The 111,589-nt window shown below is 60.8% G+C and carries 104 protein-coding genes, 1 other RNA gene and 1 pseudogene (2 of these 106 running past the window's edge); 54 read left to right on the top strand and 52 right to left on the bottom strand.

The annotated features are described in order from the left end of the window. From MKS85_RS15335 to MKS85_RS15325, 3 genes are all read right to left on the bottom strand, one after another. Nucleotides 1-2,837, bottom strand: partial view of a class I adenylate cyclase gene (locus MKS85_RS15335; RefSeq protein WP_188251441.1) — the 5' portion only. The gene continues 4 nt to the left of window position 1, outside the view; only the first 2,837 of its 2,841 coding nucleotides appear in the window; the start codon lies at nt 2,835-2,837; its stop codon lies beyond the left edge, outside the window. A 179-nt stretch (nt 2,838-3,016) separates the two neighbouring features. Beyond that, entirely contained in the window at nt 3,017-3,265 is a 249-nt protein-coding gene (locus MKS85_RS15330) for a TIGR02647 family protein (protein ID WP_047226127.1), read from the bottom strand. Between the two features lie 357 nt (nt 3,266-3,622). Next, nucleotides 3,623-3,907, bottom strand: coding sequence for a hypothetical protein (locus MKS85_RS15325; RefSeq protein WP_139048892.1), 285 nt, complete (start codon nt 3,905-3,907; stop codon nt 3,623-3,625). A gap of 124 nt (nt 3,908-4,031) precedes the next feature. Here MKS85_RS15325 and MKS85_RS15320 point away from each other — a divergent pair, with 124 nt between their 5' ends. Continuing rightward, entirely contained in the window at nt 4,032-4,691 is a 660-nt protein-coding gene (locus MKS85_RS15320) for a glutathione S-transferase family protein (RefSeq protein WP_188251440.1), read from the top strand. Nucleotides 4,692-4,820: 129 nt separating this feature from the next. On the opposite strand, the gene argH is transcribed toward MKS85_RS15320, so the two are convergent. Then, nucleotides 4,821-6,215 carry an argininosuccinate lyase gene (gene argH, locus MKS85_RS15315; protein WP_188251439.1) on the bottom strand — a complete coding sequence of 465 codons (1,395 nt, stop codon included), beginning with the start codon at nt 6,213-6,215 and terminating at the stop codon, nt 4,821-4,823. A gap of 459 nt (nt 6,216-6,674) precedes the next feature. On the opposite strand from argH, the gene MKS85_RS15310 reads away from it, so the two are divergent. The 7 genes and pseudogenes from MKS85_RS15310 to MKS85_RS15280 all read left to right on the top strand — a co-directional run bounded on the left by MKS85_RS15310 (nt 6,675) and on the right by MKS85_RS15280 (nt 13,098). Further along, a complete protein-coding gene (locus MKS85_RS15310; protein ID WP_047226123.1) occupies nt 6,675-7,421 on the top strand; it encodes a LytTR family DNA-binding domain-containing protein in 747 nt (248 codons plus the stop codon). A gap of 147 nt (nt 7,422-7,568) precedes the next feature. Beyond that, a complete protein-coding gene (gene hemC, locus MKS85_RS15305) occupies nt 7,569-8,510 on the top strand; it encodes a hydroxymethylbilane synthase (RefSeq protein ID WP_047226122.1) in 942 nt (313 codons plus the stop codon). Further along, nucleotides 8,507-9,253, top strand: a pseudogene (locus MKS85_RS15300) (uroporphyrinogen-III synthase); the annotation flags it as partial. The gene hemC and the pseudogene MKS85_RS15300, both read left to right, overlap by 4 nt. Before the next feature lie 36 nt (nt 9,254-9,289). Next, nucleotides 9,290-10,420: a uroporphyrinogen-III C-methyltransferase gene (locus MKS85_RS15295; RefSeq protein ID WP_310663014.1), complete on the top strand. Its 1,131-nt coding sequence runs from the start codon at nt 9,290-9,292 to the stop codon at nt 10,418-10,420. After that, nucleotides 10,417-11,664, top strand: a complete 1,248-nt coding sequence (locus MKS85_RS15290; protein WP_188251437.1) for a heme biosynthesis protein HemY — start codon at nt 10,417-10,419, stop codon at nt 11,662-11,664. Before MKS85_RS15295 ends, MKS85_RS15290 begins: the two co-directional genes overlap by 4 nt. Before the next feature lie 255 nt (nt 11,665-11,919). After that, nucleotides 11,920-12,462, top strand: coding sequence for a disulfide bond formation protein B (locus MKS85_RS15285; RefSeq protein WP_188251436.1), 543 nt, complete (start codon nt 11,920-11,922; stop codon nt 12,460-12,462). A 177-nt stretch (nt 12,463-12,639) separates the two neighbouring features. Further along, entirely contained in the window at nt 12,640-13,098 is a 459-nt protein-coding gene (locus tag MKS85_RS15280) for an Rsd/AlgQ family anti-sigma factor (RefSeq protein ID WP_047226119.1), read from the top strand. A gap of 61 nt (nt 13,099-13,159) precedes the next feature. Here the strand turns inward: MKS85_RS15280 and MKS85_RS15275 are convergent, their stop codons facing one another. Beyond that, nucleotides 13,160-13,825 carry an FKBP-type peptidyl-prolyl cis-trans isomerase gene (locus tag MKS85_RS15275; protein WP_139048899.1) on the bottom strand — a complete coding sequence of 222 codons (666 nt, stop codon included), beginning with the start codon at nt 13,823-13,825 and terminating at the stop codon, nt 13,160-13,162. Between the two features lie 193 nt (nt 13,826-14,018). Between MKS85_RS15275 and MKS85_RS15270 the strand changes: the two genes are divergently transcribed. Beyond that, complete coding sequence (locus tag MKS85_RS15270) at nt 14,019-15,212, top strand: AlgP family protein (protein ID WP_310663012.1); 1,194 nt, start codon at nt 14,019-14,021, stop codon at nt 15,210-15,212. On the opposite strand, the gene MKS85_RS15265 is transcribed toward MKS85_RS15270, so the two are convergent. Next, on the bottom strand, nt 15,209-15,673 hold the full coding sequence (locus MKS85_RS15265) for a TIGR02444 family protein (protein WP_107321372.1): 465 nt from the start codon (nt 15,671-15,673) through the stop codon (nt 15,209-15,211). The two genes, MKS85_RS15270 and MKS85_RS15265, sit on opposite strands and share 4 nt — an antisense overlap. A gap of 50 nt (nt 15,674-15,723) precedes the next feature. Between MKS85_RS15265 and MKS85_RS15260 the strand changes: the two genes are divergently transcribed. From MKS85_RS15260 to rhtB, 3 genes are all read left to right on the top strand, one after another. Beyond that, nucleotides 15,724-17,634, top strand: coding sequence for an ATP-binding cassette domain-containing protein (locus tag MKS85_RS15260; protein WP_188251434.1), 1,911 nt, complete (start codon nt 15,724-15,726; stop codon nt 17,632-17,634). Continuing rightward, on the top strand, nt 17,634-18,215 hold the full coding sequence (locus tag MKS85_RS15255) for a mechanosensitive ion channel family protein (RefSeq protein ID WP_047226114.1): 582 nt from the start codon (nt 17,634-17,636) through the stop codon (nt 18,213-18,215). The genes MKS85_RS15260 and MKS85_RS15255 overlap by 1 nt, the downstream gene beginning before the upstream one ends. Nucleotides 18,216-18,302: 87 nt before the next feature. Next, nucleotides 18,303-18,935 (top strand): homoserine/homoserine lactone efflux protein, encoded by a 633-nt coding sequence (rhtB, locus tag MKS85_RS15250; protein ID WP_047226113.1) that lies wholly within the window; start codon nt 18,303-18,305, stop codon nt 18,933-18,935. Between the two features lie 60 nt (nt 18,936-18,995). Here rhtB and MKS85_RS15245 read toward each other — a convergent pair whose 3' ends face one another. The 4 genes from MKS85_RS15245 to MKS85_RS15230 form a co-directional block, all read right to left on the bottom strand. After that, nucleotides 18,996-19,739 carry a penicillin-binding protein activator LpoB gene (locus MKS85_RS15245; RefSeq protein ID WP_188251433.1) on the bottom strand — a complete coding sequence of 248 codons (744 nt, stop codon included), beginning with the start codon at nt 19,737-19,739 and terminating at the stop codon, nt 18,996-18,998. A gap of 3 nt (nt 19,740-19,742) precedes the next feature. Further along, the gene (gene lpoB, locus MKS85_RS15240; protein ID WP_047226111.1) at nt 19,743-20,330 is read right to left on the bottom strand and encodes a penicillin-binding protein activator LpoB; all 588 of its coding nucleotides are present in this window, start codon (nt 20,328-20,330) and stop codon (nt 19,743-19,745) included. A 162-nt stretch (nt 20,331-20,492) separates the two neighbouring features. Continuing rightward, nucleotides 20,493-20,864 (bottom strand): YcfL family protein, encoded by a 372-nt coding sequence (locus tag MKS85_RS15235; protein ID WP_047226110.1) that lies wholly within the window; start codon nt 20,862-20,864, stop codon nt 20,493-20,495. A gap of 18 nt (nt 20,865-20,882) precedes the next feature. Then, nucleotides 20,883-22,280, bottom strand: a complete 1,398-nt coding sequence (locus tag MKS85_RS15230; protein WP_188251432.1) for a COG3014 family protein — start codon at nt 22,278-22,280, stop codon at nt 20,883-20,885. Nucleotides 22,281-22,591: 311 nt separating this feature from the next. Between MKS85_RS15230 and MKS85_RS15225 the strand changes: the two genes are divergently transcribed. Together MKS85_RS15225 and MKS85_RS15220 are read left to right on the top strand one after the other, a co-directional pair. Then, on the top strand, nt 22,592-24,490 hold the full coding sequence (locus tag MKS85_RS15225) for an FTR1 family protein (RefSeq protein ID WP_139048902.1): 1,899 nt from the start codon (nt 22,592-22,594) through the stop codon (nt 24,488-24,490). Nucleotides 24,491-24,599: 109 nt separating this feature from the next. Then, complete coding sequence (locus tag MKS85_RS15220; protein ID WP_092395150.1) at nt 24,600-25,055, top strand: YaiI/YqxD family protein; 456 nt, start codon at nt 24,600-24,602, stop codon at nt 25,053-25,055. A gap of 120 nt (nt 25,056-25,175) precedes the next feature. Here MKS85_RS15220 and elbB read toward each other — a convergent pair whose 3' ends face one another. Then, a complete protein-coding gene (gene elbB / locus MKS85_RS15215) occupies nt 25,176-25,844 on the bottom strand; it encodes an isoprenoid biosynthesis glyoxalase ElbB (protein WP_047226106.1) in 669 nt (222 codons plus the stop codon). A 123-nt stretch (nt 25,845-25,967) separates the two neighbouring features. On the opposite strand from elbB, the gene MKS85_RS15210 reads away from it, so the two are divergent. After that, a complete protein-coding gene (locus MKS85_RS15210; protein WP_047226105.1) occupies nt 25,968-27,203 on the top strand; it encodes a sterol desaturase family protein in 1,236 nt (411 codons plus the stop codon). Here MKS85_RS15210 and MKS85_RS15205 read toward each other — a convergent pair. Then, entirely contained in the window at nt 27,184-27,807 is a 624-nt protein-coding gene (locus MKS85_RS15205) for a DedA family protein (protein WP_047226104.1), read from the bottom strand. The genes MKS85_RS15210 and MKS85_RS15205 overlap by 20 nt on opposite strands. 205 nt (nt 27,808-28,012) lie before the next feature. On the opposite strand from MKS85_RS15205, the gene hemB reads away from it, so the two are divergent. Together hemB and ppk1 are read left to right on the top strand one after the other, a co-directional pair. Continuing rightward, complete coding sequence (hemB, locus tag MKS85_RS15200; RefSeq protein WP_047226103.1) at nt 28,013-29,026, top strand: porphobilinogen synthase; 1,014 nt, start codon at nt 28,013-28,015, stop codon at nt 29,024-29,026. A 17-nt stretch (nt 29,027-29,043) separates the two neighbouring features. Then, nucleotides 29,044-31,266 carry a polyphosphate kinase 1 gene (gene ppk1 / locus MKS85_RS15195; RefSeq protein WP_076383067.1) on the top strand — a complete coding sequence of 741 codons (2,223 nt, stop codon included), beginning with the start codon at nt 29,044-29,046 and terminating at the stop codon, nt 31,264-31,266. Nucleotides 31,267-31,410: 144 nt separating this feature from the next. Here ppk1 and ppx read toward each other — a convergent pair whose 3' ends face one another. The 5 genes from ppx to MKS85_RS15170 form a co-directional block, all read right to left on the bottom strand. Then, nucleotides 31,411-32,913 (bottom strand): exopolyphosphatase, encoded by a 1,503-nt coding sequence (ppx, locus tag MKS85_RS15190; protein ID WP_139048905.1) that lies wholly within the window; start codon nt 32,911-32,913, stop codon nt 31,411-31,413. Nucleotides 32,914-33,090: 177 nt separating this feature from the next. Next, the gene (locus tag MKS85_RS15185; protein ID WP_188251431.1) at nt 33,091-33,828 is read right to left on the bottom strand and encodes an amino acid ABC transporter ATP-binding protein; all 738 of its coding nucleotides are present in this window, start codon (nt 33,826-33,828) and stop codon (nt 33,091-33,093) included. Continuing rightward, entirely contained in the window at nt 33,815-34,465 is a 651-nt protein-coding gene (locus MKS85_RS15180) for an amino acid ABC transporter permease (RefSeq protein WP_188251430.1), read from the bottom strand. The genes MKS85_RS15185 and MKS85_RS15180 overlap by 14 nt, the downstream gene beginning before the upstream one ends. Further along, nucleotides 34,462-35,130: an amino acid ABC transporter permease gene (locus tag MKS85_RS15175; RefSeq protein ID WP_047226098.1), complete on the bottom strand. Its 669-nt coding sequence runs from the start codon at nt 35,128-35,130 to the stop codon at nt 34,462-34,464. Before MKS85_RS15175 ends, MKS85_RS15180 begins: the two co-directional genes overlap by 4 nt. Before the next feature lie 21 nt (nt 35,131-35,151). Continuing rightward, the gene (locus MKS85_RS15170) at nt 35,152-35,937 is read right to left on the bottom strand and encodes a transporter substrate-binding domain-containing protein (RefSeq protein ID WP_139048906.1); all 786 of its coding nucleotides are present in this window, start codon (nt 35,935-35,937) and stop codon (nt 35,152-35,154) included. 253 nt (nt 35,938-36,190) lie between these two features. Here MKS85_RS15170 and MKS85_RS15165 point away from each other — a divergent pair, with 253 nt between their 5' ends. The 6 genes from MKS85_RS15165 to MKS85_RS15140 all read left to right on the top strand — a co-directional run bounded on the left by MKS85_RS15165 (nt 36,191) and on the right by MKS85_RS15140 (nt 42,408). Beyond that, nucleotides 36,191-36,898 (top strand): FadR/GntR family transcriptional regulator, encoded by a 708-nt coding sequence (locus MKS85_RS15165; RefSeq protein ID WP_047226096.1) that lies wholly within the window; start codon nt 36,191-36,193, stop codon nt 36,896-36,898. A gap of 120 nt (nt 36,899-37,018) precedes the next feature. Next, nucleotides 37,019-37,348 carry a thioredoxin TrxA gene (gene trxA, locus MKS85_RS15160; protein ID WP_047226095.1) on the top strand — a complete coding sequence of 110 codons (330 nt, stop codon included), beginning with the start codon at nt 37,019-37,021 and terminating at the stop codon, nt 37,346-37,348. Between the two features lie 242 nt (nt 37,349-37,590). After that, nucleotides 37,591-38,850: a transcription termination factor Rho gene (gene rho / locus MKS85_RS15155; RefSeq protein ID WP_025216061.1), complete on the top strand. Its 1,260-nt coding sequence runs from the start codon at nt 37,591-37,593 to the stop codon at nt 38,848-38,850. A 122-nt stretch (nt 38,851-38,972) separates the two neighbouring features. After that, nucleotides 38,973-40,439, top strand: a complete 1,467-nt coding sequence (gene ubiD / locus MKS85_RS15150) for a 4-hydroxy-3-polyprenylbenzoate decarboxylase (protein WP_039590257.1) — start codon at nt 38,973-38,975, stop codon at nt 40,437-40,439. Next, nucleotides 40,439-41,407, top strand: a complete 969-nt coding sequence (locus MKS85_RS15145) for a CDP-6-deoxy-delta-3,4-glucoseen reductase (protein ID WP_047226093.1) — start codon at nt 40,439-40,441, stop codon at nt 41,405-41,407. The genes ubiD and MKS85_RS15145 overlap by 1 nt, the downstream gene beginning before the upstream one ends. Before the next feature lie 332 nt (nt 41,408-41,739). Beyond that, entirely contained in the window at nt 41,740-42,408 is a 669-nt protein-coding gene (locus MKS85_RS15140) for a gamma-glutamylcyclotransferase (RefSeq protein WP_047226092.1), read from the top strand. Here the strand turns inward: MKS85_RS15140 and glpT are convergent. Both glpT and MKS85_RS15130 read right to left on the bottom strand, forming a co-directional pair. After that, a complete protein-coding gene (gene glpT / locus MKS85_RS15135) occupies nt 42,384-43,733 on the bottom strand; it encodes a glycerol-3-phosphate transporter (protein ID WP_139048909.1) in 1,350 nt (449 codons plus the stop codon). The genes MKS85_RS15140 and glpT overlap by 25 nt on opposite strands. Nucleotides 43,734-44,428: 695 nt before the next feature. Further along, nucleotides 44,429-45,406: an NADPH:quinone oxidoreductase family protein gene (locus MKS85_RS15130; protein WP_076383061.1), complete on the bottom strand. Its 978-nt coding sequence runs from the start codon at nt 45,404-45,406 to the stop codon at nt 44,429-44,431. Nucleotides 45,407-45,556: 150 nt separating this feature from the next. On the opposite strand from MKS85_RS15130, the gene MKS85_RS15125 reads away from it, so the two are divergent. Next, nucleotides 45,557-45,964: a flagellar basal body-associated protein FliL gene (locus tag MKS85_RS15125; RefSeq protein WP_076386501.1), complete on the top strand. Its 408-nt coding sequence runs from the start codon at nt 45,557-45,559 to the stop codon at nt 45,962-45,964. 67 nt (nt 45,965-46,031) lie between these two features. Here the strand turns inward: MKS85_RS15125 and MKS85_RS15120 are convergent, their stop codons facing one another. The 4 genes from MKS85_RS15120 to MKS85_RS15105 form a co-directional block, all read right to left on the bottom strand. Continuing rightward, nucleotides 46,032-47,150 (bottom strand): ABC transporter permease, encoded by a 1,119-nt coding sequence (locus tag MKS85_RS15120; RefSeq protein ID WP_188251429.1) that lies wholly within the window; start codon nt 47,148-47,150, stop codon nt 46,032-46,034. After that, nucleotides 47,150-49,873 (bottom strand): ribosome-associated ATPase/putative transporter RbbA, encoded by a 2,724-nt coding sequence (gene rbbA / locus MKS85_RS15115; protein ID WP_310663011.1) that lies wholly within the window; start codon nt 49,871-49,873, stop codon nt 47,150-47,152. The genes MKS85_RS15120 and rbbA overlap by 1 nt, the downstream gene beginning before the upstream one ends. Beyond that, on the bottom strand, nt 49,870-50,835 hold the full coding sequence (locus MKS85_RS15110) for an HlyD family secretion protein (protein WP_047226087.1): 966 nt from the start codon (nt 50,833-50,835) through the stop codon (nt 49,870-49,872). The genes rbbA and MKS85_RS15110 overlap by 4 nt, the downstream gene beginning before the upstream one ends. Nucleotides 50,836-50,916: 81 nt before the next feature. Then, the gene (locus MKS85_RS15105; protein WP_047226086.1) at nt 50,917-51,366 is read right to left on the bottom strand and encodes an EVE domain-containing protein; all 450 of its coding nucleotides are present in this window, start codon (nt 51,364-51,366) and stop codon (nt 50,917-50,919) included. A gap of 195 nt (nt 51,367-51,561) precedes the next feature. Here MKS85_RS15105 and MKS85_RS15100 point away from each other — a divergent pair, with 195 nt between their 5' ends. Then, nucleotides 51,562-51,708, top strand: coding sequence for a hypothetical protein (locus MKS85_RS15100; protein ID WP_092395219.1), 147 nt, complete (start codon nt 51,562-51,564; stop codon nt 51,706-51,708). A gap of 36 nt (nt 51,709-51,744) precedes the next feature. Here MKS85_RS15100 and MKS85_RS15095 read toward each other — a convergent pair whose 3' ends face one another. From MKS85_RS15095 to MKS85_RS15080, 4 genes are all read right to left on the bottom strand, one after another. Then, the gene (locus tag MKS85_RS15095; RefSeq protein ID WP_047226085.1) at nt 51,745-52,350 is read right to left on the bottom strand and encodes a 5-formyltetrahydrofolate cyclo-ligase; all 606 of its coding nucleotides are present in this window, start codon (nt 52,348-52,350) and stop codon (nt 51,745-51,747) included. A 116-nt stretch (nt 52,351-52,466) separates the two neighbouring features. After that, nucleotides 52,467-52,646: non-coding RNA, 6S RNA (ssrS, locus tag MKS85_RS15090), on the bottom strand. A 30-nt stretch (nt 52,647-52,676) separates the two neighbouring features. Next, entirely contained in the window at nt 52,677-52,994 is a 318-nt protein-coding gene (locus tag MKS85_RS15085) for a cell division protein ZapA (RefSeq protein ID WP_047226084.1), read from the bottom strand. Next, nucleotides 52,991-53,200 carry a TIGR02449 family protein gene (locus tag MKS85_RS15080; protein WP_030138125.1) on the bottom strand — a complete coding sequence of 70 codons (210 nt, stop codon included), beginning with the start codon at nt 53,198-53,200 and terminating at the stop codon, nt 52,991-52,993. Before MKS85_RS15080 ends, MKS85_RS15085 begins: the two co-directional genes overlap by 4 nt. Before the next feature lie 127 nt (nt 53,201-53,327). On the opposite strand from MKS85_RS15080, the gene MKS85_RS15075 reads away from it, so the two are divergent. The 8 genes from MKS85_RS15075 to gcvH all read left to right on the top strand — a co-directional run bounded on the left by MKS85_RS15075 (nt 53,328) and on the right by gcvH (nt 62,374). After that, nucleotides 53,328-53,882, top strand: coding sequence for a YecA family protein (locus tag MKS85_RS15075; protein ID WP_047226083.1), 555 nt, complete (start codon nt 53,328-53,330; stop codon nt 53,880-53,882). Between the two features lie 27 nt (nt 53,883-53,909). Continuing rightward, complete coding sequence (pepP, locus tag MKS85_RS15070) at nt 53,910-55,244, top strand: Xaa-Pro aminopeptidase (protein WP_188251427.1); 1,335 nt, start codon at nt 53,910-53,912, stop codon at nt 55,242-55,244. After that, a complete protein-coding gene (ubiH, locus tag MKS85_RS15065; RefSeq protein ID WP_160893860.1) occupies nt 55,241-56,428 on the top strand; it encodes a 2-octaprenyl-6-methoxyphenyl hydroxylase in 1,188 nt (395 codons plus the stop codon). The genes pepP and ubiH overlap by 4 nt, the downstream gene beginning before the upstream one ends. Nucleotides 56,429-56,495: 67 nt before the next feature. Beyond that, nucleotides 56,496-57,713, top strand: a complete 1,218-nt coding sequence (locus tag MKS85_RS15060; RefSeq protein ID WP_188251480.1) for a 2-octaprenyl-3-methyl-6-methoxy-1,4-benzoquinol hydroxylase — start codon at nt 56,496-56,498, stop codon at nt 57,711-57,713. Nucleotides 57,714-57,955: 242 nt separating this feature from the next. After that, nucleotides 57,956-58,960, top strand: coding sequence for an extracellular solute-binding protein (locus tag MKS85_RS15055; protein ID WP_310663010.1), 1,005 nt, complete (start codon nt 57,956-57,958; stop codon nt 58,958-58,960). 129 nt (nt 58,961-59,089) lie between these two features. After that, the gene (locus MKS85_RS15050) at nt 59,090-60,706 is read left to right on the top strand and encodes an iron ABC transporter permease (RefSeq protein ID WP_139048912.1); all 1,617 of its coding nucleotides are present in this window, start codon (nt 59,090-59,092) and stop codon (nt 60,704-60,706) included. Nucleotides 60,707-60,856: 150 nt separating this feature from the next. Then, entirely contained in the window at nt 60,857-61,939 is a 1,083-nt protein-coding gene (gcvT, locus tag MKS85_RS15045; RefSeq protein ID WP_047226077.1) for a glycine cleavage system aminomethyltransferase GcvT, read from the top strand. A 51-nt stretch (nt 61,940-61,990) separates the two neighbouring features. Beyond that, nucleotides 61,991-62,374: a glycine cleavage system protein GcvH gene (gene gcvH, locus MKS85_RS15040; RefSeq protein WP_139048913.1), complete on the top strand. Its 384-nt coding sequence runs from the start codon at nt 61,991-61,993 to the stop codon at nt 62,372-62,374. A 176-nt stretch (nt 62,375-62,550) separates the two neighbouring features. Here the strand turns inward: gcvH and MKS85_RS15035 are convergent, their stop codons facing one another. From MKS85_RS15035 to MKS85_RS15015, 5 genes are all read right to left on the bottom strand, one after another. Then, a complete protein-coding gene (locus MKS85_RS15035; RefSeq protein WP_171061308.1) occupies nt 62,551-62,871 on the bottom strand; it encodes a DUF2388 domain-containing protein in 321 nt (106 codons plus the stop codon). Nucleotides 62,872-62,936: 65 nt separating this feature from the next. After that, complete coding sequence (locus tag MKS85_RS15030; RefSeq protein ID WP_310663009.1) at nt 62,937-63,386, bottom strand: NfeD family protein; 450 nt, start codon at nt 63,384-63,386, stop codon at nt 62,937-62,939. Nucleotides 63,387-63,395: 9 nt separating this feature from the next. Then, complete coding sequence (locus MKS85_RS15025) at nt 63,396-64,316, bottom strand: SPFH domain-containing protein (RefSeq protein ID WP_047226073.1); 921 nt, start codon at nt 64,314-64,316, stop codon at nt 63,396-63,398. Between the two features lie 174 nt (nt 64,317-64,490). Continuing rightward, nucleotides 64,491-66,275 (bottom strand): GspE/PulE family protein, encoded by a 1,785-nt coding sequence (locus MKS85_RS15020; protein ID WP_047226072.1) that lies wholly within the window; start codon nt 66,273-66,275, stop codon nt 64,491-64,493. 144 nt (nt 66,276-66,419) lie between these two features. Continuing rightward, nucleotides 66,420-66,752, bottom strand: a complete 333-nt coding sequence (locus tag MKS85_RS15015) for a hypothetical protein (protein WP_076383053.1) — start codon at nt 66,750-66,752, stop codon at nt 66,420-66,422. 125 nt (nt 66,753-66,877) lie between these two features. On the opposite strand from MKS85_RS15015, the gene MKS85_RS15010 reads away from it, so the two are divergent. Next, a complete protein-coding gene (locus tag MKS85_RS15010) occupies nt 66,878-67,348 on the top strand; it encodes an Lrp/AsnC family transcriptional regulator (RefSeq protein WP_047226070.1) in 471 nt (156 codons plus the stop codon). 112 nt (nt 67,349-67,460) lie between these two features. Here MKS85_RS15010 and MKS85_RS15005 read toward each other — a convergent pair whose 3' ends face one another. Beyond that, complete coding sequence (locus MKS85_RS15005) at nt 67,461-68,828, bottom strand: inorganic triphosphatase (protein WP_173407572.1); 1,368 nt, start codon at nt 68,826-68,828, stop codon at nt 67,461-67,463. Between the two features lie 205 nt (nt 68,829-69,033). Here MKS85_RS15005 and argE point away from each other — a divergent pair, with 205 nt between their 5' ends. The 3 genes from argE to MKS85_RS14990 all read left to right on the top strand — a co-directional run bounded on the left by argE (nt 69,034) and on the right by MKS85_RS14990 (nt 73,421). Then, complete coding sequence (gene argE, locus MKS85_RS15000) at nt 69,034-70,191, top strand: acetylornithine deacetylase (protein WP_047226068.1); 1,158 nt, start codon at nt 69,034-69,036, stop codon at nt 70,189-70,191. Between the two features lie 133 nt (nt 70,192-70,324). Continuing rightward, nucleotides 70,325-71,623 carry an amino-acid N-acetyltransferase gene (gene argA / locus MKS85_RS14995; RefSeq protein ID WP_047226067.1) on the top strand — a complete coding sequence of 433 codons (1,299 nt, stop codon included), beginning with the start codon at nt 70,325-70,327 and terminating at the stop codon, nt 71,621-71,623. Between the two features lie 487 nt (nt 71,624-72,110). Next, complete coding sequence (locus tag MKS85_RS14990) at nt 72,111-73,421, top strand: OprD family porin (protein WP_139048916.1); 1,311 nt, start codon at nt 72,111-72,113, stop codon at nt 73,419-73,421. A gap of 94 nt (nt 73,422-73,515) precedes the next feature. Here the strand turns inward: MKS85_RS14990 and hepT are convergent, their stop codons facing one another. Both hepT and mntA read right to left on the bottom strand, forming a co-directional pair. Next, entirely contained in the window at nt 73,516-73,944 is a 429-nt protein-coding gene (gene hepT / locus MKS85_RS14985; RefSeq protein ID WP_139048917.1) for a type VII toxin-antitoxin system HepT family RNase toxin, read from the bottom strand. Further along, nucleotides 73,934-74,329, bottom strand: a complete 396-nt coding sequence (gene mntA, locus MKS85_RS14980; protein ID WP_188251425.1) for a type VII toxin-antitoxin system MntA family adenylyltransferase antitoxin — start codon at nt 74,327-74,329, stop codon at nt 73,934-73,936. Before mntA ends, hepT begins: the two co-directional genes overlap by 11 nt. 334 nt (nt 74,330-74,663) lie before the next feature. On the opposite strand from mntA, the gene MKS85_RS14975 reads away from it, so the two are divergent. Then, on the top strand, nt 74,664-75,302 hold the full coding sequence (locus MKS85_RS14975) for a peroxiredoxin (RefSeq protein ID WP_188251424.1): 639 nt from the start codon (nt 74,664-74,666) through the stop codon (nt 75,300-75,302). Nucleotides 75,303-75,552: 250 nt separating this feature from the next. On the opposite strand, the gene MKS85_RS14970 is transcribed toward MKS85_RS14975, so the two are convergent. Further along, nucleotides 75,553-76,188 (bottom strand): TetR/AcrR family transcriptional regulator, encoded by a 636-nt coding sequence (locus tag MKS85_RS14970; RefSeq protein ID WP_139048920.1) that lies wholly within the window; start codon nt 76,186-76,188, stop codon nt 75,553-75,555. A gap of 238 nt (nt 76,189-76,426) precedes the next feature. Then, nucleotides 76,427-77,803 (bottom strand): glutamine synthetase family protein, encoded by a 1,377-nt coding sequence (locus MKS85_RS14965; RefSeq protein ID WP_047226058.1) that lies wholly within the window; start codon nt 77,801-77,803, stop codon nt 76,427-76,429. A gap of 278 nt (nt 77,804-78,081) precedes the next feature. On the opposite strand from MKS85_RS14965, the gene MKS85_RS14960 reads away from it, so the two are divergent. The 8 genes from MKS85_RS14960 (at nt 78,082) to MKS85_RS14925 (ending at nt 87,271) form a co-directional block, all read left to right on the top strand. Then, entirely contained in the window at nt 78,082-78,858 is a 777-nt protein-coding gene (locus MKS85_RS14960; protein ID WP_076383050.1) for a gamma-glutamyl-gamma-aminobutyrate hydrolase family protein, read from the top strand. Nucleotides 78,859-78,899: 41 nt separating this feature from the next. Then, nucleotides 78,900-80,258 carry a glutamine synthetase family protein gene (locus MKS85_RS14955; protein WP_047226056.1) on the top strand — a complete coding sequence of 453 codons (1,359 nt, stop codon included), beginning with the start codon at nt 78,900-78,902 and terminating at the stop codon, nt 80,256-80,258. Nucleotides 80,259-80,318: 60 nt separating this feature from the next. Further along, entirely contained in the window at nt 80,319-81,683 is a 1,365-nt protein-coding gene (locus MKS85_RS14950; RefSeq protein ID WP_188251423.1) for an aspartate aminotransferase family protein, read from the top strand. A 181-nt stretch (nt 81,684-81,864) separates the two neighbouring features. Then, on the top strand, nt 81,865-82,977 hold the full coding sequence (locus MKS85_RS14945; RefSeq protein WP_076386499.1) for a polyamine ABC transporter substrate-binding protein: 1,113 nt from the start codon (nt 81,865-81,867) through the stop codon (nt 82,975-82,977). Between the two features lie 214 nt (nt 82,978-83,191). Beyond that, on the top strand, nt 83,192-84,259 hold the full coding sequence (locus MKS85_RS14940; protein ID WP_139049040.1) for a polyamine ABC transporter substrate-binding protein: 1,068 nt from the start codon (nt 83,192-83,194) through the stop codon (nt 84,257-84,259). A gap of 71 nt (nt 84,260-84,330) precedes the next feature. Beyond that, on the top strand, nt 84,331-85,473 hold the full coding sequence (locus MKS85_RS14935; RefSeq protein WP_047226052.1) for an ABC transporter ATP-binding protein: 1,143 nt from the start codon (nt 84,331-84,333) through the stop codon (nt 85,471-85,473). Continuing rightward, complete coding sequence (locus MKS85_RS14930; RefSeq protein WP_047226051.1) at nt 85,470-86,390, top strand: ABC transporter permease subunit; 921 nt, start codon at nt 85,470-85,472, stop codon at nt 86,388-86,390. Before MKS85_RS14935 ends, MKS85_RS14930 begins: the two co-directional genes overlap by 4 nt. Beyond that, entirely contained in the window at nt 86,387-87,271 is an 885-nt protein-coding gene (locus tag MKS85_RS14925; protein ID WP_188251422.1) for an ABC transporter permease subunit, read from the top strand. The genes MKS85_RS14930 and MKS85_RS14925 overlap by 4 nt, the downstream gene beginning before the upstream one ends. 185 nt (nt 87,272-87,456) lie before the next feature. On the opposite strand, the gene MKS85_RS14920 is transcribed toward MKS85_RS14925, so the two are convergent. The 3 genes from MKS85_RS14920 to MKS85_RS14910 all read right to left on the bottom strand — a co-directional run bounded on the left by MKS85_RS14920 (nt 87,457) and on the right by MKS85_RS14910 (nt 91,008). After that, nucleotides 87,457-87,798, bottom strand: a complete 342-nt coding sequence (locus tag MKS85_RS14920) for a carboxymuconolactone decarboxylase family protein (protein ID WP_047226049.1) — start codon at nt 87,796-87,798, stop codon at nt 87,457-87,459. 104 nt (nt 87,799-87,902) lie between these two features. Beyond that, entirely contained in the window at nt 87,903-90,311 is a 2,409-nt protein-coding gene (locus MKS85_RS14915) for a penicillin acylase family protein (protein WP_188251421.1), read from the bottom strand. A gap of 109 nt (nt 90,312-90,420) precedes the next feature. After that, nucleotides 90,421-91,008, bottom strand: coding sequence for a DUF6436 domain-containing protein (locus tag MKS85_RS14910; protein ID WP_047226047.1), 588 nt, complete (start codon nt 91,006-91,008; stop codon nt 90,421-90,423). A 107-nt stretch (nt 91,009-91,115) separates the two neighbouring features. Between MKS85_RS14910 and MKS85_RS14905 the strand changes: the two genes are divergently transcribed. Next, on the top strand, nt 91,116-92,063 hold the full coding sequence (locus MKS85_RS14905; RefSeq protein ID WP_047226046.1) for an alpha/beta hydrolase: 948 nt from the start codon (nt 91,116-91,118) through the stop codon (nt 92,061-92,063). A 133-nt stretch (nt 92,064-92,196) separates the two neighbouring features. Here MKS85_RS14905 and MKS85_RS14900 read toward each other — a convergent pair whose 3' ends face one another. After that, entirely contained in the window at nt 92,197-92,940 is a 744-nt protein-coding gene (locus tag MKS85_RS14900; protein ID WP_188251420.1) for a DUF2059 domain-containing protein, read from the bottom strand. Between the two features lie 140 nt (nt 92,941-93,080). Between MKS85_RS14900 and MKS85_RS14895 the strand changes: the two genes are divergently transcribed. Beyond that, nucleotides 93,081-93,713 (top strand): 2OG-Fe(II) oxygenase, encoded by a 633-nt coding sequence (locus MKS85_RS14895; RefSeq protein ID WP_047226044.1) that lies wholly within the window; start codon nt 93,081-93,083, stop codon nt 93,711-93,713. Nucleotides 93,714-93,715: 2 nt separating this feature from the next. Further along, nucleotides 93,716-94,207, top strand: coding sequence for a DUF523 domain-containing protein (locus MKS85_RS14890; protein ID WP_188251419.1), 492 nt, complete (start codon nt 93,716-93,718; stop codon nt 94,205-94,207). A 73-nt stretch (nt 94,208-94,280) separates the two neighbouring features. Here MKS85_RS14890 and MKS85_RS14885 read toward each other — a convergent pair whose 3' ends face one another. Next, a complete protein-coding gene (locus tag MKS85_RS14885) occupies nt 94,281-95,654 on the bottom strand; it encodes a DUF3482 domain-containing protein (RefSeq protein WP_188251418.1) in 1,374 nt (457 codons plus the stop codon). Beyond that, on the bottom strand, nt 95,647-97,014 hold the full coding sequence (locus tag MKS85_RS14880; RefSeq protein ID WP_188251479.1) for a DUF2868 domain-containing protein: 1,368 nt from the start codon (nt 97,012-97,014) through the stop codon (nt 95,647-95,649). The genes MKS85_RS14885 and MKS85_RS14880 overlap by 8 nt, the downstream gene beginning before the upstream one ends. Before the next feature lie 75 nt (nt 97,015-97,089). Here MKS85_RS14880 and MKS85_RS14875 point away from each other — a divergent pair, with 75 nt between their 5' ends. After that, nucleotides 97,090-97,602 (top strand): dihydrofolate reductase, encoded by a 513-nt coding sequence (locus MKS85_RS14875; RefSeq protein ID WP_188251417.1) that lies wholly within the window; start codon nt 97,090-97,092, stop codon nt 97,600-97,602. Between the two features lie 15 nt (nt 97,603-97,617). On the opposite strand, the gene MKS85_RS14870 is transcribed toward MKS85_RS14875, so the two are convergent. Beyond that, a complete protein-coding gene (locus MKS85_RS14870; RefSeq protein ID WP_188251416.1) occupies nt 97,618-99,009 on the bottom strand; it encodes an L-cystine transporter in 1,392 nt (463 codons plus the stop codon). A 243-nt stretch (nt 99,010-99,252) separates the two neighbouring features. On the opposite strand from MKS85_RS14870, the gene MKS85_RS14865 reads away from it, so the two are divergent. Next, nucleotides 99,253-100,308 (top strand): haloacid dehalogenase-like hydrolase, encoded by a 1,056-nt coding sequence (locus tag MKS85_RS14865; RefSeq protein ID WP_160893842.1) that lies wholly within the window; start codon nt 99,253-99,255, stop codon nt 100,306-100,308. A 170-nt stretch (nt 100,309-100,478) separates the two neighbouring features. On the opposite strand, the gene ilvD is transcribed toward MKS85_RS14865, so the two are convergent. The 5 genes from ilvD to MKS85_RS14840 all read right to left on the bottom strand — a co-directional run bounded on the left by ilvD (nt 100,479) and on the right by MKS85_RS14840 (nt 107,417). Further along, complete coding sequence (ilvD, locus tag MKS85_RS14860) at nt 100,479-102,320, bottom strand: dihydroxy-acid dehydratase (protein ID WP_047226039.1); 1,842 nt, start codon at nt 102,318-102,320, stop codon at nt 100,479-100,481. Between the two features lie 267 nt (nt 102,321-102,587). Next, a complete protein-coding gene (locus MKS85_RS14855) occupies nt 102,588-103,790 on the bottom strand; it encodes an MFS transporter (RefSeq protein WP_139048930.1) in 1,203 nt (400 codons plus the stop codon). Further along, nucleotides 103,783-104,736 (bottom strand): diiron oxygenase, encoded by a 954-nt coding sequence (locus MKS85_RS14850; protein ID WP_188251415.1) that lies wholly within the window; start codon nt 104,734-104,736, stop codon nt 103,783-103,785. Before MKS85_RS14850 ends, MKS85_RS14855 begins: the two co-directional genes overlap by 8 nt. After that, nucleotides 104,733-105,815 (bottom strand): SagB family peptide dehydrogenase, encoded by a 1,083-nt coding sequence (locus MKS85_RS14845; RefSeq protein ID WP_188251414.1) that lies wholly within the window; start codon nt 105,813-105,815, stop codon nt 104,733-104,735. Before MKS85_RS14845 ends, MKS85_RS14850 begins: the two co-directional genes overlap by 4 nt. 405 nt (nt 105,816-106,220) lie before the next feature. Then, nucleotides 106,221-107,417: a class I SAM-dependent rRNA methyltransferase gene (locus MKS85_RS14840; protein ID WP_047226035.1), complete on the bottom strand. Its 1,197-nt coding sequence runs from the start codon at nt 107,415-107,417 to the stop codon at nt 106,221-106,223. Between the two features lie 199 nt (nt 107,418-107,616). Here MKS85_RS14840 and MKS85_RS14835 point away from each other — a divergent pair, with 199 nt between their 5' ends. The 3 genes from MKS85_RS14835 (at nt 107,617) to MKS85_RS14825 (ending at nt 109,670) form a co-directional block, all read left to right on the top strand. Next, complete coding sequence (locus MKS85_RS14835; RefSeq protein WP_171061309.1) at nt 107,617-108,432, top strand: HDOD domain-containing protein; 816 nt, start codon at nt 107,617-107,619, stop codon at nt 108,430-108,432. 45 nt (nt 108,433-108,477) lie between these two features. Then, nucleotides 108,478-109,290: a bifunctional DNA-formamidopyrimidine glycosylase/DNA-(apurinic or apyrimidinic site) lyase gene (mutM, locus tag MKS85_RS14830; RefSeq protein ID WP_047226033.1), complete on the top strand. Its 813-nt coding sequence runs from the start codon at nt 108,478-108,480 to the stop codon at nt 109,288-109,290. Nucleotides 109,291-109,352: 62 nt separating this feature from the next. Next, nucleotides 109,353-109,670 carry a hypothetical protein gene (locus MKS85_RS14825; RefSeq protein ID WP_047226032.1) on the top strand — a complete coding sequence of 106 codons (318 nt, stop codon included), beginning with the start codon at nt 109,353-109,355 and terminating at the stop codon, nt 109,668-109,670. A gap of 148 nt (nt 109,671-109,818) precedes the next feature. Here MKS85_RS14825 and MKS85_RS14820 read toward each other — a convergent pair whose 3' ends face one another. From MKS85_RS14820 to MKS85_RS14810, 3 genes are all read right to left on the bottom strand, one after another. Further along, nucleotides 109,819-110,070, bottom strand: coding sequence for a YfhL family 4Fe-4S dicluster ferredoxin (locus MKS85_RS14820; RefSeq protein ID WP_047226031.1), 252 nt, complete (start codon nt 110,068-110,070; stop codon nt 109,819-109,821). Nucleotides 110,071-110,206: 136 nt separating this feature from the next. Then, entirely contained in the window at nt 110,207-110,686 is a 480-nt protein-coding gene (coaD, locus tag MKS85_RS14815) for a pantetheine-phosphate adenylyltransferase (protein ID WP_007897855.1), read from the bottom strand. Between the two features lie 115 nt (nt 110,687-110,801). Further along, nucleotides 110,802-111,589, bottom strand: the final stretch of a protein-coding gene (locus MKS85_RS14810; protein ID WP_188251413.1) for a GMC family oxidoreductase. Its footprint extends 808 nt past the window's final position; 788 of the gene's 1,596 nt are visible here — the last part of the coding sequence; the start codon falls outside the window, past its right edge; it ends in the stop codon at nt 110,802-110,804.

The raw sequence follows: 111,589 nt of genomic DNA, 5'->3' as shown, positions 1-111,589 counted from the left end.
ACCAAGGCCAGCGCCTCGTTCAGGGCGCGTTCCAGGTCAGCCTTGTAGCGCAGGTACAAATTACTTGAGCAGGCCCCATCACCCACGAGACCCGAGAGGTCCAGGTCGGTGATGTAGCAGCGATAGCGTTCGGCCTCGCGGCGCTGTTCGACGATCTCCCTGGCGACCACGCGGAACAACTGGTCGCCATGTTCCAGCTCCGAAAACTCGCGCTGATCGCAATACAGGGTGACGTGCACCTGCCCATGAGTGGCTTTGCCGATGATTGCCTGCACGTCATAGAACGGCTTGTTCACTGGCGTTTGCGGCGCCTGCCGCGCCTCGATCCGCCGTGCCCGCCCGCTGCCCGAGGGCAGGAGCTGGTAGTACAGGGTTTCCAGGGGCAATGGCTGGGTGGCATCCATCGGCAGTAACGCGTCGCGGCGGTACAGCACCGATTGCAGGAAGCGCTGCAGCGGCAGCAGCAGGCTGTGGTCGTCGTGGTAAGGCAGGCGTTGCTGCCACAGGGCATTGAGCTCATCGAGCACGTACAGCTCAGCGTCGTCCTCGTTGACCCGGTAGAACACCTGAATGCACTCGGGCTGCCCCATGGGCAGGATCAGCGCCAGGTCATGGTCCTCCAGAGCCATCGGATCCAGATGCAGAGGGCTGTAGGCCGTCAGCTCGCCCAGGTAATCCATCAGCGCCGACAGGCTGCCCAGGGCCACGTGATTGACCTGGCCCGGCACCAGCTCCAATACGTGGTAGTGCTGCTGGACCTGGAGCAGATAGCGGTGGTTGAGCCTACTCAGCAGCAGGGTCTGGGCCGTTTCGATGACTTCCTCGACCCGGCGGGCAATGAACTGCGCGCGGTTGTGGCAGAAACAGCGTACCTGCAAACGCGGCTGGCGCTGAGTGACGGGCAGGTCATTGAGGTAATCGCGCAGGCAGTCGAGCAGGGCGTGCTCGCCGTCGAAGCGGTTGACCAGCACCTCGTTCCAACTGTTGAGCGTGACCTGATCCAGGGTCAGCACCAGGTTCTCCCGAACCCCGGCGTAGCTCAGGGAGTCCGTGCGCTCGGTGGTCATCAGGATATTGAGGTCGCGATGATGCTTGAGCGGATCGACGCCGACGTTAACCAGTATCAGCACTTCGCTGGGCACGCTGGCGCGCAACAGCTGTTCTTCATCTACCGTGCTCAGCGGCAGGGCGATGGACTGTTGCAGGCTGCCCAGCAGGTTGAACAGCTCAAACTCACTCAGGTCGCTGCTACCTGGGTGCAGCGCCAGGCGCGTACTGCTGTCGATCACACCGTTGCGATGGCACCAGGTCAGCAACTCCAGCAACTCGCGGCAGCGTTTGATCGGTGCGAAGTTTTCCCACTCCAGGGCGTTGAGGCTGCCGTTGTACAGGCCCCACTGGTTCTGCCCGGGTTCTTTCTTGTTCGGTGACTGCACCAGCGTCAGGGTGTCTTCGGCCAGGTCCGGGGCGATGCCGGGGTTGATGAACTCGACTTTGTCGGCCTTGCGTTCGAATGCTGCATACAACCGCCGGCCCAGGACGTTGAGGTCGCGCTTGTTGATCAGGCTGACGGTTTTTTCGGTGCGGGCGAACTGGGTCAGGAAGCGGTAGCTGTAGGTCAGTTCGTTGACCAGCGCCCGCCGTTCGTTGCTGACCTGACGCACTTTCCACTGGCTGCGGCTGTCCAGCAGCGCCAATTGCCGTGGGTCCCAGCCCCATTCCCGGGCCAGACGCTCAAGCAGAACCCGTTGCCAGCCAGTGCTGCGCCCCTGGCCGGTCAGCTTGCGATTGACCTTCAGGTAAAGCGCCCTGCGCACCAGCTCCAGGCGTTCGGATTCACCTCGGGCGTTGAGGTACTCCTCGATACGACGGTAAACCACCATGTAGGGATCCAGCTCTTCCAGGTCCAGGCGGTTGGCGAACACCGCCTGTTTGAAGCGCAGGCTCAGGCAGCGAACGTCCGGGTGTTCGCTGGCGTAGACTTCGATCAGCAGCAGCTTGAGCACTGATTTGTAGGGCGACTCGATGCCCTTGAACAATTGCCAGAGGCCGGCACCGATGAATTCTCCCGGCGGGATATAGGCCAGATGTCCCAGGTTGAGCGTTTCATCGGCGCGGATGAAGCGTTTGGAAATCAGCGTGTGGGTGTACTGCTCATAGTTTTCCTCTTCATACACCGGCACCAGCCACCAGATCGGCGTGCGTCCGGCCAGCCAGATCGCCGTGCGGTAGAACTCGTCCAGCAGCAGGTAATGCTGGGTTGTACCGCAATCGTCGGAACTGAGCTGAGTGTCCCGGTCGCCGCGGACAAAGCGCGCCGGGTCGATCAGGAAAAAATGCGCTTCAGCGCCCTGGGTCGCCGCCCAGGTTTCCAGCAGCAGACATTTTTTGCGCAGTTCGGCCAGTTCGTCCTCGCTCAGGTCCGGACCATGGCAGACCCACACATCCATGTCGCTTTGATCCGCTTGGGCGAGGGTGCCGAGGCTGCCCATCAGGAACAGACCCAGAATCGGTCGCGGTGGATTGCTGCCGTGGCGCGGCTTGTAGGAGAACGAGCGGGTCAGCCGCTGGGCTTCGGCGAGGACGCTGGCGTCGGGCTCATAGTTGGACAGCCCGGCAGGTGTGCTGCCTGAGACATAGCCGGGCAGGAGCGGGTGGTTGACGTGGAAAAACAACGGCAACAGCGTCAGCACGCTTTGCTGGCGGGTCGACAGCCCTTCCAGGGCGCGATCCATCCGCACGGTGTTGAGCTTGAGAAAACGTGCGCGCAACTGGCTCAGGACCTTGCGGTCGATTCCCTCGTCCAGATCGGGGCGTATTTCGTGATTGCGGGTCATGTCAGCTCAAACCGGCTCGCGGCGTCGAACGTGGGAGATCACAGGTGGTGGCAGTTTAGCGCCCGAACCCGGGATTTCTTAAGCTGAATGTATGTTTTTGACGTCAGAATTTTTACACAGTACGCCAGGGCGCCTGCGGAAACCTCGATGAAGGAGATTTCCGTGGGCGACAGGAGGAATCAGGCGGCTTCTTTTACGACGTTGAGAATGGTCAGCAGGCTTTGCACATGCTCGGCGGCATCCCGGCCCAGGCTGGTCAGGTAACCACCGTCGGACTGGGTTATCAGGTCTTTTTCGAACAGGCGTTTAGCGGCAGCGATGGCAGAGGGGGCAGCGGTCTGATGGATTTTCAGGCCTTCCTGGGAACTGTCCAGGTTGAAGAGTGCAAGGATTTCCAGTTCGGCAACCAGCTCAGGGGTAAGCGACATAAGGACTCCAGACTTTCTAGGAATTTGGTCGACAGCGTCACTAAAGTGAGCGCACTCGGCCGAGCTGTCCAGTGTCAGCGTCATGCTTTTTTTGTTTTGGGTGACCGCAGGCGTAATTCGTNGCGACATAAGGACTCCAGACTTTCTAGGAATTTGGTCGACAGCGTCACTAAAGTGAGCGCACTCGGCCGAGCTGTCCAGTGTCAGCGTCATGCTTTTTTTGTTTTGGGTGACCGCAGGCGTAATTCGTTGTGGCGAGGGAGCTTGCTCCCGCTGGAGCGCGAAGCGGTCCCAATAGCTTGATGGCTGCTGCGCAGCCGAGCGGGAGCAAGCTCCCTCGCCATAGTCGGTGAGACCTTATTTCTTTTCTGGCGGCAACTCGGGAAGAGCGCGCAACGCCGTTTCGTACCACTGGGTATCGAACGCACGGTCTTCTTCGAGGATCGCATCAATTTCCACTGCCAGCACATGGGCCATCAGGTTGAGAATTTCTTCGCGCTCGTAACCCACCAGGGTCAATTTATTGAAAACGGCCTTGGCCGCTGGCGGGTTGTCATCTTCGATCTGGTTTTCGATGGCCTGGATCAGCGTGTTCTCGACGAACTCTTCTTCGTCGTTGTCGATGTCGGTTGGCTCGCTCATGGCAGGCTCCTTGGAGAAAGGTCGCCAGTTTACCTGCATTCAGCGCAGTGATGCGCCTGGCAAGAAACGGCTCGGCGGTCTATAACGCAAGGCTGCCAACCCCGCACGGCCTGGAGGCTTTGTCATGCTCAAGCTTTATGGTTTTTCCGTCAGCAATTATTACAACATGGTCAAGCTGGCGTTGCTGGAGAAGGGTCTGCCCTTCGAAGAGGTGCCGTTCTACGGCGCTCAGACCCCCGATGTGCTGGCCATCAGTCCACGGGGCAAGGTGCCGGTGCTCAAGACCGAGCAAGGGTTTATCAACGAAACCAGCGTGATCCTCGAATACATCGAACAAACCCAGCCGGGCAAAGCCCTGTTGCCCAGCGACCCGTTCGAGCGTGCCCAGGTGCTGGCTTTGTGCAGGGAAATCGAGTTGTACATCGAGCTGCCGGGACGGGCTTGCTACGCCGAGGCGTTTTTCGGCATGTCGGTACCCGACGCCATCAAGGAAAAGACCAAGGCCGAATTGCTGCTGGGGTTCGCCTCGCTCGGCCGTCACGGCAAATTCTCGCCCTACGTGGCGGGTGACAGTCTGAGCCTGGCCGATCTGTATTTCCTCTACAGCGTATCGCTGGCGTGCCAGGTGGGCCGGAAAGTGTTCGATATCGACTTGCTGGCGGATATGCCGGCGGCCAAGGGGCTGATGGAGCGGCTGGAGCAGAACCCGAATGTGCAGCGGATTGCGGCCGACAGAGATGCGGCGATGCCGGGGTTTTTGGCGATGATCGCGGCCAAGAAGTGAATTTTTTGCTGTTCTGAAGGGCGCTATCGCGAGCAGGCTCGCTCCCACATTTGATCTCCCTGTGTTCACACATGTGCGTTCACTGAAGATCCACTGTGGGAGCGAGCCTGCTCGCGATGCTTTCGGCTTTTAACGGCTGGCGAGCATCGCCTGGCCGCGCACCACGGCAGCCTTCACCTGGGCAGGCGCTGTGCCGCCGATGTGGTCGCGGGCATTGACCGAACCTTCCAGAGTCAGCACGGCAAACACGTCCTGCTCGATCTGGTCACTGAACTGGCGCAGTTCGTCCAGGCTCATTTCTGCCAGGTCCTTGCCGTTGTCCACGCCGTACTTCACGGCATGGCCGACGATTTCGTGGCAGTCACGAAACGGCAGGCCACGGCGTACGAGGTAATCAGCGAGGTCGGTGGCGGTGGAGAAGCCGCGCAAGGCCGCTTCGCGCATCACTGCATGCTTGGGCTTGATCGCCGGGATCATGTCGGCAAAGGCCCGCAGCGAATCACGCAGGGTATCGACGGCATCGAACAGCGGTTCCTTGTCTTCCTGGTTGTCCTTGTTGTAGGCCAGCGGCTGGCCTTTCATCAGGGTTAGCAGGCCCATCAGCGCACCGAACACCCGACCACTCTTGCCGCGTACCAGCTCCGGCACGTCGGGGTTTTTCTTTTGCGGCATGATCGAACTGCCGGTGCAGAAGCGATCCGGCAGGTCAATGAACTGGAATTGCGCGCTGGTCCACAGCACCAGTTCTTCGGAGAAGCGCGACAGATGCATCATCGCAATGCTCGCGGCGGCGCAGAATTCGATGGCGAAATCGCGGTCCGAAACGTTATCCAGCGAGTTGCCGCCCACGGCGTCGAAACCCAGCAACTGTGCGGTGTATTCACGATCGATCGGGTACGTGGTGCCGGCCAGCGCGGCGCTGCCCAGGGGCATGCGGTTGGTGCGCTTGCGGCAGTCCACCAGGCGCTCGTAGTCGCGGCTGAGCATTTCGAACCAGGCCAGCATGTGATGCCCAAACGTTACAGGTTGAGCGGTTTGCAGGTGCGTGAAGCCCGGCATGATGCTCTCGGCCTCGCGCTCGGCCTGCTCCAGCAAGCCTTTTTGCAGACGGGTGATCTCGCCCAGGATCAGGTCAATCTCATCGCGCAACCACAGGCGAATGTCGGTGGCCACCTGGTCGTTTCGGCTGCGGCCGGTGTGCAGCTTCTTGCCGGTCACGCCGATGCGATCGGTCAGGCGCGCTTCGATGTTCATGTGCACGTCTTCGAGATCGACGCGCCAGTCGAACTGGCCGGCCTCGATTTCAGCCTGGATGGTTTTCAGGCCATCGATGATGCTGTCGCGCTCGGCATCGGTCAGTACGCCGACCTTGGCCAGCATGGTGGCGTGGGCGATCGAGCCCATGATGTCGTGGCGATACAGGCGCTGGTCGAAGTTGACGGAGGCGGTGAAGCGGGCGACGAAGGCGTCGACGGGTTCACTGAAGCGGCCGCCCCAGGACTGATTGGTCTTGTCAGTGCTCATGAATTCGCTCGTGATCGGCTGTGGAAAAAGTAGCGGTTAAAGGCTGCGGCGGATGATAGCAGGGTTGCCGGGACTGGCGCTGGCACTGGTCGGCAGGTTTTTTGCGCACAACCCGAGCATTTAATGGGTTTTTTGCACAACGATATTTTTCGATTGAGCAATATCGGCGCGGCAACCGTCTACAGTGGACTGTAGGACTTTTACTTTTTCATCCACGGAGCATTGGACGAATAGAAGAGGGGGGCTCGTATTGGTCAGATGGAGTGTTAACAATTCCTACGACGGCGCCGTGCGACAACAGGCCTCAAGCATCGATTGGCAGGCGCGGGTAAAGATAGGTAACCGCCTCGCGGCACTTTTTGGCCCTCGAACGAGTCTTAGCGTGGATCGCGGTGACGGATGTCACTTCCCCTGTCTACGCTATCCTTGTGCGAGACTCACGCAGGAATCCAGCGCAATATGAATGTCCTGATCGTTGATGACGAACCACTGGCCCGTGAGCGCCTGAGCCGAATGGTTGGCGAACTCGAGGGTTACAGTGTCCTGGAGCCGAGCGCCACCAATGGCGAAGAGGCGTTGGCCCTTATTGACAGCCACAAGCCGGATATCGTGCTGCTCGACATTCGCATGCCTGGCCTGGACGGTTTGCAGGTCGCGGCGAAGTTGTGCGAGCGTGAGTCACCGCCCGCGGTGGTGTTCTGCACCACTCGGGACGACTTCCCGCCGGAGGTGCTGCAGGCCGGCGCCGTGGGCTATCTGATCAAGCCGGTCACTGCCGAGGCGCTGGTCGAGGCCTTGCGCAAGGCCGAGCGGCCCAACCGCGTGCAACTGGCGGCGTTGACCCGTCCGGCCGCCGAAAGCGGCAGCGGCCCGCGCAGCCACATCAGTGCGCGCACTCGCAAAGGCATTGAACTGATCCCATTGAATCAGGTGGTCTACTTTATCGCCGACCATAAATACGTGACCTTGCGTCACGAGAGCGGCGAGGTGCTGCTGGACGAACCACTCAAGGCCCTTGAAGACGAGTTCGGTGAACGCTTCGTGCGCATCCACCGCAACGCCTTGGTGGCTCGCGAGCGTATTGAGCGTTTGCAGCGCACACCCCTTGGGCATTTCCAGCTGTTTCTCAAAGGCCTCAATGGCGACGCGCTGATTGTCAGCCGGCGGCACGTGGCCGGCGTGCGGAAGATGATGCAACAGCTTTAGCTTGAGGTTCCAAGGCGTCCAAGCCGTTTAGCGCGTTCCATTTCCAGGACATTGACGGCCAGGGAGGCCTTGGGGTCGTGATTCAAGTCAAAGCGAATTTGACTGAGCTGTTATTATCCGCCGTATCTTTTAAGTACGGATTGATCCATGTCCCCTCGCGAGATCCGCATCGCCACCCGTAAAAGTGCCTTGGCCCTCTGGCAGGCCGAATACGTCAAAGCCCGTTTGGAAGAGGCCCATCCCGGCCTGATCGTGACGCTGGTGCCCATGGTCAGTCGCGGCGACAAGCTGCTGGACTCGCCGCTGTCGAAAATCGGCGGCAAGGGCCTGTTCGTCAAGGAGCTGGAAACCGCGCTGCTGGACAACGAAGCCGATATCGCCGTGCACTCGATGAAAGATGTGCCCATGGACTTTCCGGAAGGCCTGGGCCTGTTTTGCATCTGCGAGCGAGAAGATCCACGCGATGCGTTCGTTTCCAACACGTTTGCAAGCCTCGACGCCCTGCCCGCCGGGAGTGTGGTCGGCACCTCCAGCCTGCGTCGCCAGGCGCAGTTGCTGACCCGCCGCCCAGACCTGCAAATCCGCTTTCTGCGGGGCAACGTCAATACCCGCCTGGCCAAACTCGATGCCGGTGAGTACGACGCAATTATCCTTGCCGCCGCCGGCCTGATCCGCCTCGGTTTTGAAGATCGCATCACGTCGGCCATCAGCGTCGATGACAGCCTGCCGGCCGGTGGGCAGGGGGCGGTGGGTATCGAATGTCGCAGCGCCGACAGCGAGATCCATGCCCTGTTGGCACCGCTGCATCACGACGACACCGCCACCCGGGTCTTCGCCGAGCGCGCCCTCAACAAACACCTCAATGGCGGTTGCCAGGTGCCGATCGCCTGTTACGCCGTACTCGAAGGCGAGCAGGTCTGGTTGCGCGGTCTGGTGGGTGATCCGAACGGTGGCCGACTGCTCAGTGCCGAGGCCCGTGCGCCGCGCCGCGATGCCGAAGCGCTGGGTGTCCGGGTAGCCGAAGACCTGCTCAGCCAGGGTGCCGACGACATTCTCAAGAAGGTCTACGGCGAGGCGGGCCACGCGTGACGGGCTGGCGGCTGCTGCTGACCCGGCCGGTCGACGAGTCGTCGGCCCTGGCGGCTGTCCTGGCCGAGGCCGGGATCTACAGCAGCAGCCTGCCGTTGCTGGATATCGAGCCGGTCCCCATGTCCGACGCCATGGGGGAGACTTTTCAACGGCTGGACCAGTACTGTGCCGTGATTGTGGTGAGCAAGCCCGCCGCACGTTTGTGTGTGGAGCTGCTGCGCCAATATTGGCCCCAGCCGCCAGACCAGCCATGGTTCAGCGTGGGGGCGGCGACCGGGCAGATCCTTATCGATGCCGGCCTCACTGTGTTTTATCCCGACCACGGCGATGACAGCGAAGCCTTGCTGGAGCATCTGGTGTTACGCCAGGCTATCACCCGACCCAATCCCAAGGTTTTGATTGTGCGTGGCGAGGGCGGGCGCGGCTTGCTGGCGGAGCGCTTGCGCGAGCAAGGTGCTAGTGTCGATTATCTGGAACTGTACCGGCGCAGCCTGCCGCATTACCGAGAAGGTGAGTTGGCGGCAAGGGTCAAAGCGGAACGCTTGAACGCGCTGGTGGTCAGCAGTGGGCAGAGCTTCGAGCATCTGCAGCGGTTGGCTGGCGATGAGTGGCCCGCGCTGGCGCGGTTACCGTTGTTCGTTCCAAGCCCAAGGGTTGCCGAGATGGCCCGTGCCGCCGGGGCCCTGACAGTTGTGGATTGCCGTGGCGCCAGTGCTGCGGCTTTGCTGGCGGCGTTACGGGATCAGTCCGTGCCGTTTTCTAATGCAAAGGATGGATACGTGAGCGAAACAGCCTTGCCAAAAGATCAAGACCAACCCGCGGTCGATACGCCGGTTGAAACCCCTGCTCCGAAGGCGCCGCGTCGCGGCAACGGGCTGGCCATTGTCGCGTTGTTGTTGGGAGCCGCCGGCGTGGCCGTTGGTGGTTGGGGCGTGTGGCAGGTGCGTCATCTGCAAGCCAATAACCAGCAGCAGGTCACTCAGGTTCAGGCGCTCAATGATCAGGCCCAGACCCTCAAGCTCAATGAGCAACGCCTGAGTGAGCGTCTGGCTCAATTGCCTGCGGCGCAAGAGCTGGAAGAGCGTCGGCGTCAGGTCGCCCAGTTGCAGGGTGATCAACAACGACTGAACCAGCGCCTGGAAACCGTGCTCGGTGCCAGCCGCAAGGACTGGCGCCTGGCCGAAGCCGAACATCTGCTGCGCCTGGCCAGTCTGCGTCTTTCCGCCCTGCAGGACATCAGCAGTGCCCAGGCGCTGGTCCAGGGTGCTGACGAAATTCTGCGCGAGCAAAATGACCCCGGCTCATTCGCCGCTCGCGAGCAACTGGCCAAGACCCTTGCTGCGTTGCGCAGTACCGAGCAGCCAGATCGTACCGGGCTGTTCTTGCAGTTGGGGGCCTTGCGTGACCAGGTCCTGCAACTCACGGAACTGGCCCCCGAATACAAGGATCGTGGTGAGTCGTTGCTGGGCTTGACCGCCGATGGCGATGGCGCCAGCCGCTGGGCGCAGTGGTGGGACCAGATATCGCGCTATATCCGTATCGATTTCAACGCGGATGAGAATGTCCGTCCGCTCTTGGCCGGGCAGAGTCTGGTGCAGGTGCGCCTGGCCTTGAGCCTGGCCCTGGAGCAGGCGCAATGGGCCGCTCTCAACGGCCAGGCCCCGGTGTACACCCAAGCGCTGGCTCAAGCGCGTGACGTGCTCAAGAACAACTTCAACCAGGACAACCCGCAAAGCAAAATCATGCTCGAGCGCGTGGTCGAGCTGGCCAGGCAGCCGGTGACGGTTGCGACCCCGGATCTGACAGGAACCCTGAGCAGCGTTCAGGCCTATCTGGAGCGCCGCAACCTGAACGCCGAAGAGTCGGTCAAGCCGCTGGCCAAACCTGATGAGCAGGAGGCCACGCCATGAAACGCCTCTACGTGATTATGTTCGTGGTCATCGCTGTCGCTGCCTTGCTGGGCGTGGCGATCGCCGAACATTCGGGTTACGTGCTGGTGGCATACAAGAACTTCCGATACGAGGCCGGCCTTTGGGTCACCCTGGCGCTGGTGGCGGTGCTCTGGCTGGTGTGGCGGGGCGCGAGCGCCTTGATCGGGCTGGTGACCACTTCCACTGGCGTGGTCAATCCATGGTCGCGACGTAACCGCAGCCGACGGGTGCAGGTGGCCATCGAGCACGGACAATTGGACCTGGCCGAAGGTCGCTGGGCCAGTGCCCAGCGCCACCTGCATCGCGCCGCTGAAGCCGAGCGCCAACCGTTGCTGTATTACCTTGGCGCCGCCCGTGCGGCCAATGAGCAAGGTCTTTACGAGCAGTGCGACAGCCTGTTGGAACGTGCCCTTGAACGTCAGCCCCAGGCTGAGCTGGCGATTGCCCTGACGCACGCACAATTGCAGATGGACCGCGGCGACACCGACGGTGCATTGAACACGCTGCAAGCCATGCACGATCGCCACCCACATAACGCCCAGACCTTGCGTCAGTTGCAACGTCTGCATCAGCAGCGCGGGGATTGGTCTGCGGTGGTCCGGTTGTTGCCGGAGCTGCGCAAGGACAAAGTCCTGCCGCCGGCTGAGCTGGCTGAACTGGAGCGTCGGGCCTGGGGCGAAAACCTCACCCTGGCGGCCCACCGTGACGAAGACGGCAGTGTCGGGTTGCAATCGCTTAACCGTGCCTGGCAACAACTGTCGTCCGCACAACGCCAGGAATCGGCGCTGGTGCTGGCCTATGCCGAGCAACTGCGGCAACTCGGGGCGCAGGCCGAGGCCGAAGAGGTGCTGCGGGCGGCACTCAAGCGTCACTATGACAGTCACCTGGCGCGCCTGTACGGGTTGGTCCGCGGCAATGATCCGGGCCGCCAACTGCAAGCGGCAGAAGGCTGGCTCAAGGACCACCCGAGCGACCCTGGCCTGCTGCTGACACTGGGCCGCCTGTGCCTGCAAAACAGTTTGTGGGGCAAGGCACGGGATTATCTGGAAAGCAGTTTGCGCCTGCAGCGCAATCCCGAGGCCTGCGCCGAACTGGCGCGACTGCTGGCGCAACTGGGGGATGCCGAGCGCAGCAACCAGCTCTTCCAGGAAGGCTTGGGGTTACTGGATGAGCGCTTGCTGGCCGCGCCACTGCCGGTCCCGGCTCAGGTTTTGGCCACTTGAGAGAGAGTGAGTCGTTCTTGAGGGTTGTATGAATCATTGTGGCGAGGGAGCAAGCTCCCTCGCCACGTGTTTATTGACGCCCCTAAAGGCGTTAGCAATGCCTTCGGTAAAGTCCTACAGCAAGCTGCGCTTAATCTTCTCTTGCTTGTCGGGAATTCCCTACACCCCTGGTGAAGTGTCTGCACGGCCCCGCCTTGAAAGGCCGGCGGCCTTTCCTCTACCGTAACAGCCTGTCTCTTCTGTTACGGAACTGCCATGTCTTTGGCTTGCTCACGCTTCTTGTTTTTCATGGCTTTCATCGCCGCCGCTCTGGTTTTTGGTATCGCCAGTTACCTTGAATATGCGGTAGGTCTGACGCCTTGCAGCCTGTGTGTTTTGCAACGGTTGTGCCTGATGCTGTTTTTGATGAACTGTCTCGCCGCATGCCTGCATGGTCCCGCTCAGAAGGGCAGTATCTTCTACGGGGCGATGGGACTGGTTTTCGCGTCGAGCGGGTTGACGCTGGCATGGCGTCAGGTTCTGGTGCAAGGCGACTCGCTGGAGCAGTTGCCCGATTGTATCGATCACCTCAAGGCAGTGAGTTCGTGGTGGGGCGCTGTACATCGTGTACTCGAGGGTGCGATCGACTGCGCGAGCATCACCTGGACCCTGTTCGATCTGAGTCTTCCCGAATGGAGCCTGTTGTTTTTTCTCGCCGTGTCTTTTGTGATGTCCTATCTGCTGCTGCGCCTTGTCTGGAACGCTCTGGTACGACCGCTCAGCGGCACAACGTCGCAACTGGTCCGGGTCATGGATTAAACACTTGTATGAACTTTATCTCCTGCGTACCTTGAAGCGGTTGTCGTGCGGGCATAATCTGGCCCGCACGTGTTATCGGATTTATGCCGCTCGATCATGTTGTGTCTGGCTTGTCCCTGATCATTTCAGGCGGTGCGCAGGCTGCGAGTGGCATGACTCACAAGGGAAGAAATCACCATGCTCGAAAGTTGTCAGAATGCTCAGGAACGCTGGGGTGGGGTGCATCTGCTGATCGACCGCTGGTTGCAGGAGCGTCACGAACTGGTTCGGGCCTATGATGCTCTCGGCGACAGGCCTGAAGCGCTGAGTGAAAGCCGCAAGCCGTTGCAGGAGTTCTGCGGTGTGCTGGTCGACTACGTGTCTGCCGGTCATTTCGAGATATACGAGCAACTGACGAGCGAGGCCAAGGCCTTCAACGACAAACGTGGCCTGGAGCTCGCCGAGCAAATCTACCCGCGTATCGACGTCATCACCGAGAAACTGCTGGCCTTCAATGACCTGTGTGATGAAGGCAAATGCGTAGCGGAAAAATTCAAGGAACTGGGTGGCTTGCTGCACGAGCGTTTCGAACTGGAAGACTGCCTGATCGAAGTGCTGCACAACTCCCACAAGGAAGAAGCGCCGGCCCAGGCTTGAGGATTTTTGCAGAGTCAAAAGAACGGTGCGCATTGCGCACCGTTTTTTTTTGGAGTCAGCTTCAGGTCGTCGCGCCCAGCAACTCGATTTCAAACACCAGCGGCGTGAACGGGGGGATGACATCCCCGGCTCCTTCGGCGCCGTAGGCCAGGGTGGAAGGAATTACCAGTCGCCATTTTGCGCCTACCGGCATTTGCGGCAATGCACTGCGCCAACCGTCAATCACGCTGTCGAGACTGAACCACTGCGCTTGTCCGTTGGAATCAAACACGGTGCCGTCTGGCAATCGACCGACATACAACACCTGGACCTTGCCGTGAGGGCCGGCCTTGGCGCCATTGCCGGGCTTGAGTTCGGTCAGCAGAATGCCATCTGCCAGTTGCTGAGCACCGGGCCGGGCTTTTTCCTCATCAAGAAATTTCTGCTCGGTTTTCAGTGCCGCTTCGATCTGCGGTGTCGCCGGTGACGACGTCAGCCGTGCCTGATGGTCGGCCAGTATCTGTTCGATGCGCTCATCCTTGAGGGCCAATGGTTTGCCCAGATAAGCCTGTTGCAGAGCCTCGACCAACGCCTGGATCTGCAGGTCGGGTACATCCTGGCGCAGACGTTCACCCAGGCTTGCCCCCAGGCTGTACGCCAGGTCATGAGCGTCGTTTGCGCTGGTTTTTTCTGCGGCCTGAGCCATGGAGCAAACCATGCAAAGGAATAAAAACAAGTGACGCGACATGTAGTGTTCTCCGGCCTCGAATGGAGGGGATTATGCCAGTGCCGATATCCGCAAAGGTGGTTTGCCCCGGCAGTGGGGTAGAAGATTTTTCGTCCCTTGCAACGCAACGTCTTGTGTACTGTCAACATGCCCTAGCGGCGGTTGCAGCAGAGGTCTAGTATGAGCCGCACTCACGTCAGTCAGGAGGTAAACCATGTCGGCCACCAAGAAGCCAGTAAACACTCCGTTGCACTTGCTCCAACAACTTTCGGGCAGTCTGCTCGAGCATCTGGAAAACGCCTGCTCCCAAGCCCTGGCTGATGCTGAAAAACTGCTCGCCAAACTGGAAAAACAACGCGGCAAAGCGCAGGAAAAACTGCACAAGTCGCGCACCAAACTGCAAGACGCGGCCACCGCCGGCAAGGCCAAGGCACAAGCCAAGGCCAAAGACGCTGTGAAAGAACTCGAAGATCTGCTCGATGCCTTGAAGGATCGTCAGTCCGAAACCCGCGCCTATATTCTGCAACTCAAGCGTGATGCCCAGGAAAGCCTGAAACTGGCCCAAGGCGTCGGTCGTGTGCAAGAAGCCGTGGGCAAGGCGCTGAGCCTTCGTGCTGCCAAGCCTGCCGCTGCCGCTGTATCGGCCAGAAAACCGGCCGCTAAACCTGTCGCGACAAAAACACCGACCAAGGTAGCTGCCAAACCGGCCGCAAAAGCGCCGGCCAAAGCAGCGAGCAAACCAGCCGCCAAACCGGCTGCGAAAAAACCGGTTGCTGCCAGCGCTGCAAAACCGGCTGCGAAAAAAACTGCAGTCAAAGCTGTAGCCAAGCCGGCGGCCAAAGTGGCTGCCAAGCCAGCCGCTAAACCGACCGCTAAAACAGCCGCCGCCAAACCCGCAGCGACAAAAACCGCCGCGGCTAAACCGGCTGCCAAGCCAGCTGCTACAAAAACGGCTGCTGCCAAGCCCGCCGCCAAACCTGCTGCCAAGCCAGCCGCTGCCAAAGCTCCCACCAAAGTTGCAGCTAAACCTGCTGCCAAGCCAGCCGCTGCCAAAGCTCCCGCCAAAGTTGCAGCTAAACCTGCTGCCAAGCCAGCCGCTGTCAAAGCGCCTGCCAAAGCTGCGGCTAAACCGGTTGCCAAACCGGCTGCTGCCAAACCTGCCGCCAAGCCTGCCGCCGCCAAACCTGTGGCCAAGCCCGCTGCGAAACCCGCCGTGAAAAAGCCTGCTGCCGCAAAACCTTCGACTGCTCCGGCGGCCAAGCCTGCGACATCGACATCGACATCGACATCGACATCGACTCCGGCGCCTGCAGCGACCCCTGCGCCAACCGCCAGCACTGCGACCCCGGCGCTGAACCCGAGCGCCGCCCCGGCGCCGAGCAGCAACACCCCAACCCGCGCTTCCTAAGTGCCGGACGCCGCGACGCGCAGCTGATGCAGCGCGTCGCGGTTCCCTTGGTCGGCGCCCGCCACGAGTCCTTGCAGCCATTGCGCTGAATCTTTGGGTTGTTCCCCAGGCCATTCCTTGGTCGCAGTCTCCAGTCGCTCCAGCAATCGTCGCTCGGCTTCCAGTTCCAGTCGCTTGACCTGCTCGCGCAGGCTATCGAGTGCCGTGTCTTGAAGGGCGCGGGCTTTCCATTGGCTACGGAGCGTGCGCAAGGGCTGAACGACGTCCGTGTCCCAAGGGCCGACCCATTGCTGAAGCTGTTGCAGTCTTTGTTCAGTGCAGGCTACCCCGCGCTGTTCCAGCCACAGCCCGCAAAGCAGCAGGCAGACATTGGCGCCGGCGCCCTGCAGCGCCAGGCAGGTTTGTTCCACACCAGGCTTGGCGTAGAGGTCGAGGGAAAAGCTCCATAGATCAGAGGACATCGTGCTACTCGCGCCAGTTGCGAGCGAAGCTGGTAGACTCCGCCGCCATTATGATTCGACTTCAGAACCTGACTTTACAGCGTGGCCCGCAACGTCTGCTAGAAGACGCCGAGCTGACCCTGCACGCCGGCCACAAAGCTGGCCTCATCGGTGCCAACGGCGCCGGCAAATCGAGCCTGTTCGCCTTGCTTCGAGGTGAACTGCACCCGGACTCGGGCGATTGCCTGCTGCCCGCCGATTGGCGTATCGCCCACATGCGCCAAGAGGTCGACACCCTTGAGCGCCTGGCGGTGGACTACGTGCTTGACGGCGACCTGCGCCTTCGTCAGGTCCAGCGCGACCTGGCGGCGGCCGAGGCGGCACACGATGGCGCCGCACAGGCCCGTCTGCACGCGGAGCTCGACAGCGCCGACGGCTACACCGCCGATGCCCGCGCACGCAAGCTGCTGGCAGGCCTTGGGTTTACCAATGAGCAGATGGACCGTCAGGTTGGGGATTTCTCCGGTGGCTGGCGGATGCGCTTGAACCTGGCCCAGGCCCTGATGTGCCCTTCGGACCTGCTGCTGCTCGATGAGCCCACCAACCACTTGGACCTCGACGCCATCATCTGGCTCGAAGACTGGCTCAAGAGCTATCCCGGCACATTGCTGCTGATTTCCCATGACCGCGATTTCCTCGACGCGGTGGTGGATCATGTCGCCCATGTCGACCAGCGCAAGCTCACCTTGTACCGTGGCGGCTACAGCGCATTCGAGCGGGCCCGTGCCGAACGCCTGGCCCAGCAACAGCAGGCCTACGAGAAGCAGCAGGCGCAGCGTGCGCACATGGAAAGCTACATCGCCCGGTTCAAGGCCCAGGCCACCAAGGCCCGTCAGGCCCAGAGCCGGATCAAGGCACTGGAGCGGATGGAAGAACTGTCCGCGGCCCACGTCGATTCACCGTTTGATTTTGTTTTCCGCGAATCGACCAAGATTTCCAGCCCGCTGATCGACCTGTCGGATGCGCGTCTGGGTTATGGCGACAAGACCGTGCTGGAGAAGGTCAAGCTGCAGCTGACCCCTGGTGCGCGGATCGGCCTGCTGGGCCCGAACGGTGCTGGTAAGTCGACCCTGATCAAGAATCTCTCCGGCGAGCTCGAGCCCCTGGCCGGGCGTCTGACCCGGGGCGAGAACACCGTGGTCGGTTACTTCGCCCAACATCAGCTCGATTCTCTCGACGCCAAGGCCAGCCCGCTGCTGCATTTGCAGCGTCTGGCACCGAACGAACGCGAGCAGACCCTGCGTGATTTCCTCGGTGGTTTCGACTTTCGTGGTGCGCGCATCGATGAGCCGGTACTGAATTTTTCCGGTGGTGAAAAGGCTCGCCTGGCGCTGGCATTGATCGCCTGGGGCCGGCCGAACCTGTTGCTGCTCGACGAACCGACCAACCACCTCGATCTGGAAATGCGCCTGGCCCTCACCATGGCCTTGCAGGAATTCAGCGGCGCGGTGCTGGTGGTGTCTCACGACCGGCATTTGCTCAAGAGCACCACGGATAATTTTTTCCTGGTGGCCGACGGCAAGGTCGAAGAGTTCGACGGTGATCTGGAAGACTATGCCCGTTGGCTGGTGGATTACCGTCAGCGCAACGCACCGGTCAGTACCACGCCGGTTAACCCGGACAAGACCGACAAGAAAGCCCAGCGCCAGGCCGCCGCCGCATTGCGTCAGCAGTTGGCGCCTCACAAGCGTGAGGCCGACAAGCTCGAAGTCGAACTGGGCAAGCTGCATGAAAAACTGCAAAAGATCGAAACCAGCCTCGGCGACAGCGGTCTCTACGAAGCGGCGCGCAAGGATGAGTTGCGCGATCTGCTGGCCGAACAGGCCAGTCTGAAGGTTCGGGAAGCGGAGCTTGAGGAGGCGTGGATGCAAGCCCTGGAACTGCTGGAAAACCTGCAAGCGGAGCTGGAGGCACTGTCCTGATGGAAGCCTTGGCTTTGCCGATACCCGTCATGTGGGTCGAGCCGATCTGGCTCGGTGTGCAAATACTGCTGATCCTGCTGGCCGGCTACATCGCACAGCGTTGCGTGGCGCGGGCCCTCACGGGCCTTGCCGAGCGCTACCCGTTACCGTCCCAGTTGGTGATCATCCTGCGGGGTGTGCTGCGCTGGCTGATCATGGGCAGCGCGGTGCTGGTGGTGCTTGAACGCCTGGGCGTCTCGGCCACGGTGCTGTGGACCGCGCTGTCGGGGTTCGTCGCGGTGGCGGCGGTGGCGTTCTTCGCCATCTGGAGCGTACTGTCCAATCTGTTGTGCGCCATTTTGATCTACACCGTCGGGCCGTTTCGTCTGGGCGATGTAGTTGAGCTGGTGGAGTCCACCGACAAGCCCGGCATCAAGGGGCGGGTGGTGGCCATCAACCTGCTTTACACCACCTTGATCGAACCCGAGGAACTCGGTACGGGCAGTTCCATGGTGCAAGTGCCCAACAGCCTGTTCTTCCAACGTTCAGTTCGACGCTGGCGCGGCAACGAGGCGTTTCCGGTCGGCGGGTTCGTCGAGTAAGCGGGTCTCGATTGTTAAATATCTGTGGTCAACCGTCCGGCGGCGCATTAGCTTAGTGGTTTCAACGAATCTGAGCCGAGGTGTGCAATGGTGCTGGAAACATGGCTGGCGTTTTTCGCCGCTTGCTGGGTGATCAGTCTTTCGCCGGGCGCCGGTGCCATCGCATCGATGTCCAGCGGTCTGCAATACGGTTTCTGGCGCGGCTACTGGAATGCCCTGGGCCTGCAATTGGGGCTGGCGTTGCAAATCGTGATTGTCGCCGCCGGTGTCGGCGCGGTCCTCACCGCATCGGCGACCGCGTTTTATGCGATCAAGTGGTTTGGTGTGGCCTATCTGGTTTATCTGGGCGTCAAGCAGTGGCGAGCCATCCCGGGCGATCTCAGTGATGACGCGGCCGTGCGGCCTATCGGCAAGCCTTTGGCGCTGGTGTTTCGCGGTTTTCTGGTCAACATCAGCAACCCCAAGGCATTGGTGTTCATGCTTGCGGTGTTGCCTCAATTCATCGACCCGCATGCCCCGCTGATCAAGCAATACCTGATCCTGGGTGTGACGATGGTTTGCGTCGACCTCATCGTCATGGCCGGGTACACCGGGCTGGCATCCAAAGTCCTGCGCCTGCTGCGCACTCCGAAACAGCAGCGTCGAATGAACCGCACCTTTGCCGGGCTGTTCATTGGTGCGGCGGGGTTGCTGGCGACAATTCGCAAAGCCTCGGTCTAACCCGCCGGTTGCAATGTGGCGGGGATAAATCTCCTCGCCACAAAATAATCGCTGAACCGCTTAGCGCAAAATGACCGGCGCAGTATCCCGTGGCAGGTTGTTGCGCGGCACAGGCTCGCCGGTCTGTTCGTAGTCAGGCCCACCAAGTTGTTCGCTCAGTTGCCGCGCTACGTCCTCACCCAGGGCCTTGGACACTTCGCGCACGACCCGCGGGCGGTTGAGGTTGATGCGTACGTCCCGGTGGTTCAGCAGCTTGGTGTCCTGGCCTTCACCCATGGCGGTGAAGGCCGAGGTGATTTCGTAGGTCTTGGTGTTGATCAGGCTGAAATCCGCCACCAGGGTCAAGGCGAGCACGGCCGAGTAGCTGTTGGTATTGGCCAGTTCATTGATGTCGCGGGTGAAGTCGATGTCCGATACGGTGCCGAACAGCACGTAATCGGCGCCCTTGAAGTGCCCAGCCTTGATTCGCTTGATCACGTCATAGACGTCGCCCGTGGACGAAGCGGTGTGGGGCGTGCCTTGCACGAGCTGGAACATCCCGCTGCGCAGGATTTCGCCCTTGATGTCGCCGGTGAACTTGCGCAGTTCGCCCTGCTCGATATAGCTGGTGGTGGCTTCCATCTCGTCGTAGCTCGACGAAGCGCTGGCGCTGTAAGGGTTCGCCTGGAAGTTGCTCTGGGCCGAAACGGTGTGGATGTATTCCTCCACCCGTTGCTGGTACGCCAGGTCCGTGACCGCGACTTTCGGGGCCGCCTGGGCGCCGAACGCGCAGGCCAGGGCCATGATGCCGATCCATGTGCGCATGGCTTAGCGCTCCGTGGTCTTGCGGATTTCTTTCTCGTCCATCCACTCGGCCAGACCGCTTTCGACGTCGATCAATTGCAGGCTGAATTTGTAGAAGACGTCCTTGTAGTCGCTGCTGCGCTTGACGATCGAGCTGATGGAGCCTTCGAGGCGGTATTTGGCCGCGATCATGTTGCCGGTCTTGGCCACGGTGCTTTTCTTGTACAGGCCGCTCTGGTTTTGCAGCTTGAGCTGGTCAACCTGGCTGTCCATGGCGTTGTTGTCGCTGGCGAAACGTGCCGCACCGGTCTTCATCAATTGGGTCTTGATGCTGGTGGTGATCTCGCGGGTGTCGATGTACTCGCTGGTCTTGTTCTTCACGTCATAGACCTGAACCACCGGGCGGCCCTGCAGAATGCCGGACTGGGCCAGGGAGCGGGTCATGGACTCGGCGATCATTTGCAGATCGGTGGAACCGAATTCGTTGGTCACGGTTTCCACGGCCTTGGTGTCGCCGTAGCTGATGTTCTTGCTGCCCAGGACCGGAGAGTTGTTGGCGCAGCCGCTGACCAGCAAGGCGGCCAGGGCGAGGGATGAAATGCGTACAAACATGGGAGTGCTCTCGAAAGCTGAAAAATGAGGGTTAACGCGTGGTGCCAGTCAGTAGAGCCTTTTGTGGGAGCGAGCCTGCTCGCGATAGCGGTCTGTCAGCCAAGCGCATTGCTGGTTGATGCATTGCTATCGCTAGCAAGCTCGCTCCCACAGGTGTGTGGCTCAAGGCGTATTGATTTCCAATCGGAAATCCACAGCCTTGGGGGTCGGTGCGATAGCCGGCAGGAAACTGGTTTGTTCGCCGTACAGCGTCAGGCTTTTCCAGGTTTCTTCCTCGGCAACCGGAAAGCCTTCCGGTCCCAACCAGGCAAAGCGGTAGTACATCGTCTTGTTGTTGAAGCTGGTGTTGCTCAACTGCACATTGACGGTCAGGTAGCCGTTTTCCCGGGCCACGCGCATGGCGCCGACCACGATGTTTTTCTGCTTGCCCATGGCCACGACTTTGCTGGCGGCGCTGCCCGGCTCCGGCGGCGCAGGGGTGGCGCAACCGGCCAGCAAGGCCAGGACACCGAGGGTGATCAGTTTTAAACGCATTTGAACAAGACTCCGTTCTTAAGGTTGCTTGATGCTGGCGACGGCGGTCGGGTTGGTGCTCGGGATCACCTGGGCGGCCAGGCCACCGGCGAAGACCTGATTGCCCACCGCCCGCAGGCTGATGACCTGGTAACGCTGATCGACGGTGACCTTGACCACCGAACCGCCCACCGCATTCGGCAAGGTGACCTGGTGTTCACCTTTTTTCAGGCGCAGACGCACCACTTGGGTGTAGTCCGGCAGGGTGCGCCAGGTCCGGGTGTCCGCGCCTTCCAGCACGGCCGAGGTCAGGCCCACCGCGAGGCCGGCCAGGGGATTGGTTTCGTTGATCTGTTTTTGCGCCACGCCACGGGTGATCGCGCGCACGGTTGTGCGCAGGATGATGCCGGGCATGTCGTCGCGCAGGGCGCGGCGGGACATTGCTGTGGTGCTGTTGAGCTGGGTCAGGTCCAGTTGACGACCGTCGACACCGATTTGAGTGAACGTGGCGGTGGAGGTGTCAGGCTTGATCAGGGGGAATGACAGTGGCGTGATCACCACATTGCCGCTGATGGGCAGGGGCAGGGGAATGCGGATCGAGTCCCGGGACGGCGCCAGGCCGCTCTGCACCACAATCAGGATGTCGCTTTCATCCTTCTTGCCAGCGGGCTTGTCGAGGTTGATCAATGCCTGCTCCAGCAACGGCGTATTCGGACGCAGTTCGGCGGCTTTGCGATAACCCGGAGCGGCCAGGTCTTTTTCGCCCAAGGCTTCATAGACGAACCCGGCCAGGTAATGGCTGAACGCACTCTGATAGCTGTTTTTCAGGCTGATCACTTCCGGCGCGTCGAGGCTGGCCACCGGGTAGCCCTGCAGGTCCTTGTACTCGGTCTTGACCCCTTGCTTCTCGGCGTCTTCCTCGCGCTTGAGGTATTCCTTGTCCCGCAGGTCGGCAATCACCGCTTCGCGCTCGTGGGTTTTCTTGATCTGCATCCGCGCGCCGTCGAAGTCGTTCACGGCCAGCTGGTTCAGGGCCATCTGCGTGGTCAGCATGACCTTTTCGTAGTCATAGCCTTCGTAGCGTCGAACTTTATCGTTGACCAGAAAGCTGCCGAACTGTGCCAGATATTTGCCTGTGTCGAGCTTGACTGCATCTTCCCACTGACCCACCTGCTGATCGGCGCTGGACCAGGCAGCCTGACTGCCGGGCAGGTCGCCCTTGGCGCGCAACAGTTCGCCTTTTTCGAAGAAATACAGCAGGTCTTTGTCTTGGCTGGTGTTGTTCTTCTCCAGCAGGGTCAACGCCGCGTCGACGTTGCCGGAAGCCAGTTGCTGATTGGTCTGGGCCAATTCGCTGTCGTAGTTGCGAAACGCAGAGCAGCCAGACAACAAGGTGATCGCGCCGAGGGCGATCGAAAGAGCGGCACGGGATGCCATGAATACTTCTTCCCTGAGGTATCAGCCGGGGGTGCGGGTCGGGCTGGGACGATCCACGGACGAGCGCCGGGCGCTGTCGGTTCCTCATAACCGGAGGAGCTTTTATGCCTTCGGACAATAAGAGGGCGGCGGGATTATAAACATGGCCGTTGGCTATGTAATGGCTTTTTAATCTCGTAATGCAGTTTTTGTGACATCACATCCAAGCGTGAAGATCCGATGAAATCTGCTTCAGAAACACATCAACCCTTGAGTCAAGGTCATTGGAAGTGAACAATGTGTTACTTCTTATTTCCATCTGAGAGTCATTCATGACTGCCCCGTACCGTTTTCTGGCCTGGCTAGCGCTGCCGTTGTTTGCGCTATGCAGCGCCAATCTATTGGCCGACACCCTGGAGGGCGCCCCCCAGGCGCTGCATTTACTGGATTACATCGGGGCGGATTATCCGGCGACGGTGCAGGCGGGCAAGGTTGTCGACGAGTCTGAATACCGCGAGCAACTGGAATTTACCCAGCGCCTGGAAGGGCTGATCGTTGCGCTGCCAGCCAAACCTGAAAAAGCAGAGCTGACACAAGGCGTCGGCGCCTTGCGCAGCGCCATCACCGCGCATCAGGACGGCGATGAGGTCGCCCGCCTGGCGCGGCAACTGGGGGCCAGACTGGCGGTGGCGTATGAGGTCAGTCAGGCGCCGGTGATCACCCCGGACCCGGCCCGCGGTGCGCCGCTGTATGCGCAAAATTGCTCGGTGTGCCACGGTGACAGCGGGGCGGGCGACGGTCCTGCCGGTGTCGGCCTGGAGCCTGCACCCGCCAACCTGCGCGATGGGGCGCGCCTGGATCATCTGAGTCTCTACGCGATCTACAACACGCTTGGCATGGGCGTCGAAGGCACTGACATGCCGGCCTTTGCCGATCAGCTCGACGACCGTCAGCGCTGGGACCTGGCGACGTACATCGCCAGCTTCAGCGCCGATCCGGCGGCCGCTAAAAGCGGACAGACCTTCAACCTCGCTGATCTGGCGCGCCAGACACCGGCCGAAATCCTCGCGGCGCAGGGCCCTGAAGCGGCAGCCACCTTTCGTGCCCAGCGTGCCCAGCCGCCACAAGTGCAGCGTGGCCCGGCGCAGTTGCTCGACTACACCGCCACCACCCTGGACAAGAGCATCGCGGCGTATCGCGCCGGTGATCACGACCAAGCCTATGACTTGTCGGTAGCGGCTTACCTGGAAGGTTTCGAGCTGGTGGAAAGTTCGCTGGATAACGTCGATGCCAATGTGCGCAAGGACACTGAAAAAGCGCTGATGGCCTACCGTCAGTCGTTGCAGGATGGCTTGTCGGTCGAGCAGGCCGAGCAGCGCCTGGACGCGGCCAAGGCCAAGCTGACGGAGTCGGCGGATCTGCTGGGTGGCGACGGTTTGAGCTGGTCGCTGAGTTACATCTCGGGCTTGCTGATTCTGCTTCGCGAAGGGCTGGAAGCGATTCTGGTGCTGGCGGCGATCCTGGCGTTCCTGCGCAATACCGGCCAACAGTCCGCGGTTCGCAGCGTCAACGTCGGTTGGGGGCTGGCGCTGCTGGCTGGTCTGGCGACCTGGGGGCTGGCCGCTTATGTGATTGACGTCAGCGGCGCCCAGCGCGAATTGCTCGAAGGCGCAACGGCCTTGTTTGCCAGTGTGATGGTGCTGTGGCTGGGTGTGTGGATGCACGACCGACGTCACGCGGCGGCCTGGCAGGATTACATCAAGAGCAGTCTGGTGGGCGGCGGCGGACGTTTCGGTTTTGCGATCCTGGCGTTTTTCTCGGTCTATCGCGAGCTGTTCGAAGTGATCCTGTTCTACGAAACCCTGTGGCTGCAAGCCGGTCCCGCCGGGCATGATGCCGTGTTGGCTGGCGGCGCCACGGCGCTGGTGCTGTTGGTGGGGTTGGCCTGGGTGATTCTGCGCGGCTCGGCGAAACTGCCGCTGGCGTTGTTTTTCAGCATCAATGCCGGATTGCTCTGCGCGCTGTCGGTGGTTTTCGCCGGTCATGGCGTGAAGGCGCTGCAGGAAGCCGGGATCTTTGGCACCCGTCCGGTGGCGTTCTTCGATTTCGACTGGCTGGGCATTCATGCCGATGCTTATTCCTTGGCCGCCCAAGTGGTGGCGATCGTGGCCATTGTGGTGTTGTACGGGCGCAGTAGGGTGGCGGAGAAGCGTAGGGTCCAGGTTTCCTGAACAGCATTCGCTGCGCTCATAATCGCGGGCAAGCCTTGCTCCCACAGTCAGTATTCGCCTGTGGGAGCAAGGCTTGCCCGCGATGCTTCTAATTAGAGGAAACCACTCAATGCGTGTATGGATCGACGCCGACGCTTGTCCCAAGGCCGCGAAGGAGCTGGTGGTCAAGTTCGCCTTGAAACGCCGCTTCGAAGTGGTGCTGGTGGCCGGCCAACCGCAGATCAAGCCGGCCCTGGCCTGCGTGAAGCTGATCGTGGTGCCCAGCGGGCCTGACGCGGCGGACGATTACCTGGTGGAGCATGCCGTACCGGGTGAGCTGGTGATCTGCAGCGACGTACCGTTGGCTGACCGGCTGGTGAAGAAGGGGGTTGCGGCACTGGATCCGCGGGGCAAGGAGTTCGATGCGCAGAACATGGGCGACCGGCTGGCGGTGCGCAATCTGTTCACCGACTTGCGTGAGCAGGGCCACGTGGGTGGCGGTCCGGCAGCGTACAGCGAGCGGGACAAGCAAGGGTTCGCCAATGCGCTGGATCGGATACTGACGCGCTTGGCCCGAACTTCCTGAGTCTTGCTCGGACCTCTTGTGGGAGCGAGCCTGCTCGCGATGACGGTGTGTCAGCAAACAGATACATCAACTGAACTGACGCCATCGCGAGCAGGCTCGCTCCCACATTGAAGGGTGGTGTTACTCGTCATTCTCGTGAGTCAACTCCAGCACCCGGTCCACCAGTTTATTGATCCCCGAAGCCGCTTCGCTGATGTTCTGCGCCAGCATGTAGGCCGGCGTGCTGACCAGCTTGCGCGCAGTATCTTCGACGATATCGGTGACAGCGCAGTCTTCGTGGATGCCGCCCATTTTGGTGACGGCGGCGGCAGTGTCGGTATCTGTGCCAATGGTACAGGTCACCCCCGGACCATAGATTTTTGCCGCCAGGGCCGGGGAAATGCAGATCAGCCCCACCGGTTTTCCGGCCTCGGCAAAGGCTTCGGTCAGCGCCAGAACCTCAGGCTGGACGGTGCAGCCCGCGCCTTCGACGGCAAAGTTGGAGAGGTTCTTCGCCGCGCCGAAACCGCCAGGCACGATCAGCGCGTCGAAGTCCTCGACGTTGGCTTCGCGCAAATCCTTTACATTGCCCCGAGCGATCCGGGCGGACTCCACCAGCACGTTGCGGCTCTCGGGCATCTGCTCGCCGGTCAGGTGATTGATGACCTGCAACTGCGCGATGTCGGGGGCGAAACACTGCACCTGTGCGCCGCGCTGGTCGAGGCGCAGCAAGGTGATCACGCTTTCTTGGATCTCTGCACCGTCATACACGCCACAGCCGGAAAGGATCACTGCAACTTTTTTGCTCATGGGCTTTTCTCCAGATTCATGGCGTTAAATGTCCACTAATTTGTCACTCGTTGCCATAGGGTTATCGAGCAGCTACACCTAATCTGCCGACTATCTCCCTGCTTTGTCTGCTCGGGTTGCGTCATGAATTTCATTCTGTATGCCGTGCCGTTTTTCTTTGTGCTGATTGCCGTCGAGTTGCTGGCCGACCGCTGGCGGGGTGTGAGCCATTACCGCGTGGCAGACGCCATCAACAGCCTGAGCACCGGCGTGCTCTCCACCACGACCGGTTTGCTGACCAAGGGCGTGGGGTTGGTGACCTACGCGTTTGCCTTGGAACACCTGGCCGTTATCCACTTGTCTGCCGACCAGGCCTGGGTCTGGGTATTGGCCTTCGTGTTCTACGACTTCTGTTATTACTGGCTGCACCGCATGGGCCATGAGCGCAACATCCTCTGGGCGGCCCATTCGGTCCATCATCAGAGCGAGGACTACAACCTCTCCACGGCGTTGCGCCAGACCAGCACCGGGTTTGTGTTGAGCTGGATTTTCTACCTGCCGCTGGCGGTGGCCGGCGTGCCGCTGGTGGTGTTCGTCAGCGTGGCGGCGTTGAATCTGCTGTATCAGTTCTGGGTCCACACCCAACACATCCCCAAGCTCGGCTGGCTGGAGTGGTGTTTCGTTACGCCGTCCAATCATCGCGCCCACCATGCACAGAACCCTCTTTACATGGATCGCAATTACGGCGGGGTGTTCATTATTTGGGACCGTCTGTTTCGCACCTTTCAGGAAGAAGACGCTAACGAACCGGTGATTTTTGGCGTGACCACGCCGCTGGCGAGCTGGAATCCGTTGTGGGCCAACCTGCAGTTCTATGCGCAATTGTGGGCGGATGCGCGACGGGCAGAGCGCTGGCGAGACAAACTGCGGATCTGGTTTATGCCCACCGGTTGGCGTCCGGCGGATGTGGCGGCGCGGTACCCGCTGAACAAGCCGGACCTGAGTCAGTTCCGCAAATTCGAGGTGCCGCTGGACGGCCGCCAGCAGTGGTACGTGGCGTTGCAGTTCTGTACCTACATTGCGCTGGGCAGTTACTTGATGAACCTGGAGAACAGCCTGTCGGTTGCTGCCCTGGTGTTGGGTTGGGGCACGGTGGCGCTGGGTTTGTTTGTGTTGGGCGTGGCCCTGGAGAATCGCCCGTGGGCCCTGAGGCTGGAGCTGTTGCGGCTGGTCCTGAATTTACCACTGGTGTGGCTGGCGCCGCTGGTGGGGTTGTGGCCGGCCAGCCCCGTGGCCTGGGTTGGGTTGCTCAGCTACAGCCTGCTCAGTGGCATCGGGCTGTATTGCTGTCGCAGCCGGGTCACTCGGCTGGCGTCGTAGGCTCGTGGGTCCTGGCTTGCTCCAGCCGTTCGGCTTCGAGGACTTTCCTGGCCAGCCGTGCATTCTTGATACGTCGACGCAGCCACAGGCACAGCCCCAGCACCAGCAGGGCACCGAGTACCCACAACTCATATTTCTTGATGCTACCCAGCATGCCTTCGAGCACCGCGCCGAAGTGGTACGCGGCGGCGGCCAGGGCAGTGGCCCAGATCGCCGCGCCGATACCGTTGAGCAACAGATAGCGGCCCGGCGGATAGCCCGACAGCCCGATGGCCACCGGCATGACTGTGCGCAAGCCGTAGACGAAGCGAAAACTCAGGACCCAGATGTCTGGATGCCGGCGAATGTGCTCCAGCGCCCGATCGCCCATCAACTGCCAGCGAGGTTTTCGCGCCAGTAGCCTGCGGCCGTGCTTGCGCCCCATGAAGTACCACAACTGATCGCCCGCGTAGCTGCCGCAGAACGCCACCACCACCACCAGATTGATGTCCATGTAGCCACGGAACGCCAGGAAGCCTGCGAGCACGAGGATGGTTTCGCCTTCGAAGAACGTGCCGATAAACAAGGCCAGGTAGCCGAAGTCATGGAGAAATTGCTGGAGCATTGTCTGGGTGCTGGCGAAATGAACGCGCAGCCTAACCCTTCGGACACATTCAGGAAAGTATCGAGATGTGTCTCGACGTGAACATTTCCTGCAACGACAATGACTGCGACGACGGGACGCAGGTGCACATATCTGTCATCTGTTCGTCATAATGGCCGTCTATAACTGTCACGCTCGCCCGTCAGCGCGGGCTCAGGAGTCTGCCGTGAGCTTTACCCCCGCCAATCGTCTGTTCCCCGCTACCCGTCTGCGTCGCAATCGCCGTGATGAGTTCTCTCGTCGGCTGGTGCGTGAAAACGTGCTGACCACCGATGACCTGATCCTGCCGGTGTTCGTGCTGGACGGTGAGAACCGTCGCGAGGCCGTGGCATCGATGCCCGGGGTAGAGCGCCTGACCATCGACCTGTTGCTTGAAGAAGCTGCCAAGTGGGTCGAGCTGGGTATTCCGGCGCTGGCGCTGTTCCCGGTCACGCCTGCCGGGCTCAAGTCCCTGGACGCCGCCGAAGCCTGGAACCCCGATGGCATCGCCCAGCGCGCGACTCGGGCCCTGCGTGCCCGTTTCCCGGAACTGGGCGTGATCACCGACGTGGCGCTGGACCCGTTCACCACGCATGGGCAGGACGGCATTCTCGATGAAGAAGGCTATGTGCAGAATGACATTACCGTCGATGCACTGGTCAGGCAGGCGTTGTCTCACGCCGAGGCCGGTGCCCAGGTGGTGGCGCCGTCGGACATGATGGACGGTCGCATCCAGGCGATCCGTGAGGCGCTTGAAGTGGCCGGACATGTCAATGTGCGGATCATGGCCTACTCGGCCAAGTACGCCAGCGCCTATTACGGCCCGTTCCGTGATGCGGTCGGCTCGGCGCTGAATCTGGGCAAGGCCAACAAGGCCTCTTATCAGATGGACCCGGCCAACAGCGAGGAAGCCTTGCACGAAGTGGCGGCGGACTTGTCAGAAGGGGCTGATATGGTCATGGTCAAGCCGGGCATGCCTTACCTCGACATTCTTTGCCGGGTCAAAGACGAATTCAAAGTACCGACCTTTGTCTATCAGGTCAGCGGCGAGTACGCCATGCACATGGCGGCAATCCAGAACGGCTGGTTGGGCGAAGGAGTGATCCTTGAGTCCTTGACCGCTTTCAAACGTGCAGGAGCTGATGGCATCCTGACTTACTTTGCTGTGCGCGCCGCCCAATTGTTACGAGAGCAGAAATAGCCTCCCAGGAACTTGTGATGAATACCGAAGGACTCTCTGAAGTTGCCGTAAAAGACGCTCAGCCCGTGGTCGAGCAGGTCGCCGAAACACCGCCGGAGCATGAGGCCGTGCCTACGCCGCCGGTGGTGCCCGAGGCCCCCGTGGCCCCTGCGATTGTCATTCCCAACCTGGATGACAGCAGCCTGTACATCCATCGCGAGCTGTCGCAACTGCAGTTCAACATCCGCGTGCTGGAGCAGGCGCTGGACGAGTCCTACCCGCTGCTGGAACGGCTCAAGTTCCTGCTGATCTTTTCCAGCAACCTGGACGAGTTCTTCGAGATTCGCGTCGCCGGCCTGAAAAAGCAGATCACCTTCGCCCGTGAACAGGCCGGTGCCGACGGCCTGCAGCCGCACCAGGCTCTGGCCCGCATCAGCGAGCTGGTCCACGGCCACGTTGACCGCCAGTACGCGATTCTCAATGACATTCTGTTGCCCGAACTGGAAAAGCATCAGGTTCGCTTCATTCGTCGGCGCAACTGGAACACCAAGCTCAAGACTTGGGTGCGCCGCTATTTCCGCGACGAGATCGCCCCGATCATCACCCCGATCGGCCTCGACCCGACGCACCCGTTCCCGCTGCTGGTCAACAAGAGCCTGAACTTCATTGTCGAGCTTGAAGGCATCGACGCCTTCGGTCGCGATTCCGGCCTGGCGATCATCCCCGCGCCACGCTTGTTGCCGCGCATCATCCGCGTGCCGGAAGACGTCGGCGGGCCCGGTGACAATTATGTGTTCCTGTCGTCGATGATCCACGCTCACGCCGACGACCTGTTCCAGGGCATGAAGGTGAAGGGTTGCTACCAGTTCCGCCTGACCCGTAACGCCGACCTGTCGGTAGACACCGAAGACGTCGAAGACCTGGCCCGCGCCCTGCGCGGCGAGCTGTTCTCGCGCCGCTACGGTGATGCGGTGCGCCTGGAAGTGGCCGACACTTGCCCCAAACACCTGTCCGACTACCTGCTCAAGCAGTTCAACCTGCATGAGACCGAGCTGTATCAGGTCAACGGTCCGGTCAACCTGACCCGACTGTTCAGCATCACCGGTCTGGACAGCCATCCGGAACTGCAATATTTGCCGTTCACGCCGCAGATCCCGAAGTTGCTGCAAAACAGCGAAAACATTTTCAGCGTGATCAGCAAGCAGGACATTCTGCTGCTGCACCCGTTCGAGTCGTTCACGCCCGTGGTCGACCTGCTGCGCCAGGCGGCCAAGGATCCCCACGTATTGGCGGTGCGCCAGACCCTGTATCGCAGCGGCGCCAACTCGGAAATCGTCGACGCCTTGGTGGACGCGGCGCGTAACGGCAAAGAGGTCACGGCAGTGATCGAATTGCGGGCGCGCTTCGATGAAGAGTCCAACCTGCAACTGGCCAGTCGTCTGCAAGCGGCCGGTGCGGTGGTGATTTATGGTGTGGTCGGCTTCAAGACCCACGCCAAGATGATGCTGATCCTGCGGCGCGAGGCCGGCGAGATCGTGCGTTACGCCCACCTGGGCACCGGCAACTATCACGCCGCCAACGCCCGTCTGTACACCGACTACAGTCTGCTGACCTCCGACGATGCCTTGTGCGAAGACGTCGGCAAGCTGTTCAGTCAGTTGATCGGCATGGGCAAGACCCTGCGCATGAAAAAACTGCTGCACGCGCCGTTCACCTTGAAAAAGGGCATGCTCGACATGATTGCCCGGGAGACGCAGTTCGCCCTGGACGGCAAGCCGGCGCACATCATCGCCAAATTCAACTCGCTGACCGATCCGAAGATCATCCGCGCGTTGTACAAGGCCAGCCAGTCGGGCGTGCGCATCGACCTGGTGGTGCGCGGCATGTGCTGCCTGCGGCCGGGTATCCCGGGGGTTTCCCACAACATCCATGTACGCTCGATCATCGGCCGCTTCCTGGAACATACCCGGGTGTTCTACTTCCTCAACGGTGGGGAGGAGCAGATGTTCCTGTCCAGCGCCGACTGGATGGAGCGCAACCTCGACAAGCGCGTCGAGACCTGCTTCCCGGTGGAAGGCAAGAAGCTGATCCTGCGGGTCAAGAAGGAGCTGGAAAGCTACCTCACCGACAACACCCACAGCTGGAGCCTGCAATCGGACGGTCGCTATATCCGCAACACGCCGACCGGCAACCAGAATGCCCGCAGCGCCCAGGCGACATTGCTGGAGCGCTTGGGCAGCCCATTGCTGACGGTTCGTTAAGAGGTAGAGGCAGGCTTAGCTTTTGTGGCGAGGGAGCTTGCTCCCGCTGGGCTGCAAAGCGGCCCTGAATTCTTGGGAGGGCTTCGCCCTCCAGCGGGAGCAAGCTCCCTCGCCACAGGGATTGCAGCTCACTCCAGTGAGCAATCAGTGGATGTTCAGCACGATCCCGACTCGGGTAAGCCATTCAGCTTCCTGGGCGAAGTCGGCCTGGGTCAGTTGGTTCTCCTCCAGCCAGCCCTCGGGAAACAGCACATCCAGTTGAGCTCCGTCGGCGCGCAGGACCACCTGAGGCATCTGCTGGGTACCGCGGATGTGGTGGAACAGGATCGCAAAGCGCAGCAGCACGCACAGACGAATCAGTTTGATGCCGTCATTGCCGAACTCGGCGAATTTATCCCTGGGAATATTGCGCCGGTGGCCACGTACCAATAGCGCGAGCATCTGCTGGTCTTCGCGGGAGAAGCCTGCCAGGTCCGAATGCTCGATCAGGTAGGCGCCGTGTTTGTGGTAGTGATAGTGGGCGATGTCCAGGCCCACCTCATGCACCTTGGCGGCCCAGCCCAGCAATTCGCGCCAGACCCCGTCGTTCAGATCCCAGTCGTCGGCCACCTGGTCGAAGGCGTGCAGCGCTTTGCGTTCGACCCGTGCGGCCTGTTCCTGATCGACGTGGTAACGCTCCATGAGCGAGCCCAGGGTGCGCTCACGGACGTCTTCATGGTGATGGCGCCCGAGTAGGTCATAGAGCACGCCTTCGCGCAGGGCACCCTCGCAGTGGTCCATGCGTTGCAGTTCGAGGGCGTCGAAAATCGCTTCGAGGATCGCCAGGCCCGCCGGGAAAATCGCCCGGCGGTCAGGCTTGATGCCTTCGAAATCGATCTTGTCCGAGTCGCCGAGCTTGAACAGCCTGCGCTTGAGCCAGGCCAGGCCTTCAGCGTTGACCTCGCCAGTGCCATGGCCGCCGGCCTTGAGGGCCAGGCCAATGGCGCGAATGGTGCCCGAGGAGCCAATGGCTTCATCCCAGGTCAGGCGGTGCAGGGCATGTTCGATGCTCATGATTTCCAGGCGAGCCGCCGTATAGGCCTGGGCGTAGCGCGCCGGGGTGATCTTGCCGTCGCGGAAATAACGCTGGGTGTAGCTGACGCAACCCATTTGCAGGCTTTCGCGCAGCAGCGGCTCGAAGCGCTGGCCAATGATGAATTCGGTACTGCCGCCACCGATGTCCGCCACTAGGCGTTTGCCCGGTGTGTCTGCCAGCGTATGGGAGACACCGAGGTAAATCAGACGGGCTTCTTCACGCCCGGAAATGACTTCCACCGGATGGCCGAGGATCTCTTCGGCGCGGTGGATGAATTCGCCGCGGTTGCGCGCCTCGCGCAATGCGTTGGTGCCCACGATCCGTACCGCGCCCAGGGGCATGCCGTTGATCAGTTGGGCGAACCGCTTGAGGCAATCGAGCCCGCGCTGGATGGATTCTTCGCTCAGCTGGCGCTCTTCGTCGATGCCGGCGGCCAGTTGGACCTTCTCGCCGAGCCGCTCAAGAATTCGGATTTCCCCGTTCTGGGCCTTGGCGACGACCATGTGGAAGCTGTTGGAGCCCAGGTCTATGGCTGCGATCAGGGACAGATTCTTGGCTTGGGATGGCGGCATGGTCAAAAAGTCTCGGTCGATAACCTTGCCATCCTGCCACGATCAACCGCTTACGCCAACGCAAAGGCGATCGCTTCGCGTCAATCGCGAGCAGGCTCGCTCCCACAAGTGACCGAGTCGCGATCAAAGTGGGAGCGAGCCTGCTCGCGATGAGGCCAGAAACGGCGCAGCAGAACCTCAGGTCGCCGACTCGACCGTCCCGATAAAATTCGCCAGTTCCACCGTCTGCGGATCGGCGAACAGCACCTTGGGGTCCCCCGTCTCATGCACCTTGCCCTGGTGCATGAACACCAGCTTGTCCCCTACTTCACGGGCGAAGCGCATCTCGTGGGTGACCATGATCAGGGTCATGCCGTCCTTGGCCAGCTGTCGCACCACGCCGAGCACTTCATTGACCAGTTCCGGGTCCAGGGCGGAGGTGATTTCGTCGCACAGCAGGACTTTTGGCGACATCGCCAGGGCGCGGGCGATGGCGACCCTCTGTTGCTGGCCGCCGGACAGGCGGTCCGGAAAGGCGTCGAATTTCTCCCCGAGTCCGACTCGCTCCAGCATCTGGCGTGCCAATTCAGCCGCTTTGGCCTTGGGTACTTTTTGAACAACCTGCGGCGCGAGCATCACGTTCTCACCGACGGTCAGGTGCGGGAACAGGTTGAATTGCTGGAACACCATCCCGACTTTCTGCCGCAGGCTGCGCAGATCGGCGCGACCGGCGTCGAGGTATTCACCGTCGACTTCAATCACGCCGTCGTTGATCGACTCCAAACCATTGAGGGTGCGCAACAGGGTGGATTTGCCCGAACCGCTGCGACCGATGATCGCCACGACCTGGCCTTCCTCGACGCTCAGGTCGATGCCTTTAAGCACGTGGTGATCGCCGTAGTATTTATGCAGGGCGGAAATTCTAAGCAGAGGCATGCAGTCTCCTTTCCAGGTAGCGCGCACTGAGGGACAAGGGGTAGCAAAGCAGGAAGTAACCGAGGGCCACCAGGCCGTACACCATGAACGGCTCGAACGTGGCGTTGGCGAGCATGCCGCCGGTCTTGGTCAGTTCGGTAAAGCCAATGATCGAGGTCACTGCCGTGCCCTTGACCACTTGCACCGAAAACCCCACGGTCGGCGCCACGGCGATGCGCAAGGCCTGGGGCAGGATCACGTAGCGCAACTGCTCCAGCGGGTTGAGGGCCAGGCTCGCCGAGGCTTCCCACTGGCCGTTGGGAATCGCGTCGACGCAGCCGCGCCAGATCTCCGCCAGATAGGCACTGGTAAACAGCGTCAAGGCAATCGCCGCCGCCATCCACGGCGAGATTTCCACCCCGGCCAGGGCTACGCCGAAGAACACCAGGAACAGCTGCATCAACAGCGGTGTGCCCTGGAACAGCTCAATGTAGGTGCGAGCAATATTGCGGGGCAGGGCGCTTTTGGAAATGCGCAGCACCATCACCAGCAAGCCGATCACGCCGCCCCCGATAAACGCCACCAGCGACAATGCCAGGGTCCATTGCAGGCCCGTGAGCAGGTTGCGCACCACGTCCCAGAAAGTGAAATCGCTCATTGGCTGCTCCTGGCAATGTAGCGGCGCCCCACCCAGTTCAGGAACTGGCGGATCAACAGCGCCATGCACAAGTAGATCAGCGTGGTCAGTGCATAGGTTTCGAACGCGCGGAAATTACGGGACTGAATGAAGTTGGCGGCAAAGCTCAGCTCTTCAGTGGCGATCTGCGAGCAGACCGCCGAGCCGAGCATCACGATGATGATCTGGCTGCTCAGGGCCGGCCAGACCTTGCCCAGCGCCGGCAGCAGCACCACATGACGAAAGGCTTCGAAACGGCTCATTGCCAGAGCCGCGGCGGCTTCCAGCTGCCCACGCGGAATGGCCTGGATGCCGGCGCGGATGATCTCGGTGGAGTAGGCGCCGAGGTTGATCACCATTGCCAGTACCGCTGCCTGCCATTCGGATATCTGCAAGCCCAGGGACGGCAGGCCGAAGAAAATGAAAAACAGCTGCACCAGGAATGGCGTGTTGCGGATCAGCTCCACGTACACGCCGAAGATCGCCGAGAACGGACGAATATGCCACGCCCGCACCACGGCACCGACGATGCCCAGGCCAACCCCGAGCAGCGCGCCGATGGCCGTCAACTCCAAGGTGAACAAGGCACCGCGCAACAGCAGCTCGGTGTTCTGCACCACCGGCATAAAATCGAACTGATAAGCCATGCTCAACCTCTCAGGCGACGGTCAGAGATCGGCCGGCAGCGGCTGCTTGAGCCAGGTCTGGGAGTTTTTCTCCAGGCTGCCATCGGTCTTGGCAGTGGCCAGGATCTGGTTGACCTTGTCCAGCAGCGCCGGCTCGTTCTTGTTCACGCCCACATACACTGGCGAATCCTTGAGTTTTACTTTCAGCGCCGGGACGCGCTTGGGGTTGCGTTCGCTGATCGCGACCATCACCACGTTGCCGCTGGCGATCAGGTCCACCTGACCGGCCAGGTAGGCGGCGATGGTCGAGTTGTTGTCTTCAAAGCGTTTGATCGTGGCGCCTTGGGGAGCGACCTTGGTCAGCTCGATGTCTTCGATGGCGCCGCGGGTGACGCTGATGGTCTTGCCCTTGAGATCGTCCAGGCCATTGATGGCGGCCTCGGGCGGGCCGAATACCGCGAGGTAGAACGGCGCGTAGGCGCTGGAGAAGTCGATGACTTTTTCACGCTCGGGGTTCTTGCCCAGGCTGGAGATCACCAGGTCAACCTTGCCGGTGGTCAGGAACGGAATGCGGTTGGTGCTGTTGACGGGGGTCAGTTCAAGCTTGACCTTGAGCTGATCGGCCAGCAGTTTCGCGGTGTCGATGTCCAGGCCGCGCGGCTTCATGTCCGGGCCAACCGAGCCGAACGGCGGGAAGTCCTGGGGGACTGCGACTTTGAGGGTGCCACGCTTGACCACGTCTTCCAGGCCGTCCGCTTGAGCGGGCAGATGAGTGAGCATCAGGCTGGCGAACAGGGCGGTAAGCAGGGCGCTGTAACGCTTGATCATGGCGAATCTCCGCATCGGTGATGTGATTTCTGCGTTCGGACAGAGCACAGGCCATGCCAAGCTGGTTTTTAATCTGCCAAAGCCACGGTTTTACTGGTGGGATGAGGTCTTACTGGTCTGAACAGTTGCGCCGCGTTTCGCACCGTTATCGAGCGTTGGTATTTGCCGCCGAACCCAAGTGGAGCACGACTTGCCGGGCGCGGCGTTTAGCTTTACAACTGGTCGCTCACTGGCCCGGTTCGTCTGAAAAACCATGAATTCCATCTCTCGCGCAGTGCCCGAAGTGGCGCTGCAAGCCATCCGTAAACTGATCGTCGATGAAGGCTTCGCTCCCGGGGATGCGCTGCCGTCGCAACGGGACCTGGCGTTGCAACTGGGGGTGAGTCGCGCCTCGCTGCGTGAAGCGCTTTCATCGTTGAGTGCGCTGGGCGTCATCAGCGTACAGCCGGGCAAGGGTGTGTTCGTGCAGTCGTCGGTGGAGGTTTCGCGCAGCGAACTGGCCCCGGGCTGGCCGTTCGCGGCCCAGGCTTCGCCGGTGGATATCTTCCAGTTGCGTTATGCCCTGGAGGGTTTCGCGGCCGGGTTGGCGGCGGTGACGTTGAGCGCCGATGAACTCGACACATTGGAGGACAACGTCGAGGCCATGCGTCGGGAGCTCAAGGCAGGGGATTTCGACGCAGCGGCGCGGCTGGATTTCGAGTTCCATCGGCGCATCCTGCAGGCCAGCGGCAACCAGGCGATGCTGAGTATTCTCACCGCCAGCGCCGACATCTTCCTGGAGAGCCAGAAACTGCCGTTCATCAGGGCGGAGCGGGCGATGGAGACCTGGCAGGAGCATCGCAAGATCCTTCGGGCCCTGGCCCGTCGCGCTTCGGGTGGCGCGCAAAAAGCCATGCAGGAACACGTACGTAACGCCGCACTGCGCACCGGAATTTCCTTCGTGGCCCCGGCTGCCCCATGACGGGCGTCATACCCAAATACATCGGACACCATAGCGAGACTCAATCAACTGCGGCTTCCTGAACCCGGTAAGGGCAGCTATGATGGGCCACGTTTTTTTGCTGACAATCCCGGAGATTCCATGAGCAGCGATCTGATCAAACATGTTAGCGACGCTAGCTTCGAGGCTGACGTACTCAAGGCCGAAGGCGCGGTACTGGTCGACTATTGGGCTGAGTGGTGCGGTCCATGCAAAATGATCGCCCCGGTCCTGGACGAAATCGCTGACACCTACGCTGGCAAGCTGACCATTGCCAAGCTCAATATCGACGAGAATCAGGAAACCCCGCCCAAGTATGGCGTGCGTGGTATCCCGACGCTGATGCTGTTCAAGAACGGTAATGTCGAAGCCACCAAGGTTGGCGCACTGTCGAAGTCGCAACTGGCTGCTTTCATCGACGCCAACATCTAAGCGCCGAATGCTGTTGAAAAAGCCCCGCTAATCGCGGGGCTTTTTTCGTTACTCGGGGCTAGACGCTCGCAAACTCAGGTGTTACATTCGGCCCCGCACTGGTTTCTCCTTTGCCCCCTGCAAGCCGTCGCCGACGCACTCCTTTCGAATAAGTACGCGATCCTGTCGCCTTCTCCGCGGCGCGGCCTCATTAAGCCAAAAGCTTAATTTCCCCCCTCCATAAATGATTACGTCATTCCTATATGAATCTGACTGAACTCAAGCAAAAGCCGATTACCGAACTGCTCGAATTGGCCGAACAGATGGGCATAGAAAATATGGCCCGTTCGCGCAAGCAGGACGTGATTTTCTCCCTGCTCAAAAAGCACGCGAAAAGCGGCGAGGAAATCTCCGGTGATGGCGTGCTGGAGATTCTCCAGGACGGCTTCGGCTTTCTCCGCTCCGCAGACGCTTCCTATCTTGCCGGCCCAGACGATATCTACGTCTCGCCGAGCCAGATCCGTCGTTTCAACTTGCGCACCGGTGACACCATCGTTGGCAAGATCCGCCCTCCGAAGGAAGGCGAGCGTTACTTCGCGCTGCTCAAGGTCGACACGATCAACTTCGATCGTCCGGAAAACGCGAAGAACAAGATTCTCTTCGAGAACCTGACCCCGCTGTTCCCGACCGTGCGCATGAAGATGGAAGCCGGTAACGGTTCCACTGAAGACCTCACCGGCCGGGTCATCGACCTGTGCGCACCTATCGGCAAGGGCCAGCGCGGTCTGATCGTGGCGCCGCCGAAAGCGGGCAAGACGATCATGCTGCAGAACATCGCGGCCAATATCGCTCGTAACAACCCTGAAGTTCATCTGATCGTGCTGCTGATCGACGAGCGTCCGGAAGAAGTGACCGAGATGCAGCGCACCGTGCGCGGCGAAGTGGTTGCCTCGACGTTCGACGAGCCGCCGACCCGCCACGTGCAGGTTGCCGAAATGGTGATCGAGAAGGCCAAGCGCCTGGTCGAACACAAGAAAGACGTGGTGATCCTGCTGGACTCCATCACCCGCCTGGCCCGTGCCTACAACACCGTGATCCCGAGCTCCGGCAAGGTGCTGACCGGTGGTGTCGATGCCCACGCCCTGGAGAAACCGAAACGTTTCTTCGGCGCCGCGCGCAACATCGAAGAAGGCGGCTCGCTGACCATCATCGCCACCGCGCTGGTTGAAACCGGCTCGAAGATGGACGAAGTGATCTACGAGGAATTCAAAGGCACCGGTAACATGGAACTGCCTCTGGATCGCAAGATCGCTGAAAAGCGCGTCTTCCCGGCCATTAATATCAACCGTTCCGGCACCCGCCGCGAAGAGTTGCTGACCGCCGACGACGAGCTGCAGCGTATGTGGATCCTGCGCAAGCTCCTGCATCCTATGGATGAAGTCGCTGCCATCGAGTTTTTGGTCGATAAGTTGAAGCAGACCAAGACCAACGATGAGTTCTTCCTGTCGATGAAACGCAAGTAATCGATCAGGCAGGGCAGCAAAGCCGGGGAAACCCGGCTTTTTGCTATCCGTGCATTCACTATTTTGAACGGGCGGCGTTAAACTCGGGCCCCCGAACGCCACGGCTACCATGAGGCTTTTGCATGCAGTATCGCGACTTGCGCGACTTTATCAGCGGTCTGGAACAGCGCGGCGAACTCAAGCGCATCCAGGTGCCGGTGTCCCCCGTACTGGAAATGACCGAGGTCTGCGACCGTACGCTGCGAGCCAAAGGCCCGGCGCTGTTGTTTGAAAACCCGACCGGTTATGACATCCCGGTGCTGGGCAACCTGTTCGGCACGCCGGAGCGCGTGGCCTTGGGCATGGGCGCCGAAGCCGTCAGCGAATTGCGCGAGATCGGCAAGCTGCTGGCGTTTCTCAAGGAGCCTGAGCCGCCCAAAGGCCTGAAGGATGCGTGGTCCAAGCTGCCGATCTTCCGCAAGATCATTTCCATGGCGCCGAAAGTCGTCAAGGACGCCATCTGCCAGGAAGTGGTGATCGAAGGCGACGATGTCGACCTGGCAATGTTGCCGGTACAGACCTGCTGGCCGGGCGACGTGGGGCCGCTGATTACCTGGGGCCTGACCGTCACCAAAGGTCCGAACAAGGACCGTCAGAACCTCGGTATCTACCGTCAGCAGGTCATTGGCCGGAACAAGGTCATCATGCGCTGGCTGAGCCACCGTGGCGGTGCACTGGATTACCGGGAATGGTGTGAAAAACATCCTGGGCAACCGTTTCCGGTGTCCGTGGCCCTCGGCGCGGACCCGGCGACCATTCTCGGCGCTGTCACGCCAGTGCCTGACAGCCTCTCCGAATATGCTTTCGCCGGGCTGTTGCGTGGCAACCGCACCGAACTGGTGAAATGCCGCGGGAACGACCTGCAAGTGCCGGCCACTGCCGAGATTATTCTTGAAGGCGTGATCCATCCCGGCGAAATGGCCGATGAAGGTCCGTATGGCGACCACACCGGCTACTACAATGAAGTCGACAGCTTTCCGGTGTTCACCGTCGAGCGCATTACGCATCGGATCAAGCCGATTTACCACAGTACCTACACTGGCCGTCCGCCTGATGAGCCGGCCATTCTCGGGGTGGCTCTGAACGAAGTGTTCGTGCCGATCCTGCAGAAGCAATTTCCCGAGATCACCGACTTCTACCTGCCGCCGGAAGGCTGCTCTTACCGCATGGCCGTGGTGACCATGAAGAAGTCGTACCCGGGACATGCCAAGCGAGTCATGCTGGGGGTCTGGTCGTTTTTGCGACAGTTCATGTACACCAAGTTCGTTATTGTCACTGACGACGATATCAACGCACGAGACTGGAACGACGTGATCTGGGCCATCACCACGCGCATGGACCCCAAGCGTGACACGGTGATGATCGAGAATACGCCGATCGATTACCTCGACTTTGCCTCGCCGGTGTCCGGCCTGGGGTCGAAGATGGGACTCGATGCCACGCACAAATGGCCCGGTGAAACCACCCGTGAGTGGGGCCGGGTGATCGTCAAGGATGAAGCCGTTACCCAACGGATCGATGCCATCTGGAATCAGTTAGGAATAGATTGATGCGTGTAACCTTGCAGCCTTCCGGGGCGGTGTTGGATATCCGGCCCGCCGAGCGGATTCTCGATGGCGCGCGACGCCTGGGCTACGAGTGCCCGCAAAGCTGCCGCAATGGCAACTGCCATGTCTGTGGTGCGCTGTTAGTGGAAGGCCGCGTGAAGCAGGCGGGTGAAGTGCGCGATCACGGTGAGATTTTCACCTGCATTGCCGAGCCCCTGGAGGACTGTGTGGTGCTCTGGGATGGCGTGCTGTCACCGGGCGAGTTGCCGGTGCGCAGCCTGGCGTGCCAGGTCACTGAATGCGCCGACGTGGGCGGTGATGTCTGGCGAGTACGCCTGCGCGCGCCGGCGGGCAAGCCGCCGCGCTATCACGCGGGGCAGTACCTGATGATCGAGCGGGAAAATGGCGAGAAATCGGCGTTTTCCCTGGCCTCGGCGCCGCATTCGGGGCGCGAGCTGCAATTGCACGTATTAGTGCGCGAAAACAGTGCGCAGACATTGTTGGAGCAACTTCAGCGTAACCCCAATGTGCGCATCGAAATGCCCTTTGGCGACACCCATTTGTCCGAGTTGCCGGAGGGCCCACTGGTGTTGATTGCCGCCGGTACCGGCATGGCGCAGATGCACAGCCTGATCGAACATTGCCGCGCAGCGGGTTTCAAGCACCCTGTGCATCTGTATTGGGGGGTGCGGCGTCCGGAAGATTTCTATGAAATCGAGCATTGGGATGAGTGGAAAAAACTGCCGAACCTGTATCTGCACAAAGTCGTCAGCGACCTGTGCGGCTGGACAGGTCGTTGCGGGATGCTTCACGAAGCTGTGTGCGAGGACATCAGCAATCTCAAGGATGTGCATGTCTATGCCAGCGGTTCGCCGGCCATGATCTATGCCACGCTCGATGCCTTGGTAGAGGCCGGAATGGACGCCCACCAAATGCGCGCCGACGTGTTTGCCTATGCGCCGCGCTCTTGAGCCGCTCTTGAGCGGCTCTTGAAGCTTGATTGAGGTCTGTTTTTTTGTAGCGAGAGAATTTCAGCTTTGTGGGAGCAAAGCTTGCTCGCGAAACAGGCACCTCGCTCTCTGAAAGACTGCATCGCTCTCATCGCGGGCGAGCCTTGCTCCCACAGGGTCATATACCTGGCGATATATCGATTCGATATTTAGTACGCGCGCTGGATGTCGTTAAGGTATATGCCTGAGTTCCAGGCATTCATGGCATCCAACTTGCCTTGATTCTGATCAGCGTCAGTGTCATGACGGCGCTACCCCACTTCCGACCCGCGAGGAGCCAACTGCTACCGGCCATGACCGCTATCGAATCCGCCTTTGCCAGCGCCCCATACCCGCCACGCCTCGACCTGGGGCCGCAGCTGACCCATGAGCAGCTGCGCACGTCGATGCAATCGACCATGAGTCTGCACCAGGGCGGGCCAGTGTGGTTGTTCGCTTATGGTTCGTTGATCTGGCGGCCGGAATGCACGGCGGTGGAGCGGGTGCGCGGCCGGGTTCACGGTTATCATCGCGGTTTGTATTTGTGGTCTCACGAACACCGTGGCACCCCTGAATTGCCGGGGCTGGTGTTTGGGCTGGATCGCGGCGGTTCGTGCAGCGGTTTTGCCTATCGATTGCCACAAGACAATCTTGAGGATTCGCTGTTTGCCTTGTGGCAGCGCGAGATGCCGTTCCCGTCCTATCGTCCGCACTGGCTCAGTTGCCGTCTCGAAGATGGCAGCCGGGTGCAGGCCTTGGGTTTCGTGCTGGAGCGACACCTGCCCAGCTATGCCGGCAACTTGCCGGATCATGTGCTGAGCCAGGTGTTCGAAAGCGCCTGTGGGCGCTATGGCACCACGCGCGATTATGTCGAGCAGACCATCCACGCCTTGCGCAGCCACGCCATGCCAGACCGGAATCTGGAGGCGCGGCTCAAACGCTGCAAATCAGCCCTGGATCAGGCCACCGCTTCGCGGCTCTGACTAGCGATTTGCTTGTGCCACAAGGTTGGCGCGAGGAATGCCATCGCCAGCAGGCAAGCGCCCACCAGCAATACAAAACCACCGTCCCAGCCGAAGTGGTCCACTGTGTAGCCCATGGCAGCACTGGCCGCGACCGAGCCGCCCAGGTAGCCAAACAGGCCTGTGAACCCGGCAGCGGTGCCGGCGGCTTTCTTTGGCGCCAGCTCCAGCGCCTGTAAACCAATCAGCATCACCGGGCCGTAGATCAGAAAGCCAATCGAAACCAGGGCGATCATGTCCACGGTCGGGTTGCCGGCCGGGTTCAGCCAGTACACAAGTGTCGCCACGGTCACCAGCGCCATGAACACCATGCCCGTCAGGCCACGGTTGCCGCGGAAGATTTTGTCCGACATCCAGCCGCACAGTAACGTGCCGGGGATGCCTGCCCACTCATACAAGAAGTACGCCCAGGAGGTTTTATCCACCGTGAAGCCTTTGGCTTCCTTGAGGTAGGTGGGCGCCCAGTCCAGCACGCCGTAGCGCAGCAGGTAAACAAAGACGTTTGCCATGGCGATGTACCAGAGCATTTTGTTGCGCAGCACGTACTTGACGAAGATTTCCTTGGCGCTGAACTCGTTCTCGTGACTGGCGTCGTAGCCTTCCGGGTAATCGTTCTTGTATTTTTCGATCGGCGGCAAGCCTACCGATTGCGGGGTGTCGCGCATGGTCGCGAAGGCAAACAGCGCCACCAGTAGCGCCACGGCCGCCGGTACATAAAACGCCGCATGCCAGTCATTGAACCAGCCCATCCCAAGCAGGAACAACGGCCCAATCAAGCCACCGCCGACGTTATGCGCCACGTTCCAGACGGACACCACACCGCCGCGTTCTTTCTGCGACCACCAGTGCACCATGGTCCGGCCGCTGGGTGGCCAACCCATGCCCTGGGCCCAGCCATTGATGAACAGCAGGATGAACATCATGGTTACGCTGGATGTTGCCCAAGGTGCGAAACCGAAAATGAACATCACCCCCGCCGAGACCAGCAAACCGAATGGCAGGAAATAGCGCGGGTTGGAACGGTCGGACACCAGGCCCATCAGGAACTTCGAAAGCCCGTAGGCGATGGCAATGGCCGACATGGCCAGACCCAACTGACCCCGGGTGTAGCCCTCGTCGATCAGGTACGGCATGGCCAGGGAGAAGTTTTTGCGCAGCAGGTAATAACCGGCGTAGCCGATGAAGATGCCGGCGAAAATCTGCCAGCGAAGGCGTCGGTAGGTGCTGTCTATTTTTTCTTCAGGCAGGGGCGCCTGATGTACGGCAGGACGAAAGAAAGCAAACATTCAAGGGCTCCAGATTCTTGTTATGACTGCGGATGCGAATGTTACAGTTTCGTTACCGAAAATAGCATCGCTTCTCATCACTTAAACAATGGAAATTTCCCTGAATGAATGTTCTTAAATGAACATGTCGCGCAGAAATACGCCGATGGCGTTGTAGGAATTGCCTTGTAAGGTCTCTTTACTCCTGCACTCCATCGTTGCGGGACAAGAAAGTAGGAAACGTCCTTCAACCAACACAGAAGTCTCGCCATTCAACTAATGAGCCTCGCTCTTTACACTTCACGTTTCTGCCGGAGCTGGCATTCAGGTGAGGAACGGTATGAGGGGGTGTGCTGTGATGCTGCTGTGCTTGGGCAGTGCGAGTTGGGCCGCTCAGGTTTTATGGGTGCCCGAGAACAATCCCGAGCCAGCCTCCCCGGCAGCGCAGACGCAAGCCGTGGAATCGTTGGAATTCCATCCGGAGGGCGAGCCGATCGATGCAGACAAATTGGCCGAGGCCTGGAAGTGCTCGGACATCAACGTGCATGGCGCCAACCATGGGTGCAGAAGTTGCGCTCGTTCCATTACACGCGCCGCTACGTGTCCGATGTGTTTTTCGGCAAGTAGATGCCGGGCGCCGGGCGTTTTGCCTTGATCGCCAGATTCAATCGTCACGCGGTCCGCCGCTTTTGGCACGCGGACCGCTTGATTGACTATCAACGCACCTGCACCACCACCTTCCCCACGGCTTTGCGCTGGCCCAGGTCATTGATCGCCTGGGCGGCGTTGCTCAATGGATACACCTGCGAGACCAGTGGCTTGAGCTTGCCTTCGGTGAACCAGCTAAACAATTGCTGGAAGTTGGCGGCGTTGTCCTGGGGTTGGCGTTGGGCGAAGGAGCCCCAGAACACGCCGACCACGGCGGCGCCCTTGAGCAGGGCCAGGTTTACCGGAAGCTCGGGGATGCGTCCGCTGGCAAAGCCGACCACCAATAGCCGGCCGTTCCAGGCGATGGCGCGAATGGCCTGGTCAAACAGATCGCCGCCCACCGGGTCGTAAATCACATCGGCGCCTTGGCCGTCGGTGAGGCGTTTGATTTCATCCTTGAGGCTGGTTTCGCTGTAGTTGATCAGTTCGTCGGCACCGGCAGCCTTGGCCACGGCCAGCTTCTCTGCACTGCTGGCGGCGGCAATCACCCGGGCGCCCATGGCCTTGCCGATCTCCACGGCCGCCAGGCCGACGCCGCCCGATGCACCGAGCACCAGCAGGGTTTCGCCGGGTTGCAGGTTGGCCCGTTGCTTGAGGGCATGCATCGACGTGCCGTAGGTCATGCTGAAGGCGGCGGCGGTGTTGAAGTCCATGGACGAGGGGATGGGCAACACGTTGTAGCCTGGCACGGCCACCTGTTCGGCAAAGCTGCCCCAGCCGGTCAACGCCATGACCCGGTCACCGACCTTCAGGTGGCTGACCTTTTCGCCCACGGCGCTGATGACGCCCGCTGCTTCGCCGCCGGGGGAAAACGGGAAGGGTGGTTTGAATTGGTATTTGCCCTCGATGATCAGCGTGTCAGGGAAGTTCACGCCGGCGGCATGCACATCCAGCAGCACTTCGTTCTTCTTCGCGACGGGGCTGGCGACGTCTTCCAGCACCAGCGATTCGGCAGGACCGAATTCTTTGCACAGCACGGCTTTCATCAGGGCTATTCCTTTGGGAGTGATGGCCGATAAGTGTAGGTGTGAGAGTCAATGGGTCAACGAGCATGCCCTGCCCTGATAGCCGGCCATAAGCTTGTGCTTGAACGGCGGGTCGGTATGCTGGGCCGCAAACCGTATGAGGAGTCGAATGTGAAAGCGTGGATCATGTTGATGCTGGCCCTGTCGTTGCCTGTGACGGCAACGGCCGAGGAAGCCAAAGAAGGCGAGGCGCCGAAGGTCAGTTACATCACCCTCAGCCCGCCGTTCGTGGGCAACTATGGCTTGGACGGCTCGGCAAAGCTGAGGGTGTACAAGGCCGATGTGGCCCTGCGTGTCACGGGGGATGCCGCCGCTGCAGCGGTGAAGGCCAACGAGCCGCTGATCCGTAATCAGCTGGTTGCGCTGTTCGCCCAACAGACCACCGAGGCCATGAACAATATCGAAGCCAAGGAAAAACTGCGTCAGGAAGCCTTGAAGCAGACCCAGCAGATCATGAACGACGAAACCGGCAAGCCGATGGTGGATGACCTGTTGTTCAATAACCTGATCATTCAATAAACCCGCTAGATCGCAGCCTTTGGCAGTGCCCGGATCCCCAGGCGCTACCCAAGGCTGCTTTTTTTCGTCAAGACGCCAGGCTTTTGCGAAACCGGCCCAGGGCGATTGCGAAGAACAACAGCCCGATCGCCGCCAGTGCCAGCAGGTCTGGCCATACCACGCTCACGCCTGCATCACGGAACAGGATCGCCGCGCTGAGGCTGACGAAATGGGTCGAAGGCGAACCTTGCATCACCCATTGCAACCATTGCGGCATGCTGTCCAGCGGCGTGCTGCCGCCCGACAACAGCAGCATCGGAATGATGACCGGGATCGACAGTAAGCCGAACTGGGGCGTCGAACGGGCAAGGGTGGCGAGAAAAATACCCAGGGCGGTGCTGGCGAACAGGTAGAGCGCAGTCACCAGCAGGAAGAGCAGCATGGAGCCGGCGAGCGGAACGCCCAGTGCGAACTTGACGATGATTTCCAGCGACGCCCAGGTACATAGCACCACCACCAGCATGTTGCTCCAGATTTTCGCCAGCATGATTTCCAAGGCCGTGAGCGGCAGCACCAGCAAGTGATCGAGGGTGCCGTGCTCGCGCTCGCGCAACAGCGCCGTGCCCGTCAGGATGATGGCCAGGATCGTGATGTTGTTGACGATCTGGATCACTGCGAGGAACCAGCCACCTTCCAGATTGGTATTGAACAGCGAACGAGTGGTCAATCTCACGGGCGTTTGTTCGCTCGCTTGTGCCTGGTCGGCATAGGTCGTCAGTTCCTGTTGGAAAATCCGTCCGATGTAGCCGGCTCCCATGAACGCCTGGCTCATGGCCGTGGCATCGACGTTGAGTTGCAGCGTCGGTTCGCGTCCTGCGAGCAGGTCGGCCTGGAAATTGGCGGGCACGTTAATGACGAAGGTGTAGCGGCCATTGTCCATGACCTTGTCCAGTTCGGCGTAGGGCAGTGCCACCGGGCTCTGGAACTCCGGCGGTTGCAGGACCAGGGCCAATTGGCGCGAGAGATGGCTCTGGTCTTCGTCCACTATTGCGACACTGGCGTTGTGCACGCCGATCACCGAACCGGCGGCCGGCATGTAGATCGCCACGGTGAAGGCGTAGCCCAGGAACAGCAGCAGAACGGAGTCGTAGCGCAGGCTGGTCAGTTCCTTGAGCCCAAGACGCCAGATATGTGAAAGCGTATGCATCAGGCCTCCTGCTTCTTCAGCATGATCAGGCTGAGCCCGGTGAAGCCCAGGAAAAACCCGAACAACGCCAGGCATTGTGGCCATAGCTGGCGCAGATCAAGGGCCTTGGTGAAGGTGCCGACGGCGATGTCGAGGAAGTGCCCGGCGGGAAACAGCTGGCCCATCACCGAGGCTGCACCGTCCAGGGATGAGCGCGGCACGATCAGCCCTGAGAACTGGATGGTCGGGAGGCTGGTGATGATCATGGTGCCGAGGATCGCGGCGATCTGGGTGCGGGTGAATGCCGAGATCAACAGCCCCATGCTGGTGGTCGCCAGCACATAGAGCAGGCCGCCCAACGCCAGCGTCAGGGCGCTGCCCTTGAATGGCACGCCAAACAGCCAGCGGTTCATCGCGGTCAGCAGGGCCAGGTTGATCAGGCTTACCGCCAGGTAGGGCACTTGTTTGCCCAGCAGGAACTCCAGGCGGGTCAGCGGCGTAGCGTAGAAGTTGGTGATCGAGCCCAGTTCCTTTTCCCGCACGATGCCCAGCGCCGTCAACATGGCCGGAATGAATGCGAGGATCAGCGCCATGACCCCTGGGCCGATGGCGTTGACGCTGACCACGTCCTGGTTATAACGAAAGCGTGTCTCCAGCTTCGCGCTGGGTTGCCGGGTGGGCGCGCGACTGCTGGATTCAGCCAGTTGCTCAAGGTTGGCCTGGTGCACCGCCTGGACGTAGTTGCGACTGGTCTCGGCCCGAAACGGTATGCCGCCATCCAACCAGGCGCCCACTGTCGGTTGGCGGCCGGCGTAGAGGTCTCGACCGAAACCGGGGGGGATTTCCAGGGCCAGCTTGATCTCCGAGCGCTGCAAGCGTCGGTGTAGCTCCTTTGCATCGCGGATGATCGGTCGTTCTTCGAAGTAGCGTGAGCTGCGGAACGCCTCCAGATAGGCACGGCTTTGCGGGCTCTGATCCTGGTCATACACGGCGAAGGCCAGTTTCTCCACGTCGAGGGAAATACCGAAGCCGAAGACCACCATCATGAACAATGCCCCCAGCAGGGCGAATGCCATCCGCACTTTGTCGCGCAGCAACTCCTTGCCCTCCCGACTGGCGACGGCCCACAGGCGACCGAGGCTCAGGCCGCGCCGGTCCCGGGGCGCGCCGGCGTTCTCAAGGGTCACGGGGGCGGCGTCTTGCTGCGTTTCGCCCTGGGCGTTTTCCAGGCAGGTGACGAACGCGGCTTCCAGCGTCTGACCGCTGAACTGCGCTTGCAAGGCCGCTGGCGTGTCGCAGGCCAGGACCTTGCCGGCGTGCATCAGCGAAATGCGATCGCAGCGCTGGGCCTCGTTCATGAAGTGCGTGGAAAGGAAAATCGTCACACCTTGCTCGCGAGACAACTCGATCAACAGTCGCCAGAAATCATCCCGCGCGGCCGGATCGACGCCTGAGGTCGGCTCGTCGAGGATCAGTACTTCCGGGCGATGCAAAACCGCCACCGCCAGGGACAGGCGCTGCCGCAGGCCCAGTGGTAGCGCCCCGGACGTTTGGTCCGCCAGTTCCTGGAGATTGAAGCGCTGGATAAGTTCATCGATGCGCTGGCGGCTGTCTGTAGTGGGCAGATCGAACAGCTTGGCGTGCAGCTCCAGGTTTTGGCGCACGCTCAGTTCGCCGTAGAGCGAAAAGCTCTGGGACATGAAACCCACCCGCTTGCGGGTGGCGAGGTCCTTGGCGTTGACCGGGTTACCCAGCAGCCGGGCACTGCCTTCGCTGGCGGGGATCAGTCCGGTCAGCACCTTCATGGTGGTGGTCTTGCCGCAACCGTTGGAACCCAGGAAGCCAAAGATTTCACCGCGACCAATCGCGAAGCTGACGTTATCGACGGCGGTGAAATCGCCGAAGCGCAAGGTGAGATCGTGGGCTTGGATGGCAATGTCGGTAGTGTTGGCGGTCCTGGGGGGGATCACCAGCGGTTCGGCGTCATGGCCGCTGCCGCCTTGGAAGTGGGTGAAGGCCGAATCGAGCTTGCCGTCCGGGGTGACCTTGGCCAGCTCCGCACTCAAGCCCTTGGCGATCAAGCGACCGTTGTCGAGCATCAGGCAGTGCTCGAATTGCTCGGCCTCTTCCATGTATGCCGTGGCGACCAGCAGGGTCAGTTGCGGTCTTTGCCGGCGCACGCTCTCTATCAGTTCCCAGAAGCGTCGCCGGGACAGCGGGTCCACGCCCGTGGTGGGTTCGTCGAGAATCAGCAGGTCCGGTTCATGGATCAGCGCACAACACAGGCCGAGCTTTTGTTTCATGCCGCCGGACAGTTTGCCTGCTGGACGGTCGGCAAAACGCTGCAGATCGGTGGCCAGCAGCAAGGTCCCCATGCGTTGTTCGCATTCTGCTCGCGATAGCCCGAACAATGTGCCGAAGAACCGAATGTTCTCGCCTATCGACAGGTCCGGGTAAAGGTTGCCCCCCAACCCTTGGGGCATGAAGGCAATGCGTCGGTAGAGAGTCTTGCGATGGCGTCGATCGTCAATCGAGGCGCCGAGCACATCCAGTTGGCCATGCTGGAGCTTCTTCACCCCGGCAATCAGCCCCAACAGGCTCGATTTGCCGGCACCGTCCGGGCCGATCAGGCCACAGCGAGTGCCGGCGGGCAGGCTGAAGGCGATTTCGCTCAGCGCCACATGCTGGCCGTAGCGATGTTCGAGACCCGAGGCGTGCAATGCCTCGCCGGCGGTGGCGCTCATCGCAAGTTGGCCGGCCAGTCAATGGGCGCCGTGCGCACGTAACCGGCCCCGGGCATACCCGGTTTTGCCTGGGGCACTTCGCCGGGACGGGTCAGGTGCACTTTGACGCGGAACACCAGTTTCTGGCGCTCATCACGGGTTTCGACTTCCTTGGGGGTGAACTGGGATTTGGCCGCGACGAAGCTGACTTTGGCCGGTAGCGGCCGCTCGGGCAGGGCGTCGAGCAACAGTCGCGCTTCATCGCCCACCGCCAGTTTCCCGGCCACCGACGCCGGCAGGTAGAGGTTCATGTACTGGTCGCTCGGATCGATCATCAGCAATACTCGACCGCCGGCGCCGAGCACTTCACCTGGCTCGGCCAGGCGCAACTGGATCACGCCGTCGAGGGGGGCCCGCAAGGTGCTGTCATCTATTTCGCTGGTGAGCTGGGCCACCTGGGCCAAGGTCGCGCCGATGGCCGCATTCGCCGCCGATACCTGGGCCCGGGCGGCGTTGACCGCAGCGTTGGCGGTGTCGACGCGGGCTTGTTGCTGGTCGAGGACCTGGCCGCTGGCGTAACCGCGCTTGAACAGTTCTTGGGTCCGCTTGAGTTCTTGATGGGCGAGCAATTGTTCGCTCTGGCGCAGTTGCACGTTGGCTTCGGTGGCGGCGAGGTTCTGCCGGGCCCGGGTGACTTCGGCTTCGGCCTGGTTGCGCTGGGCCTCCAGGGTGCGGGTGTCCATGCGCGCGAGCACTTGGCCCTTGATGACGTTGTCGCCTTCGTCGACCTGAACGTCGGCCAGGCGCCCGGGTGTCTTGCTGGCGATCTGGACTTCGGTGGCCTCAAGGCGGCCATTGCCCATGCTCAAGCCTTCCGGCAGGCGATCCTGGCGTGACTTCCAATAGCCAAATCCACCGGCGGCCAGCAACAGAGCCATCAAGGCGAAGGCAAAAAAGCGAGAGGTACGATGGTTCGTCGACATGTCCGGCATCCTGCGGCTGTAGCATCGAAGTCTGCAGGATCAGCGACCGACCCCGCTTGATGTCCATCAACTCATCGGCGATCAGCGCAGCGCAATCACCGCTGCCCATTGTTCGGCCGTGACGGGCATCACCGACAGCCGTGAGCCTTTCTGCACCAGCGGCATTTCAGCCAGGGCGGTCTGTTGCTTGAGGTAGTCGAGCTTCAGCACGCGGGGGAATGTTTCGACGTGGGCCACGTCGATCGCGGTCCAGGGGTTTTTATCCGGCCCGGCCTTGGGGTCGAAGTAATGGCTGTCGGGTTCCAGCGCCGTTGGGTCAGGGTAGGCCGCGCGGACGATTCGGCCGATCCCGGCAATGCCTGGCTCGGGGCAACTGGAGTGGTAGAAAAAGAACGCATCGCCCACCGCCATGGCCCGCAGGAAGTTGCGCGCCTGGTAGTTGCGCACCCCGTCCCATCGCGCCTGGCCGAGCTTTTCCAGACCCTGGATGGACAATTCGTCGGGCTCGGATTTCATCAGCCAATAGGCCATGATTTCTACTCCTGGGCGGTAATGATAAAAAAAGTTCAGCGATCTTATGACAAACCGACAGTCGGTTGACGCCAGAGTTTGCGTGTTGCAGCAGGTTGCCGCAAAATGCCGGCCTTCCAAGCTTTACGCTGCTGCACGGCCAATAAGAAAACCGCTGCTGTCATCGTGTGTGATATGCCTTGAGGGGGGCAATCGATGAAACGCAAACCGGATTTGTTGTGGATCTTGGTCATTCTGTTCGGCCTGGGGGTCGTTACCACGGGATACGCCCAGAGTCTGTGGGCCAGCAAGACCGATACACCGATGGAAATCACCCAGCCCGCGCCTTCGCTCAAACGCTGAGCCGGTCTAGCGGACGCCGCTGTTTCCCTGCGGCGTCTACCCCGCGATATACCAATGCCGGTCGCTGACCGTTCCCTGCAGCGGCACGTCCCAGCTCGCCTGCGCCAACCGTTCGACTTTCTGACATTCATGGGCCAGTCCCAGCAGTGTCGGCTTGCGCCATTGCTTGCGTCGCGCCAGATACGCCAGGCTGCGGTCATAAAAGCCACCGCCCATGCCCAGCCGACCTCCCGCATCGTCAAACCCCACCAGCGGCAATAGCACCAGGTCCAGCGTCCAGACCTTGCGTTGCCGGGCGATGTTCATCCGCGGCTCCAGAATACGGAAACGATTGGGTCGCAGCTTTTCGCCGGGGCGGATGCGCTGGAACACCATCTTGGTCTGCGGCCATGGGCTCAGCACCGGCAGATAAGTGGCCTTGCCCCGGCGCTGAGCGGCGCGCAGCAACAGGCGCGGGTCGATCTCGCCATCGTTGGGCAGGTACAGGGCGATGTGTCTTGCCCGGCGAAACAGCGGGTGCTGGGCCAGTTGCCTGTAGAGCCCGCGAGCGGCTTCACGCTGCTGGGCAGGTGTCAGGGCGCGACGGGCCTGGCGTAGCAGGCGGCGGAGTTGCGGGCGCGGCAGCAGCGCGGGTTCGGTCATATCGATAATTCACGCAATCGGAGGCGACAGCACAGCGTAACCGCAAAACAGCGCGCTCAGAAATGCCTGCGCCAGACACAACAATGCCAGTCTTGATGACTGGCATTGTGAGAATCAGGCTCCCCGGATGAACCGCTGTCGGCTTAGCCCTTGAACCCGAAAGTTCAAGGTGGAAGTTGCAGGGGGCGTTAAGGCTTTCCGTCAAGCGGACATGCACACCGGCCCCAACGTGCAACTCCCGTGGTTGTGCGTATCGGCTCAGGGACATCACCAACTGGCAAGCACCCCAGGGAGTGACGCAAGTATACCCCAGGCAGCCTCGCGAATCAGCCCTTGCTGACGTCCGGGTCGGTGGCCAGTACCAGATCCACCCGATCGAGCAGGTCGCGCACCTGTTCACGGGTCGAGCCGCTGACTTGCACGTCCGGCGTATCCTGGCGGTGCAACAGCTCGTGGGTGATGTTCAAGGCAGCCATTACAGCAATGCGGTCGGCGCCGATGACTTTGCCGCTGCTGCGGATCTCGCGCATCTTGCCGTCCAGGTAACGGGCGGCGCTTACCAGGTTGCTGCGCTCTTCCTGGGGACAGATGATCGAATATTCTTTATCGAGGATCTGCACGGTTACGCTATTGCTTGAACTCATGAGTCTTGCTCCAGGGCCTTGAGGCGCGAAATCATCGATTCGACCTTACGCCGGGCGATTTCGTTTTTTTCAATGAGGTGCGCGCGTTCCTCGCGCCAGGTCTTTTCCTGAGCTAATAGGAGTCCGTTTTGGCTCTTAAGTTGCTCGACCCGCTCAATTAGCAATTCGAGTCTGGCCATCAGCGCTTGCAGGTCGGTGTCTTCCATTGTGTCCACTGAAGATTGTGTCTGATGGGGATAGGGTCGCACAGCCTCTGATAGTCTTGGCGAGTCTGTCGATGTAGGATACAAGGCCTCCATTCTAGACATAGCGCCGTCTGGCGCCTAGCTGCCCATGCCCATTCAGAATTCCCCGTATCAAGCGTTTGCCACCCTGCTGAGCACCAGCGGTCATCCTGTCTCGCCTGCTGAACTGCATGGCCTGTTGCTTGGACGCAGTTGCGCCGGCGCCGGCTTCGATGCCGACGGCTGGCTGGCTGACGCCGCCGAGTTGCTGGAAGGCGAGCCGGCGGACAACGTGCGCAATGCGCTCATCGGCCTGCAGGAAATGGTCAAGGGTGAGTTGACCAGCGATGACATGACCGTCGTCCTGCTGCTGCCTACCGATGACGCTCCGCTGGCCGAACGCGCCGCCGCGCTGGGCCAGTGGTGCCAGGGCTTCCTCGCCGGCTTCGGCCTGACCCGCCGCGAATATGCGTTGAGTGACGAGGCCAAGGAAGTATTGCAAGACCTGGCGGCGATCTCTCAGGTCCAGGACGCCCTGGAAGAATCCGATGACGGTGAAAGCGACTATATGGAAGTGATGGAGTACCTGCGGGTCGCGCCATTGCTCCTGTTCACCGAAACCAAGAAAACCGCTGAACCGGCCGCCAAGCCGTCCTTGCACTGATTGCTTGAAAGGGAACACCGTCTGCCCATGATTCATATCCCGAAATCGGAATACAGCCGTCGCCGCAAGGCCCTGATGGCGCAGATGGAACCCAACAGCATCGCAATCCTGCCCGCCGCCGCCGTTGCCATCCGCAACCGCGACGTCGAGCACGTTTACCGCCAGGACAGCGACTTTCAATACCTCAGCGGCTTCCCCGAGCCGCAAGCGGTGATCGTGCTGATGCCCGGCCGGGCCCATGGCGAATACATCCTGTTCTGCCGCGAACGCAACGCCGAGCGGGAGTTGTGGGATGGCCTGCGAGCCGGCCAGGAAGGGGCGATGCGTGACTATGGCGCCGACGATGCATTTCCCATCACCGACATCGACGATATCCTGCCGGGCCTGATCGAGGGCCGTGACCGGGTGTATTCCGCCATGGGCAGCAACCCGGAATTCGACCGGCACCTGATGGAGTGGATCAACGTGATTCGCTCCAAGGCCCATCTCGGTGCCCAGCCGCCGAACGAATTCGTTGCCCTGGATCATCTGCTGCACGACATGCGCCTGTATAAATCGGCGGCAGAGGTGAAGGTGATGCGCGAAGCGGCGCGGATTTCCGCCCAGGCGCACATCCGGGCCATGCAGGCCGCGCGCACGGGGTTGTACGAATACAGCCTGGAGGCCGAGCTGGATTATGAGTTCCGCAAGGGCGGGGCGAAAATGCCGGCCTACGGGTCGATCGTCGCGGCGGGTCGCAACAGCTGCATCCTGCATTACCAGCAGAACGACGCACTGCTCAAGGACGGCGACCTGGTATTGATCGACGCCGGTTGTGAAATCGACTGCTACGCCAGTGATATCACCCGTACCTGGCCAGTCAGCGGCAAGTTTTCGCCCGAGCAGAAGGCGATCTACGAAGTGGTGCTGGCCGCCCAGGAAGCGGCGTTCGCCGAAATTGCGCCGGACAAGCACTGGAACCAGGCTCACGAAGCAACAGTGCGAGTCATTACCGAAGGGCTGGTGCGCCTGGGCCTGCTGGAGGGCGAGGTGGACGAGTTGATCGCCAGCGAAGCCCACAGAGCCTTCTACATGCACCGCGCCGGCCACTGGCTGGGCATGGACGTGCACGACGTTGGCGAGTACCGGGTCGGCGGCGAATGGCGGGTACTGGAAATCGGTATGACGTTGACCGTGGAGCCGGGCATCTACATCGCCCCGAACAACCGCAACGTAGCGAAAAAATGGCGCGGCATTGGCGTGCGCATCGAGGATGACGTGGTAGTGACCAAAACCGGTTGTGAAATCCTGAGTCACGGCGTACCCAAGACGGTCGCCGAAATCGAGGCCCTGATGGCCGCCGCCCGGGCTGATGCGGCATGAGCCGGGTCAATCTGGCGATCGTCGGCGGTGGCCTGGTAGGCGCGAGCCTGGCCCTGGCCCTGCAAGCCGGCGCCAAGGCCCGGGGTTGGAAGATCATGCTGATCGAACCCTTCGCCCCCGGCGATGCCTGGCAGCCGAGCTACGATGCCCGTTCCTCGGCCTTGTCGTTCGGGTCCCGGCAGATTTATCAACGCCTGGGTATCTGGCAGGAAGTGTCTCGTCGCGCCGAGCCGATCAAGCAGATCCACGTGTCTGATCGCGGGCGATTTTCCACGGCGCGGTTGTCGGCCATGGAAGAAGGGGTGCCGGCCCTGGGGTATGTGGTGGAAAACGCCTGGCTCGGCCAGTGCCTGTGGCAAGGGCTGGACACCGAAGTGGTCAGTTGGCACTGTCCGGCACAAGTCACCCGGATGGAGCCCATGGTCGGCGGCTATCGCCTGACGCTCGATGACGAAACCACCTTGGAATGCGACCTTGCCGTGCTGGCTGACGGTGGTCGTTCCAGCCTGCGCGAACAGCTGGGTATTGGCGTGCGCAATCGACCTTATGGGCAGAGCGCGCTGATTGCCAACATCACACCCGGCGAAGCCCACAACGGCATGGCCTTCGAGCGCTTCACCGACGACGGCCCGATGGCCTTGTTGCCGCTGCCGGAGAACCGTTGCGCGCTGGTCTGGACCCGTCAGGGCATGGATGCGCAACGTCTGGCGGCCCTGGATGAGCGCAGCTTTCTCAGCGAATTGCAGGGCGTGTTCGGTTATCGCCTGGGCACCCTGAAACAGGTTGGCGCTCGGCATCTTTATCCGTTGGCGCTGGTGGAAGCCGAAGAACAGGTCCGCCCGCATCTGGCGATCCTGGGCAACGCGGCCCACAGTCTGCATCCGATTGCCGGCCAGGGGTTCAATCTGTCCCTGCGCGATGCCCAGGCCCTGGCCGACGCCTTGCTCGACAGCGACAGCGCGCCGGGGGATTTCGCCGTGCTGCAAGCCTATCGCGAGCGTCAGCGGATGGATCAGACGCTGACCGTCGGGTTTTCCGACCAGGTTACGCGGCTGTTCAGCAGCAACCTGCCGCTGGTGTCCCTGGGCCGCAACCTTGGCCTGCTGGGGCTCGACCTGCTGCCTCCGGCCAAGCGCTGGTTCGCCCGCCAGGCCATGGGGTTGGGGACGCGTCCCGATGCGTGAGGCTTGGTTCGATCATTTTTCTCATGGGCGACTCATGTCGCCAGCACAACAGGCTTAAAGCATGGAATTGCGTGCAGATCTGCTGATTGTCGGCGCCGGAATGGTCGGCAGCGCCCTGGCGCTGGCGTTGCAGGGTAGTGGCCTGCAAGTGCTGTTGCTCGACGGCAGCCCGATGAGCGTCAAACCCTTCGATCCCCAGGCTGCCTTCGAACCTCGGGTCAGTGCATTGTCGGCGGCGAGCCAGCGGATCCTTGATCGTCTTGAGGTCTGGGACGGCATTATCGCCCGGCGCGCCAGTCCTTATACCAACATGCACGTCTGGGATGGCAGCGGCACCGGGCAGATCCATTTCTCGGCGGCCAGCCTGCATGCCGAGGTCCTGGGGCACATCGTCGAAAACCGCGTCGTGCAGGATGCCCTGCTGGACCGCCTGCATGACTGTGATCTGGGCCTGCTGGCCAACGCGCGGCTTGAGCAGATGCGCCGCTCCGGCGATGACTGGTTGCTGACCCTGGCCGATGGCCGCACCCTGCGGGCACCGCTGGTGATCGCCGCCGACGGTGCGAACTCCGCCGTGCGTCGCTTGACGGGGGTTGCCACCCGGGAATGGGATTACCTGCACCACGCCATCGTAACCAGTGTGCGCAGCGCCCGGCCTCATCGGATGACCGCATGGCAGCGCTTCACCGATAACGGTCCCTTGGCATTCCTGCCACTGGAGCGCGACGGCCTGCACGACTGGTGCTCGATCGTCTGGTCCACCACCCCTGGCGAAGCTCAGCGGTTGATGGCGCTTGAGGAAGCGGATTTCTGCAACGAGCTGGAGCGGGCCTTCGAGGGGCAACTGGGGACGGTGCTGAGCGCCGATTCGCGCTTGTGCGTACCGCTGCGCCAGCGCCATGCCAAGCGCTACGTGGCCGAAGGGCTGGCGCTGATCGGCGATGCGGCCCACACCATCCATCCGCTGGCCGGACAGGGGGTGAACCTGGGTTTCCTGGATGCCGCCGTCCTGGCCGAAGTGCTGTTGCAGGCGGCCGGGCGCGGTGAACGGCTGGCGGACGTGAAGGTACTGAGCCGCTACGAACGCCGACGCATGCCCCATAACCTGGCGCTGATGGCCGCGATGGAAGGGTTTGAGCGGCTGTTCCAGGCCGATCCGTTGCCGGTGCGTTGGCTGCGTAATACCGGGCTGAAACTGGTGGACGGTCTGCCCGAGGCCAAGGCGTTGTTCGTACGTGAGGCGTTGGGGTTGACCGGGGATTTGCCGGATTTGGCCAAGGTCTGAGAGATGGGTTGGGGCTTATGGCCCTATCGCGGGCAAGCCTTGCTCCCACAAGCTCTTGCTTCCACAGGGGCAATGTGGGACGAGCTGTTGTGGGAGCACGGCTTGCCCGCGATGGCGGACGCAAAAACACAGCTCCTCTCATAGTCGCAACATTTTGAAACGTGTCTGGACACTGTTCGATTGAGAAGGCAAATGTGAGTCCTTATCATTCGCGCACTTATAACAATCGAGAGACCGCTCCCATGTTGGCACCCAAGCGTCTGCTGTCCGTCCTCGCCTTGACCCTGATCGGCGCTACCGCCGCCCAGGCTGCCGATGAGGTAGTGGTCTACTCCTCGCGTATCGATGAGCTGATCAAGCCGGTTTTCGATGCCTACACCAAAAAGACGGGCGTCTCGGTGAAGTTCATCACCGACAAGGAAGCGCCATTGATGCAGCGGATCAAGGCCGAGGGTGAAAACGCCACCGCGGATCTGTTGCTGACCGTCGACGCCGGCAACCTCTGGCAGGCCGAGCAGATGGGGATTCTCCAACCGTTCACTTCCAAGGTGATCGACGCCAACATCCCGGCCCAATACCGCGCGTCTTCCCACGCCTGGACCGGCCTGAGCCTGCGGGCGCGGACCATTGTCTACTCCACCGACCGGGTCAAACCGAGCGAACTGACCACCTATGAAGCCCTGGCGGGTAAAGAGTGGGAAGGCCGCCTGTGCCTGCGCACCTCGAAGAAGGTCTACAACCAGTCCCTGACCGCCACCTTGATCGAAACCCACGGCGCGGAAAAAACCGAAAAAATCATCAAGGGCTGGGTCAAGAACCTGTCCACCGATGTGTTCTCCGATGACACGGCACTGCTTGAAGCCATCAATGCCGGGCAGTGCGACGTCGGTATCGTCAACACTTACTACTTCGGTCGCCTGCACCAGCAGAAGCCGGACCTGAAGGTCAAGCTGTTCTGGCCGAACCAGGCCGACCGTGGCGTGCACATCAATCTCTCGGGCATCGGCCTGACCAAGTACGCACCGCACCCGGAAGCCGCGAAGAAACTGGTGGAGTGGATGACCACGCCCGAAGCCCAGAACATCTTTGCCGACGTGAACCAGGAGTTCCCGGCCAATCCGAACGTGGAGCCTTCCAAGGAAGTCGCCGCCTGGGGCAAGTTCAAGGCTGACACCCTGCCGGTTGAAGTGGCGGGTAAACGCCAGGCCGAAGCCATCCGCTTGATGGATCGCGCTGGCTGGAACTAAAAAAGCACTCAAGATCGCAGCCTGCGACAGCTTCTACAGGGGATCGCGTTCCAATGTAGAAGGTGGCGCAGGCTGCGATCTTTTTTTTGCGGTTTAATAGGCGTTTGCTGACTGCCCCGAGATTCCCCCTTGACCCACCCCGTCCAACGCCGCTGGTACCCTCTGGTTTTTGCTATCGCCGCGCTGGTGCTGTTGCCCTTGAGCGTCCTGCTGCTGTCCTGGCAAAACATCGATCAGCAAATCTGGTCCCACCTGTGGGATACCCAGATGCCACGCTTGTTGGGCAACACCCTGACGCTGATTGTCGGTGTGGGTGTCGGTGTAACGTTGCTGGGCGTCAGCCTTGCCTGGCTCACCAGCCTGTGTGAGTTCCCCGGGCGACGCTGGCTCGACTGGGCGTTGATGTTGCCGTTTGCGATTCCGGCCTACGTGCTGGCGTTTGTCTTCGTGGGCCTGCTGGACTTTGCCGGTCCGGTGCAGACATTGATGCGCGAATGGTTCGGCAGCGACCTGCGCCTGCCCCGGGTACGCTCCACCGGCGGAGTGATCCTGGTGCTGGTCCTGGTCTTTTACCCTTACGTTTATTTGCTGGCGCGAAGTGCGTTCCTGGCCCAAGGCAAGGGATTGATGGAAGCGGCCCGGGTGCTCGGGCAGTCGCCGTGGCAGGCGTTCTGGCGAGTGGCGTTGCCGGTGGCCCGACCGGCCATTGGTGCCGGCGTGGCGCTGGCGTTGATGGAAACCTTGGCGGATTTCGGCGCGGTGTCGGTGTTCAACTTCGACACCTTCACCACGGCCATCTACAAAACCTGGTACGGCTTCTTCAGCCTCTCCAGCGCCGCGCAACTGGCCAGCCTGTTGCTGCTGGCGGTGATGCTGGTGCTTTACGGCGAACGCCGCGCCCGAGGCGCCCAGCGGGCGAGCAACGAGCGACCCCGGGTCAAGGCGCTTTATCACTTGCGCGGTCTCAAGGCGGTGGCGGCCAGCGGCTGGTGCGCCCTGGTGTTTGCCTGCGCATTTGTTATTCCGATGCTGCAACTGCTGGTGTGGTTCTGGCAGCGCGGCCGGTTCGATCTGGATGAGCGTTATGCCGGGCTGATCGTCCATACCCTCTATCTGGGTGGGCTCGCGGCACTGGTCACCGTTTGCGTCGCCTTGCTGTTGGCCTTCGCTCGACGCCTGGCGCCGACCCGTCCCATTCGCGCCGGTGTCGGCCTGGCGAACCTGGGCTACGCCTTGCCCGGTTCGGTGCTGGCGGTATCGATCATGCTTGCCTTCAGTTATTTGGACCGCGAACTGGTCATCCCCCTGTCAACGCTACTTGGCGGTGCCGGCAAACCGTTGCTGTTGGGCAGCCTGTCGGCCCTGCTGCTGGCCTATCTGGTGCGCTTTTTGGCCGTGGCCTACGGTCCACTGGAAAGCAGCCTCGCGCGAATCCGTCCTTCTTTGCCTGAAGCAGCACGCAGCCTTGGGGTCAGTGGGCCGCGACTGTTTTTCAAAGTGTATCTGCCGTTGCTGTTGCCGGGCACCTTGAGTGCGGCGTTGCTGGTGTTCGTCGATGTGCTCAAGGAAATGCCCGCGACCCTGCTGATGCGCCCGTTCGGCTGGGACACGCTGGCGGTACGGATCTTTGAAATGACCAGTGAAGGGGAGTGGGCCCGGGCCGCGTTACCGGCGCTGACCCTGGTGCTGGTGGGGTTGTTGCCGGTCATCGGATTGATACGACGCTCGGCCCATCGAAACAGCTAGGTGTCAGTCCTACATCATGCGGCTACAATGCGCGGCATTCGGTGCGGTCCGTCTGTCGGACCGGGCAACTGATAGCGTCTGAAAACGTTTTTGGCGTTCACGCTGTGCAGTGCTCGTCCGCACCTTCGCCAAGCCCGGAAGGAGACACCCATGGGACAGCGTACGCCTCTGTATGACCTTCATCTCGCCCTCGGCGCGAAGATGGTCGATTTTGGCGGTTGGGATATGCCTTTGCATTACGGCTCGCAGGTTGAGGAGCACCATCAGGTGCGTCGCGACTGCGGTGTGTTCGATGTATCCCACATGACCGTTATCGATGTCGCCGGTCCCCAGGCCAAGGTCTGGTTGCAGCGCTTGCTGGCCAACGATGTCGATCGCTTGCAGGACACGGGACGTGCCTTGTACAGCACCATGCTTAACGAGCGCGGCGGCATCGTCGACGACATGATCATTTATCGGGTCGAGCACGGCTATCGTCTGGTCTTCAACGCCTCGACCCGCGATCAGGACCTGGCCTGGATGCAGGCGCAACTCGGTGAATACGATGTGCACCTGCTTGAACGCCCCGAACTGGCAATGCTGGCGATCCAGGGCCCCCAGGCCCGGCACAAGATTGCCGAACTGGTCTCGCAATCGCGCGGCCAACTGATCCAGCAACTCAAGCCTTTCGAAGGCCGTGCCGACGGTGACTGGTTCATCGCCCGTACCGGCTACACTGGCGAAGATGGCCTGGAAATCGTCCTGCCTGCCCACGAAGCCCCGAGTTTTTTCAATGATCTGGTGGGCGCCGGCATTTCTCCCATCGGCCTTGGCGCTCGCGATACCTTGCGTCTGGAAGCTGGCATGAACCTGTATGGCCAGGACATCCACCAGGACGTTTCTCCGCTGGCCTCGAACATGGCCTGGAGCATCGCCTGGGAACCGGCGAGCCGTCAGTTCATCGGGCGCAGTGCTCTGGAAGCCGAGCTGGCCGGCGGTGTACAGCAAAAGCTGGTGGGCCTGGTGCTGGAAGAACGCGGCGTTCTGCGCGCTCATCAGGTGGTCCGCATCGCCGATGTTGGCGAAGGGGAGATCACCAGTGGTAGTTTTTCTCCTACGCTTAGCAAGTCAATTGCCTTGGCACGCGTTCCGATGGCCACCGCCGATCGTGCCGAGGTGGAAATTCGTGGTAAGTGGTACCCGGTACGAGTGGTCAAGCCGACCTTCGTCCGCCATGGCAAAACCCTGATTTAACCTTTTGCGGCGGGCCGCTGACCGCTGACACTTCTCTTGAGGACACAGAATATGAGTGATATCCCTGCCGAACTGCGTTTTGCCGAAAGCCATGAGTGGGCGCGTCTGGAAGCTGACGGTACGGTCACCGTGGGCATCAGCGATCATGCGCAGGAAGCTCTGGGTGATGTGGTGTTTGTCGAGCTGACCGAGGTCGGTAAGGTTTATTCCGCGGGTGACCAGGCCGGTGTGGTGGAGTCGGTAAAAGCCGCTTCCGACATCTACTCGCCGATCAGTGGCGAAGTGATCGCAATCAACGAAGACCTGGGCGGTTCACCGGAACTGCTGAACTCCGATCCATACGGGGCCTGGATCTTCAAGCTCAAGCCAAGCGACAAGGCTGAGCTGGACAAGCTGCTTGATGCAGCAGGCTACAAGGCTGCTATTGGCGAATAAGCAACAAACCTGTGGGAGCGAGCCTGCTCGCGATGGCGGTGGATCAGTGGCAACCATATTGACTGACCCACAGCCATCGCGAGCAGGCTCGCTCCCACAGGTTTTAAGTGCCTTGGAGAGAACTGCCAGGCAAAAAAATGCCGCTCAATAGAGCGGCATTTTTCATCGGTCTGGAATCAGTCCTGGGCGACGGCGTTTTTCGCCAGGATCGCGTTGGCCAGCTCCATGTCGGTGGCCTGCAAGCCCGGGTTGTCGGCACGGACTTTCTGCATCGCAGCTTCCAGGTATGGACCACGGATACCGCCGTCGCTGGCAACGAAGCTGCCGGCGTCGTCCTGAGCGGCGACGATCAGCTTGTTATCCTTGAAAGTCAGGTAGGTGGAACCGGTGGTTGCACCGGACGAGATGACGTTACGCCAAAACGTGTCGGCCATTGCCGAGCCGACAGGAAGAGCAAGCAAGGCCAAGGTCGCGACAGCAAGTTTGAGACGCATGATAGGTGACTCCACTGGGTTAACTATGACTTTGGATAACCAACCCCTCGATTGAGTTCCATGACGTCTCAGTCAGCCCGTTCTACCAGCAGCACCGCGCCTTCCTGTGCCACCACCCTGACCCGCGTGCCCACGGGCGACTCGGGCCCCTTGGCCAGCCAGACACTGTCCGCCACCTTGATCTTGCCGCGTCCATCGATAATCGCTTCATGAATCTGAAAGACCTTGCCGATCAGTTCCTGCCCGCGCAGGTTCAGGAGCGGTTGATCGCTTTGGCGCACTGCGCTGCGCTGGCGTCGCCACCAGTACAGTGCTGTCGCGATGGCGAAAAGGCCGAAGAACAGGAACTGCATTTCCCACGGCATCTGCGGCAGGATGAACGTGAGCACGCCGACCGCGGCGGCGGCTATGCCGATCCACAGCAGGTAGCCGCCGGCGCCAAACACTTCGAGGATCAGCAGGATGACGCCCAGCGCCAGCCAGTCCCAGTACGATAGTTGTTGCAGGAACACCCACATATTGGCGCCTCAGGCTTTCTTGCTGTCGAAGGTGGCCTTGACGATCTCACCGATGCCACCAACCGCTCCGATGACCTGACTGGCTTCCAGCGGCATCAGGATCACTTTGCTGTTGTTGGCCGACGCCAGGCGGCCCAGCGCATCAATGTATTTTTGCGCGACGAAGTAGTTCACGGCCTGGACGTTGCCGTCTGCGATTGCCTGGGATACCACCTGGGTGGCCAGCGCTTCGGCTTGCGCTTGACGCTCGCGGGCCTCGGACTCCAGGAACGCGGCCTGGCGGCTGCCCTCTGCCTCGAGGATCTGCGCCTGCTTCTTGCCCTCGGCGGTGAGAATCGCCGACGCTCGCAAGCCCTCGGCTTCCAGGATTTGGGCACGCTTGATGCGTTCGGCTTTCATCTGCCCTGACATGGCGGCCATCAGGTCGGCCGGTGGGCTGATGTCCTTGATCTCGATCCGGGTGATCTTGATGCCCCACGGTGCTGTAGCTTCATCGACAGTGCGCAGCAGTTTTTCATTGATGCCATCACGCTGGCTCAGCATCGCGTCCAGCTCCATGGACCCCAACACGGTGCGGATATTGGTTTGCAGCAGATTGCGGATCGCGTGCTCGAGGTTGTTGACCTCGTAGGCTGCCTGGGCCGTGTTGACCACCTGGAAGAAGCACACTGCGTCGATCTGTACCGTGGCGTTGTCGGCGGTAATGACTTCCTGAGGTGGGATGTCCAGTACGCTTTCCATGACATTGATCTTGCGGCCGATGCGATCCATCACTGGGATGATGATGTTCAAGCCGGGCTTGAGGGTGTTGGTGTAGCGGCCGAACCGTTCGACAGTCCATTGGTAGCCCTGGGGCACGACCTTGAAGCCCATGAATAGAATGGCGACCACGAGGCCGATAAAAAGTAAAAGTACGCTACCGATCTGCATGACTGTTCCCTGTTCTGATTGAAAATGACTTGCGCGCCCTGAGTGTAGGGCAAACGGCCATTGTCATCACTCAGAGGGAGCAAAGCTTGCTCGCGATGCAGGCGCCTTGCTTCCTTGGGAGACCGCGTCATTTTCATCGCGGGCAAGCCTTGCTCCCACAGCCTCTCCCCACAGCTACTTCTGCTCGCTCTGCGGGGTCACGCGCAGGACTTCCTCAACGGTCGTCAGCCCGGCGGCGACTTTTTGTGCGCCCGATAACCGCAAGCTGCGCATCCCTTCCTTGAATGCCTGGCGACGCACCGCCAGCAGGTCGGTGTCGGGGTGAATCAAGCCTTTGACGCTGTCGGTCAATTGCATGATTTCGTAGACCCCGGCGCGGCCGCGATAGCCGGTGTCACGGCATTCCAGGCAGCCGACGGCCTGTTGGGCATTGGCCGGCAACGGGGCCTGCCAGGGGCGTGTCAGGGTCTGCCAATCGTCTTCATCCAGGGTCAGAGGGGCCTTGCAGTGCGGGCACAGCGTGCGTACCAGGCGCTGGGCCATGACGCCGAGCACCGTGGCTTTGATCAGGTAATGGGGCACGCCTAGCTCCAGCAAGCGACTGATGGCGCTCGGTGCATCGTTGGTGTGCAGGGTCGAGAGGACGAGGTGTCCGGTGAGCGCCGCCTGGATCGCCATTTCAGCGGTTTCCAGATCGCGGATCTCGCCGATCATGATGATGTCCGGGTCTTGCCGCATCAACGCACGCACGCCGGCGGCGAAGGTCAGGTCGATGTTGTGCTGCACCTGCATCTGGTTGAAGGACGCCTCGACCATTTCAATCGGGTCCTCGATGGTGCAAAGGTTTACCTCTGGCGTGGCCAGCTTCTTGAGGGTGGTGTAGAGGGTGGTGGTCTTGCCCGAACCGGTCGGGCCGGTCACCAGGATGATGCCGTTGGGCTGACGGGTCATGTCTTGCCAGCGGCGCAGGTCATCGGCGGAGAAGCCGAGCTGGTCGAAGTCCTTGAGCAGTACTTCGGGATCGAAGATCCGCATGACCATTTTTTCGCCAAACGCCGTGGGCAGCGTCGACAGGCGCAATTCCACTTCGCCACCGTCCGGAGTCTTGGTCTTGACCCGGCCGTCCTGGGGCTTGCGCTTTTCCGCGACGTTCATCCGCCCCAGGCTCTTGAGGCGACTGATGATCGCCATCGTCACCTGCGGCGGGAACTGATAGACGGTGTGCAGCACCCCGTCGATGCGAAAGCGCACCGTGCCCTGCTCGCGACGCGGTTCGATGTGGATATCGCTGGCCCGTTGCTGGAAGGCGTATTGGAACAGCCAGTCGACAATGTTGACGATATGGGCGTCGTTGGCGTCCGGCTCCTGATCGCTGGCGCCCAGGTTGAGCAGTTGTTCGAAGTTGCTCAGGTTGCTCGGTTGCTGGTCGACCGTAGTGGCACCGCTGACCGATTTGGCCAGGCGATAGAACTCCACGCTCAGGCGCTGGATATCCACCGGGTTGGCAACGACCCTCTGGATCGGCAGCTTGAGTACATGGGTCAGGTCCGCTTCCCAACTGCTGACGTAAGGCTGGGCGCTGGCCACCGTGACCGCGTCGCGGTCCACAGCCACCGCGAGAATCTTGTGGCGCTGGGCAAAGGCGTAGGACATCAGCGGCGTGACGGCCGCCACGTTGATTTTCAGCGGGTCGATGCGCAGGTAGGGCTGGCCGGCCTGTTGCGACAGCCAGAGGGTCAGGCTTTCCAGGTCCAGGCGCTTGCCGGGGCGGCTGAGATCGTCCAGATGCTGGTTGGCGATGAACTCCAGTGGGTGCAGCTGGGCGCTGGCGCTATGGCGCCGGCGCGCATTGAGTGCGGTTTCGGCGCAGTCCTGGCTGATGAAGCCCTGGGCGACCAATTGGCGCAGCAGATCATTGAGGTCCAGCCAGCGGTCCTGAGTGGCGTGTTTGGTGGACATGCGGGTTCCTATTGGACAATTGCAGCAAAGCCGCGATACAGACGCTTCGGCGTCCTCGCTCGGTCTGCAAAAGAATAGTCCCGACACTATGGACCGTTGGGCCACTACCCGACCAATGCGTTTCGAATTCTTGCCGGCAGCCGTTCAGCCTGCCGCCTGGGCCGGCTCAAGGCGCGCACTGTCAGCGTCTTGCAGGTCCACGGAACACACGCTGATCAGGTTACGTAATTTTTCAGCGAGCACTTGGGCACGGTGCCAGCTCAACCCGTCCATGAGGATCTCCATCGACAGCAGATCGTCGTCGCGTTCGACGTGGACCTGCCGGGGTGTCAGGCCTTGCAGGGCAAATAGATTCAGCGCCCGGCACAGCAGATCCGGTTCGGCTTCGGCCCGCAGATGGTAGTGGGCGCGACAATGGCGATTCTGGGCGTGCCAGACATCGGGTCGGTTGGGGGTGACGGCTTCGAGAGGGGGCATGGACGGTCTCCGGGGATGTGGAGAAATGTTTACATGCGCGACGGGGTATTTCTTATCTAATATGAATGATTATTCAGATTCGGTGAATCGTATGATTCTGGATTCAGCCTAGAAGAGGTTTATTTATGCACGGAGAGTTGGACGGCTACGACCGCAGGATCCTGGCGCTGTTGCAAGAGGATGCTTCGCTGTCCAGCGCGCAGATCGCCGAACAGGTGGGCTTGTCCCAATCACCCTGCTGGCGGCGGATTCAACGGATGAAGGAGGAGGGGATTATTCGCGGTCAGGTGACCTTGCTCGATCGCAAGAAAATCGGCCTCAACACGCAGATATTCGCCGAAATCAAACTCAACGCGCACGGACGTTCGAACTTCACCGAGTTCACCGAAGCCATTCGCGGCTTCCCCGAGGTGCTGGAATGCTACGTGCTGATGGGGTCGGTGGATTTCCTGCTGCGCATCGTCACGGCGGACATCGAGGCGTATGAACGCTTCTTCTTCGAAAAGCTGTCGATGGTGCCGGGGATCCAGGAAGTGAACTCGATTGTGGCGCTGTCGGAGATCAAATCGACGACGAGTTTGCCGGTGGTGCGCTGAGCTTGTTTTTGCGGTGTTTGTGCTGGCCCCATCGCGAGCAGGATCGCTCCCACATGGGATCTCTGTTCGCCGATGATCCATTGTGGGAGCGAGCCTGCTCGCGATGGCGATGTTACAGGCGCAGCAAAGTCTTCCAGGCCCGATTCTGATAAACCGCGATCGCTTGTTGCTTGCGCGCCTCCAGGGCTTCTTCGGTAATCGGTTCGTTGGCCAGTTGCGCCAGTTTGTTCAGCTCACCGTAGAGGCGGTCCATTTCCGGGATTTCCAGCACATGGCGGGCGTGGTGCAGCCAGGCCTGGATGCGTTCGATGCGCGGCAGTTGTTCGGCCAGGTCTTCCGGCTGTTGCTGATAGCGTTGCAGTTGCAGCGACGAGGACTCTTCGCCCAGCAGGCGCGGCAGCCAGCTAGCCAGTTGGGCGGCACCCTGGCGATTGCCGCGGGTGTTGCGCTCGGCGGCCCAGCTGCGGGCCAGCAGCCAGCGTGAAGTGTTGAGGGAGAATTGGCCCCAGCGCGGGTCTTGCAGCTCTTCAAGGAACTGTTCCGGCGCGGCCTTGCGCACGTCTTCGTCATCCAGGCCGGCCTGGACCAACGGGCGCCAGTCTTCCAGCAGTGCGTCCAGGGCGACGCGCAAGTCATGCGTTGATTGGCGTGGTGCGGCCTGGCCGAGGCTGCTGAGCAGGGCGCGCAATTCGGCCAGGTTTTCCACCCAGTCCTGCAGCAGGCGCCAGTGGCCGTTAAAACGATACTGTTCGGCCAGACGCTGGCTGCTGCTCAGCAAATGCCAACTCAGCGCGGCAAAGGCATCATCGAGTGGCATCTCGGCGGTCAATTGCGGGGCCGGCAGACTCAGGGCATAGCTGTTCGCATCATGCAGGCGATAACCACGCTCGGCCTTGCTGATATCACACGGCATCAAGGGCAGGGTCGCGGCCAGCTCGGCGGCCAGTTCCAGCAGGGCAGCGGGTTCACCTTCGCGCAATTCCAGCTCCAGCTCGCAGATTTCTTCCTTCTGCTTGCCGACCACGACGTGGCCCAGGTCCAGCGCGGCCTCGATGACCACTTTGCTTTTGCCGCGGCCCCAGGCGATTTCCGCGCGTTCACGAACGAAATCGGTGGTGAAGATGGCCTTGAGGGTTTTCTTGTCCAGTTCGGCCAACGCCTCTGGCCAGCATTCGCCATCGAGTTTCTTCAGGTCGAGCTTGGCTTTGGGCAGGTGCCAGTCGTACTCGTTGCGCTCGGACAGGCCGGCGATGCTCTGGCCGCGAGTCTTGAGGGTCTGGATCACCTCTTCGCCGTCGCGACGCAGGCGCAGGGCGACCTTGGCCCCGGCCAGGTCACGCTCTGGCGTGTCGAAATACTGGTTCATCAGTTCGTGGCGTTCCCAGCCGCTTTTGTTGCGTTTCTTGAGCAATGGGTGCTCGCGCAAGGCTGCCAGGGTCTCGCGGCTGACGCGGAGTTTGATTTCGGTTTCTTTCTGCATGGCCGGAAAATCCAGGGATCGGGTGCGCAGCCGGGGGAAGGTGTGGCTGCCAAGGCCGTGCAGTGTACAGGACTCATCCGTTCTACGCGCCGCGGCGGTTTATGGGAGTGTCCTGTCTCACCAATACTGTTCCTTTTTGGTGAGACAGGACACTCGCGCAAGATGGTTCTATGATGGACATCAATTTGTAAGTCCGGAGCCAGCGATGCCTTTGCCCACCCTGAAAGATCAGTTCGCTGCCCTGATCGCCGCGCCTTCGGTCAGTTGTACCCAACCTGGACTGGACCAGTCCAACAGCGCCGTGATCGAGCTGTTGGCGGGCTGGCTCGCCGATCTGGGGTTCTCCTGCGATATCCAGCAGGTCAGCCCCGGCAAGTTCAATTTGCTGGCCAGTTTCGGCAGCGGTCCCGGAGGCCTGGTACTGGCCGGACACAGCGACACGGTGCCGTTCGACGGCCAGTTGTGGCAGACCGATCCGCTGAAGCTCACCGAGGTCGATGGTCGTTGGGTTGGCCTGGGCAGTTGCGACATGAAGGGTTTTTTCGCCCTGGCCATCGAAGCGGTCAAGCCCTTGCTGGAGCAACCGTTCAAGCAACCCTTGCTGATCCTGGCCACTTGCGACGAAGAAAGCTCCATGGCCGGCGCCCGTGCCCTGGCCGATGCCGGAAGGCCGTTGGGGCGTGCGGCGGTGATCGGCGAGCCGACCGGCCTCAAGCCGATTCGGATGCACAAAGGCATCATGATGGAGCGCATCGACATTCTCGGGCGCAGTGGTCATTCCTCCGACCCGAGCCTGGGTCACAGCGCCCTTGAAGCGATGCACGACGCTATGGGCGAGTTGCGTGGCCTGCGCCTGCAATGGCAGCGCGAATTTCGTAACCCGCAATTCACCGTGCCACAGCCCACCCTGAATTTCGGCTGCATCCACGGCGGCGACAACCCCAACCGGATTTGCGGCCAGTGCTCCATGGAGTTCGATCTGCGGCCATTGCCCGGCATGGACCCGAATGTCTTGCGGGCGGCGATCCAGCAGAAGCTCAATCCCATCGCCGAGCGTCATAAAGTCAAGATCGACTACGCACCGCTGTTCCCCGAAGTGCCCCCCTTCGAGCAGGCCGAAGACTGCGAACTGGTGCGAGTGGCCGAGCGACTCACCGGCCATCGTGCCGAAGCAGTGGCGTTTGGCACCGAAGCGCCTTATCTTCAGCGTCTTGGCTGCGAAACCCTGGTACTTGGCCCCGGCGATATCGCCTGTGCCCACCAACCGGGCGAGTACCTTGAAATGTCACGTTTGCAACCTACCGTGCAGCTATTGCGGCAACTGATCGAACATTACTGCCTGACACCGGCCACGGCCGGCTAAATTGCCCACATCCGGGCCCGTATTCATGAGGAGAGCGCGCGTGTCGCCAAGCCTGTTCCGACGATAACCATCAGCCCGCTGTGCGTTCCGTTTCGTCTTTTTTCGGCTGCTATTTATTTACAGGCCCAGGTTCATGCCCGAATACGTCAATTGGCTTCGTCACGCTTCGCCCTACATCAACGCCCACCGCGATTGCACCTTCATCGTCATGCTGCCCGGCGATGGTGTGGAACATCCGAACTTCGGCAACATCGTCCATGACCTGGTGCTGCTGCACAGCCTTGGCGTGCGTCTGGTGCTGGTTCATGGTTCGCGTCCACAGATCGAAACCCGCCTCGCCGCGCGGGGCCTGACGCCCCATTACCACCACGGTATGCGCATCACCGACGCTGCAACCCTGGAATGCGTGATCGACGCTGTCGGCCAGCTGCGCATCGCCATTGAAGCGCGCCTGTCGATGGACATGGCGTCCTCGCCGATGCAGGGTTCGCGCCTGCGGGTCGCCAGCGGCAACCTGGTGACGGCACGGCCCATCGGCGTACTGGAAGGTGTGGATTATCACCACACCGGCGAAGTCCGTCGGGTCGATCGCAAGGGCATCAATCGCCTGCTGGACGAACGCTCCATCGTCCTGCTGTCACCATTGGGCTATTCGCCGACCGGGGAGATTTTCAACCTCGCCTGCGAAGACGTCGCGACCCGGGCGGCCATCGACCTGGCAGCCGACAAACTGCTGCTGTTCGGTGCCGAGCAGGGGCTGATCGGCGAAGACGGTCGTTTAGTGCGCGAGTTGCGCCCGCAACAGGTCCCGGCCCACATGCAACGACTGGGCAGCGACTATCAGGCCGAGCTGCTGGATGCGGCGGCCCAGGCCTGTCGCGGTGGTGTGGCGCGCAGTCATATCGTCAGCTACGTCGAAGACGGTGCGTTGCTGGCCGAACTGTTTACCCGCGATGGCAGCGGTACGCTGGTGGCCCAGGAACAATTCGAGGTGGTGCGCGAAGCGGCCATCGAGGATGTCGGCGGTTTGCTGGACCTGATCAGCCCGCTGGAAGAACAGGGGATTCTGGTGCGCCGTTCCCGCGAAGTGCTGGAGCGTGAGATTGAGCAGTTCAGCGTGGTCGAACGCGAAGGCATGATCATCGCCTGCGCGGCGCTTTATCAGATCGCCGATTCGGATGCCGGGGAGCTGGCGTGCCTGGCGGTGAATCCGGAATACCGCCACGGCGGTCGTGGCGATGAGCTGCTGGAGCGGATCGAAACCCGGGCTCGGGCCAAAGGGCTCAAGACGCTCTTCGTACTCACCACCCGTACGGCCCATTGGTTCCGCGAGCGGGGCTTTGAGCCCAGCAGTGTCGAGCGCCTGCCAGCGGCGCGGGCATCGCTGTACAACTATCAGCGCAACTCGAAAATCTTCGAAAAAGCCCTCTAGACGCCCTGCCTGAGGGAGCCGCACGTCGGAGTGAACCGCGTAGCTGCGAGCTTCTTGATTCCAGACAATGATCCGTCAGGCCGGAGTCCATCAAGATCGTAGCTACGCTGTTTTGTCCATGAGTGCTGCACCTGGAATGCTTGGGAGCCTGCTGCGTTTCCCGGGATCGCCACAGTGCCGAACCGCTATCAATAAAAACATTCAGTAATTCCCAGGCTGGCCGATATGCCATGTCTCGGTTAAATGACGCTTTGATGACAGTGATATTTCCAAATGAGCTGAAAACTTATGAAACAATTCTTTTTAGATTTATAAACAAACCATTATTCTGCGGGCCGGTGTCGCGGGGTTAGACGATGGTCGTAATCACAAATGCTTACGATTGACTTGCCAGTCACGGTCTGGCGCTAATCACGCATCCGCGGATTCCGGGCGTTCGATCCGGAACCAAAGACACACAAGAATTAGAAAACGAGAGGAGCGAAGCATGAACAAGTCCACCTTGGCCCTGGCTGTGGCCGTTGGGGTTCTGGCGCAGCAGGCAGGCGCCGCGGGTTTTATCGAGGACAGCAAGGCGTCTGTCAGTTCTCGTACAATGTACTTCGATAACGATCACCGCGAAGGCGGTGCCGACCAACGTGAGACGGCCACTGGCCTGAAGTTCGACTACAAGTCTGGCTTCACCCAAGGGGTCGTGGGTTTTGGTATTGATGCCCAGGCGCTGGTAGGTATACATCTGGATGGCGGCAAAGGTCACCACCCCAATAACAATTCTTTTGTTCCAAGCGACACCGATGGTTCGGCCGTGCATAACTGGAGCCGTCTGTCAGCTAATGTGAAAGCGCTCTTCTCGAAGACCGAGGCTCATGTAGGTGGTGCATTGGCGCCTAACCTGCCGATCCTGATCGCGAACGATGCTCGTCTCCTGCCACAGACCTTTGAAGGTGGCACCATCACCTCCAAGGAGATCGACGGTGTAACTTTCAACGCCGGTCAGCTGGAGCATGCCACGGGCCGTGCATCAAGCAACAGCACTGGTCTGGCAGTGGACGGGGGTACCCAGGAGAGCAACCAGTTCCGTTACGGCGGTGCCGACTGGAAGGTCACCAAGGACCTGACCCTGCAGTACTACTACGCCAACCTGCAGGACTATTACAAGCAGCACTTCCTGGGCGCGGTACACGTTTTTCCGATCAGCGAAAACCAATCGTTCAAGACTGACCTGCGTTACTTCGACAGCAGCTCGGATGGTCGTAACGGTGAGGCGGGTTACGAGTTCAGCAACAACGGTGGTTATGCCAAGAACCCCGGTGAGGTCGATAACAAAACCTGGAGCGCCATGTTCACCTATACCCTGGGTGGCAGTGCCTTCCTGTTGGGCCATCAGCAAGTCGGTGATGACGGTGGTTTTGTCTACATGAACCAAGGCAGTCTGGCTAACGAAGGGGCCGGTGGTGCGAGCTTCTACCTGTTCACCGACAGCATGATCCACCAGTTTGTCCGCGCAGGCGAGAACACGACCTTCGGTCAGTACTCCTATGACTTCGCTTCGCTGGGTGCCCCGGGCCTGAAAGCCTCGATCTCTTACCTCCATGGTGACGACATCAAATCCGCCTCGGGCGGCAGCGACTCCTCGGAATGGGAGCGTGACTTGCGCCTGGACTACGTTGTCCAGCAAGGTCCTCTGAAAGGTTTCGGTACCACTGTGCGTCACGGTTCCTACCGTGGCAGCGGTACCGGTCTCGCCGACCGGGATCAAACTCGCCTGATCTTCAACTACACTTACAACTTCATGTAAGACGTAGCGAAGTAAAAAAGCCCCGCCCGGCAGCACGCCGGGCGGGGCTTTTGCGTTTCTGGGGAGGCGGGAGGATTTTTAAGCGGTCCCTTCGCTATCGTGCAGACTCCGTCGCATCTTTACGCAGGATGAACGCACTGAATGCCAGAAAATCGTCCAGATGTCCGGTAATGATCGCAACCATGATCGGCAATTGCAGGGCTTGGTAGTCATGCACGGCGATATTCCTGAAACCCACCATGTTCTTCAGGTTTTTCACCAGACCTTCTTCCACCCAGCCTCCTTGAAAAAGCAACTCGAATGTATCGCGGGCACTTTGCGGGACACCCAATCGCTCACGTCGAATCAAATGCTGTCCCATATCCAGTGCCGCTTCGCACGCACGCTGGATGTTCAGGACTGCCGAATCCTGGCGAGTGAAATCGGTGGCAAACGTAGCGGGATCTTTCTCGTACTCCTCCCGTACCCTGGCGACGCAACGCTCGATACTCGCTGCTTTATTGATCAGTACGTCATCGGCCATACACGCTGCCTTCTTCCTGAATATCCTTGAGCAATCCCGCCCGAGCCTCATCGAGAGCGGTTTTTTCGCTGAGGATAAAACACTCGAACAAACCCGCCTGTACGTCTCTGGCCCAAAGCCTCTGGCCTCGGGTCACGATCTGGTATTGCATGACGGTTGTTGCCCCGCGTAAATCAATCAGATCCACCGGACTGCCCGCGATATCCGCCAAGTCACCTGAAAGCTGCCACAACGACACAGGATCGACTTCGCCGGACAAAAGCACAGCAATATCGACATCACTGTCAGGCCCGGCGGTGCCCTGTGCATGGCTACCGAACAGGTAAACCGCCAGCAGTCCAGGAAGATGGTTTTGCAGATGAGTCAGCAAGGCTTGAATGTTCATGCTGCCTATCCTAGCCGCTCGTCCTGAAATCGCGTCAATAATTTCCGCAGTGTGGGTACAAAACAAAAAAAGCCCCGCCCGGCTATACGCCGGGCGGGGCTTTTGCGTCTTCGGATCAGGCCCACCCCTGTAGCCTTCTCCGAACCTTCTCCTCTTTCAGCAACTCGAGGCCTTCTCGAAACCTCGGAAATAATCATGAGCGGCTAGGCCCGAAGCCGCCAGTGAACAGTTTTTTATATTCGCTATTGATCTAGATAAATGGATATTGATTCTTTTTAAAGCAATCAAAACCGGTGCACAGTTTGGACTCACAAAAACCATCAGGAGCCGCACCATGAGCCTCAGACTCGGCGACATCGCCCCCGATTTCGAACAGGATTCCAGCGCCGGCAAGATTCGCTTCCACGAGTGGCTCGGCGATAGCTGGGGAGTGCTGTTTTCCCATCCGGCGGATTTCACACCGGTGTGCACCACCGAACTGGGCCTGACCGCCAAGCTCAAGGACGAGTTCTCCAAACGTGGAGTCAAGGCCATTGCTCTCTCGGTAGACCCGGTGGACTCGCACCACAAGTGGATCGAGGACATCAACGAAACTCAGAATGCGGTGGTCAATTTCCCGATCCTGGCCGACGCCGACCGCAAAGTGTCAGACCTGTATGACCTGATCCACCCCAACGCCAGTGACACCCTGACCGTGCGCTCCCTGTTCGTGATCGACCCGAACAAGAAGATTCGCCTGACCATTACGTACCCGGCCAGCACCGGGCGCAATTTCAACGAGATCCTGCGGGTGATCGACTCATTGCAACTGACCGACAACTACAAGGTGGCCACACCGGCCAATTGGCAGGATGGCGATGAAGTGGTAATCGTGCCATCGCTCAAGGATGAGGACGAAATCAAACAGCGTTTCCCGAAAGGTTATCGCGCCGTGAAGCCTTACCTGCGCCTCACCCCGCAGCCCAATCGCTAAGGCAAACGCAAAACCTGTGGGAGCGAGCCTGCTCGCGATAGCGGTCTATCAGTCGACATCGCCACTGGCAGATCCGACGCCATCGCGAGCAGGAGGGCTCTCCCACAGGAGGGCTCTGTGCGTCAAGGAATCGGGCGTTTAGAAGGCTTTTCTAAGGTGGGCGAGCGGGTTTTGCGCGCCCCTCATCAAAAGGATCTGCGCCCTGTCGCCGCCGCTACGGGCGCCCACCGCTTGAAGCGTTGAGGTCGCGTCAGACGCTCTCACGCTTGGGCAAATACGGCGGCAGATACAACCCCAGGTAAGCATCGAACACCCGCATGCCTTCTTCGGCCATGCGCGGGGTGATCTGGCCGTGTTGCTGCACCGAGCGCGCGTAGACGCGGTCGCCCAGTTCCATGGCCAGGGCGAACACATCAACGTCATGGGGCAGTGCCGGCAGTTCGAAATGGCGAGCGAAGAGCTTGTGCAACAATTCGCCGAGTTCGAGATCGTGCTGACGGTCGGCCTGGATGACTTCAGTCAGGCCATGTTGGGCCAGGATCAGTTGGCGGGCGGCGGCGTCCTGGCTGTAGATGGTCAGCATGCGTTGCTCCACCTGCCGCGACAGGTCGTGCCAGTGGTTCAGTCGCGCATGATCGATCGGCACTTGCAGGCAGGCGCGAAAGGCCGCGTGGACGTCGGCGGTCAGCCCTTGCAGCAGGGCCGGGACGCTGGCGAAGAAGTGATACACCGAGGAGGGCGGAATCCCGGCGCGTTCGGCGACGCTGTAGATCGACAGGCTGGCCACGCCTTCGGCAGCAAGCAGCGTGCGGGCGGCATCGAGAATCGAGTCGATCCGGGCCTGGCTGCGGGCGCGAGGCTTGCGAGGGGTGGCGGTGCGCGTCATCGGTGTCTCCTGCGGGGCTGCCGGGCATTGTACGAGCCGGGTTCAGTGTTGTCTTCAAGGCCGTCATCGCGAGCAGGCTCGCTCCCACATTGGATCTTTGGTGGTCAGTTAATCATGCTCACCACAGTTCCCTGTGGGAGCGAGCCTGCTCGCGATCCGCCGAAGGCGGCCATCCACCCCAAGGCATAAAAAAACGCCGCAGCCTCGAAGGCCTGCGGCGTTTTTTACTGCAACCCGCTTACACGGTATGCAGGTACCAGTTGTACTCAAGGTCGGAGATGGAGTGTTCGAACTCCTCCAGCTCGCTTTCCTTGCAGGCCACGAAGATATCGATGTATTTCGGATCGATGTACTTGGCCATGACTTCGCTGTCGTCCAGCTCGCGCAGGGCATCGCGCAGGTTGTTCGGCAGGCTTTGCTCGTTCTGCTCGTAGCTGTTGCCTTCCACCGGCGCACCGGGCTCGATCTTGTTGACCAGGCCATGGTGCACGCCAGCCAGTACGGCGGCCATCAGCAGATACGGGTTGGCGTCGGCGCCGGCCACGCGGTGTTCCAGACGCACCGCATCGGCGGAGCCGGTGGGTACGCGCAGGGCCACGGTGCGGTTGTCCAGGCCCCAGGTCGGCGAGTTCGGCACGTAGAACTGTGCGCCGAAACGACGGTAGGAGTTCACGTTCGGGCAGAGGAAAGCCATCTGCGCCGGCAGGGTCTCGAGCACACCGCCGATCGCGTGACGCAGTGCGGCGTTCTGCTCGGGATCCTCGCTGGCAAAAATATTCTTGCCATCTTTATCCAGGATCGAAATGTGGACGTGCAGGCCATTGCCCGCCTGGCCCGGATACGGCTTGGCCATGAAGGTAGTGTCCATTTCATGGTCGTAGGCGATGTTCTTGATCAGGCGCTTGAGCAGTACCGCGTAGTCGCAGGCCTTGATCGGGTCGGCCACGTGGTGCAGGTTCACTTCGAACTGCGCCGGGGCACTTTCCTTGACGATGGCATCGGCGGGAATGCCTTGCTCCTTGGCTCCCTCCAGAATGTCCTGGAGGCAATCGACGTATTCGTCGAGGTCGTCGATCAGGTAGACCTGTGTCGAGTGCGGGCGTTTGCCGGAGATCGGCGAGCGGGGCGGTTGTGGGCGTCCATTCACGTTCTCCTGGTCGATCAGGTAGAACTCCAGTTCGAATGCCGCGCAGATGGTCAGGCCCAGCTCATCGAACTTGGTCACGACCTGGCGCAGGACTTCGCGAGGGTCGGCGAAGAAAGGGTCACCTTCAAGTTCGTGCATGGTCATTAGCAGTTGCGCGGTAGGGCGCTTCTGCCAGGGCTCGTTGCACAGGGTGTCAGGGATTGGATAACAGATCCGGTCAGCGTCGCCGATGTCCAGGCCCAGGCCGGTGCTTTCCACCGTGGAGCCATTGATATCCAGGGCAAATAAAGAGGCCGGCAGGTTGATGCCTTTCTCGTAAACCTTGTGGAGGCTGGTGCGTTCAATGCGCTTGCCGCGCACCACACCATTCATATCCGCAATCAGAAGGTCAACGTACAGAACCTCAGGATGTTCCTTAAGGAACGCGTTCGCTTCGTTAAGCTGAACGGCACGCGGGGGTACCGACATGATGCAACACCTTTGTTGTTAAAAATATCAATCATTGATCTCTTCTAAACCCAGTCAACCCGAACGGCATGCCGAAGTCAAGCTGGGCCTTTTTTGCTCTAAAAAAGCACCTGCGGGGCTTTTTTGAGGCAATTTGGGGCGTTTTTTTCCCTTTGAGGGCGGTGGCGCCCGCAGGCTTGAGCGGGCCGTGTTGTATTTTTTACGGGGGTGTTGTGTAAAAAAATGAACAAGGCTAAGCTCGATTCAAACCCATAACAGCAATAATACCGGGGTGCTTCATGTCTCGCCTGCCGTTAATCGGCGTCACCACCTGCTCCAGGCAGATGGGTCTGCATGCGTATCACGTCAGTGGCGATAAATATTCCCGGGCTGTCGCGACAGCCGCCAAGGGCTTGCCAGTACTGATTCCGTCCCTGGCGGATCTGTTCCCGCCGTCCGATATTCTGGACGCCCTGGACGGCATTCTTTTTACCGGCTCTCCTTCTAATGTAGAACCTTTTCACTATCAGGGCCCCGCCAGCGCGCCGGGCACTGCTCATGATCCTGCACGGGATGCCACCACCCTGCCGTTGATCCGCGCCGCTGTAGCGGCCGGCATCCCGGTGCTGGGTATCTGCCGTGGGTTCCAGGAGATGAACGTAGCCTTTGGCGGCAGCCTGCATCAGAAAGTTCATGAAGTCGGAACGTTCATCGATCATCGTGAAGACGACACTCAAGCGGTGGATGTCCAATACGGTCCTGCCCACGCCGTGCATATCCAGCCTGGCGGTATTCTGGCAGGGCTGGGGCTGCCGCTGGCGATTCAGGTCAATTCGATCCATAGCCAGGGTATCGAGCGTCTGGCACCTGGGTTGCAGGCCGAAGCGGTGGCGCCGGATGGCCTGATCGAGGCTGTTTCGGTGCCAGGAGGCAAGGCTTTTGCTTTAGGTGTGCAATGGCACCCTGAATGGGAGGTAAGCTCCAACCCGTACTACCTTGCGATTTTCCAGGCATTTGGCGATGCCTGCCGGGCAAGGGCAACACAACGCGACGCCGATGCGTCAAACAACGCCTGACTACTAAATAGCAGCCAGGAAACTCACGCCTAGAGGCATTTATGAGTAACAACCTCGACCAGCTCACCGATTGGTTGAAAGACCATAAGATCACAGAAGTCGAATGCATGATTGGCGACCTGACCGGCATCACCCGGGGCAAGATTTCGCCGACCAACAAGTTCATTGCCGAAAAAGGCATGCGCCTGCCCGAGAGCGTTCTGCTCCAGACCGTTACGGGCGACTATGTCGAAGACGACATCTATTACGAACTGCTCGACCCTGCCGACATCGACATGATGTGCCGCCCGGACGAAAACGCAGTGTTCCTTGTGCCCTGGGCCATCGAGCCCACCGCCCAGGTTATCCACGACTCCTACGACAAGCATGGCAATCCCATCGAACTGTCGCCGCGCAACGTGCTCAAGAAAGTGCTCAAGCTCTATGCCGACAAGGGCTGGCAGCCGATCGTCGCGCCGGAAATGGAGTTCTACCTGACCAAGCGCAGCGACGACCCGGACTTCCCGTTGCAGCCGCCCATTGGCCGCTCCGGTCGCCCGGAAACCGGCCGTCAGTCGTTCTCGATCGAAGCGGCCAACGAATTCGACCCGTTGTTCGAAGATGTCTACGACTGGTGCGAACTGCAGGAGCTGGACCTCGACACGCTGATCCATGAGGACGGCACGGCGCAGATGGAGATCAATTTCCGTCACGGCGACGCCTTGTCCCTGGCCGACCAGATCCTGGTGTTCAAGCGCACCATGCGCGAGGCGGCGCTCAAGCACAACGTTGCCGCCACTTTCATGGCCAAGCCCATGACCGGCGAGCCCGGCAGTGCGATGCACCTGCACCAGAGCATCATCGACAAAGACACCGGCAAGAACGTCTTTTCCAATGAAGACGGGACCATGAGCACGCTGTTCCTGAATCACATTGGAGGTCTGCAGAAGTTCATCCCCGAGCTGCTGCCGCTGTTTGCCCCCAACGTGAACTCGTTCCGCCGCTTCCTGCCGGATACGTCGGCGCCGGTGAACGTGGAATGGGGTGAAGAGAACCGCACCGTGGGCCTGCGCGTGCCGGAAGCCGGGCCGCAGAACCGTCGGGTGGAAAACCGTTTGCCGGGCGCCGACGCCAACCCGTACCTGGCGATCGCCGCCAGCCTGTTGTGCGGCTACATCGGCATGGTCGAAGGCATCAACCCGAGCGCGCCGGTGGTGGGGCGAGGGTATGAACGTCGCAACCTGCGCCTGCCACTGACCATCGAAGATGCCCTCGAGCGCATGGAAAACAGCGCCACCATCGAGAAATACCTGGGCAAGAAATTCATCACAGGCTACGTCGCGGTCAAGCGGGCCGAGCATGAAAACTTCAAGCGCGTCATCAGTTCGTGGGAGCGGGAATTCCTGCTCTTTGCCGTCTGAAGCGCCGGACGGGACTGCTTCAGGCAGTTCCGTCCCCACCGATCTACAAGGAGAATTCGCATGACCGGCAACAATCCGCAAACCCGTAAATGGCAGGCCCTGAGCAACGATCACCACCTGGCGCCATTCAGCGACTTCAAGCAGCTCAAAGAGAAAGGCCCGCGCATCATCACCCACGCCAAGGGCGTTTACCTGTGGGACAGTGAAGGCAACAAGATCCTCGATGGCATGGCCGGCCTCTGGTGTGTGGCCGTCGGCTACGGCCGCGACGAACTGGCCGACGCCGCCAGCCAGCAGATGCGCGAGCTGCCGTACTACAATCTGTTCTTCCAGACCGCTCACCCGCCGGTGCTGGAATTGTCCAAAGCCATCGCCGACATCGCCCCTGAAGGCATGAACCACGTGTTCTTCACCGGCTCCGGCTCCGAAGGCAACGACACCATGCTGCGCATGGTCCGCCACTACTGGGCGATCAAGGGCCAGCCGAACAAAAAAGTCATCATCAGCCGCAAGAACGGTTATCACGGTTCGACCGTGGCCGGCGCGAGCCTGGGCGGCATGACGTACATGCACGAGCAGGGCGACCTGCCGATCCCCGGCATTGTCCACATCGCCCAACCGTACTGGTTCGGCGAGGGCGGCGACATGAGCCCGGAAGAGTTCGGCGTATGGGCGGCCAACCAGCTGGAAGAAAAGATCCTGGAAATCGGCGTGGACAATGTCGGTGCCTTCATCGCCGAGCCGATCCAGGGCGCGGGCGGAGTCATCGTGCCGCCGGACAGCTACTGGCCGCGCATGAAGGAAATCCTCGCCAAGTACGACATCCTGTTCGTGGCCGATGAAGTGATCTGTGGTTTCGGTCGCACCGGTGAGTGGTTCGGTACCGATCATTACGGGTTGAAACCCCACATGATGACCATCGCCAAGGGCCTGACCTCCGGTTACATCCCCATGGGCGGCCTGATCGTGCGCGACGATGTCGTGGCTGTGCTCAACGAAGGCGGCGACTTCAACCACGGGTTTACCTATTCCGGTCACCCGGTAGCCGCTGCGGTGGCCTTGGAAAACATCCGCATTCTGCGCGACGAAAAGATCGTCGAGCGTGTTCATGGCGAAACGGCACCCTATTTGCAACAGCGCCTGCGGGAACTGAACGATCATCCGCTGGTGGGTGAGGTACGCGGTGTCGGCTTGCTGGGGGCGATCGAACTGGTTCAGGACAAGGCCACGCGCAAGCGCTACGAAGGCAGGGGGGTGGGCATGATCTGCCGGCAGTTCTGTTTTGATAACGGGCTGATCATGCGCGCCGTGGGTGACACCATGATCATTGCGCCGCCGCTGGTGATCAGCAAGGCCGAGATCGATGAGCTGGTGGCCAAGGCGCGGCACTGCCTGGACCTGACGCTCAGTGCGTTGCAAGGCTAAGTGCTAGGCTCTGAGCGAGGCGCCCGTACGGGCCTCGTCCAGCGTAAACAAAAGGCTGGGCTTTTGTTGAAAGGCTGGCCTGTAACTTGCCAGACTACCGGCTGTTCAAGTTGCCCGCGAGCCGGCTACTGAACGACGGCTAAGAAGAATAACTGGAGCATTTTTCATGAAGGCATTAGGCATGAAGACATTAGGTATGAAGATGGCTGGCAAGACCCTCCTCGCCATGTCCCTGACGGGCGTGATGGCGAGTGCTGTTCAGGCGGACGACAAAGTGCTGCACGTCTATAACTGGTCCGATTACATTGCACCGGACACGGTCGCCAAGTTCGAGAAAGAGACGGGGATCAAGGTCGTCTACGACGTGTTCGACAGCAACGAGACCCTGGAAGCCAAGTTGCTGGCGGGCAAGTCCGGCTATGACATCGTGGTGCCGTCGAACAACTTCCTGGCCAAGCAGATCAAGGCCGGTGTTTACCAGGAGCTGGACAAGTCCAAGCTGCCGGACTGGAAGAACCTGGACACCGACCTGCTCAAGGCCGTGGGCGATGCCAGCGACAAGGGCAACAAATATGCCTTCCCCTACATGTGGGGCTCCATCGGTATTGGCTACAACCCGGAGAAGGTCAAGGCCGCACTGGGTATCGACAAGATCGATTCGTGGGACGTGGTGTTCAAACCGGAAAACATGGCCAAGCTCAAGAGCTGCGGCGTGAGCTTCCTCGATGCACCGACCGAGATGATCCCGGCGGCACTGCATTACCTGGGCAAGCCGACCGACAGCAAGGACAAGGCTGACCTGAAGGCCGCTGAAGACCTGTTCCTGAAGATTCGTCCTTCGGTTGCCTATTTCCACTCTTCCAAATACATCTCGGACCTGGCCAACGGCAACATCTGCGTGGCCGTGGGCTACTCCGGCGACCTGGAGCAGTCCAAGGAGCGCGCCAAGGAAGCGGGAGACAAGGTCAAGCTCAGCTACGTCATTCCAAAAGAAGGCGCCGGCACTTTCTACGACATGGTCGCCATTCCCAAGGACGCCGAGAACGTCGAATCCGCCTACAAGTTCATGAACTTCCTGATGCAGCCGCAGATCATGGCTGAAATCACCAACGCCGTACGTTTCCCGAACGGCAACAAGGCGGCCACGCCACTGGTGGACAAGGACATCACCAGCGATCCGAGCATCTACCCGTCTGACGAAGTGAAGAAGCAGCTGTATGCAATCAGTGATCTGGATGCCGGCACGTTGCGTCTGATCACCCGCAGCTGGACCAAGATCAAGTCTGGCAAATAAGCCGGTCTGAGGCATCTTCCTGTTGTCGTCGGCATCGCGGCGGCGGCAACGGGAATAATTAAATGACTAAAAGTTTTGCTGGATCGGTTTATCGAGGGTAAGTTGCGCGCCGGTTTTGTTGCAGGGCACATCGCTGCCAGGTAACGGGGGCAACTTGGGCCCAACTATTTAAGAGGACCTCCACGTGCCTGTTTTTTCTTTGTTACGCAATGCCATGCTGATCGGTGCCGGACTGACGCTTGCCGTCAGCGTCCAGGCTGCCTCCACCGTGCATATTTATAACTGGTCGGATTATATCGGCGAGACCACCCTGGCGGACTTTGAAAAGGCCACGGGGATCAAACCGGTGTACGACGTCTTCGACTCCAACGAAACCCTGGAAGGAAAACTGCTGGCCGGTCGTACCGGCTACGACGTGGTCGTGCCGTCCAACCATTTTCTGGGCAAGCAGATCAAGGCCGGGGCGTTCCAGAAACTCGACAAGTCGCAGTTGAGCAACTACGCCAACCTGGACCCGGTGCTGCTCAAGCGCCTGGAAAAGAATGATCCGGGCAATCAGTACGCCGTGCCTTATCTGTGGGGCACCAACGGCATCGGCTACAACGTCGAGAAGGTCAAGGCTGCGCTGGGCGTCGACAAGATCGACTCGTGGGCCATGCTGTTCGAACCGGAAAACATCAAGAAACTCTCCAGCTGTGGCGTTTCGTTCCTCGATTCGGGCGACGAGATGATCCCGGCGATGCTCAATTACCTGGGCCTGGACCCCAACAGCCAGAACCCTGAAGACTACAAGAAGGCCGAGGCTCAACTTCTCAAGATCCGGCCTTACGTCACCTACTTCAACTCTTCCAAATACATCTCCGATCTGGCCAATGGCGAGATCTGCGTGGCTGCCGGTTTCTCCGGTGACATCTTCCAAGCCCGCGAACGTGCTGAAGAAGCGAAAAAGGGCATCGAGATCGCTTATGTGATTCCCAAGGAAGGCGCCAACCTCTGGTTCGACATGCTGGCGATCCCGCGCGATTCCTCCAACGTCAAAGAAGCCCACGCCTTCATCAACTATTTGCTCAAGCCTGAGGTGATCGCCCAAGTCAGTGACGCCGTCGGCTATGCGAACCCCAATCCCAAGGCCGGCGAGTTGATGGACCAGCAAGTGCGCACCGACGAAGCGGTTTACCCACCGCAAGCGGTCATTGACAAGCTGTACGTCAACTCCGAGCTGCCGCCCAAGATCCAGCGCGTCATGACCCGCAGCTGGACCAGGGTCAAGTCAGGCAAATAGCGTCAAGCGCTTTAACTATTCCAAGGCTCGTCCGCGCAGGGCGAGCTGCAAATTTTGTGGGAGTTTCGTAAATGGCAGTTGCCTCCGGCGCCTATAAGAAAGCCCTCGAGGGCGACCAGACACCCAAGCAGGTGTTGGTCAAAATCGACCGGGTCACGAAAAAGTTCGACGAGACGATTGCCGTGGACGATGTGTCCCTGGAAATCAAGAAAGGCGAAATCTTCGCCCTGCTCGGCGGCTCGGGATCGGGCAAATCCACCTTGCTCCGCATGCTGGCGGGTTTCGAACGGCCCACGGAGGGGCGCATTTTCCTCGACGGTGTAGACATCACCGACATGCCGCCCTATGAGCGGCCGATCAACATGATGTTCCAGTCCTACGCCTTGTTCCCCCACATGACCGTGGCGCAGAACATTGCTTTCGGCCTGCAGCAGGACAAAATCCCGAAAGCCGAGATCGACGCCCGCGTGGCCGAAATGCTCAAGCTGGTGCAGATGAGCCAGTACGCCAAGCGCAAGCCGCATCAGCTCTCCGGCGGCCAGCGTCAACGTGTGGCCCTGGCCCGTTCCTTGGCCAAGCGGCCCAAGCTGTTGCTGCTCGACGAACCGATGGGTGCCTTGGACAAGAAGCTGCGCTCGCAGATGCAGCTTGAGCTGGTCGAGATCATCGAGCGGGTTGGCGTAACCTGCGTCATGGTGACCCACGATCAGGAAGAGGCCATGACCATGGCCGAGCGCATCGCGATCATGCACCTGGGCTGGATCGCCCAGATCGGCAGCCCGATCGACATCTACGAAACCCCCACCAGCCGGCTGGTCTGTGAGTTCATTGGCAACGTCAACATCTTCGAGACCGAAGTGGTGGACGACGCCGAAGGCCACGCGGTGCTGACTTGCAAGGACCTGGACCGCAACATCTACGTGGGCCACGGCATCAGTACCTCGGTGCAGGACAAATCGGTCACCTACGCCATCCGCCCGGAAAAACTGCTGGTCACCGCCGAGCAGCCGGACTGCGAGCACAACTGGTCCAGCGGCAAGGTCCATGACATCGCCTACCTGGGCGGCCATTCGGTGTTCTACGTCGAATTGCCGAGCGGCAAGCTGGTGCAGTCCTTTGTCGCCAACGCCGAGCGCCGGGGTCAGCGTCCGACCTGGGGCGACCAGGTATTCGTGTGGTGGGAAGACGACAGCGGCGTGGTGCTTCGCTCATGAACATGCGCAAATTCAAACGCCGACTCGACCGAATAACGCCCGGTGGCCGTCAACTGGTCATCGGGGTGCCTTTCATCTGGCTGTTCCTGTTCTTCATGCTGCCGTTCTTCATCGTCCTGAAGATCAGTTTTGCCGAAGCCGACGTGGCCATTCCGCCGTACACCGAGATCTACAGCTACATCGACCAGAAGCTGCAGGTGCTGCTCAACTTCAGTAACTATGTGCTGCTCAGCGAAGATGATCTGTACATCGCCGCCTACCTCGGCTCGCTGAAGATGGCCCTGATCAGCACCGTCTTGTGCCTGCTGATCGGCTACCCGATGGCCTACGCCATCGCCAAGGCCCGCCCGGACCTGCAAACGGTGCTCCTGCTGCTGATCATGATGCCGACCTGGACCGCGATCCTGATCCGCGTCTATGCGTGGATGGGCATCCTCAGCAACAACGGTCTGCTCAACGGCTTTTTGATGAGCATGGGCTGGATCAGCGAACCGCTGCAGATCCTCAACACCAACCTGGCGGTCTACATCGGCATCGTCTACTCGTACCTGCCGTTCATGATCCTGCCGCTCTACGCCAACCTGGTGAAGCATGACCCGAGCCTGCTGGAAGCGGCGTCCGACCTGGGGTCGAGCACCTTCAACAGTTTCTGGAAAATCACCGTGCCGCTGTCCAAGAACGGCATCATCGCCGGCTGCATGCTGGTATTCATCCCGGTGGTGGGCGAGTTCGTGATCCCGGAACTGCTGGGTGGCCCGGAAACCCTGATGATCGGCAAAGTGCTGTGGCAGGAATTCTTCAACAACCGTGACTGGCCGGTGGCGTCCGCGCTGGCAGTGGTGATGCTGGCGATCCTGATCGTGCCCATCATCCTGTTCAACCGCAGTCAGGCCAAAGAAATGGAGGGCAAGGAATGAAGCGCTTCAGTTTTTCAAGCCTGATGCTGGTGCTGGGTCTGCTGTTCATCTATGCGCCAATGCTGATCCTGGTGATTTACTCCTTCAACGCTTCGAAACTGGTGACGGTGTGGGGCGGCTGGTCGATCAAGTGGTACGTCGGTCTGCTGGACAACAGCCAGTTGATGGGCTCGGTGGTGCGCTCGCTGGAAATCGCCTGCTATACGGCGATCGCCGCGGTGGCCCTGGGTACACTGGCGGCCTTCGTGTTGACCCGTATTACTCATTTCAAGGGCCGCACGCTGTTCGGCGGCCTGGTCACCGCACCACTGGTGATGCCGGAAGTGATCACCGGTCTGTCGTTGTTGCTGCTGTTCGTGGCGATGGCGCAGATGATCGGCTGGCCCCAGGAGCGTGGCTTGGTCACGATCTGGATCGCCCACACCACGTTCTGCTCGGCCTATGTGGCGGTGGTGGTCTCGGCACGCTTGCGTGAACTGGACCTGTCCATCGAAGAAGCGGCCATGGACCTGGGGGCGCGGCCGTGGAAGGTGTTCTTCCTGATCACCATCCCGATGATCGCGCCATCGCTGGCGGCGGGGGGCATGATGTCGTTCGCCTTGTCGCTGGACGATCTGGTGCTGGCGAGTTTCGTCTCCGGCCCGGGCTCGACAACCTTGCCGATGGAAGTGTTCTCGGCGGTACGCCTGGGGGTCAAACCGGAAATCAATGCCGTGGCGAGCCTGATCCTGCTGGCCGTATCGTTGGTGACTTTCCTGGTCTGGTACTTCAGCCGCCGCGCCGAAGAAAACCGCAAGCGGGCGATCCAGCAAGCTATCGAAGAAAGCGCCGCCGACTCCTGGAAACAGCCAGACCCGCACCGGGCAGCCGCGCCGGTCTGACCGGACGAGTCACTGTGGGAGCAACTGTCTTGGATGGTTTATTTAGCCATCCTTTCCAGGGACAGCGAGGCTCCCACAGGTCTTTTTGTTGCTCACAAATCCGGGGGCAGGCCCAAGTCCAATGTGGGAGCGAGCCTGCTCGCGATAGCGGCGTAGCAGTCAATGAAGATCTCAGTGATCGCCTCTCACTTCTTCAACGCATCATGCGCTTCCAGCGCCCGCAGGGAGTAGATATACGCCGCGCCGGCATTCAGCGAAACCGCAGTGGCCAGGGTGGCGGCGATTTCTTCGCGGGTGGCGCCGGCCTTGATGGCCGCATCGGTATGCACGCCGATGCAGCCGTCACAGCGGGTCGTGATCGCCACGGCGATGGAGATCAGCTCCCGGGTCTTGGCATCCAGCACGTTGTTATCGGCCGCGGCTTCATCCAGGGCCATGTAGGCCTTGACCATTTTCGGATTGCTTTTGCCCAGGGCGCCGAAGGCACTTTTGATGGTGGGCAGCAGTTCGGACCAGTTGATGAACATGGGGTTGACTCCATAAAGAGGGGTAGTTGTTAAACCCTTCCAGTCTTGACCATAAATAACGCCCAAGCCTGTTAATTGATGAAAAGCGTTGCCCGTCATTGGGCTCAGGGTTCGGCCCCGACCGGCAGCAGCTTCAAGGTGCTGCGGGTATTGGCCATCACTTCTATTTCGGCCAGATGCGCCTGGTAGTACAGCCCTTCGATGTAAGACTCGGCCTGATCCGCGTAATGCGGGTCGAACGGCACGCCGCTTTGGCCGACGGGGTTGACGGTGACGCTGTGGGCCGGATCGGCGAAATCGATGATGCGCCGGGTGGAAGGGCCATAGGTCACTGGCCAGGGCGCCGGGCCGATTTTGGCCGAGAGGTTATTGGGCACTTCATGGGTGCCGGGTGCAGCAAAGGGGCCGACGTTGAAGATCCGGTCCAGCGGCTTTTGCAGGCCCAGTGGATGACCATGGGTGAGGGTGTGCGCCTTGCCCCATTGCCATTGGCTGGCATCGTCACCGAGGGTGGCCTTGAGGTGCGCCAGGCTCTTGCCCCAAGCGCTCATCACCGTGTCGACACGGGTCTCCTTGCCCGGGGTGGTGCGATCGTCCCACCAGGGTGAAACCTCTGATGCCGCCAGGCGTGGCAGCGCGGCGTCGATCACTCGGGTCGACAGCGCGGTTTCGAAGAGCTCGTCGCCCAATTCATCGTGCAGCGCGGCGTCGGCCAGGTTGAAGAGGAACTGGTTGAACAGTGTGGCGCTGATGGAGCCCAGCGGATAGTCGCCCTGCCATTGGGCCAGTTGCTCCACCCATTTGCGTTCCTGGGGGTCGCTGACCTCGTTACGCAGCACCGGTAGCAAAGGCGCGAGCAAGCGCCGGCCGTAGGGGGTGGTGGTGCCCAGTTGCAGTTCACGGGTGGTGTCGATGTCCCACTTGGCCTGTTTGTCGCCCAGTTGGAGGTTGAGTTTCTGGCCGCGGTCGGCAAGGTTGTAATAACCCGGAATTTCCATGCCGCTGGCCGATACCGGCTGGAAATTGGCGGACACGATGTAGCCTCGCGCCGGGTTTTCTTCCTGGGGGTTGCTGCTGAAGGGGTAGAAACCCTCCTTCTGCGCCTCTGCGCTGCCGCCATCGAGCATGAAACCGGGCTTCACGCCGGCCGGCCGCTTGGGCAATTGCGCCGCGGCCCACCAGCCGATATCGCCCTTGGCGTTGGCCCACACCACATTCAGCCCTGGCGCGTGGATCTTGGCTGACGCGCTGCGAGCCTTGGTCAGGGTGTCGGCGCGATTGAGCTGGTAGAAGGCTTCGAGGATCGGGTTGCGGCTTTCCAGGAACCCCCACCACATGGCGATGGGGGTCTTGCCGGCGTGGGCGCCGAGGGCGTCGTTGACGATCGGACCATGGGGCGACTGGCGCAGCTGCAGCGTCACCGGCGCCTGGCCCTTGACTGCGATCTGTTGTTCGCTGCGGGTCATGTCCACCCATTGGTCGCGATACCAGACCTGCTCGGGATTATCCGGGTTGACCCGTTCGACGATCAGGTCCAGGTCGTCGTTCTGGAACATCGTGACGCTCCAGCCGAAATCCTTGTTCATGCCCAGCGTCGCAAAGGGCATCAGCGCCTGGTAATGCCCGTAAAGCTCGAAACCCGGGGCCGACAGGTGCGCCTCGTACCACACCGACGGCGCGGAAAAGCGAATATGCGGGTCGCCCGCCAGCAACGGTTTGCCGCTGTGGGTGCGGCTGCCGGAGACCGCCCAGGCGTTGCTGCCTTCGAACTGCGGCAGGCCGTTTTCGGCCAGGGCCTGTTCACTGAGACGGGCCAGGGCGTTGAGGTCTTTCCAGTCGGCGGCGGCCAGGGGCAGGCCGCTCTTGCGAGTCTCGGCCAGCACGCCATTGGGCTGCCAGTCGAGGTCGAAAATGTTCAGGTAGTCGCTGCCCAGTTGATCGCGCACGTAAGTCAAAAGCGGCTCGGTGCGAAACGCGGCCGCAAAGCTGTAGGCCATGTAGCCGGCAATGCTCACGGTGTCCTCTGCGGTGAAAGGACGCTTGGGGATGCCCAGCACATCGAACTCCACCGGTCTGGCGTGGGTTTCCTGGTAGCGGTTGATGCCATCCAGGTACGCCTGCATCGCGATCCAGGCCGGGGACTGTGGGTCCTGTTCCGTCAGATAGGTCGCGGCGCGTTCGCGAATGCGCAGGCTGCGCATCAGTTTGTCGGTGTCGAGCAGCTTCGGCCCGAGTACCTCGGCCAGTTCGCCACGGGCGAGGCGGCGCATGATCTCCATTTGAAACAGCCGGTCCTGGGCATGGACATAACCCAGGGCGCGGTACAGGTCGGTTTCGTTTTCAGCACGGATATGCGGCACGCCGCGTTCGTCGTAGCGCACGGTCACCGAGCCTTGCAGACCTTGCAGCTGCACCGTGCCCTGGCGGGTGGGCTGCTTGCTGTAGAGGTAGCCGCCCGCGACGATGATGGCGGTGACGACCAATGACAGGAAGGCGATGAGGGTGCGTTTCATGCTAAATCCTTATTGAGTGACAGCGGTCCCATGGTTTCGCTGTTTATTCCCATGTTTAACATGCCGCCGGGTGTCTGCGTATCCTTGCTTGGGGGGTTTTCCCTGCGGCCTATTCTTTGGCGGATGTGTCCTGCCCCCACGGGCAATAACACCCTACCGCCAGCGTGTGGGTCGCATTCACCGCCCGGCCGCTGCTCAGGGCCTCGAGAATCGGCTCGATGAAGCTGTTGCTCGAATTGCAGGTCAGGCCTTCGCTGTAGGGGCCGAAGTACGCCAGTTTGCCGCTGCGATCCCAGATCGCTACTGCCGGACTGGCGGGAATCTGGCTTGAGCCGGGGAGCACCGAAAGCGGTTTGAGGCTGCTCAGCGTGGTCGGCAATTGGCCCTGACTGCCGGTTTTTTGGACTGCATAAAACTCGACACCTTGAGGGGCGTATTTCTCCACCAGCTCGGAAAGGTGCTGTTGGTTGCCGACGTTGCATGGGCAGGCGGGATCCCAGAAATGCACCAGACGGATCGGGCCAGGGCCGGCCAGGCCGGGGGGGAGGCGCAAAGGGTCGCCGGAAAATACCGCCGTGTGTTCACTGAACGCTCGCAGAAAGCGGCCCTGAAACCAGTCGTAGGCGATCCACAACACGGCGGCGCACCCGAGGGCAAGCAAGCTGGCAAGCAAGGTCGTTCGGTGGGACGGGCGCATGGAGTCGATCCTCTGAGGCCGCGTAGCTTGCCATGCCTGGCGCGACAGATGAATATCGCAGGCCTACAAAGTCTGTTTCGCGCGTTGCGCTTTTATGTGGAAATCCTATGCCCGTCAGTTTCGACCCCGATCACCTGCGTGCCAGCCTGCAACCTTTGGCTCAGTGGCAGCCGCTGTCTGCGCAGGCGCTGGCTTATCAGCGGTTCTACGGCCTGGATTTCCCCCACCGCACGTTGCGCAAGGGCCTGGGGCGTTTCGAGATAGACGGATATGAGTTGGTCGGTCAGGTCTGGTGGCCGGAAAAAGCGCTAGCGACGCTGTTTCTGTTCCACGGCTATTACGACCATATGGGGTTGTACCGGCACTTGATCGAGTGGGCGCTGGAGCAGAAATTCGCCGTGATCGCCTGCGACCTGCCGGGCCACGGCCTGTCCAGTGGCGAACGCGCCAGCATCGGTGATTTCGCCGAGTACCAGGCCACGTTGCAAGGCCTGCTGACCGAGGCCGGGACGCTGGAACTGCCGCAACCCTGGCATCTGTGCGGACAAAGCACCGGAGGGGCCATCGTGGTTGATCACGTGCTCAACCAGGGCCAGCACAGCCCGGCCCAAGGTCAGGTCATACTGCTGTCGCCCTTGGTGCGGCCGCGGGCCTGGGGCTGGTCGCGCCTGAGTTACTACTTGCTCAAACCCTTTGTAACCGGCATCGCCCGACGTTTCAGCGAGAACTCTACCGACCCGGACTTCCTGCCATTCCTGCAAGCCGACCCGTTGCAACCGCTGCGCCTGCCCACCGCGTGGGTCGGAGCGTTGGGGCAATGGATCAAGCGTATCGAAGTCGCCCCGAGCAGCCCGCGCCAGCCCTTGATCGTGCAGGGCCAGGCGGACATGACGGTGGATTGGGCGCATAACCTGCAAGTGTTGCGCAGCAAGTTCGATCGGCCCCAGGTTCTGATGTTGCCCGAAGGTCGGCATCACCTGGCGAATGAGGCGCTGGCGATGCGGCAGGAGATGTTTGGATTTCTGACGAAGCGGATGAGCCGGGTTCGGCGCTGACCGGGCTATTGCTATCGCGAGCAGGCTCGCTCCCACACTGGTTTTTCGACGATCACAAAATCTGAGTTCACTCAAACACCCTGTGGGAGCGAGCCTGCTCGCGATAACGGTGTCAGGGGCGCTGAAGATCTATCTATTGCCCGAGAGTCTGCCCCACCGCCAACCCCGCCCGAATCGCTGCCAAGGCCGCTTGATAATAAGCCTGGCCCTCAGCCGACTCGGCGAAGGTGGCGAACTCCTCCAGCTCGGTGTCCGTCAGGTCGCGGTAGACGTACAGCAGCGTGTTGTTCAAGTCCGCGCCGATCTGCTCCATCAGACGCTGGCGCTGACCGTTCAGCATGCCCTGGGCCTGGCCAGCACCCAGCAGGCCGGGGATCATCGAGCTCAGGCTGTCCGCCGCCACGCCGGCGATCGCCAGGCTGACTTCGGCGCCGGCCTCGCGGGCGGGCAGGGACTGGGCCAGATGGCCGATGATCAATAGGCGGTTGTCACTGACTTGCATCTTCGGCAGGCCCTTGGCGTTCTTCGCCAATTGGTCGCGACGGGTCGCCAGCAGCTCGGCTGCCACGACTTTGCGGCCCAGGGGCGACTGAAAAAAACTCAGGGCCGGGGCTGGGTCGGTGAGGTTCTTGCGCAATTGCGCCTCGGCCCGCTGGTCCATGGCCTGGGGGGCAAAGCGTTGATTGCTGTTGTTGACCAGTGCCTGGAACACTGCCGGTGGCAGGCTGCTCTGGTAACGCTGCTGCGCGGCGCTCAAGGCGTCATTGAAATGCGCCCGTTGTTCCGGCCAGCCGGCGACCTTGTACAACTGGTCGTAGCTGTCTGCCCAGGTGGGCAACGCACAGAACATCAACAATGAGAAAAGCAAACGGCGCATAGGGACTCCTGTCAGCAGCCGACTATTCTCCGTGGGGTGTGGGGACTTGTCGAGAATTCGTATCAAGTTCCTGCGCCTGCGCCATCAGGCGTGACAAACCCGCTGCGCGGCGCTGTCGGTTTTGCAGGCACAGGAATACTATGCGCGCCATGCAAATACCTTCTGATCACCCACTGCTGTTACGTATCGTCGACGACCTGGCCGAGCGCGGCTGGTCGCAGCAGAATATCTTCCTGCCGGACGCGCTGACCCGCGCCCTGGCAGCCGAATGTCGCCAGCGCGCCGCCGAAGGCGAACTGGCCCCGGCGGCGGTCGGGCGCGGGCCGTTTTCGGAGATTCGTGAAGGGATTCGGGGTGATCGTATCCAATGGATCGAGCCCGGTCAGGCGCAAGCGTGCGACCGTTACCTGGGCTTGATGGACAGCTTGCGGGAGGCGATCAATCGCGGGTTGTTCCTGGGGCTGGAGGATTTCGAAAGCCACTTCGCGCTGTACCCTCCTGGCGCCTTCTACCTCAAGCACGTCGACCGCTTTCGCGATGACGATCGACGCATGGTGTCGGCGGTGCTTTACCTCAACGACGCCTGGTTGCCGGAGCATGGCGGCCAGTTACGCATGTACCTGGACGATGGCGTGGAGCACGACGTGGTGCCCACCGGCGGTTGTCTGGTGGTGTTCCTGTCGGGGGACATCCCCCATGAAGTCCTGCCGGCGGCGCGAGATCGCCTGTCCTTGACCGGCTGGTTCCGGCGCCGCGGCACCGAGGTGTTCTGAGCATGGAAAAGATCCTCGTCAGCCGCTGCCTGCTCGGACATCGCGTGCGCTACGACGGCGGTGCCAGTGGCCCGTTCGATCAGCTTCAACGTTGGCTCGACGAAGGTCGGGTCGTGCCGCTGTGCCCGGAAGTCGCCGGCGGCTTGCCCACGCCTCGGGCGGCGGCAGAAATTCCCGGTGGGCAAGGCACGCAGGTGCTCGACGGCCAGGCGACGGTGATCACCACCGAGGGTGAAGACCTCAGTGAACAGTTTCTGTCCGGCGCGTATCAAGCGCTGGAGCGGGTGCGCGAACACGCTATCCGTATCGCCGTGCTCAAGGCCAACAGCCCGTCGTGCGGCAATCTGTTGACCTACGACGGCACGTTCAGCGGCGTGAAAGTGCCTGGCGAAGGCGTGACGGCGGCCTTGCTCAAACGTCATGGGGTGCAAGTGTTCAGTGAGTTGGAATTGGCAGAAGCTGCGGCGGCGCTCAGGGCCTTGACCGACGAATAAGCACCGGTAGCGACGCTCTCATCGCGGGCAAGCCTTGCTCCCACAAATCCCCTTGCCACAGGGGTTGTGTCATCTAGAGCTGCTCAGCCAGCTGCTCGATCTGTTCCTGGCGTTCCGATTGGCTCAACCGCGCCTGCGGATTAAGCGACGACCATTGCGGGTACGCTCTGGCCTTGTTCAGCGCTTCGGGCAGTTTGCCCTCGCGCCAGGTTTTATCCTGGGGTGTGGCGATGTGGATGCTGTCCATTGCCGCATGGCCGCGCTGGTTGAGGGCTTGCAACAGTTGCCGTTGGCGCAGGGCCAACAGGCGTAGCACACTGTCGTCCACTGTCAGCTCCCGCTGGCCCTTGAGCTTGCCCATCAACCTGTTCCCGTAGCTGCGGGCGGTTTGCAGGGCGCCACCGGCAATGGCGCCGGCCAGGGCGGCGGCGCCGAGGGTCAGACCGCCCACCAGCAAATCCACGCCGGCACCGGCCGCTGCGCCCGCGGCGATCCCACCACCCACACGTACACCCAGCTGTTTGAGGGTGTCGGGATTGAACAGGTCATCGCCCCAGCGGCCGTCAAGTAGAGGCAAATCGCTGGCCGCGGCGTCCTGGGGACGGAAGGCGTAGAGCTTGAGCAAGGCTTCGACGCAGCGCTGCTCCCGTTGACGCACGGCGTTGCGCAGCTCGCTGATGGCCTGTCGTTCCAGCTCGGCATCGCTGGCTACGCTGCGTCGGCAAGCGGCGCAATCGATCAGCAGTTCGGCGATCAAGCGCTGCGCGCTCTGCTGACGGGCCAGGCGTTGGGCCTGTTGATCGGCGACCAGTCGTTCCAGTTGCCCACGGGCGCTTTCCAGCAACAGCGCGAGGCTTTCATACAGGCGTCGCTCGCCATCCTCGGGCGGAGCGACGCTGTCGAAACGCACCAGAGCGTGCAGCCCCAACCGTGCCAGGGCTTCGCGCCAGTCGGGCTCGCGGTGGTTGGCGCTGCTGACGAAATTCAACACTGGCAGCAGCGGTTTGCCGCAACTGGCGAGCACTTGAAGCTCATCCCGGTACTTGGCCAGCACCGGCTCTCGCGCATCGATCACATAGAGTCCGGCATCGCTGGCGAGCAATTGTCGCAGCACTTTGGCTTCCTGTTCGAAGCGTTGTCGTGCCTCGCTGCCGTCCAGGAATCGCGCCAGGCGTGCCGGCCCGTCCAAGCGCTCACCGGGGCGCTCCAAGCGTTCGAGGTAGTCAAGCAGGGCGATGGCGTCTTCCAGGCCCGGCGTGTCGTACAGCTCCAGCAACGCTTCGCCGTCCACCGACAGGCGCGCGCCCTCGACGTGTCGGGTTGTGCTGGGGCGGTGGGACACTTCGCCGAAGCCGACGTCCCGGGTCAGTGTGCGCAGCAAGGAGGTTTTGCCCACATTGGTGTGGCCAACCACGGCCAGCTTCAGCGGCTTGGTGGGTTCAGTCATGGCCGGTCTCCAGCCAGTTCAAAGGCGCGGAGTCCGCGAAGGGCAATTGCAACTGTTGCAGCGCGTTGTGCCAATCGCCCAGGCGTTCAGCGTCCAGCGCTTGTCCGGGCGGTGCCTGCAACAACCAGATGCGGGTGGCGCTGGCGCTGCGGGCCAGCTCGGCGATCAGCGCCAGGCTGCCACGATCCGGTGAGCGTCGTGGGTCGCAGGCAATCGCCAGGCGCGCGGGAGGAAAGCGTGACAATTGTTCGAGGAGTTTGTGGCGCGATTCGCGGCTGTCGAGCACTCCGGCGTTTTTCACCGTGCCTGGCAGTTTCGGTGGCCAAGGCCGGTCGTCCAGTTCGATCGCCACCAGCAGCGCACCGTCGCTTTGCAGCGCGCCAACGTCACTTTCAATTTGATGCAATTGCGCGGGCGCGGCATCGCTGATGCCCAGGCGCTCGCTACTGGGCATTAGCCGCTCCCGCAGTTGGGCATAACCTGGCAGGTTCAAGTCCAGGCGCAGCGTGGCGCGGCCGCGACGCCAGCGCCACAGGCACACCAGCGCCAGACACAGGCGCGGCAACACGCCGTAGACCAGCGTCACGCCCACCAGCCAAGCGGCCCAGGCCTGGCGGGCGCTTTCGATATTCAGCGCGGCGTCGCCACTGGCGCGAATCATCTCTTCGGTTGGCCCGCTCAAACCCAGTAGGGCGGGCAGGGCGCCGAGGGCCTGGGTCATGACGACAAAGGTCTCACCGCCGAGAATGGTGGTTTCCCATACAAAACCGTAGCGCCGGGTGGCCATCAGCATCAGTACGATGACCAGCGCGCTGAGCATCGCCAGCAACCACAAACCATTGACCAGCGCACCGAGCGCCCAGCGATTGAGCTTGTGTCGTTGCAATAACAGCAGCAGGGCTGGCGCCAGTTGCGCAGCCTTGGCATCGCGGGCGAGTTTTTCGCTGAGCCACAACCACAGGCGCCCCAGCGCTGCACCTTGCTCACCCGCAAAGATCAGGCCCAGGGCCCAGCCGATAAGCAAGATCAGGTTCAACGCCAACAGGCTGCCCAGGGCCCAGAACACATTGACCGGCGTGCGTCCGTCGCCGAGTGCGGCAAAGCCCAGGCCAGCGCCACTGATGATGGCGAGTACAGCCATTATGATCAGCGCCAGGCGCGCCCCTTGCAGCCAGTGATGCAAGGCCTGGCTGAGCCCGTCGCGCTCGGCCAGCCAGCGGGCGCGGTGACGGATACGGCTGGATAAATCGCCACCCGCCGCGCGGGCCAGGCGATTGGCCTCCTGATCTTCGAGCGGGCCGGCGTGTTCTTCACGCAGACGTACCGTCTCGGTCAACCAGAGGTCGTACAGTTCAGTCAGAGGCTCAGACACAGGCGCTTCCGTCGCAAATGAGGGTTGAGCATAACCGCTGTGGCCTCTGGTATCCTCGCCGGCATGAAAAAAACACTCCCTTTAAGCCTGATCGCAGCCCTCGGTGAAAACCGTGTGATCGGCGTCGACAACAGCATGCCCTGGCACTTGCCGGGGGACTTTAAATACTTCAAGGCTACCACCTTGGGCAAGCCCATCATCATGGGCCGCAAGACCTGGGACTCCCTGGGGAGGCCGCTGCCGGGGCGCTTGAACATCGTGGTCAGTCGTCAGCCTGGCCTCTTGCTGGAGGGCGCGGAAGTCTTTTCCACGCTGGAGGCAGCGGTGGAACGGGCCGAGGCGTGGGCGTTGCAGCAGGGTGTCGACGAACTGATGTTGATCGGCGGCGCCCAGCTGTACGCCCAGGCCCTGGAGCAGGCGGACCGACTGTACCTGACCCGTGTGGCGCTGAGCCCGGATGGCGATGCCTGGTTTCCGGCGTTCGATTCGAGCCAGTGGAAACAGGTATCGAACCAGCCGAACCCGGCCGAGGGTGACAAGCCGGCCTACAGCTTTGAGGTTTGGGAAAAGCTGTAAGCCATGTGGGAGCAATCAAGCCTGCACCAACTCCCCATGCTCCTCGGCATCCAGCAAAGTCTTGTCGGTCTGCTGCATCACCTGGCTGGTGATCGCCCCGGCAGTGATCGAACCGCTGACGTTCAACGCTGTGCGGCCCATGTCGATCAGTGGCTCGACGGAAATCAGCAGCGCCACCAGTGAAACCGGCAAGCCCATGGCCGGCAGCACGATTAGCGCGGCAAATGTCGCGCCTCCACCGACACCGGCCACCCCGGCCGAGCTCAAGGTCACGATCGCTACCAGCGTCGCGAGCCACACCGGATCCAGCGGGTTGATGCCCACGGTCGGCGCGACCATCACCGCCAGCATGGCCGGGTAGAGGCCGGCGCAGCCGTTCTGGCCGATGGTGGCGCCGAACGACGCGCTGAAGCTGGCAATGGCCCGTGGAATGCCGAGGCGGCTGGTCTGGGCTTCGATACTCAGCGGGATGGTCGCGGCGCTGGAACGGCTGGTGAAGGCGAAGGTCAGGACCGGCCATATCTTGCGGAAAAAGCGTAGCGGGTTGATCCCAGCGGCGGACACCAGCAGACCGTGAACCACGAACATCAGGCCCAGTCCCAGGTATGACACCACCACGAAACTGCCAAGCTTGATGATGTCCTGGACGTTGGAGCCGGCCACCACTTTGGTCATCAGCGCCAGCACGCCGTACGGGGTCAGCTTCATCACCAGCCGCACCAAACGTGTCACCCAGCTTTGCAGGGTGTCGATGGCATTGATCACTTTCTGACCTTTTTCCACGTCATCCTTGAGCAATTGCAGTGCCGCGACACCCAGGAAGGCCGCGAATATCACCACGCTGATGATCGAGGTCGGCTTGGCCCGGGCCAGGTCGGCAAAGGGGTTCTGCGGAACGAACGAGAGCAGCAGTTGCGGGATATTCAGGTCTGCGACCTTGCCGGCATAGTCGCTCTGGATCACCTGCAGGCGTGCGATTTCCTGGGTGCCGGCCACCAGGCCTTCGGCGGTGAGACCGAACAGGTTGGTCAGGCCGATACCGATAAGGGCGGCGATGGCGGTGGTGAACAGCAGTGTGCCGATGGTCAGGAAGCTGATCTTGCCCAGGGATGAGGCGTTATGCAGGCGCGCTACCGCGCTGAGAATTGAAGCGAAGACCAGCGGAATCACGATCATTTGCAGCAACTGCACATAGCCGTTGCCCACCAGGTCAAACCAGCCGATCGAGGCTTTCAACACCGGGTTGCCGGCGCCGTAAATCGTGTGCAGGACGGTGCCGAACACCACGCCCAGCACCAGTGCCAGAAGGACTTTTTTGGCCAGGCTCCAGGTGCTGTGACGGGTTTGCGCCAGACCAAACAGCAAGGCGAGGAACACCAGCAGATTGAGGATCAGCGGCAGATTCATCAAAAAAACTCCGATAGGATTTGTGCCAGTCGCCTGAAGCCGCGACTGCGAGGCGGGAAGCCTAACAGCCTGATATCTAATGAATTAATAATAAAAAGGTATGTAGATTGTCGTTTATGGAATAAGGCAATGACGTTTATGGGCATGCCGCTGGCGGTATCAAGACGCAAGCGGTCGCGGGCAGGAGAGAAACGTCACAAGCATTTGTTAGCGTCGAGTTCTTTGAACCTTGGAGAAACGCCGATGAAGCTTGCACCTCACCTTCTCGTTGTCGCCATGGGCCTGGGCCTCGTTGGCCAGGCGCTCGCCACTGAGCTCAAGCACTGGCCAGCGGAACAGGCCAAGGCGCTGGACGCGATGATCGCGGCCAACGCCAACAAAGGTAACTACGCGGTGTTCGACATGGACAACACCAGTTACCGCTACGACCTAGAAGAGTCCTTGCTGCCGTTCATGGAGAACAAGGGCCTCATCACCCGCGAAACCCTCGACCCATCCTTGAAGCTGATGCCGTTCAAAGACACGGCCGAACACAAGGAAAGCCTGTTCAGCTACTACTACCGTTTGTGCGAAGTGGACGACATGGTCTGCTACCCCTGGGTCGCCCAGGTGTTTTCCGGCTTTACCCTCAAAGAACTCAAAGGCTACGTTGACGAATTGATGGCTTCTGGCAAGCCGGTCCCGACCACGTATTACGACGGCGACAAGGTGGTCAACTACAACGTCAACCCGCCGAAGATTTTCACCGGTCAGGTCGAGCTGTACAACAAACTGATGGAAAACGGCATCGAGGTCTATGTCATGACCGCGGCTTCGGAAGAATTGGTGCGCATGGTCGCCGCCGATCCGAAGTACGGCTACAACCTCAAGCCGCAGAACATCATCGGCGTGACCACGTTGCTCAAGGATCGCAAGACCGGCGAACTGACCACCGCCCGCAAGCAGATCACCAATGGCAAATATGACGAGAAGGCCAACCTGAGCCTTGAGTACACACCGTATCTGTGGACTCCGGCGACCTGGATGGCCGGCAAGCACGCGGCAATCCTGACGTACATCGACGAATGGAAAAAACCGGTGCTTGTGGCTGGCGACACCCCCAGCAGCGACGGCTACATGCTGTTCCACGATGTGAATGTGGCCAAGGGTGGCATTCACCTGTGGGTCAACCGCAAGGACAAGTACATGGACCAGATCAACGGCATGATGGCCAAGCACGCCGCGGCCCAGGCCAAGGAAGGGCTGCCAGTGACGGCGGACAAGAACTGGGTGATCGTCAAGCCGGAAGATATCCAGTAAACCCTGTGGGAGCGAGCCTGCTCGCGATGACGGCGGCACATTCAACATCGATTCCGACTGACACACCGCCTTCGCAAGCAGGCTCGCACAGTTGATCATCGATGGTTTGTTTCACTGCAAAAAAAATGCCCCACCTTGAGTGGGGCATTTTTATTGCTGTTTATGGACGCTTACAACCCGTCGAGCATCGCCTTGTTACGCACCGCGCCCTTGTCGGCGCTGGTGGCGAGCAGGGCATAGGCCTTGAGGGCGGTGGTGACTTTGCGCGGACGCACTTCCACCGGCTTCCAGCCTTTGTTGTCCTGTTCAACACGGCGTCCGGCCAGTTCTTCATCGCTGATCAGCAGGTTGATCGAGCGGTTCGGAATGTCGATCAGGACTTTGTCGCCGTCGCGCACCAGGCCGATGGCGCCGCCAGCAGCGGCTTCCGGTGAAGCGTGGCCGATGGACAGGCCCGAGGTGCCGCCGGAGAAACGGCCATCGGTCAGCAGTGCGCAGTCTTTGCCCAGTCCTTTGGACTTCAGGTAGGACGTGGGGTAAAGCATTTCCTGCATGCCCGGACCACCTTTTGGCCCTTCGTAGCGGATGATCACGATATCGCCGGCCTTCACTTCGTCGGCGAGGATCCCGCGCACGGCGCTGTCCTGGCTTTCGAAAATCTTGGCGTTGCCTTCGAACACATGGATCGATTCGTCGACGCCGGCGGTTTTCACCACGCAGCCATCCAGAGCGATGTTGCCGTACAGCACAGCCAGGCCACCTTCTTTGGAGTACGCGTGCTCGACGCTGCGGATGCAGCCGTTTTCACGGTCATCGTCCAGGGTTTCCCAACGAGTCGATTGGCTGAACGCCGTTTGCGTTGGAATGCCTGCCGGGCCGGCCTTGAAGAAATGATGCACGGCTTCGTCGGTGGTCTGGGTGATGTCCCACTTGGCGATGGCCTCGGCCATGGTTTTGCTGTGTACGGTCGGCAGGTCGGTGTGCAACAGGCCACCACGGGCCAGGGAGCCGAGGATGCTGAAGATCCCGCCAGCGCGGTGCACGTCTTCCATGTGGTACTTCTGGATGTTCGGCGCGACCTTGCACAGCTGCGGCACGTGACGGGACAGACGGTCGATGTCGCGCAGGTCGAAATCGATCTCGGCTTCCTGGGCGGCGGCCAGCAAATGCAGGATGGTGTTGGTGGAGCCGCCCATGGCGATGTCCAGGGTCATGGCGTTTTCGAACGCCTTGAAGTTGGCGATGTTGCGCGGCAGCACCGACTCGTCATCCTCGCCGTAGTAACGCTTGCACAGCTCGACGATGGTCCGGCCGGCCTGCAGGAACAGCTGTTCGCGATCGCTGTGGGTGGCGAGGGTCGAACCGTTGCCCGGCAGGGCCAGGCCAAGGGCTTCGGTCAGGCAGTTCATCGAGTTGGCGGTGAACATGCCGGAGCACGAACCGCAGGTCGGACAGGCGCTGCGCTCATACTCCGCGACCTTTTCGTCGGAAGCGCTGGAGTCGGCGGCGATCACCATGGCGTCGACCAGGTCAAGGCCATGGCTGGCGAGCTTGGTCTTGCCGGCTTCCATCGGGCCGCCGGAAACGAAGATCACCGGGATGTTCAGGCGCAAGGCCGCCATGAGCATGCCGGGGGTGATCTTGTCGCAGTTGGAAATGCACACGATGGCGTCGGCGCAATGGGCATTGACCATGTATTCGACGGAGTCGGCGATGATCTCGCGACTGGGCAGCGAATAAAGCATGCCGTCGTGGCCCATGGCGATACCGTCATCCACGGCAATGGTGTTGAACTCTTTGGCTACGCCACCCGCGCGTTCGATTTCCCGGGCAACCAGTTGGCCCAGGTCCTTGAGGTGAACATGGCCTGGCACGAACTGGGTGAAGGAGTTGGCAATGGCGATGATCGGCTTCTTGAAGTCGTCATCCTTCATCCCCGTGGCGCGCCACAATGCACGGGCGCCGGCCATGTTGCGGCCATGGGTGGATGTTTTCGAGCGGTAATCAGGCATGGAGCACTCCGGGCGGCAAATCAGGTACGTATCAGGTATCAATGGGAAGTGAGCTTCTGTTGACGTCTGGAACACCCGGGTTTGGCCGTGTGTCCGGAAGTGGCCGATGACTTTGCAGGATCGCTGCGCGCCTCAGCATGAGCTCATAAACCCGCCGGGGATGAATGGCGATGAATGTCGCGATTCTACACCCCTGGCGTCAGGATGAAATGACGCAAAGCGCTGATCGGGTGCCAATGTCGTGCTCGGGATGACGACTGGCGATGTTCAACCCGTCAACAGCGTCCTGTGACGATGCCGAAGCAGACCATTGAGTGCCAGCCCCAGGAGGCTGAGCAACATCAGGCATAGAGCCAGGGTGGTTTGCAGGTCCAGCGGCGTGAGGCTGAGCGCAGCGCTGGTCAAACCGCCGACAATGAAGATCAGCACGCTGCCTGCCGAGGCCGATGTACCGGCTTGCTCGGGGAAGATATTCATCGCCCGGGTGTGGGCCGCCGCACGAGCAATGGTCGTTCCGGCGGTGCACACGATCATGGGCAGCAGCAGCGTGGTGACCGACAAGCCCAGATGGCTGGAGAGCCCAAGCATCAACACTCCCGCCGTCAGGATCAGGCACAGCCCCGTGAGGATTTGCGTCTGTGGGTCGATCCGGTTGCTCAGCACGGTCGCGACCGCTCCACCGCCGATATAGGCCAGCCCGTAGCCCAGCAACGTCAGCGAAAATGCCTGCGGCGACAGTTGTAGCTGGTCAATGAAAACCAGCGGTGAGATGACGATGAACGAGAAATGGCAGGAAAAAGCCAATGCTGACGTCAGCCAGTAGGCCATGAAGTTGAAGTCACTGCATACCGTCCGGTAGGACGCGATGAAGTCCGGGCGCCTGGGTTGGCTATCCGCTGGCAAAGGCTTGAGTAGAAGACTGGCGCTCAAGAACACACTGACAGCCAGGGCAATGAATACCAGGAAGCTGCCGCGCCAGCCCATCCAGCTTTGCAGTCCGGTGCCGGCCAAGGGCGAAACGGAAATGAAAATGCCGCCGCAGGTGACCAGGAAAATCCGTAATCGCTGCTGCTCCTGACCTGTAAACAGGTCCTGGATCAGTGCCTGAGAGAGCACGAAACAACCGCATCCCACGGCTTGGATGACCCGGAAAAGCAGGAAGGACCAGTAGTCATTGGCAACGACGCACCCGGTCGCGCCAACGGCCGAGACGATGATCCCGATCAGCAGCAGGTTCTTTCGTCCCATGGCGTCGGAAAGCGGGCCGACCAGCAGTTGGGACACTGCGATCCCCACTGCGAACAGGCTGACAGACAGGGCGATATCGGGCGATGGACGCTCAAAGTGTGCGGACAGCGCCGGAAACGAAGGCAGCACGACATCGATGGGGAATACGCCGAGCAAGGTCAGCATCAACAATAAGCCGACAGTGGCCGCTTTGCGTGTGGCGAGATCATGAGTGTCAGCCATCGATAAACCCCGCCTGGAAGAACATCTGCTGATTGGGGTCGTCATCGAAGAAACCTGCCTGCTGCATGGCTGTGAAGGTCGAGACTGCCCCCGAGCGAACTCGCTGGGCGTGAGCGTCCGGTTGCAGGATGTTTGCAACGATCTTCAACGCGTCCTGTTCGTCAAAGCCGACGCTGGCGAGGCTGCGCGTTAACCAAGGGATGTCGGGCTCGAAGTAAAGGCCGATGATGTCCAGCAGCAGCCTTGCGGCCAGAGCACGCTGGTCAGGGGCCAGGGCGGACCACAGATACTGGAACACCTCGCTGAAATAGCGACTATGGCGTGCCTCGTCCTCGAGATGATTCCTGAGCATCTGGTAAACCGTGGAGACCAAGGTCTCGCGGGTAATGGCCAGCAGCTCCTTGGCGATGATCGTTTCGGAAACGAACCCCAGCAGAAACCACGCCAGAGGGCGATCCGGGGGGCTTGTGGCTTCGATCACGCCCAGCAGGCGGTCGATGCGCCTGGGGAGCGAGCGGTCGCGGATGTCGTACAGGGCGACGATCTGTTCGGCCACTTCATTGGAAAACAGTGCGTGGTAACCCTCGTCGGTGTAGAGCTGCAGGGCGGCGGTTTTCATCTGGCTGGGGATGGGTACGCTCAGTTCGCCATGGACGATGGTTTCCACTGCGCGATTGACCACTCGGTGTTCGAGTAAGGTGGTGTAGTCGAGGAAGTACACCAGGTGATTGGCCGCCAGGCGTTGGGCAATGGCGCGTCCCGCCTTATTGATCAGCGGATGTTCGATATAGGGTATGAAGGCTGGCGCAAACCAGTCGCGACTGGCGAGTTGATGCTCCAGATCGTCGGGTAGGCGGTAGTGGTTTTTGCGCACGCGCACCGCAGCTTTTTTATCCCAGTCGCCCAAGGTGTAGCGCGGCCTCTGAGTGAAGGTCGGGTCGCTCATGATGCAGAGTCCTGGCCATTGACCAGCGCCATCAGCGCCTGGCAGTGGACCTGCCCATCGCCATGACCGCAGCCGACAAAAAACAACGGCTGTTCGGGAGTGTCTTCAAGGTCAAGCAGCCGTTCTACCTGACGGTCGCTCAATGCCCCGGTCAGCCAGGTCTTGAGGTCTAGCGCAGTCGCCACCATCAAAAAGGTCTGGGACACGTGGCCCGTTTCGACAAACGCCATTCGATAGGCGCGCGAGTGTTCGTACTTCCACCAGAGCTTGTCGAAGCGCGAAGTGATGAATAGCCCGAATGGCAACGGATTGATGAAGTGCTGTCCGGCTAACAATTGCCCCAGCGGTTCATCCGGAAGTGACCGGATCAGGCTCAAGGCATGTTCGGCCGGATGGTAGGCGTAGATTCCCGGCTCCAGCCCGGCCACGTGACGCACGTACAGGTAACCTTCGCAGGCATTCAGGCCGCCGCCCGAGGGGCTACTGCGTCGCGCGCCCAGCGTTTCGGGATGACCGGTCTCGTGAGCCAAAGGGCGCTCGTTCAGGTAACCCAGGGTCAGGTAGAGGAGGGTGCTGACCTGCTCGATTGAAATGGCTTGTTCGCTGAATGAGCGAGAGGTGCTTCGACTGACAAGCGTCTGCCCCAGCGAAACGTCCTCGATGTCGACCAGGGAGCAGGGCGTCAAGGCAATCCGGTCAACCGGGCACGGTTTTATGCGGCAGGCCGGCGGCGGTGATGATAGAACCTCTTGGCAATGCTGCAGGTACAGGGTTGCCCATTCCTCGACATTTTGGGGAACACTTTCGCAAGGAATATTTTTTGTGCCGATATGAAATATTCTGGATAACTCGTCCCATCGCCATTCGAGGGCTTCTTTGGGTTCTGCAGTCAATATGCCGGCATTCAGGAATTCAATGTCGATGGGGTTGCAAGTGTCGAAGTGTGAAGGGTTGTGAATAAGTTGTGCCAGTCGCGTTGAATAATGCAGATCGAGCTCGAACTGAGTGTGCTGCTCATAGTTCCATACAATCTGGTGCGGCGGGCGCGCAAGTATGAAAACACACGGATTTATATGCATTAAGGTTTTCCGCTGAGGGGGCGAGCATGGATGGGCTGAGGCGCCGGCACTCCTCAGCTCCACCCTTTACTTACTTAGCGGCCTGTTGGAACAATCAGGCCGGCCAGGTTTGCGATCTTGTTAGCTTCCAGATTGATTGCTTTCATGATACAGCTCCTTTTTTGAATAAGAGGTTTGAATAAATGTTGTTTTTTTCGAGGGTCATCACTTGCGAAGTGACAGTTCAATCATAGTTTTTAATGAGTGCTTGGCAAGCAGATATTGAGTAGGAAAGTTCCAGTAATAATGTGGGATGACTCATACAAAAAGTTATTTTGTAGGCTTTTGCTTAAGCGCTCGGTAACTTTTCACACGTGCAAAAAAAAACGCAGCCAGGGCTGCGTTTAATAAGGGTCAGCAAATGATTCAGCTGTTGGGCAGCAACCGGCAGGTGATGCTCTTGATGTAGCGGGTCTCGGCGATGGCAGGGTGTACCGGATGGTCCGGTCCCTGGCCCCCGCGTTCGAGCAGCTGGATGTTGCGGTCCAGGTGCCGGGCGCTGGTCAGCAGGATGTTTTGCAGGTCGTCTTCGGGCAGGTGCATCGAGCACGAAGCGCTGACCAGGATGCCATCCTTGCTGAGCAGGCGCATGGCCTGTTCGTTGAGGCGGCGATAGGCGCCTTCACCATTTTTCAGGTCTTTCTTGCGCTTGATGAACGCTGGCGGGTCGGCAACGATGACGTCGAAACGCTCTTCACTGGCCTTGAGTTCTTTCAGGGCTTCGAACACGTCGCCTTCAATGCAGGTCAGCTTTTCGGCAAAGCCATTCAACGCCGCGTTGCGCTCTACGCCATCGAGGGCGAAGGCCGAGGCGTCGACGCAGAATACTTCGCTGGCACCGAACGCCGCGGCCTGCACGCCCCAACCGCCGATGTAGCTGAACAGATCCAGTACGCGCTTGCCCTTGGCATACGGCGCCAGGCGTGCGCGGTTCATGCGGTGGTCGTAGAACCAGCCGGTTTTCTGACCTGCCATGACTGGAGCTTCGAACTTCACGCCGTTCTCTTCCAGGGCGACCCACTCCGGTACGAGGCCGAACACGGTCTCGACGTAGCGGTTCAGGCCTTCGGCATCGCGGGCGGCGGAATCGTTCTTGAACAGGATGCCGCTGGGCTTGAGCACCTGGGTCAGGGCGGCGATCACGTCGTCCTTGTGGGCTTCCATGGTGGCGGAGGCGATCTGCACCACCAGGATGTCGCCGAAACGGTCGACTACAAGGCCAGGCAGCAGGTCGGAGTCGCCGTAGACCAGGCGATAGAACGGCTTGTCGAACAAGCGCTCACGCAACGACAGCGCCACGTTGAGACGATGCACCAGCAGGGATTTGTCCAGCGGCAGCTTCACGTCACGGGACAGCAGGCGGGCGCAGATCAGGTTGTTGGGGCTCATCGCGACGATGCCCAACGGCTTGCCGCCAGCGGCTTCGAGGATGGCCTGGTCGCCGGCCTTGAAGCCGTGCAGCGGGGTAGCGGCTACATCGATTTCGTTGCTGTAGACCCACAGATGGCCGGCGCGCAGGCGACGGTCGGCGTTGGCTTTGAGGCGCAGGCTGGGCAGGGACATGACGTCGCTCCGGAAAAAAGAGCGGGAGTATAGCGTGTTGCGGCCTGTGCGGGGCTTGTGATGGACATGTGGCGCGATTTGCCCGACGGTGTATCGGATCCATCTTTAAGGGTTAGAATCGCCGCCTGACCCAGAGTGTATGCCCATGTCCCAAGAGCTTTCCGCCGAACAGATCCAACAGTCCCTGCAAGGCATCAGTGTGCCGCCCCAGCCGCAGATCATGGTGGATCTGCAGATGGAGCAGTACATGCCTGATCCGGACCTGGAGACCATTGCCAAGCTGATCTCCCATGACCCGGGCCTCTCGGGTGCCTTGCTCAAGATCGTCAATTCGCCGTACTACGGCCTGCGCAACAAGATCACTTCGATCCAGCGCGCGGTGAACCTGCTGGGCAGCCGTTCGATCATCAACCTGATCAACGCGCAGTCGATCAAGGGCGAGCTGCACGATGATGCCATCGTCACCCTCAATCGCTTCTGGGATACGGCCCAGGACGTGGCGATGACCTGCCTGACCCTGGCCAAGCGCGTCGGTCTGGAAAACGGTGATGAAGCCTACGCCTTGGGGCTGTTCCATGATTGCGGCGTGCCGTTGATGCTCAAGCAGTTCCCCAACTACATGAGTGTGCTGGAGCAGGCCTACGCCAATGCCAGCGCCGAGTGCCGGGTGGTGGACACCGAGAACCGCGAATTCAACACCAACCATGCGGTGGTCGGGTACTACACTTCCAAATCCTGGCGCCTGCCGGACCATGTCAGTCAGGCCATCGCCAACCATCACAACGCCCTGGCGATTTTCAGCGATGAGACGTCACGCAACAACAGTCAGCTGAAAAACCTGCTGGCGATCCTGAAGATGTCCGAAAACATCTGCTCATCGCACCGGGTCCTGGGCAATCAGCCGGTCGATCATGAGTGGGCCTGTGTCGGCGCTCTGGTGCTCGATTACATCGGTTTGTCGGAATACGATTTCCAGACCCAGAAGCAGGAAATTCGCGACCTCGCCACGCGCTAAGCATCGAAAACCAGCACCAGGCCTTCGCCTTATTCGAGAACCCCCATGCCAGAACTGCCGGAAGTCGAAACCACCCGCCGCGGAATTGCTCCCCACCTGGAAGGGCAGCGTGTCAGCCGTGTGGTCGTACGCGACCGGCGCTTGCGCTGGCCGATCCCCGAAGACCTTGATGTGCGACTGTCGGGTCAGCGGATCGTGCTGGTGGAGCGGCGGGCCAAGTACCTGCTGATCAACGCCGAAGTCGGCACCTTGATCAGCCACTTGGGCATGTCCGGTAACCTGCGCTTGGTGGAAGTCGGCATGCCTGCCGCCAAACATGAGCATGTGGACATCGAACTGGAATCCGGCCTGGCCTTGCGCTACACCGACCCGCGCCGCTTCGGGGCGATGCTCTGGAGCCTCGACCCGCTCAACCACGAATTGCTGATTCGCCTCGGGCCGGAACCGTTGACCGATCTATTCGATGGCGAGCGTCTGTTCCAGCTTTCCCGAGGACGCTCCATGGCGGTCAAGCCGTTCATCATGGATAACGCGGTGGTGGTGGGGGTGGGCAATATCTATGCGACCGAAGCGCTGTTCGCCGCCGGGATCGACCCACGCCGCGAAGCCGGGGGCATTTCCCGGGCGCGCTATCTGAAACTGGCGATCGAGATCAAACGCATCCTTGCCCATGCCATCGAGCGCGGCGGTACGACGCTACGTGATTTCATCGGGGGAGACGGCCAGCCGGGTTACTTCCAGCAGGAACTCTTCGTGTATGGCCGGGGCGGCGAGTCATGTAAGGTCTGCGGTACGGGGCTGCGGGAGATTCGCCTGGGCCAGCGCGCCAGCGTCTGGTGCCCACGCTGTCAGAGCTGATCCGTCCTGCGGTCTATAGTCCTATAGTCAGTTGTCACACTGCCTAGCCGAAGGATCGCCCGATGAATCTGCTCCGACCTGTCGTTCTCGCGCTGCTGTTGTGTCTCGGTTTGCCTGCCCAGGCGAACAGCGGCAGCGGCGACCCGCGCTACACCATCCAGAATCCGCCGGCCTACGCCATGATCGGCGACCTGCTGATCGCCCGTCCGCTGCTGCTCGCCGCCACCGTGATCGGTGCCGGGGCATTTGTGGTGTCGTTACCCTTTACGGCGTTGGGCGGTGGCGTCGGCGATGCGGGGAAGGCGTTGGTGGTGGACCCGGCGAAGGCGACGTTTGTGCGGTGCCTGGGGTGTGTTGGGGAGGGGTTTGAGCAGGAGTGATGTCGCTGTGGCTGCTGGCCTCATCGCGAGCAGGCTCGCTCCCACAAGGGATTTTGCTTAAGACATGAATGGTGTCGCCACCACAGAACCCTGTGGGAGCGAGCCTGCTCGCGATGAGGCCGGCACAGGCCCTACAAAACTACCTGGCTCAAACCTTGCCAGTAATCTTGCGATATTTCGCCATCAACTGTTCTTCCGTTTCCGGATGGGCCTCGTCCAGCGGAATGCAATCTACCGGGCAGACCTGTTGGCACTGAGGTTCGTCGTAATGGCCGACGCACTGGGTGCACAGGTTCGGGTCGATGACGTAGATCTCTTCGCCTTGGGAGATGGCCTCGTTCGGGCACTCGGGTTCGCAGACGTCGCAATTGATGCAGTCGTCGGTGATGATCAGGGACATGCAGGCTCCTGCCGGGGCGTTGGGCCCGGGCATCTGAAAAACGTATGTGCGCAATTGTGCCGCATTGGCGAGCGCAGTGCACGCGGGCGCGATGGACTGCGCTGTGCCGGCTGCGAAGCGGACCGCAGCCAGCGGGTTATTTCTTGAAGCGCAGGGTCAACGCATCGGCCACGGCCGGGTGGACGAACTTGGTGATATCGCCGCCCAACGCCGCAATTTCCCGCACCAGGGTCGAGGAAATGAAGGAGTAGCGCTCCGACGGCGTCAGGAACAGGCTTTCGACGTCCGGCGCCAACTGGCGGTTCATGTTGGCCAGTTGGAACTCGTATTCGAAGTCCGAGACCGCACGCAGGCCACGCAGGAACACATTGGCGTTCTTTTCCTTGGCAAAGTGCGCCAGCAGCGTCGAGAAGCCGACCACTTCCACGTTGGGCAGATGTTTGGTGACCTCGCGGGCCAGCTCCACACGTTGCTCCAGCGGGAACAGCGGGTTTTTCTTCGGGCTGGCGGCGACGGCGATGATCACATGGTCGAACAGGCGCGAGGCGCGTTCGACCAGATCGCCATGGCCCTTGGTAATAGGGTCGAAGGTACCTGGGTACAACACTCGGTTCATCGCGTCGTCCTGGCGGGTGTCCGTTGGGGAGTCGGATGGTATCGCAGCCTACTCGGTCGGCCAAGTCGGCTGTAAGGTAAGTAAGCACTATAGACAGTGCGAATAATCCGCCAACTCATGGGTTTTTCAAGCGATCGGCCAAGGATGTGGCCAATTGTGCCGTCAGCCCATACACCGATAATTGCGGATTGGCGCCAATGCTGGTGGGGAACAGCGAGCCGTCATGGATGGAAAGATTACTCAATTGATGATGGCGCCCAAGGCTGTCGGTGACGGCGCTTTTCGGATCTTCGCCCATGGCGCAACCACCCATCACATGGGCGCTGCCCAGGCGCGTGCGGTACAAGGCCAGGTCCAGGCCGTCGATCAGCGTACGGGCCTGGGCCAGGGTTTTCACGTAACGGGCGTCACTGTGCATTGGCATGACCGCCCTGGCGCCGCCGGCAAACTGAATCTCGGCCATGCTGTGAAACGCCCGGCGCAAACCGTCCCAGGCATAAGGAGACACCGCATAGTCGAGCACAGGAGTGCCATCGCTGCGCAACTGAACGTTGCCGCCGCTGCTGTCGGGGTGAAAACCATCGCGCAACAGCGCCAGCATGGCGTGGGTGTGGGGCAGTTGCGCCATATGCTCGGCGTTCTCGCTGCCAAACCCGCCCAGTAGCGCGGCGGCGAGGGCCGGGTGCAGGGGCGGAACTTCCAGTTTGTAGGACATCTTGCCGGTGGCGCCGTCCTGCCACTGGAAATGATCTGAATAAATCGATTGTGGTGCGCCGTAGAACGGATTGATCACCTCGTCGAATTGCCCGGCCGACATGTTCACCAGGTGCAGGAAGGTGCGTTTACCCAGGCGTCCGTGCGGGTCGGGCGCTTCGGAGCGCAACAGCAAGGCCGGACTGTTGA

The organism is Pseudomonas sp. JL2, assembly GCF_031570495.1.
GTDB lineage: Bacteria > Pseudomonadota > Gammaproteobacteria > Pseudomonadales > Pseudomonadaceae > Aquipseudomonas > Aquipseudomonas rhizophila.
This window is presented reverse-complemented; position numbering and strand designations above follow the sequence as displayed.

Excerpts from the sequence above, each read along its gene's own strand:
- MKS85_RS15095 (WP_047226085.1), bottom strand. The coding sequence starts at position 52,350 with ATGACCGAACCCGCGCTGCTGCCGCGCCCGCAACTCCGCCGCCTGCTA.
- ppx (WP_139048905.1), bottom strand. The coding sequence starts at position 32,913 with ATGCCGCCATCCCAAGCCAAGAATCTGTCCCTGATCGCAGCCATAGAC.
- MKS85_RS14875 (WP_188251417.1), top strand. The coding sequence starts at position 97,090 with ATGAAAAAAACACTCCCTTTAAGCCTGATCGCAGCCCTCGGTGAAAAC.
- ilvD (WP_047226039.1), bottom strand. The coding sequence starts at position 102,320 with ATGCCTGATTACCGCTCGAAAACATCCACCCATGGCCGCAACATGGCC.
- MKS85_RS15180 (WP_188251430.1), bottom strand. The coding sequence starts at position 34,465 with ATGAGCGATTTCACTTTCTGGGACGTGGTGCGCAACCTGCTCACGGGC.
- MKS85_RS14885 (WP_188251418.1), bottom strand. The coding sequence starts at position 95,654 with ATGACTGAACCCACCAAGCCGCTGAAGCTGGCCGTGGTTGGCCACACC.
- rbbA (WP_310663011.1), bottom strand. The coding sequence starts at position 49,873 with ATGAGCGCCACCGCCGGCGAGGCATTGCACGCCTCGGGTCTCGAACAT.
- MKS85_RS15120 (WP_188251429.1), bottom strand. The coding sequence starts at position 47,150 with ATGCATACGCTTTCACATATCTGGCGTCTTGGGCTCAAGGAACTGACC.
- MKS85_RS15075 (WP_047226083.1), top strand. The coding sequence starts at position 53,328 with ATGCCCATTCAGAATTCCCCGTATCAAGCGTTTGCCACCCTGCTGAGC.
- ubiH (WP_160893860.1), top strand. The coding sequence starts at position 55,241 with ATGAGCCGGGTCAATCTGGCGATCGTCGGCGGTGGCCTGGTAGGCGCG.
- MKS85_RS15230 (WP_188251432.1), bottom strand. The coding sequence starts at position 22,280 with ATGGCATCCCGTGCCGCTCTTTCGATCGCCCTCGGCGCGATCACCTTG.
- MKS85_RS14910 (WP_047226047.1), bottom strand. The coding sequence starts at position 91,008 with ATGCGCCCGTCCCACCGAACGACCTTGCTTGCCAGCTTGCTTGCCCTC.
- MKS85_RS14930 (WP_047226051.1), top strand. The coding sequence starts at position 85,470 with ATGAACATGCGCAAATTCAAACGCCGACTCGACCGAATAACGCCCGGT.
- MKS85_RS14945 (WP_076386499.1), top strand. The coding sequence starts at position 81,865 with ATGAAGACATTAGGTATGAAGATGGCTGGCAAGACCCTCCTCGCCATG.
- MKS85_RS14915 (WP_188251421.1), bottom strand. The coding sequence starts at position 90,311 with ATGAAACGCACCCTCATCGCCTTCCTGTCATTGGTCGTCACCGCCATC.
- MKS85_RS15265 (WP_107321372.1), bottom strand. The coding sequence starts at position 15,673 with ATGTCCTCTGATCTATGGAGCTTTTCCCTCGACCTCTACGCCAAGCCT.
- MKS85_RS14840 (WP_047226035.1), bottom strand. The coding sequence starts at position 107,417 with ATGTCCCTGCCCAGCCTGCGCCTCAAAGCCAACGCCGACCGTCGCCTG.
- MKS85_RS14920 (WP_047226049.1), bottom strand. The coding sequence starts at position 87,798 with ATGTTCATCAACTGGTCCGAACTGCTGCCCACCATCAAAAGTGCCTTC.
- MKS85_RS15025 (WP_047226073.1), bottom strand. The coding sequence starts at position 64,316 with ATGCAGATCGGTAGCGTACTTTTACTTTTTATCGGCCTCGTGGTCGCC.
- MKS85_RS15235 (WP_047226110.1), bottom strand. The coding sequence starts at position 20,864 with ATGCGTTTAAAACTGATCACCCTCGGTGTCCTGGCCTTGCTGGCCGGT.
- MKS85_RS14940 (WP_139049040.1), top strand. The coding sequence starts at position 83,192 with ATGCTGATCGGTGCCGGACTGACGCTTGCCGTCAGCGTCCAGGCTGCC.
- MKS85_RS15275 (WP_139048899.1), bottom strand. The coding sequence starts at position 13,825 with ATGTCGCGTCACTTGTTTTTATTCCTTTGCATGGTTTGCTCCATGGCT.
- MKS85_RS14990 (WP_139048916.1), top strand. The coding sequence starts at position 72,111 with ATGAACAAGTCCACCTTGGCCCTGGCTGTGGCCGTTGGGGTTCTGGCG.
- MKS85_RS15205 (WP_047226104.1), bottom strand. The coding sequence starts at position 27,807 with ATGCTCCAGCAATTTCTCCATGACTTCGGCTACCTGGCCTTGTTTATC.
- MKS85_RS14970 (WP_139048920.1), bottom strand. The coding sequence starts at position 76,188 with ATGACGCGCACCGCCACCCCTCGCAAGCCTCGCGCCCGCAGCCAGGCC.
- MKS85_RS15130 (WP_076383061.1), bottom strand. The coding sequence starts at position 45,406 with ATGAAAGCCGTGCTGTGCAAAGAATTCGGTCCTGCCGAATCGCTGGTG.
- MKS85_RS14870 (WP_188251416.1), bottom strand. The coding sequence starts at position 99,009 with ATGAATCTGCCGCTGATCCTCAATCTGCTGGTGTTCCTCGCCTTGCTG.
- MKS85_RS14865 (WP_160893842.1), top strand. The coding sequence starts at position 99,253 with ATGAAGCTTGCACCTCACCTTCTCGTTGTCGCCATGGGCCTGGGCCTC.
- MKS85_RS14850 (WP_188251415.1), bottom strand. The coding sequence starts at position 104,736 with ATGAGCGACCCGACCTTCACTCAGAGGCCGCGCTACACCTTGGGCGAC.
- MKS85_RS14925 (WP_188251422.1), top strand. The coding sequence starts at position 86,387 with ATGAAGCGCTTCAGTTTTTCAAGCCTGATGCTGGTGCTGGGTCTGCTG.
- elbB (WP_047226106.1), bottom strand. The coding sequence starts at position 25,844 with ATGAGCAAAAAAGTTGCAGTGATCCTTTCCGGCTGTGGCGTGTATGAC.
- MKS85_RS15285 (WP_188251436.1), top strand. The coding sequence starts at position 11,920 with ATGTCTTTGGCTTGCTCACGCTTCTTGTTTTTCATGGCTTTCATCGCC.
- gcvH (WP_139048913.1), top strand. The coding sequence starts at position 61,991 with ATGAGTGATATCCCTGCCGAACTGCGTTTTGCCGAAAGCCATGAGTGG.
- trxA (WP_047226095.1), top strand. The coding sequence starts at position 37,019 with ATGAGCAGCGATCTGATCAAACATGTTAGCGACGCTAGCTTCGAGGCT.
- MKS85_RS14960 (WP_076383050.1), top strand. The coding sequence starts at position 78,082 with ATGTCTCGCCTGCCGTTAATCGGCGTCACCACCTGCTCCAGGCAGATG.
- MKS85_RS15245 (WP_188251433.1), bottom strand. The coding sequence starts at position 19,739 with ATGCGCACATGGATCGGCATCATGGCCCTGGCCTGCGCGTTCGGCGCC.
- MKS85_RS15055 (WP_310663010.1), top strand. The coding sequence starts at position 57,956 with ATGTTGGCACCCAAGCGTCTGCTGTCCGTCCTCGCCTTGACCCTGATC.
- MKS85_RS15270 (WP_310663012.1), top strand. The coding sequence starts at position 14,019 with ATGTCGGCCACCAAGAAGCCAGTAAACACTCCGTTGCACTTGCTCCAA.
- MKS85_RS15255 (WP_047226114.1), top strand. The coding sequence starts at position 17,634 with ATGGAAGCCTTGGCTTTGCCGATACCCGTCATGTGGGTCGAGCCGATC.
- MKS85_RS14905 (WP_047226046.1), top strand. The coding sequence starts at position 91,116 with ATGCCCGTCAGTTTCGACCCCGATCACCTGCGTGCCAGCCTGCAACCT.
- MKS85_RS14950 (WP_188251423.1), top strand. The coding sequence starts at position 80,319 with ATGACCGGCAACAATCCGCAAACCCGTAAATGGCAGGCCCTGAGCAAC.
- MKS85_RS15185 (WP_188251431.1), bottom strand. The coding sequence starts at position 33,828 with ATGCCTCTGCTTAGAATTTCCGCCCTGCATAAATACTACGGCGATCAC.
- MKS85_RS15260 (WP_188251434.1), top strand. The coding sequence starts at position 15,724 with ATGATTCGACTTCAGAACCTGACTTTACAGCGTGGCCCGCAACGTCTG.
- MKS85_RS15310 (WP_047226123.1), top strand. The coding sequence starts at position 6,675 with ATGAATGTCCTGATCGTTGATGACGAACCACTGGCCCGTGAGCGCCTG.
- MKS85_RS15320 (WP_188251440.1), top strand. The coding sequence starts at position 4,032 with ATGCTCAAGCTTTATGGTTTTTCCGTCAGCAATTATTACAACATGGTC.
- MKS85_RS14820 (WP_047226031.1), bottom strand. The coding sequence starts at position 110,070 with ATGTCCCTGATCATCACCGACGACTGCATCAATTGCGACGTCTGCGAA.
- mutM (WP_047226033.1), top strand. The coding sequence starts at position 108,478 with ATGCCAGAACTGCCGGAAGTCGAAACCACCCGCCGCGGAATTGCTCCC.
- MKS85_RS15220 (WP_092395150.1), top strand. The coding sequence starts at position 24,600 with ATGCGTGTATGGATCGACGCCGACGCTTGTCCCAAGGCCGCGAAGGAG.
- MKS85_RS14890 (WP_188251419.1), top strand. The coding sequence starts at position 93,716 with ATGGAAAAGATCCTCGTCAGCCGCTGCCTGCTCGGACATCGCGTGCGC.
- MKS85_RS15170 (WP_139048906.1), bottom strand. The coding sequence starts at position 35,937 with ATGATCAAGCGTTACAGCGCCCTGCTTACCGCCCTGTTCGCCAGCCTG.
- ubiD (WP_039590257.1), top strand. The coding sequence starts at position 38,973 with ATGCAGTATCGCGACTTGCGCGACTTTATCAGCGGTCTGGAACAGCGC.
- MKS85_RS15015 (WP_076383053.1), bottom strand. The coding sequence starts at position 66,752 with ATGCCCCCTCTCGAAGCCGTCACCCCCAACCGACCCGATGTCTGGCAC.
- MKS85_RS14855 (WP_139048930.1), bottom strand. The coding sequence starts at position 103,790 with ATGGCTGACACTCATGATCTCGCCACACGCAAAGCGGCCACTGTCGGC.
- MKS85_RS14955 (WP_047226056.1), top strand. The coding sequence starts at position 78,900 with ATGAGTAACAACCTCGACCAGCTCACCGATTGGTTGAAAGACCATAAG.
- glpT (WP_139048909.1), bottom strand. The coding sequence starts at position 43,733 with ATGTTTGCTTTCTTTCGTCCTGCCGTACATCAGGCGCCCCTGCCTGAA.
- MKS85_RS15005 (WP_173407572.1), bottom strand. The coding sequence starts at position 68,828 with ATGCAGAAAGAAACCGAAATCAAACTCCGCGTCAGCCGCGAGACCCTG.
- mntA (WP_188251425.1), bottom strand. The coding sequence starts at position 74,329 with ATGAACATTCAAGCCTTGCTGACTCATCTGCAAAACCATCTTCCTGGA.
- hemC (WP_047226122.1), top strand. The coding sequence starts at position 7,569 with ATGTCCCCTCGCGAGATCCGCATCGCCACCCGTAAAAGTGCCTTGGCC.
- argH (WP_188251439.1), bottom strand. The coding sequence starts at position 6,215 with ATGAGCACTGACAAGACCAATCAGTCCTGGGGCGGCCGCTTCAGTGAA.
- MKS85_RS14825 (WP_047226032.1), top strand. The coding sequence starts at position 109,353 with ATGAATCTGCTCCGACCTGTCGTTCTCGCGCTGCTGTTGTGTCTCGGT.
- argE (WP_047226068.1), top strand. The coding sequence starts at position 69,034 with ATGCCTTTGCCCACCCTGAAAGATCAGTTCGCTGCCCTGATCGCCGCG.
- MKS85_RS15085 (WP_047226084.1), bottom strand. The coding sequence starts at position 52,994 with ATGAGTTCAAGCAATAGCGTAACCGTGCAGATCCTCGATAAAGAATAT.
- coaD (WP_007897855.1), bottom strand. The coding sequence starts at position 110,686 with ATGAACCGAGTGTTGTACCCAGGTACCTTCGACCCTATTACCAAGGGC.
- MKS85_RS15020 (WP_047226072.1), bottom strand. The coding sequence starts at position 66,275 with ATGTCCACCAAACACGCCACTCAGGACCGCTGGCTGGACCTCAATGAT.
- pepP (WP_188251427.1), top strand. The coding sequence starts at position 53,910 with ATGATTCATATCCCGAAATCGGAATACAGCCGTCGCCGCAAGGCCCTG.
- hepT (WP_139048917.1), bottom strand. The coding sequence starts at position 73,944 with ATGGCCGATGACGTACTGATCAATAAAGCAGCGAGTATCGAGCGTTGC.
- MKS85_RS15080 (WP_030138125.1), bottom strand. The coding sequence starts at position 53,200 with ATGGAAGACACCGACCTGCAAGCGCTGATGGCCAGACTCGAATTGCTA.
- MKS85_RS14895 (WP_047226044.1), top strand. The coding sequence starts at position 93,081 with ATGCGCGCCATGCAAATACCTTCTGATCACCCACTGCTGTTACGTATC.
- MKS85_RS15165 (WP_047226096.1), top strand. The coding sequence starts at position 36,191 with ATGAATTCCATCTCTCGCGCAGTGCCCGAAGTGGCGCTGCAAGCCATC.
- MKS85_RS15010 (WP_047226070.1), top strand. The coding sequence starts at position 66,878 with ATGCACGGAGAGTTGGACGGCTACGACCGCAGGATCCTGGCGCTGTTG.
- rhtB (WP_047226113.1), top strand. The coding sequence starts at position 18,303 with ATGGTGCTGGAAACATGGCTGGCGTTTTTCGCCGCTTGCTGGGTGATC.
- MKS85_RS15110 (WP_047226087.1), bottom strand. The coding sequence starts at position 50,835 with ATGTCGACGAACCATCGTACCTCTCGCTTTTTTGCCTTCGCCTTGATG.
- MKS85_RS15140 (WP_047226092.1), top strand. The coding sequence starts at position 41,740 with ATGACCGCTATCGAATCCGCCTTTGCCAGCGCCCCATACCCGCCACGC.
- MKS85_RS15145 (WP_047226093.1), top strand. The coding sequence starts at position 40,439 with ATGCGTGTAACCTTGCAGCCTTCCGGGGCGGTGTTGGATATCCGGCCC.
- rho (WP_025216061.1), top strand. The coding sequence starts at position 37,591 with ATGAATCTGACTGAACTCAAGCAAAAGCCGATTACCGAACTGCTCGAA.
- MKS85_RS15175 (WP_047226098.1), bottom strand. The coding sequence starts at position 35,130 with ATGGCTTATCAGTTCGATTTTATGCCGGTGGTGCAGAACACCGAGCTG.
- MKS85_RS14935 (WP_047226052.1), top strand. The coding sequence starts at position 84,331 with ATGGCAGTTGCCTCCGGCGCCTATAAGAAAGCCCTCGAGGGCGACCAG.
- ppk1 (WP_076383067.1), top strand. The coding sequence starts at position 29,044 with ATGAATACCGAAGGACTCTCTGAAGTTGCCGTAAAAGACGCTCAGCCC.
- MKS85_RS15100 (WP_092395219.1), top strand. The coding sequence starts at position 51,562 with ATGAAACGCAAACCGGATTTGTTGTGGATCTTGGTCATTCTGTTCGGC.
- MKS85_RS15105 (WP_047226086.1), bottom strand. The coding sequence starts at position 51,366 with ATGGCCTATTGGCTGATGAAATCCGAGCCCGACGAATTGTCCATCCAG.
- MKS85_RS15030 (WP_310663009.1), bottom strand. The coding sequence starts at position 63,386 with ATGTGGGTGTTCCTGCAACAACTATCGTACTGGGACTGGCTGGCGCTG.
- MKS85_RS14845 (WP_188251414.1), bottom strand. The coding sequence starts at position 105,815 with ATGCATATAAATCCGTGTGTTTTCATACTTGCGCGCCCGCCGCACCAG.
- MKS85_RS14965 (WP_047226058.1), bottom strand. The coding sequence starts at position 77,803 with ATGTCGGTACCCCCGCGTGCCGTTCAGCTTAACGAAGCGAACGCGTTC.
- MKS85_RS15280 (WP_047226119.1), top strand. The coding sequence starts at position 12,640 with ATGCTCGAAAGTTGTCAGAATGCTCAGGAACGCTGGGGTGGGGTGCAT.
- MKS85_RS14975 (WP_188251424.1), top strand. The coding sequence starts at position 74,664 with ATGAGCCTCAGACTCGGCGACATCGCCCCCGATTTCGAACAGGATTCC.
- MKS85_RS15325 (WP_139048892.1), bottom strand. The coding sequence starts at position 3,907 with ATGAGCGAGCCAACCGACATCGACAACGACGAAGAAGAGTTCGTCGAG.
- gcvT (WP_047226077.1), top strand. The coding sequence starts at position 60,857 with ATGGGACAGCGTACGCCTCTGTATGACCTTCATCTCGCCCTCGGCGCG.
- MKS85_RS15330 (WP_047226127.1), bottom strand. The coding sequence starts at position 3,265 with ATGTCGCTTACCCCTGAGCTGGTTGCCGAACTGGAAATCCTTGCACTC.
- MKS85_RS15290 (WP_188251437.1), top strand. The coding sequence starts at position 10,417 with ATGAAACGCCTCTACGTGATTATGTTCGTGGTCATCGCTGTCGCTGCC.
- MKS85_RS14900 (WP_188251420.1), bottom strand. The coding sequence starts at position 92,940 with ATGCGCCGTTTGCTTTTCTCATTGTTGATGTTCTGTGCGTTGCCCACC.
- lpoB (WP_047226111.1), bottom strand. The coding sequence starts at position 20,330 with ATGTTTGTACGCATTTCATCCCTCGCCCTGGCCGCCTTGCTGGTCAGC.
- MKS85_RS15210 (WP_047226105.1), top strand. The coding sequence starts at position 25,968 with ATGAATTTCATTCTGTATGCCGTGCCGTTTTTCTTTGTGCTGATTGCC.
- argA (WP_047226067.1), top strand. The coding sequence starts at position 70,325 with ATGCCCGAATACGTCAATTGGCTTCGTCACGCTTCGCCCTACATCAAC.
- MKS85_RS15225 (WP_139048902.1), top strand. The coding sequence starts at position 22,592 with ATGACTGCCCCGTACCGTTTTCTGGCCTGGCTAGCGCTGCCGTTGTTT.